Consider the following 115,343-nt stretch of genomic DNA (forward strand, 5'->3'; position numbering starts at 1 on the left):
TTTAGGACGAATGTTAATAAATTTTAAAATGCTTTTTAAAGCTTAGCGAAATAAGAAAAAAAATATTAATTTAGTTTACAAATGTATTTAATATTTTGAAATTGCCTTCAATCAGGCGATTCGTGCCTTATGTACAATCCGTGTTTTTATTCAGAATATGGTTGATATATATCAGAATTGCCAGGATATAATGAATAATTATGTTATGAGGCAACATGAACAAACAGATTTGAGATGAGCGCCGGCCAGGAAATTTCGCTGATAGATGTACTAAAAAAGCACTTTGGTTTCACCAGTTTCAAAGGTAATCAGGAGGCAATAATCCGCAATGTATTGAATGGTAATGACACTTTTGTGCTTATGCCTACTGGGGGCGGTAAATCACTGTGCTACCAGCTGCCTTCGCTTCTTATGCCGGGTACCGCAATTATCATTTCTCCGCTTATCGCACTCATGAAAAACCAGGTGGATGCCATGCGCAGTTTCAGTGAAGAAGACGGCGTTGCACACTTCCTGAATTCATCTCTGAATAAAGCTGCCATTGCCCAGGTGAAACATGATATCATCGAAGGGAAAACGAAGCTGCTTTATGTTGCACCTGAATCGCTTACCAAGGAGGAAAACATACAGTTTCTTAAAAAGATAAAAGTCTCGTTTTATGCTATTGATGAGGCACATTGTATTTCGGAATGGGGTCATGATTTCAGGCCCGAATACAGGCGTATCCGCCCTATTATCAATGAAATCGGCACAGAGCCTCTGATTGCTCTTACGGCAACTGCCACCCCCAAGGTTCAGCATGATATTCAGAAGAACCTGGGCATGCTTAACGCCACTGTTTTCAAATCTTCATTCCGGCGTGCAAATTTATACTATGAAGTAAGGCCCAAAAAAAATGTCACCCGTGAAATCATCAAATTTATTAAAGCCAATCACGGTAAATCGGGTATAATCTATTGCCTCAGCCGCAAGAAGGTTGAAGAGCTTGCTGAAACACTCCAGGTGAACGGTATCAAGGCACTTCCCTATCATGCAGGTCTTGATTCTTCTACCCGTTCACAAAACCAGGATAAGTTCCTCATGGAGGAAGCCGATGTCATTGTCGCTACAATTGCTTTCGGAATGGGTATAGACAAACCGGACGTACGCTTTGTCATTCATTACGATATTCCCAAAAGCCTTGAAGGTTATTACCAGGAAACAGGCCGTGCCGGAAGGGACGGTGGCGAAGGCAACTGTATCGCTTTTTACAGCTACAAGGATATTCAGAAACTGGAGAAATTCATGCAGGGGAAGCCGATTGCAGAACAGGAAATCGGTAAGCAGCTTCTTCTTGAAACGGTTGCCTATGCTGAATCATCAGTTTGCAGGCCTAAGCAGTTGCTTAACTATTTTGGCGAGGAGATGGCTGAAACCTGCAACCATTGCGACAATTGTATCCATCCGAAAACACAGTTTGAAGGGAAAGATGATATAGTCCTGGTTCTTAAAACCATTCTTGAAGTAAAAGAAAAATTCAAATACGATCATATTGCCAGCATCCTGGCAGGAGTAAAAACTCCGGCCATCAAATCGTACAATCACCAGATGCTTGATCTCTTCGGGGCAGGAAAAAACAAGGATGCCGGATACTGGAGCATGGTGATCAGGCAGTCGCTTATTAAACGGCTTGTACAGAAAGACATTGAAAATTACGGCCTGCTCAAGATTGATGAAAAGGGCCATGAATTTCTCAGGAACCCTCAATCGTTCATGATCTCTGAAGATCATGATTACTCGGATACCGATGAAGAAGAAGATAGCTTCGGGGGACCAGAAAGACCCGGATCAGCAGATGAGGAACTGTTCAACATTCTGAAAAACCTGAGAAAGAAGATTTCAAAACAGCTTCAACTGCCGCCGTTCGTTATTTTCCAGGATCCGTCACTTGAAGACATGGCCATCCAGTACCCAGTATCTATCGAAGAACTTCAGAATATAACCGGCGTGGGTGCGGGAAAAGCCAAGCGATACGGTTCAGAGTTTGTCAAGATCATCAAGAGTTACGTGGAAGAAAAGGAGATCATCCGCCCGCAGGATATGGTGGTTAAATCGATTGTGAATAAATCAAACCTCAAGGTTTTCATTATTCAAAGCATCGACAGACAGATGGACTTCTCCGATATTGCCGATGCCAAAAATATCGATATGAATACGCTTCTCAATGAAATAGAAGCCATCGTAAATTCAGGAACAAAAATCAATATCGATTATTACCTGAACAGCGTGATGGACAGCGATCATCAACAGGATATTTATGACTATTTCATGGAGGAAGCTGAAGATGAATCACTCGAAAACGCACTCCAGGAGCTTGGAGAAGATAATTACTCGGAAGAAGAGGTGCGGCTTGTAAGGATCAAATTCATGTCGGAACTCGGAAATTAATCACCTTCTCCTGTATTGCCTGCCCTTCCAGTCGAAAGTCATTGTACTTCCGGCAAAAACCGAAATCAGCACTTCAAAGGGATAGATCAGCGAAAAGACAAGGAATTTTACAGGTGATAACGAGCGCCGTAAAAACTTCATGAAACTGCTCAATAACATGAAATCGGTAAATGCTTTTGTACCGAACAGAACAAGGGAAAACCATGGTTTTCCGGTAAACAAACCCACCATTACTGAAACCGGAACGGATAAATTCATTGCCAGCACTACCATAGCCACAAATATTGTAAATGAATCCCTGTAGTGCCCTGCTTTGGATGTCCATCTTATCCGCTGTTTGATCAATGCCTGCAATGATTTTGAACCTTCAGTCGTTACCCATGTTTTTGACGATTTCAGTAGCCTGATGTTTTTACCGGCTCGTTTTGCCGCATGAAGCAAAAAAGTGTCGTCGCCCGAGGGAACGCCCGACATCATCGGATCGGCAAGTGAAGTATATAATTCTTTTGTAAATGCCATGTTTGCACCGTTGCAGTAAAGTGGCCGGCCCGCACAGGCAGCACCGCTTCCCGCGGCCACCAGGCTCAAAAAAGAAACCTGTTCATACAGGAAGTACCATTTTCCGGAAGGAGCCAGATCAACCAGTCCGATAATCAGATCGGGATGGTGGTGCGCATAAAATGAAGCAATACCTGATAACCAGCCGGGATTCATTGTGCAATCCGCATCGGTAGTTACAATGAGTTCGCCGAATGCATGGTCTACACCTGTTTGCACAGCCGGCTTTTTACCGGGCTTTATGGTATTCAAAATATAACGGAATTGAGGGTGATTGGTGCAAAACAGCATGACAATGTCCTGTGAACCGTCATCAGATCCGTCGTCTACAAGAATTACCTCATATAATTCCGCAGGATAATCCTGATTCTTCAGTGCCTCCAGGAATTGGGAAATATTTTTTGATTCATTCCGGAATGCAGTAACGACGCTGATTTTTACAGCAGGAACCCATTCAAAATCTGAAAAAGAAGGAGTATTTGCCCAGGAATACCTGAACCGGCTTATCGTAAAACAGTAAAGGATAAGTACAGTGATCAGGATTGCCGTGGCATAAGCCATTTACTGATTTTATCGTACAATTCATTAATATTCACCGGCTTTGTAATGAAGTCGTCACAGCCCGCATCAAGACATCTCAGTCTTTCCTCATTGATTGCATTGGCAGTTTGCGCTATTATGGGAAGACCTGCGTTAAACTTCTTTATTTCAATCGTAGCCGTAAGACCATTCATCTCGGGCATCTGGATATCCATCAGTACCAGGTCAATTGCAGGATTGTTACGGCATATTTCGACTGCTTCCTTGCCATCAGAGGCCCTTAGTACTTCAGCATGGGTTTGCTTCAGAAATCCTTCGAGAAATTTATAACTGAACTTATCATCCTCAGCCACCAGGAATGTTTTTCCATCCCAGTTATGATGGACCCTGGCAGGCCTTGTTTCAACAGGCACCTCCAGCTTCCTGTTTGCTGAAGCAAAACGGATTGTGAAAAAGAAAACAGATCCCTCACTTACCCGGGATTCAGCCCACATTTTACCACCCAGCAGTTCGACAAGTCCTTTTGAAATGGCCAGCCCCAATCCTGATCCGCCATATTTCCTCGACGGAGAACTGTCGGCCTGCATGAACCGTTCGAAAATAAGATTCAGTTTGTCAGCTGAAATACCGATCCCGGTATCCCTGACATAAAACTGCAGGGGGTTTTTATCAGCCAGGTTATAACCGAATTCAATAAAACCGTTGTGCGTAAATTTAATGGCATTGCCCACCAGGTTTGTAAGAACCTGCCTGAGCCTGATAGGATCGGTGCGTATATAAGATTTCTCGTCGGGAAAAGCTTTTTTGGTGATGATTTTTACTTTCGACTTTTCCTTTTTCAGCGTGCGGGTAAGGAAGGTCGACTGAATCTGGTCGAGCAGGTTATTGAGTGAAAAGTCATCTTCAAGAATATTCACCTGTCCTGATTCAATCTTGGCAAAATCGATTATATCATCAATCAGGTTAATAAGTACTTTGCCGTTACTGTTTATTATATTAAGGTATTTCTTCCGGTTTGCCCGGCTGAGTGAATCGTCATTCAGCATCTCGGCAAAGCCAAGGATACCGTTCATGGGCGTGCGGATCTCATGCGACATGTTGGCAAGGAATGCGGTTTTAAGCTTGTCCGATTCCTCAGCCTTGTTCTTTGCAGTTACAAGTTCATATTCAAGCTGACTCCGGTGCAAAGCCACAGACACCTGGTGAACGAACGTTTCGATAATATGCTTGAACTTAATGATACTCTTGTTGAGTGTAAGGATCGTAATATTGCCGAGCAACTTGTTGTCGCGGGCCAAAACAATATTGTAAATCTTATGAATGTGAATCAGGTCCTTAATGATTTTAAGTTTTGCCTGAGGCAATTCCCCCAGAGTGTTATCCAGCAGATCGTCCTTAAGGATTATCACAGTGCCGGCATTCTGTGCCGTTGATGCCAGCACACCACTTGAAAACGACAGTCCCGTAATTCCCCTTCCCAGCAATTTTTCAACCTGTGCTGTATAAGGATCAAGTCCGGCAAAATTTTCAATTATGATATTCTTTGAATTCTCATCATATGAAGAAATGATTACAACAGCACTTTCGAGAAAGGCAGCGAGCTTTTCGGGAATGTACCTGTAAATTTCATCGCGTGAAGACAGGGATAATAATTCGAGTGCTGAATTGCTCAGAAAAATGAGGTTGTCGTGGTACACTCTTTCCTTGAGTTCAGCCATTTTACGGTCGGATACATCCCTTGAATTGACGATAATTCCCTTGATCGCAGGGTTACTCAGCTGGTTTGAAAAAATGCTTTCTACATAAATCCAGCGTTTGTTTTTATGGAGGCTCCTGTATTCCTTCTTGATCTGCTTGCCCGGATTTTGAAGCGCTTCTTTGATGACTATTTTGATCTGGGGAATGTCATCTGGATGCACCATGTCGAAAAATGGTTTATGCAGGAGTTCTGTAATCTCGAAATCGGATATTTTATTCTTTTCAGAGCTTTCGAAAATGATTTTCCCCTGCCGGTTAATAATGGATATGGCATCCGAAGAATTCTGAAGAAGCGCCCTGAACTGTTCCTCGCGCTCATGCAGGGTCTTTTCAATGTGAAGGGTGTCGGTCATTTCACGCGAAATGCCGGTTATACCTATTACCTCACCGTTATTATCAAACACAGGCGATTTGTATGTTTCAAATACCGTTTCATTGTCAAACAGGTTTTCGATCTGCTCCACAAACTGCCTTTTCTTATTTTGCATTACCTCATTGTCGGATTGCTGAAATTCGACTGCCTTTTCGGGAGAGCAAATATCAAAATCGGATTTGCCGATGATTTGATCGGGCTTTTTCCGGTAAGCTTCAGCAAAGGCTTTATTTACATGAAGGTATTTTCCGTCAATATTCTTAAGCCAGACAAGATAAGGTATATTATCAAGAATGGTACCCTGTAAGTCTCTTACCTTCTTTTTTATCATAGAAAAAAAATGAAACTCTGCTATTCCTTTTTTCGGCGATTAATTTCATCGCGGATCAAGGAGGCTTTCTCATAGTCTTCTTCTGAAATGGCTTCATTCAGAAGATCCTTCAATTCCTGCAGATTATTGTTTTTTAATTCTTCTGTAAACGAACTGTCCTGAACCCGGATGTTTCGTGAAGGAGCGGATGGCTGGTCACCTGAAGGCTGCATGGCCGATTCCTTTTCAAAATCGAGAATAATGCCTGCCTTTTTCAGAATATCTTCAGTTGTGTAAATCGGACATTTAAAACGAAGTGCCAGGGCAATGGCATCCGATGTGCGTGCGTCAATTTCAATTATGCGTTGTCCGTTATCACAGGTGAGTTTTGAATAAAACACTCCTTCTTCGAGCTTATATACAGTTATTTCAAGTAAATCGATATTGAAAGTCCGGGCAAAATTAAGGAAAAGATCGTGCGTCAGAGGCCTTGGCGGCTTCAGCCCTTCGAGCTGAATGGCAATCGCCTGTGCCTCAAATCCACCAACAATGATGGGTATTCTTCTTCGGCCATTTTCTTCAGCCAGTACCAATGCATATGCACCGGTCTGCGTTTGACTGTAAGAAATACCCAATACGTTGAGTTTAACTTTATTCATCGATCCCCGTCAGTTGTTTTGAATTTTGGTTATACAAATATAGTGATTTCATCTCTTATCCTGCTTTCGTAAAATGCGCATGTCGATATAATTATGCTTTTGTATCTTTGCCGGCAGGAAACTGACTCACACTAAGAGCAAATTGATTTTATCTTAAATTGTTGAATTATTTTGCTTTTAATGCAAAGTTTTATATTTTTGCACACCCAAAAAAACTGAAATATCATTATTCGATGTACGCAATAGTAAATATAGCAGGACAACAATTTAAAGTCGAAAAGGGAAAGAAAGTGTTTGTCCACAGACTGGCCGGAGAGGTTGGAGAAGATGTTACCTTTGATAAGGTTATGCTCATCAGCAATGATGACAAGGTGAATGTTGGTGCTCCTTACCTGCCTGATGCAGTTGTTCTGGCTCAGATTGTTTCGCATCTGAGGGGTGACAAGGTTTTGGTTTTCAAGAAGAAAAGAAGAAAAACCTATCAGAAACTGAACGGTCACAGGCAGAATTTTACTGAAATTCTGATCGAGGACATCAGTGAAACGGGTACTCCTAAGAAATCGGAAAGGAAAAAAGCAACTCCAAAGCCTGAAGTTACTGCCGAAGCAGCTCCTGCCGAAGCACAGGTAGAAAAACCTGCAAAAGCAGCAGCTAAGAAGGCAGCTCCCAAAGCCGCTCCTAAAGCCGCCGCTGAGAAAAAAGCGCCTGCAAAGAAAGCTGAAAAGCCGGCTGCAAAAGCTGCAACTAAAAGCAAGAGCGCAAAGTAAAGAACAGTTTATTTCTGAAAATTTAAAAAGATAATTCCATGGCACATAAAAAAGGAGCCGGAAGTTCAAGAAACGGACGTGAATCCCACAGTCAGCGACTGGGTATTAAAATTTATGGCGGAGAAGTAGTGAAAGCCGGCAACATCCTGGTTCGCCAGCGCGGAACCGTTCATAACCCCGGGATCAATGTAGGTATGGGCAAGGATCATACTCTTTATGCCTTAACCGACGGCACAGTTGAATACCATCGCAAAAAAGACGATCGTTCCTACGTATCCGTACATCCGGTAGCAGAATAGCTTCTGCACAGTATACCATCTGCCCCTGAACTGTAAACAAATGCGTTTAGAGTTCAGGGGTTTTTTTTACATTTGCACAAACGCAACCTTATGTTAACACTTAACCTGATCAGGGAAAAAACCGATGAAGTAATCCGGCGTCTGAAAGTGAAAAACTTTGATGGCTCGGGCATTATACATGAAATCATTGATATCGACAGCTCCCGCCGGTCCACTCAGAACAGGCTCGACACCACACTGGCTGAACTGAATTCCACTTCAAAGGAAATCGGCGCCCTTATCAAGGCGAATAAAAAGGAAGAGGCTGAAGAAAAGAAAAACAGGACCGCCACGTTGAAAAAAGATATTGAAGAGCTTTCAGCTTCACTCGAACAATCGGAAACTGCCCTCAGGAATTTGCTTGTAAAACTGCCGAATCTTCCTTCAGAATTTGTACCTGAAGGTCATGGCGCAGATCAAAACGTGATCGAACGCCAGGGTGGCAAAATGCCGGACCTGGCTGAAAACGCCCTGCCACACTGGGACCTGGCAAAGATTTATGATATCATTGATTTCGACCTTGGCAATAAACTCACCGGTGCCGGTTTTCCTGTTTATAAAGGAAAGGGATCGAAGCTCCAGCGGGCCCTGATCAATTTCTTCCTGGATGAAAACACACAAGCAGGATATCTTGAGATCATGCCGCCACTGATGGTTAATGAAGATTCAGGGTTCGGCACAGGACAGCTGCCCGACAAAGATGCGCAGATGTACCATGTCAGTCTTGACAATTTTTACCTGATTCCCACCGCAGAAGTTCCGGTTACAAACATATACAGGGATGTGATCCTTGACGCATCCGATTTTCCTGTAAAGAATACCGCCTATACTCCTTGTTTCAGAAGAGAGGCCGGATCATACGGAAAAGATGTAAGGGGACTCAACCGTCTTCACCAGTTTGATAAGGTGGAGATCGTTCAGATTCAGCATCCCGATCGTTCCTATCAAGCTCTCGAGGAAATGGTGAAGCATGTTGAAATGCTGGTTCAGAAACTTGAACTGCCATACCGTATTGTCAGGCTCTGTGGAGGCGACATGAGTTTTACCTCTGCCCTTACGTTTGATTTTGAAGTATACGCCGCTGCTCAGAAAAGATGGCTCGAAGTCAGTTCTGTTTCCAATTTCGAATCATTCCAGGCAAACCGGCTCAAACTCCGGTTCAGGGAAGAAGGATCAAAAAAACCACAGCTTGCCCATACTCTAAATGGAAGCTCCCTGGCTCTTCCGAGGATTGTTGCCGCACTGCTCGAAAACAACCAGTCGGGTGAAGGCATCCGCATTCCCGCAGCCCTTGTGCCTTATACGGGATTTGAATACATAAATAAGAATGCTTAGCAGCTTTAAAGGCTCCGCATCCGCGGCCCTGCTGGTCGTTTCTATACTGATTCCCGGATGCAGGCACAGCAAGGATAACCCGATTGATCTTCCCGATGCTCAGGGTATATACTCGGATATTAAATACCTCGATTCCCTGATGCAATCGCCTCAGACAGACAGTATCTCAACCGCTTCCCTTAAAATTGAAGCCTTGCTGGGGACTTACAACAACAGGAATCAAACACCGGATGAACAGGCAATTCTTGATTCCATCAACCGGATATACAGCTTAACATCGGGTTTCCTGAGGTATTGTGTTGATTCTCGAAGCAATCTTGAATTGCTTAAGCAGGATGTTTCTGCGACTGAAATTCAGTATAAATCAGGAAAAATCAAAGCGGAGTATTTTATCAATGCCCTCGTGGAATCGGAACAGACACTTGTTGATATTAATAACCGGTTTGACATTGACAGGTCGAAGGTTTTAGATGCCCTCAGACGTTTCGGGCAATTGCAAATTATGCTGACGTCTCAGTCCGCTGCACAACCTTTTTAACATGAAAAATCAGCAGAGGGCCTATGGATATGCCCTTATCACCGTTCTTTTCTGGTCAACCGTTGCCACGGCATTCAAAATATCCCTCCGCAACTTCAACAATGTGCAATTACTGGCCGTAGCCAACCTTATATCTTTCATTGTCTTCCTTGCCATGCTTGCCGGAAGCCGGCGTTTATTCCTGCTTCGTGAACTCAGGCCCAGGGATTATGCCCTTTCCGCAGCACAGGGATTGCTGAATCCATTCGGGTATTACCTGATCATTTTTAAATCATACAGCCTTCTTCCGGCCCAGGTAGCGCAACCTGCAAACTTCATATGGCCGCTTGTTCTCATGCTCCTTTCCGTTCCTTTGCTGAAACAGCCTCTCAAATTAACCGGAATACTCGGATTGGTCATCAGCTTTGCCGGTGTATTTGTTCTGGCAACCCAGGGACATTTCAGCGACTTTAAAATAGTCGAGCCCCTCGGAATAACGCTTGCCATGTTTACTTCGGTGATATGGTCGCTTTTCTGGATCATAAACGTGAAAGATACAAGGGATGATCTTCTGAAACTCTTTTTAAGCTTTGGATTTTCTCTTATTTATGTGGCAATTCTGCTTGCATTCCGCGACGATAAATGGCCATCCTTCTCAGGATCATGGATAGCCGCTGTGTACGTAGGTTTGTTTGAAATGGGAATCGCCTTTGTCTTATGGCTGAAAGCGCTAAAATTATCGGATTCTGCCGGGAAAGTGGCCAATCTCATTTATCTTACCCCATTCCTTTCTCTTATTGCTATACACTTTGTGCTTGGTGAAAAATTGTTTTCTACATCGGTTATCGGGTTATGCCTGATAATTGCAGGAATAATGACCGGCAGAATTAAAAATAAATCCTGAAAGACTTTTTTAGACTTTTTCTGTTTACTTTGTATAAGATTCAAATAGTTAAGTTATGAAAACATTCAAATCGCTTATCTTTCTGTTTATTCTCAGCAGCGTGATCTTTTCCTGCAATAAGGATAAGAACGACAATGCACATGTTGAATACGTAAATAGCCAGATTTATGACATGATGAAACAGGTATATCTGTGGAACGACTATATACCGTACAATTTAGATCCGGCTGATTATTCCACCCCTGCCAAATTCATGGAAGCCCTCCGGTATAAACAATATGATCACTGGAGCACTGTTCTTACCGAAGAAGAATATAATTCATATTTTACCGAAGGCCAGATGATCGGCCATGGATTTATGGTAGGCCTTGACGCGGATAATAATTTCAGGATAGCATTTGTTTACAACAACACCCAGGCCCAGCAGGAAGGAGTCAGAAGGGGATGGATCCTTTCAAAGGTAAACAACAAGACGGTGACCGTTGACAATTTCTCCACCCTTTTTGGTGCTGATAAAGTTGGCGTAACCAATAACTTTACCTTCATTGACAACGGCGGACAACAGGTTACCTTAAGCCTGGCAAAGGAGGAAATTAACCTTACACCGGTTTTGCATTCTGAGGTGATTAACAGGAGTGGTAAAAAAATAGGGTACATCGTTTTCCAGGATTTTATTGAAACTGCCAATCAAGAGCTTGATACGGCTTTCACCACTTTTAAAAATGCAGGTATCGATGAATTGGTTGTGGATATGCGGTATAATGGCGGAGGAGCAGTTACTGTTGCCGAACACCTTGCCGGATGGCTTATCGGAAAAAATGAAGGCGGTCAGCCTTTCATTTATTATGAACACAATGCGATCCTGAGCAAAGCACCTTATAGCATGGACACTATGTATACCGTTCCGGCAAAAGCGGACGGACTGGATATGAGCCGGATTTTCTTTATCGGTACTTCAAATACGGCATCAGCCAGCGAGCTGATCATTAACGGTGTTAAACCATTTATTACTACCGTCCTTGCCGGCAGTCCAACTCACGGGAAACCGGTGGGAATGTACGCGATTCCGATTGAAGATTATTTTACCCTGCCGGTTTGCTTTAAGTATAGCAATAAGAACCACGAGGGTAATTTTTATAACGGGTTAACCCCTGACCTTCCGGCTGATGATGATATAACGAAAGACTGGGGTAACCCGGAAGAAACATCGCTGAAGGCCATTCTTGACTATATTGATAACGGAACGGCAAAGTCAACGAAATCAACAGGCTTTGGACCGAGAATACTTGAAAGCCATAAACCGCTGGGCCAGTTCCTGAGAGCTATATAATTTTCACATGATTATACTGGGTATTGATCCGGGCAGCACCATAATGGGATATGGTGTGATCCGTATTGAACGCAATCAGCCGGATCTTCTTCTGATGGGAACTCTCGATCAGAGAAAGGTTTGCGATCATTACGAAAAAATTGCCCGTATTTTTGATCGTACCGTTCAGCTCATTAAGGAATACAAGCCCGAAGCTATGGCGATTGAATCGCCATTTTACGGGAATAACGTACAGTCGATGCTGAAACTTGGCCGTGCCCAGGGCGCAGCTATTTCAGCCGCGCTTCACCACAATGTAGCTGTATTTGAATATGCCCCGCGAAAGATCAAACAGTCAATTACCGGCCATGGGGAAGCTTCAAAAGAACAAATTGCCAACCTGCTGCAGTTTATACTGAAAACAAAATTGCAGCCGGATAGCCTGGATGCTACGGATGCTGTGGCTGCCGCATTATGCCATCATTACGAGATGTGCAACCCGGTAAAAGCCTCCGGCTCTAAAAATTGGGAAGATTTTATTAAGAATAACCCGGGAAGGATCAGCGGTAGATGAGTAGAGACGCAAAATTTTGCGTCTCTATCAATTATAAAAAATCACAACGCCGATTTAATCTTTTCAGCAATCGCGCTAAACTGTTCCGGCGTGAGCTTCAGCTTGGGCCTGCTGAACTCCGTATCATGAATATTATTGATAGGAATGAGATGAATATGGGCATGCGGAACCTCGAGGCCAATGACAGCCACCCCTACTCTTTTGCAGGGAATGACCTTATCAATGGCTGTAGCAATCTTTTTTGCAAATACCATCATACCGGCCAACAAATTATCTTCCAGGTCAAACAGGTAATCCGTTTCCTGTTTGGGAATAACAAGAGTATGCCCTTCTGCAAGCGGGTTTATATCCAGGAAAGCATAATACCTGTCGTCTTCGGCAATCTTATAGGAAGGAATTTCTCCATTTACAATGCGCGAAAAGATTGTAGCCATAGCAAAAAATTATCGGAGGATTTCGATTATCTCAAAAGGAATGACTCCCGAAGGCACCCTGATCTCAACATGGTCGCCCACCTTTTTACCAATAAGTCCCCGCGCAATAGGCGTACTTACGGCAATTTTCCCCTGCTTAAGGTCGGCCTCAGTGTCGGACACAATAGTGTACTTCATCGTAGTATTATTCGTAGTGTTACGAATTTTTATTGTGTTCAGTATCTGAATTCGTTCAGTATCAAGCTTTGAACCGTCGATGACCCTTGAATTGGCAATGGCATCCTTAAGCTTTGAAATTTTCATCTCAAGCATGCCCTGTGCTTCTTTGGCTGCTTCATATTCTGCATTTTCCGACAGATCGCCCTTATCCCTGGCTTCAGCAATCTGCTTGGATATGGATGGTCTTTCAATACTTACAAGATGATCCAGTTCATCTTTCAATTTTTGCAGACCTTCTTCTGTGATATATGAAACTTTTGTCATAATCAGTCCTCCTTGTTTGATATAGTCGATAAAAAAAAGAATTCCGAATATTCGGAACTCTTTAAAATCTTGATTTTTAATTAAATAATTTAATTTTCTATAGAAATACTATTTTGATCTTGATTGTAAGAAGTAGACCAAATTAGTTAAAATTCCCTTCTTTTCAAAATTTCTGAATAGATAATAGCTTTTCTGCCATCAAAAAATTCCTTGTTTTTATTCCTGATGGCCCGGGCTTCTTCTTCGGCTTCAACCGACACAATTTCAGAGCTTGAGATGTCCTCGCCCAGACTGCCGTCGTATTGCAGTTCCTTTCTTAACGAGTTATACCGGGCAATCATTTTCTGGATGTCCGACTGCCCTTCTTCAAATGTCTCCACATCAGAAACAGGTGTATCAACCGGTTTACTTTCGGCGCTCATTTTAAGTCCCGCAAGCTCTTCTGAAGCCTCCCTGCTGTCAACCTGCATTCCGCCTTCTTCAACTGAAGGTCCGTCTTCAACGCTTTCATAGTCACGCGACTTTGCAGGTTTGGGTATGTCAAATAACTCCATTAACGGTCCGAGTTCAGGCCCGAAATCCTTTGCAGGATCCGCAGGAAATGAACGAGGCACCTGGCCGGGCCGGGGCTTCGGTGGCTGCTGTTGTTGCTGATTGCTGTTCTTTTTCTTGTAAGCGCTCGCAATCACTCCAACCAAAGCAAGAACCAGATAAATAATTACCGATGTAAGATCGTCACCCATGTCCTATATTTAAACAAAGTTAACAATAAAATTACCTTTTTCCCGGGCGTTTTTTCCTGAAAATTCTCTCGAAAAATCCCGGGTCATTCTGCCGGTTATAGGCTTCCGCCCTTTTATCAGCTGCATCCATCCTTTTTTTGGTGTCATCGGTCTGGATTTCCCTGCGATGTTTTATTGTTTTTTTACGAGCTTTAGCATATGCTTTTTTATACGAACGCTCGACTTTTTCCTTCTTTTTCTGGTTTTCACTTTGTTTTGCCTGCTGTGAATAAGAAGTAGCGGTCACAAGCAATGCAACAAGAAAAAACCCTGCTATCTTCTTTAAAGAACTTTTCATTTTCAGTTTGCTTCCGATAACACATCAACCGTCTTTAAAAGAGTTTTATCAATGTCCTGGATGATCGGGAAAAATCCGTCATTGTCAAGGAAATTGCGTGCAATATAGGCGTATAACTGCACTTTTAAGATGTCCTCAGATGTACGGATATCTCTGGGGACTTCTTTCACTCCTTCTTTTGACGCAAAAGCGACAAATTTCCTGAGGACGTTCTCTTTATTCAGTGCCTTTACAAAATCTTCCGGAGTGGTAAGTTTTGAAAGACTCGCCCTGTTTTCATCGGCATATTTCAACGAATACCTGTAAATCAATCCTTTGTTTCTCACATTCACAAAATAAGCAGATATACCAAGAGTATCCAGGGGGACAAAAATATCGGGCATAATACCGCCTCCGCCATAAACTGTTCTTCCTCCTGCAGTTGTATACTTAAGCGAATCGTTGAATTTATTGCTGTCAGCGTTTTCCATTTCGCCGTTTAGATACCTTGTATTCAATTCCCCGTAATATTCCTGCAGATTATGGTTATAGGGTCTTTGAATGCTTCGGCCGCTTGGTGTATAATACCTGGCAATCGTTAGTCTTAAAGCGGATCCGTCGAATAACGGGATTTGTTCCTGTACAAGGCCCTTACCGAAAGACCGGCGACCGACAATAGTACCCCTGTCATTATCCTGAATGGCGCCTGCGAGGATCTCGCTGGCTGAAGCTGAGCCCTCATCAATCATAACGGCAAGTTTGAGGTCATTGCACAAACCTCCCGGGGTGCTCAGGTATTCCTGTTTGTTCCTTGCCTTTCCCTGGGTATAAACAATCATTTCATTTCCTTTCAGGAACTGGTCGGCAATAAATATGGCAGCGGTCATAAAACCTCCCCCGTTTTCCCTCAAATCAAGGATAAGCTTTTTAAGGCCCTGCGTTCTGAGTTTGTTTATAGCAGAAACGAACTCCTGGTCGGTTGTAGCGGAAAACTTGTTGAGTTTGATATATCCGATATCATTTTTTATCATGTAGGCCACATCAACACTGTAAAGGGGAATGTTGTCGCGTAATATGTCAAAACCAATAAGATCATTAACCGTACGGCGGCTGATATCAACATGAACGGAGGTTCCACGCGGACCCCGTAATTTGCTTACAATGCTGTCGCTGGGAATATTCTGACCGGCAACTATTTTTCCGTTCACTTTTATAATACGGTCGCCGGCAAGTATGCCAACCTTTTGTGATGGCCCGTTAGCGACTGTCTGAATCACAACAAGAGTGTCATTCAGCATATTAAACTGAATGCCGATTCCGCTGAAATTCCCTTCAAGAGGTTCATTCACCTTCTGCAACTCCACAGCCGGAATATATTGTGAATGAGGATCAAGATCTTCGAGAATCCTGGGAAGAGCATGTTCTATCAGGTCGTTTTTAGAAACGTCATCCACGTACTCATTTTCGATATAGTTGATCACATTGTCGAGCTTATTGGCTTTGGGAATAATAATGAATTTATTTTCAGTATTATTGCCGCTGTAATACCGTCCGAGCAGAATTCCTGCAACCAGCGAAAGTGCTATGATGATGGGCAGATAAACTGATGCGCTTCTGAATTTCATTTAAAAAATTTTTAAAACTCAATATAAACTACTTCAATACCAGCTTTTTCAAGCAGCTGAATGCCATCCGGTGTATGATAGCTGTCGCAATACACAACCCTCCTGATACCGGCTTGTATGATAAGCTTTGCACATTCCATACAGGGAGAAGTAGTAATGTATAATGTTGCGCCATCGCTGCTGTTATTTGACTTGGCAACTTTTGTAATTGCATTCGCTTCGGCATGAAGAACATACGGTTTGGTTTTATTGTTCTCATCCTCGCAAACATTTTCAAAACCGGCAGGAGTTCCGTTAAAACCATCTGAAATAATCATCCGCTCCTTAACAATAAGAGCGCCTACCTGCCTGCGTTTGCAATATGAATTCTTAGCCCAGATGCGGGCCATTTCAAGATATCGCTGGTCAAATAATAATTGCTTATCCCCGTAGGGATGAACGGCATCATATTTCTTCATGTATGGTGGAAATTGGCACAAACCTTCAAACAACGGAAGACAAATATAATACATATTTGGTTGTGGCGGAGGGCTATAACTCATTTAATACTCTTATGCAGCGTAACCGATTTTGTTTCGTTATTAATTAAAACGAAATCATCCTGATATGAAAAATTCAATAACTCAGAAAGCAGGCCTGGTTACCCTGGCAACCGGTTGCCTCATCATGTTATCATGTGTTACCAATGTACTTACCGGGCAGACGGTTAAGGAAACCCGTGATGTAGGTAGTTTTACCGGCGTTACACTCGCTTTTTCAGGCAATGTGTATATCACACAGGGAAGTCCGGCCAAAGTTGTAATTGAAGCCGACCAGAATACGATGGATAAGATAGAAACTGAAATCCACGGGTCAAACCTGGTTCTTAAAACGCGTGACGGATACTGGCGTAACCTTGGCAAAATCAATGCCTATATTACAATGCCCGATGTAAGCAATCTCTCGGTTACCGGATCAGGTGACCTCATTTGTGAGTCGCCATTAAAAACAAATGATGTTGAATTGTTTGTCAGCGGCAGTGGCTCGGTGAGGATAAGCAGCCTGTCAGGCCGTGAGGTAACTGCTAACATTACAGGTTCAGGCGATATAGTTGTGGCCGGGAATACAGGAGCCGATGGTGAAATGGACGCCACAATCACCGGATCAGGCAGCATTAAAGCCGAAGGGATTCCGGTAAGCGAGGCTACGGTTCATATTACAGGATCAGGTTCAGCTGCGGTTAATGTAACCAAGGAACTTGAAACCAGTATAACCGGAAGCGGAAGCGTTAATTACAAGGGCAATCCACTTGTCAACGCCTCAGCTACCGGTTCGGGAAGAACAAGATCAATCAATTAGTTTCCCCTGATCATTACCAGCATCATCCTGAACTTTTCAACTGCCTTCACGGCGTGAGGAATATTGGCAGGCATAACAATACATTCGCCGGCTGAAAGCTCGTAATCCTTCCTGTCGATTGTTATTATACCTTTTCCATCGACAACCTGGACAAATGCATCAAACGGTGCACTGTGCTCACTAAGGCTCTGACCGGCATCAAAAGCAAACAGGGTAATATTCCCTGTTTGCTTTTTTATTATCATCCGGCTCACCGTTGATTCGGGTGAATATTCAACAGCCGATACAAGTGAAAATACTTTTGACGTTTCCATAATGTATATTGTGTTTTAGACTGTGCAGCCAACCATTTTTTCGATATCACTCTCAACCGTTTCGATTCCGGAAACCCCGAATTTTTCAGTGATTATCCTTGCCACGTTCGGAGAAAGGAATGCGGGTAATGTTGGTCCGAGGTGAATCTTCCGAACACCAAGATACAGGAGAGCCAACAAAACGATTACCGCTTTTTGCTCGTACCATGCAATATTATATTCAATCGGTAAGTCATTGATATCATTCAGGGCAAAAATTTCCTTCAGTTTTAAAGCTACAACAGCGAGTGAATACGAATCGTTGCACTGGCCGGCGTCAAGAATCCTGGGTATTCCATTGATGTCCCCCAGATTGAGCTTATTGTAACGGTATTTTGCACATCCTGCAGTAAGAATTACTGTATCCCCAGGCAATGCTTCAGCGAACCCGGTATAATATTCACGGCTTTTCATCCGGCCATCACAACCTGCCATTACAAGGAACTTTTTTATTGCGCCGGTCTTTACGGCTTCAACCACCTTATCAGCCAGTGCAAATACCTGAGCATGGGCAAAACCGCCGGTTATGTATCCGTTTTCAATAGCAACCGGGGGCTGGCATTGTTTCGCATGTTCGATCAGGTTACTGAAATCTTTCGGATTGCCGTTTATACGGTCGGCAATATGCGGGAAACCTTCAAAACCGGCTTCACCCGTGGTATACACCCTGTCGTAATACGATGCTCCGGGCAAAGGAGAAACAAGACAATTGGTTGTGAATAAAACCGGACCGTTAAATGACTGAAACTCTTCACGCTGTTTCCACCATGCATTACCATAGTTGCCGGCAAAATGAGCATATTTTTTAAAGAACGGGTAATAATGGGCCGGAAGCATTTCACTGTGAGTATATACGTCAACACCTGTATTTACAGTCTGTTCAAGCAGATCTTCAAGATCACGCAAATCATGACCGCTTACAAGGATGCCGGGATTATTGCGAACTCCAATATTCACTTTGGTCATTTCAGGATTTCCGTAGCGTGAGGTATTGGCCTTATCAAGCATAGCCATCACGGTGACACCGTATTGACCGGTTTCATTCACGAGTTTCAATAAATCATCAGCACTCAAAGAATCATCTGTTGTGGCAACAAGGGCTTTATGCATGAAAAGGTATACATTTTCATCTTCAAGTCCAAGATTGTAAGCATGTTCAGCATAGGCAGCCATGCCCTTTAAACCAAAGATAATAAGTGCTCTTAACGACCTGGTATCTTCGTTTTCAATTGAAAGGTATCCCACGAATGCCGCTTTGGTTTCATAGGCAACCTGGTCATCGGCAAACCACAACGCACATTCGGGTGCATCATTCAAAGCCGCAGCATCCGTTTGCTGAAGCCTGTTTTTAAGCTGATCACGTAAAGCCAGGCCTTTCCTGATTCTTTCAATAAAAAGAGGCTTATCCCAGTTGGCATTTGTGATGGTGGCAAAAAGGCCCTTCATGACAAAAATATCAGCTTCTTTTTCAATGATTCCTTTTGATTTTAACTTAAGTGAATACCAGGATATTCCTTTCATCACGAAAAGCAAAAGATCCTGGAGGTTGGAAAGATCATCCGACTTTCCGCATACACCTTTAATCTGACAGCCGGTTCCTTTCGCGGCTTCCTGGCATTGATAGCAAAACATTCCCATAATGTAAAACTTGTTTTTATTTGTTGTTTATTTGATATAGTCAAACAATCGTCATTGCGATGACCGGTTCCTACGGTCAGAAGCAAGCTGCCCGCACAGGTAAACCGTTACTAAACGTACTGACCAAACGAGTGCCTATTAAATTAGAGTAGCGTCCTGCCTGCTTGGTAGATTGCTTCGTCGCATAAAATACTGCTATAATCACAAATTTTTCAAGCTCCTCGCAATGACGAGTTCTCAAACCCATTCCTCCTTAATCACTTCTCCTTCAATGGATACCACCAGCATCTTAACCGGAACTTTGCGACGGGCGACGGAAACGGCCTGCTGCACAAGCCTCAGCAATCCACTGCAACAAGGCACCTGCATAATCATTACAGTGATCGTATTAATGGCAGCATAATCAATCATAGCTGTTATTTTATTCAGATAGGTTTCCTGGTTTGAATCCAGTTTCGGACATCCAATGGCAAGCGTTTTACCTTTCAGGTACTTACCGTGAAAATTACCCAATGCGTATGCCGTGCAATCCGCCGCAATCAACACGTCTGAGTTTCTAAAGTATGGTGCATTAGGATTAACAAGGTGCAGTTGAACCGGCCATTGTCTGAGCTCGCTTGAATTTATTTCCTCTGCTACCGGCTCTGCCATGGATAACCCGGCAAAAGTCTTCTGTGATTGGCTGCCTGTTGCGGTATGGCGATCGCGCTTGATTTCTCTTTCAGCACTGCCAGGGCAACCGCCATGGCAGCTGCCGGAATTATGAACCTCGCTGATAACTTCAGGTACACTGAAAGTGAGCTCGTTCTCATGCTGTTTTAAATAGCTGACTCCCTGTTTCAGAAATTCAGTTTCATTGTGGTCTTTCAGGTGCTTCAGATGTGCCACCACGGTGTTTTTTCCTTTTTTAACCATGATCTCCATGACACCGGTTTCATCATAAGCTTCAGCCTCGCGCTTTTCGATGCTGATGGCACCCTGTGGACAATGACCAAGGCAGGCGCCAAGTCCGTCACACATGAGATCACTGATGAGCCGGGCTTTGCCATCGATTATCTGCAGGGCTCCTTCGTGACAGCCGGGGATGCAAAGTCCGCAACCGTTACACAAATTCTCATCTATTTTAACAACTTCCCGTACCATTTTCCAAGTTTTAAATTTTTGCTTTGTAATTTTGATTCAAATTTAGGATGTGCACATCCGGATTTTTGTAACATATGTTACAAACCTTCATTTTTATGGAAAATTTTTTCAGGGCATTATCGCAAACGAATATCTTCAAAGGACTTACTGAAAAGGACATCAGTGATTTAATGACTGAGAAGCCTTTTCGGCTGAAAGAATATGGCAGGGACGAATACATTGCCTATAGCAACGACCTTTGCAATGATATGCTCATAGTGGTTGCCGGAGCGGTGAGAGGAGAAATGACTGATTTTTCAGGACGGAAGCTGAAGATTGAAGATATTCCAGCACCCCGCCCGCTGGCAGTGGCGTTTATTTTCGGCAGGGAAAACCGCTACCCGGTTGATATCATCGCAAACGAACCATCGACCATTATGGTCATCCCCCGCGATGTACTGATCTACCTGCTGCAAAAAAGCCAGGTGGTTTTGCGCAATTATCTCAACGCAATTTCAAGCCGAACCCAATTCCTTTCAAATAAGATCCGTTTCCTGTCTTTTAAGTCGATTCGTGAAAAGATTGCCAATTACATCCTTTCCGGATTAAAACCCGGAAACGATAAAATTATCCTTAATCAATCACAGACTGAACTGGCTGATTTTTTTGGAGTAGCCAGGCCTTCGCTGGCGCGGGCATTCGCTGAAATGGAACAAGAAGGCATGCTGAAGGTTGAAAGACGCGAAATCACCATAATAAATAAAGAAAAATTGAATAAATTGCTTGTCAATTGAACCATTTGGTAATTTAAAACTCTATTACATTACTTAATTTACATGATTATGCAGAACCTTATCGTCACTACCACCCCAAACCTGGATGGTAAGAAAATCACCCGTTATTATGGCATTGTCAGCGGCGAAGCGATCATTGGTGCAAACCTTTTCCGTGACCTGTTTGCAGGTATAAGAGATATTGTCGGAGGCCGCTCAGGATCCTATGAAGAAGTATTGAGAGAAGCCAAACAGAATGCGCTCAGCGAAATGGAAGAAAATGCACGCAGAATGGGCGCCAATGCCGTTGTAGGTGTTGACCTTGATTATGAAACGGTAGGCTCAAACGGCAGCATGTTGATGGTAACGGCTGCAGGAACCGCCGTGTTTGTTGAATAAAAAATAATAGTATGGATGAATTAAGCCGGTGCGGATGGTCAAGGAATTACCCGTTGATGAATCAATACCATGATGAGGAATGGGGTGTGCCTTTATATGATGAGAACAGGGTATTTGAGATGTTCTCCCTCGACTGCTTCCAGGCGGGGCTGAGCTGGAATACCATTCTGAATAAAAGGGAGGCATTCAGGGCAGCATTTGACAACTTTAACATTGACAAGGTTGCCCTTTATGATCAGCAAAAAATTGATTCATTAATGGCAAATCCCGGCATCGTGAGAAACCGGCTTAAAATTCCGGCAGTTATTCAGAATGCACGCATTGCACAGGAAGTTCGCAAAGAGTTCGGGAGTTTTTCGAACTACATCTGGAGTTTTTCAGACGGTAAAACAATCCAGAATCACTGGAAAGAAATGAAAGATATCCCGGTTACTTCAGCGGTTTCTGACGCCATGAGTAAGGATATGATCCGGCGTGGCTTTAAATTCGCCGGATCCACCATTTTATATGCCTTTATGCAATCGATTGGTATGGTCAACGATCATATAACGATGTGTTACAGGCATGCGGAATTATTATAGAGACGCGATGCATCGCGTCTCTACAAGACACCGTTTTTTTTCATTTCGGCAACAATTTCATCCACTGTTTTGGTTGAATTAGGCAACACATTCGGAGGACACATACCGACCTTTGTGGCTACCTGGAACCGCCTGCAGCGGTTCCGGCCTTCCTCACCGGCCAGGCAGTACTGTTTACGATATACTTCCGTAAATTCAGTCCCTTTAAGAATTCCATTAAAAATAGGGCAAGCAGGGGTTTTGGGGCATTGATTCATTTCCATATAGCGGGTTTTTGGTTTGTACTAAAATTACGAAATACCCGCCTGAATGTTGCTATAAACTACTCTTATTCTTTTCTTTATTACATTGCCGTATCATTTCTTCATTCTGCGTCCTGCCCCAGTCAGGTAAAAAAGAAGAGGTGACCTTATAGTCCCTGAACTTTTCTTCGGCCTTCATAAAAACAGGTAGCGCATTTTTAGCACCTCCTTTAAATACAGCAGGTGTATAATAAATATTGTTAGCCAGCAGAAAATATGCTCTTGGATTTGCTGAATCAACAGCAATTGCTTTTTTCAGTATGGATTCCGCTTTTTGCGACATGGTTATTGCCCTGCCCTCTGGCTCAATCTGCAGCCTCACCTGGTAAAGCAAAGCCTGCAATACTAAATTCTCAGGATCATCCCTTTTCAGAGCCTGCGCTCTGTCGATAAATGGTTGTGCCTTATCAAGCAAGGCATCCCTGAATTTCTGGTCACCATGCAACTGGCCCCCCAGTATATAGGAAAGCGCTGTATAGTAATTCGCCAGCCAGTGGGAAGGATTTTGTTCAGCCACCCTGGCAAAGTAACCGGCCGCTTCGGAATATTTTTCAGCTGTATTGGCAGCATATAAAAGTTTCAGTCCTTTATTATAAACCGACGAATCGGTTTCCGCCTGCGAATAGAGCCGGATTGCAGTGAAGAAAAGGAAAACAAGCAAAAGGGATTTTCTCATACTATATGTTTTTCCGCATGATAAGATGATCTTACGAGCGGGCTGCTTTCAACTACAACAAATCCTTTGCCAATTCCTATCTCATTGTACTTCTGAAAAACATCAGGATGGATGTATTCCGCTACCGGCATGTGATCAAGGGTGGGCTGCAGATACTGACCGATTGTCATCACTTTTACACCCGCCTCTAACAAATTGTCCATGGTTGCCAGAACTTCATCTTCTCGTTCGCCTAATCCAAGCATAATACCCGACTTTGCAGTGATCCCTGAATCAGCAATATGCCTTAAAACTTCGAGACTGATGTGATAACGGGCTTTGCTCCTTATCTGGCGACTTAAGCGTTCAACTGTTTCAAGATTATGGGAAATTACTTCAGGTTTTTCATCGATAATTCTCCCAACCAGTTCTTTGCGGCCCTGGAAATCGGGAATAAGCACTTCCATCGTGGTTTCAGGATTGACTTGTTTTACCCTCCTGATGGCGGCGGTCCATAATCCGGCACCCAAATCCTCCAGGTCATCCCTGTCAACCGATGTAATCACACAATGCTTCACACTCATTGTTTTTACGGACTCCGCCAGCCTGTCGGGTTCGCTCCAGTCGACTGCCAGTGGTTTTCCTGTGGGCACGGAACAGAATTTGCACCTGCGGGTGCAGATGTTTCCCAGTATCATGAATGTGGCTGTGCCGTGATTCCAGCATTCGCCAATGTTCGGACAGTTTCCGCTTGTGCAGATGGTGTGAAGATTCTGGCGGAGGACCAAATTTTTTACCCGGGAATAGGTTTCCCCGTTGGCCCGTTTCATTTTCATCCAGTGCGGAAGGCGCTGCCGTGTTATAAGATGGTTATCCAAGACGAAAAATTTATGCAAATATAGCGTTCATCTTATGAATAACAATCTCCCATCGGGTATGGTTGTGGAGGGGTGTTCGCTATTCGGTGTTCGGTGTTCAGAGTTCAGAGTTCGATACCGATTACTGATTCCCGATTGTCCATCCATTATTCATTATTTCATTCTTCATTCTTCATTCTTCATTCTTCATTTTATCACAAACTCCTCAAACCCTCTCACCTCCCCGTCCGTTAAATCCAGGTATTTTACATCAGCCCTGGGTGGTCCTTCCCAACACCAGGATATGAAAAGTTCCATCTGTTCAGGGGTGCTTTCGGCTTCAATGTATACATTTCCGTCCGGCAGATTCCTCACAAAACCGGTAACCGAAAATTGGCGGGCCGCATTCCGTGTGGCATAGCGGAAACCTACGCCCTGCACGCGACCGGTAATATGGATGTTTTTGTGTATCAAGATAGTGATTAGTGACTGGTGACTGGTGCTGGTTAGAACTTCAAATCTCAAACATCAAATTGTTCTAAACATTCCCGTCCGTTATCTGTTTTATCGTCAGTATACTAAATATAACAAAAATGAAAAAATTAGTTTTTCTTCTAACATTATTTTTTATGATTTCTGCACCACAATTTGCCCAACAGGCTAAATCTTTTTATGATTTTAAGGTTAAAGACATTGATGGTAAACCTTTTGATCTTTCATCACTGAAAGGTAAAAAAGTACTGGTTGTGAACACTGCATCCAAATGTGGTAATACTCCTCAATATTCCGATCTTGAAAAGCTTTACGAAGAATACAAGAATAAGAATTTCGTAATTATTGGTTTCCCCGCCAATAACTTCATGGGACAGGAACCGGGCTCCAATGATGAGATCAAGACTTTCTGTACGAAAAACTACGGGGTGACTTTCCCGATGATGTCAAAGATTTCGGTAAAGGGCAAGGATATGGATCCGCTTTATAAATGGCTTACTGAAAAAGAACTCAATGGAAAAATGGATTCAGACGTAAGCTGGAATTTCCAGAAATACATGATCGACGAAAAGGGTCAGCTTGTAGGTTATGCTAACCCAAAGGAAAAACCGTATTCTGAGAAGATTATGAATTGGCTGAAGAACTAGGCTGCAGGTCTTAGGCTGTGGACTATAGCCTATACATAATAGCCTATAGCCTATAGCCTATAACCTTTTCAAATCTCCTCCAGCGCCTCTTCCGGGATCCAGCCTGTATTTCCGTTTGCAATTTTGATTTCTTTCCAGTTCTGAACGCTGTCGCGTATCATTACTTTTGTTCCTTCATGCAGCACAAATACGTTGGTGCTTTGCTCATCGGGCGAGCTTCTTGCATTAACCGACGGAGTCATGATTATGCCACTTGAATGTTCTTTGATGTTTTTGATTCTGCCAAACATGAACAGAAAAGAAAGGGTTGTAAGAAAAATCAGGGAAATTCCTGTATTTAAACCAGTTCTTCTTAAGCCGGTATGTTGTCCGAAGTAAAACAAGGTAAATCCTGATAAACTGCCCATAAACAAGATAATACAGATAACAGCCCACTGATCGGGTGAAAAAACGCCTCTTAGAGCTTTTACCCACCTGATCATGAAAAACTCAGGAATCACATCTATTTTATCTACAATTTTCGCATTTGCAAGTGCAAGATTATGCTTTGTATCATCGTCTCCAGGTTTGATCTGAAGGGCTTTCTCATAATACAGAATGGCTGCTGCAACCTTATCCTGCTTGTACAGTGTGTTACCAAGGTTATAATACAGGTCATATGATTCATAACCGAGTTCCAGAATCCGACCGTAGTATTTTTCTGCCATTTCGTATTGACGCTGCATATAATACTCATTACCTTTAGCCATAAGTGAATCGGTAACGGCAGCTCCGGATACTTGAGATGCCGGAAAACAGGTCAGAATGGTAAGCACTGCCAATAAAAAATACCTGATTTTATAACACTGACTCATAGCCTGATTCATTCAATTTATCTTAGTTTCTGCTGAAGTGATGTAATAACCTTAATAGCATCATGATATAGCTGTTCTTTGTCAGTTTCGCCTGCTGAAAAGCCATACCTTGCCATTTCACAGTGATCAATAATCCGGAATAACTGGTCGATCAGTTCATCGCTGACTGATCTGTTCATCAGGGAAGTCCGGGCATTATCTTTGGACAGAACAGAAACAGGGATGCTCAGTTTATCACTGATATAGCCCCAAAGTGCTCCAAGCATTTCTTCATAGAATGCGGCGCTATTTCCCTGCTTCAACAATGTTTCACATTTTCTTAACCTCTTTCTCGCATACTGGTCAGCCTTTCTCAACTTCATACCAATTATATCAGCGTGTTGAGCTGAAATTCTTTTTCGGATGAGTACCAGGACAATGAATATGATAATTAACAGTACATAGGTCAGATAATACAATGCTGAAGTGGCGAGGTATGCCGACATGGTTTTGAGGGTGCCCTGTTTTGTTTTAATAAACCGTATATCGCTGTTCAGCAGTTTAACATCCTCTTTATTTGTTCCTGGTGCCATTGTAATTAGTGAATCACCCTGCCCCTTCTCAACAGTTACCGTATAGGATTCGGTTTTAATAGTTTTATACTGTCCTGCACGGGCATCGAAATAGGTAAATTCAACTCCAGGAATAGTATACTGCCCTGCCCTTTTGGGCATGATCATGTACTCAAAGCTTTTTGAACCGGAAAGAGCATTGTCCATCTTCGTGTTAATTACCGGATCATATCGTTCCATGTCATAAGGAACATTCACCACCATATCGTTGATGAGTTTCAGGTTACCGGTTCCGGAAATGACAACTTTCAGAGTAAGCGGTTCATTGGAGGCTGTCACCGTATTATTGAGTGAAGAACTGATTTTAAATAATCCTACCGCTCCTTTAAAAGTTGGAGGTGCATTGGGAGGAAGTGGCTTGACATTAATCTTTACAGGCTTGCTTTTAAGGGTAACGGGAATTTCCTGGATATCAGGAATTGAAAAATCATCGAAAAACGGATCCGCTACCCTGCGCCTTACTTCACGCCTCAGTGCTACGTCAAGATCAAAAGGTTCAACTGTCAGCTGGCCGGTTTTCTGCGGAATAATCAATACACGCCTGATCACACCGGTACCGAAAATATCACCGTTTACATTTTCACGCTCAAGGTTTCTCAGCGGCGGAGTTTCAATGGGTTCAGTAAAGAAGCCCGTAAAATCAGGTCCTTTAAAAGCCTGGTCAATACCGGCCAGATTTGTTTTCGTGTATATTTTAACTGTGGCCATGATCTGTTCACCTATGTAAGCCTCTGTCTTATCAAGCAGAAGCTTTACAAACAAATCATTTTCGCTCACCTGCCCGTTCTGCCGGGTTCCGGAACCTCCTGTATTCTGAGCGGGGGCTGATGATGACGCTGAGGCCTTCAATACTTCAACTGTAATCGGGTTCGATTTATAAACCTTGTTCTTTACCTTGATTGATGCCGGGCTGATGGTGAATTTACCTTCTTTGACCGCTCTCAGAAAATAGGTATACTGATAACTCGATGTGGTTGTAATCTTGCCATTGATTGAAGATACACTCTGGCTATGACCCTGGCTTGGTCCACCCAAAAGTTGAAAGTCGCGTAAATCAGGCATTGCAAATGCCGCCATTTCCTCATTTGCACTAAAAATAAGGTTAAACTGATCTCCTACTCGCAGCACATTTGGGGATGCCTCTGCAGAGAATTCAACATCCTGTGCCTTCAAAAATCCTGAAAAGATAAGTAATATGATAACCTGTAATGTACGCATGTTTAATTCCTGTTGTCTTACCAGTTTTTATCCAAAGGTGTTTTATGAATTTTTTCTTTCTTTTCCTGTACTTTTTGCATAACCTGTTTTTCTTCGTTCTCAAGGGCTTGCAGAATCCGTTCGGCATCTTCAGGAGAAATCTGGCCTTTAACTGATTGAGGCTGGCGGTTTTCTGCGTCCTGCTGCTCTTGCTGTTGCTGCTGTTCCGGGTTATCTTTCTGACTATCCTGATTGTCGTTTTTTTGATCCTTCTGGTCCTTTTGCTGCGGCTGGTTTTCCTGGTTCTGCTTATTTTCCTTGTTATTCTGATTTTGTTGCTGCTTTTGTTGCTGCTGCTGATTCTGAAGCATTTTCATTGCCAGCTGCAGGTTATGTTTTGCATCTACATCATGCGGATTCTTTCGCAGGGCATTTTTATAGGCATCAACACTCTCACTGTATTTTTTACTCTGAAACATAGTGTTACCAAGGTTGTAATAATACCTGGAAGCATCACTTGCATTTTTCTTTTTTTCAATAAGGGATGAGTATCTTCCTGCTGCCGCATCATACTGATTTTGTTTGTAAAGCGAATTTCCCAGGTTATAATCAGCCCTGAATGAAGCCGGATCTTTTTCAAGCGCTCTCCTGTATTCAACCTCTGCCTGCTGATATTTGCCATCTTTATAATCGCTGTTTCCCTTACGGACGTACTTTTTGCCCTGTTGTGAATACCCGCTCACAGCAAATAAGACAAGTAATATAAAAACGAAACCCCTCATAGCGAATTCCTTGAAACATCAAAAATCTTAAAATTCTTCAACCATTTATTCTTTCTTCCCAGGATCACAAATTCAACAACGAGCAAAACAAGAACAATCCATAATACACCCTGGAACTGCTGTTCATATTCGGAATACTCCGTCAGTTCTGCACCTGCTTTATCGAGTTTATTTAAATCGGCCATCAGGGTATTGAGTCCCAGGTCAACTGAAGTTGCTCTGTAATATTTGCCCTTTCCGTCACGGGCTATATCTTTCAGCATTTGCTCATTTAACCGGGTAATAATAAAATTTCCGTCTTTGTCGCGTTTAAAATCCCTCGAAAATGAATTGTTATCAGGATCCGGTATTCTGACACCTTCTTCTGAACCCATTCCAACTGTATATATTCGGATTCCCTTGTCGACGGCTTTTTGACATGCCTGTTCAACACCGCCTTCATGGTTTTCGCCATCACTAATAATCACAATGGCTTTACCGGCTTTCGACTGCGGATTAAACGATCGGATACCAAGATCTATTGCATCAGCTATAGCCGTTCCCTGTTTGGAGATCATCTGGGTATTTATTCCTGAAAGAAAAATCTTTGCCGACAGGTAATCGTTAGTAATCGGAATTTGGGTGTAGGCTTCACCGGCAAATACTATAAGCCCGATACGGTCATTCTGTAACCTGTCGAGCATTCTTGAAAGCTCATGCTTTGCACGTTCAAGCCTGTTTGGTTTTATATCCTCGGCCAGCATGCTGTTTGATACATCAAGGGCAACGATCACATCCACACCCTCGTGTTTTACCTGGGTAAGCTTTGAGCCGAAACGGGGACCTGCCAGGGCTATAATGATTAATGACACTGCTGCAAGAAGAAGGATAAACTTCAGATTGTTCCGAAATGATGAATAATCCGGAATCAGCACTCCAATCACTTCCGGATTACCCAGCTTTTTAAGGTCCTTCCTGCGACGGAACTGGTAATAAAGGTACATCCCCGCCAATACCGGCAGAATCAATAATAAGAGAAGATATATTTTATGTTCAAAATTAAACATTGCCTTTTCGTTATGTTACTGATCTTAAAACAGTATACCGCATTAATATCTCAAGAAGCAGGAATAACAGTGCGCCGGCAGCAAAAATCCCGAATTCTTCATGTTTCCTGGAATATTGCTTAACGTCAATTTTTGATTTTTCAAGTTTATCAATCTCGCCATAAATATCTTTCAGTTTCTGATTATTGGTTGCCCTGAAATAAGCTCCGTTTGTCATTGCAGATATCTGCCTCAGCATGGGCTCATCAATGTCAACTTCCATCTGCTGATATACGGTTCTTCCCCAGGGATCAACCATGGGAAAAGGCGCTGTTCCTATAGTTCCCACACCAATTGTATATACTCTCACACCAAATGTTTTGGCAATTTCAGCCGCTGTTATAGGATCAACAGATCCGGCGTTATTTACGCCGTCCGTAACCAGGATTACAACCCGGCTTTTAGCATTGCTGTCTTTGAGTCTTTTAACTGCATTTGCCAATCCGAGGCCGATTGCAGTAGACTGATCATCAATAACACCCACATTTATCTGGTGAAGCAAATTAAGCAATACACCATGGTCCGTTGTAAGTGGGCATTGTGTAAAACTTTCTCCACCAAAAACAACCAGGCCGATGCGGTCAGAAGGCCGGCCGGAAATAAATTCGGAGGCCACATCCTTGGAAGCTTCAATCCGGTTTGGTGAAAAATCGCCTGCCAGCATACTTCCCGAAATATCGAGTGCCAGCATGATGTCAATTCCCTGAACCGTTTCGTCCTGCCAGCGGTTGGTACTTTGCGGCCTGGCAAGGGCAATGATAAGTAGCATAAATACAAGCATCCTGAAAATAAAAGGAATGTGCCTCAGGTAAATCCGTATTGTTTTCTTTATTCCGGCAATTTGTGATACACCCGGCATTTGCATTTCAGCCTGTACCATCCTGTGCCTGTAGATATACCAGGCTATTGCCGGTACAACCAGCAACAACAGGTATAATATCTTTGGATTGGCGAATTCTATGTTATACATATCAGGATGGTTTATTTTCAGCCGAGGTTTCCTTTACAAATTCAATTGATTCCTCAACCTGCATGGCATTTTGTTCGGGATCAGGAATAACCTTGGCAAATTTCACATAATCTGCCAGCCGCAAAATGGCTTCGAGTTTCTTCGTTTCGTGCGTGTCTATCTTTTTTGACCGGAATGTATCCACAATTTCATCTGTCGTTTGCTCCATCGCCGCCATATCATATTGTCTTTCGATATAAGCCCTGAGTATCTCAGAAATACGGATATGGAAATACTTTATCCTGTTATTCAGCCATGGCTTTTCATTCTGCAGCTTTTCCAGATCACGCAAAGCTATTATACTGGCTGGTTCCTGAATCACCTGGTGGTGATAGAATACCGGCTCTTTTTTCTTTCTTTTTTTCAGCCACCGGATCAAAAGCCATGTGGCCAGAGCCAGTATAAATAAACCCAGAGCAAATGGAGCTACTTCCCTGATACCGATGGGTTCCCTGTAGATTCCCTTGATATCCCTGATCGTTGAATCGGCTTTTACAGAAAGCATCTGAAAACCTACCGGCAATGTCGACAGAGTGTCTTTCCGGTTATCTGAAGAAACAGCGAAGGGTAAAGCAGGAATTTCAAAGTACCCGGTATCAAAAACCGTGATAACCACCTCCTGGGACAGTGATAAGCCATCCGGGTTTTTTGAAGTATCAATTTTGGATTTTGAGATGATCTCAATCTGCTTATTTATTGTATCCTTCAGAACAGGAAAGGTGATATTCCATGATCCTGCCGGTTTGCTGACAACCAGTTTAAGTTTCAGCTGGTCGCCTATCAACGCCTTATTGGTATCGAGAAGAGCTCTTACGGCAACCTCCTGGTTGAATACAAAACCCGGATACAGGGCCAAAAGAATGAATATAAAAAAACTTCTTATTTTCATTTTGCCCTTTTATTAAACAACCGCATTAATGGTTTAACATAATCCTCATGAGCGGCTATTTTGGCAAAGTCCACTCCGTTCTTTTGCAACAAATCCACAGTGTCTTCCTGTTTTTTTAAATAATTTTCTCGGTAAGCATTCCTCACCGAAACACTGGATGTGTCAAGCCATGCCAAATCACCCGTTTCAGCATCTTTCACTTTAATTAACCCGACGGATGGAATTTCCTGTTCTCTCACATCATATACCCACAAACCGACAAGGTCATGTTTCCTTGCTGCAATTTTGAGTGCATCATCATAATTGTCATCTAAAAAGTCGGTAATCAGGAATGCCGTACTGCGTTTCTTGATCACATTCACAAGGTAACGCAACGGTATGGTAACATTGGTTTTGCGACTTTTTGGTCTGAAATCGATTAATTCACGGATAATCCTCAGGATATGCTGACGGCCTTTTTTAGGAGGGATGAACCGTTCGATTTTGTCAGAAAACATGATTACGCCTACTTTATCGTTATTCTGAATTGCGGAGAAAGATAATACTGCAGCTATTTCAGTAATCATCGCGGCTTTCAGTCTTGTCTGCGTTCCGAATTCTCCCGATCCGCTTACGTCAATCAGAAGCATAACGGTTAATTCCCGTTCTTCCTCGAAAACTTTTATATAAGGGTGATTAAACCGGGCCGTTACGTTCCAGTCAACACTTCTGAAATCGTCTCCATACTGGTATTCTCTTACCTCACTGAAAGCCATCCCCCTGCCCTTGAAAGCTGAATGATATTCACCGGCAAAAATCTGGCGTGACAGCCCTCTTGTTTTAATTTCAATCTTTCTGACCCGTTTCAGTAATTCAGTGGTTTCCATTGCTTCCATCTAGTTCTTCCTGAATGTAACCGTAAAATACCATTCCTCCTCTTCGAGCTTCACTGAAAAATTTTGTCCTTTATCATTAAATGACCAGGTGTTAGTTCCTGATTTTTTGTATTTCTTATTCAGCATATCAACCATGTCATTTATGTTTGAATAATCCGACATCCAGCGAACATAAGTACATATGTTCTTTTCTGTAAGAAAAAACAGGATCGTCTGCTCACTGATTTTATCTACATACTTAAGGTACTTATAGGTATGGTTCACCGCATTTTTATCGATCTTGAAATCGGGATTAGTTTGCTTCAGAACGGCAGCAATCTGATCGGGATTCATACCAATGAAATTCTGGGATGAGCAGATACCTGTAAGTGCAAAAAGCAATAATACCGGTAGGATGTATTTTACACTGGGATGCATAGGATCACGGAACCTCAATATTATTTAATATTTCAGTTATAATATCTTCTGTTGAGACATTCTCAGCTTCTGCTTCATAGGTAAGGCCGATGCGATGCCTTAGCACATCATGGCACACTGCCCTTACATCTTCGGGAATTACAAATCCCCTGTGCTTAATAAAAGCGTAAGCTTTGGCTGATTTGGCTATATTAATACTTGCTCTTGGGGAGGCTCCGTAATGAATCATGTTTTTAAACTGCTGCAAATGATAATCAGCAGGAAAACGGGTAGCAAAAACAATATCGAGTATATACTGCTCGATTTTTTCATCCATATAAACTTCCTTCACGGTTTCCCTGGACCTGAGGATATCATCAGTTGTTAGAATGGTATCCGGAGAAGGGAAGCTTTTTGCAATGTTTTCACGCATAATCATCCGCTCTTCTTCCTTAGCCGGGTAAGTGATGACCAATTTAAGAAGGAACCTGTCGACCTGGGCTTCAGGCAAAGGATAGGTACCTTCCTGTTCAATCGGGTTCTGGGTGGCAAGGACCATAAAAGGTTTCGGCAGTTCAAACGACTGGCTGCCGATTGTAACCTGCTTCTCCTGCATGGCCTCAAGCAAAGCACTTTGTACTTTGGCCGGCGAACGGTTGATTTCATCAGCCAGGATAAAATTGGCGAAAATAGGTCCTTTTCTAACCTGGAATTCTTCTTTTTTCTGGCTGTAGATCATGGTCCCTATAAGATCGGCAGGTAGCAGGTCAGGTGTAAACTGAATGCGGCTGAATGCTGCATTCACAGTGTGAGCCAGGGTATTGATTGCAAGTGTTTTTGCCAGACCTGGAACGCCTTCCAGTAAAACGTGCCCGTCAGAAAGCAAGCCGATGAGCAAACCGTCAATCAAATGCTTTTGCCCAACAATAACTTTTCTGATTTCCTGATTGATTCTCTCGATGAAAGCGCTTTCACGTTCAATCTTTTCATTCAATTCCTTAATCTGGATAGAAATATCCGCCATAATTCAAACAGTTTGTATTAATTTTTCCTTTTTACGTGTTTTGCTGAAGTTGCTTTTCTCTTCGCAAACACCCTGAAATCATTGCGAAAGTAACAATTTTTGAACCACTGCCTGATTTTTCAAGGGTTAAAGTATGTTAAATAATTGAATATCTGAATTATAGCTTCTGTTAAAAATTGTTAAAGATATTGATAAAAAAATTAGACGATTTACGATTTCAGATTTACGATTACAGAGCCGTATTAAGAGGGATTTTCGTCAATCGTAAATCGCTAAATCGTAAATTGCTTAAATTTCTTATTTTTGAATAAATGCGACAGGATGCCCAGGTATTTTATTGAATTGTCATTTAAGGGAACCCGCTACCATGGCTGGCAGATTCAACCTAATGCCAATACAGTGCAGGCGGAACTTGAAAAAGGACTGGCGACGCTTACCGGTCAGCCTGTTGAAACAACGGGAGCCGGCAGAACAGATGCAGGAGTTCACGGCCATAATTACGTTGCCCACTTTGACTGTGACTTGAAACTCCCCGAAGCTGATCTTACCTATAAATTGAATGCCATACTTCCCCCTGATATCGCAATACATTCGATTTTCAAGGTGAATCCGGATGCACATGCGCGGTTTACGGCAATTTCGCGAAGTTATAAATACAGGCTGACCCGGTTAAAAGATCCCTTTTACCCTGATATCAGCCTCTTTTATCCTTTTAGCCTCAATGTCTGCCTTATGAATGAGGTAGCCGCCACTTTAAAAAATTATACTGATTTCACCAGTTTCAGCAAACTTCACAGCGACGTAAAAACGAATAACTGCAAAATAGTTGAGGCAGAATGGGGTGAAGAAGAAAACTACCTGGTTTTTAATATAAAAGCCGATCGCTTTTTACGAAACATGGTCCGGTCAATAGTCGGAACTCTTCTGGATATAGGTCGTGGCAAGCTGGACTCTTGTCAACTTGAAAAGATAATTAACGGCAGGAACCGGAGCCTTGCCGGTCCTTCCGTTCCGGCACACGGTCTGATGCTTTGGGCTATTGAGTATCCTCCCGGAATAAGAGCTGTTTGAGCGCTTTGCTGTTTGAAGGCTTCGCCGTTTGACGCTTCGCTGTTTGAAGGATCGCCGTTTGACGCTTCGCCGTTTGAAGGCTTCGCCGTTTGACGTTGCGCTGTTTGAAGGCTTCGCCGTTTGACGCTGCGCTGTTTGAAGGCTTCGCCGTTTGACGCTGCGCTGTTTGATGCTTCGCCGTTTGAACTAATTAAACTTCTTTTTCAAACTCTTTTCCAAACTCTTTTTCAAACTCTTTTTCAAACTCTTTTTCAAACTCAATACAAACTGGAACTATTTCAAATTTTGGTCGTATAAAATAGTGTCTGAAAAATTTTAACCGGAAATGAAAAAAATTTCTACCCTTCTTATTGCTATTTTAATAACTACCTCTGCATATATGCAGACGTCCATTCCAAAGGCCCAATCGCTATTTATTTATAATTTTTCCCGTATGATCGAATGGCCTGCCAGTTACAGAACAGGCAACTTTATTATTGGTATCCTCGGAACCAGTGAGGTCGCCGGTGAACTTGAAAGCTATACAAAAGGCAAGAAAGTCGGAGCCCAGGATATCCAGGTCATCCGTTACAAAACACCCCAGGAAATTCAGCAGTGTCATATCCTGTTTGTTCCATTTGTCAGAACCAAGCAACTACCTGAGGTTGTTTCATTACTTGCAGGTAAGAGTACGCTGATTATTACGGAAAAAACGGGCGCGCTTACAGAAGGATCTGCCATCAATTTCGTAATCCTTGAGGATAAAATGAAGTTTGAGCTTAAGGCTGAAAACGCGAATAAATTTGGAATAAAATTCAGCGCCAAGCTCCAGGAAATGTCAGGATCTCAGGCTATGATGTAATCAGGCCTGTTCCAGATTTCCCAGGATTTATCCGCCTGCAGATAAAGCATTTGTAAGCCACTGACAACAGTGGCTTTTTTTTGTTTCCCTTCAGTCATAAACCGTGTTTCGGGAGGATTATAAACAAGGTCAAATAAGACATGACCTGAAGTCAGGAATTCGTAGGGTAATGGCGGGCATGATCCGGTATCGGGAAACATACCTGAAGGGGTTGTATTCACAATGAGCCTCTGATCAGCCATTACATCAGCTGTAATCATTTCATACGAGATATGACCTGGCACACGAGGATTCCTCGAAACCATTGTCACGCGGATACCGAGTTCATTCAAGGCATACATTACAGCCCTGGATGCACCACCCGTGCCCAACACCAGTGCCTTTTGAATCCCGGGTTTGAGAAGTGGTTTCAGTGATTCTGAAAAACCATATACATCGGTATTGTAGCCTTTAAGATGTATATCGGAACCTTCACGGAAAATTTTTATGGTGTTAACCGCTCCGATCTGTTGAATACAATCATCCGTTGAATCAAGAAAATCCAATACCTTTTCTTTGTATGGAATTGTCACATTGAGACCTGCGAGATCTTTTTCATCGCGTAGCAATGAAACGAGCGATTCAATCCGGTCAAGCGGATACAAATTGTATTTGCAATCAGTAATACCCTCACGGGCAAATTTTTCGGCAAAATAACGGCCTGAAAAAGAATGGGATAAAGGATAACCTATTAAGCCATAAATCTTCATGAAGTTCAGTCGAGTTTCTGATATTTTGCCGAATCCGGCTTTTGCTGTTTCAGTTCAGCCGGAAGAAAATCTAGAAATGTATCACCTCTTAGTCCTTCACGCAAACACTCAAGTGGTATAACATCGTTGGTTGCTATGTTACCAAGGTTAACATTGGGTCCAATAAGCTTTATAAACCAGGCCTGCTGCTTATTTGAAGGTGCTTCCCAAATCACAGCATCAGGATTCAGCTTAACTTTTATCAGGTTAATGAGGCTGTCGTTAGCACTGCCATCGCTATTATATATTCCGGTGGTTCCGCTTTCTCTTGCCTCAGCAATCACTTTCCATGATCCGGCATTCAGCTCCGTCTGCATCATTTCAACCCATACTTCATCGGCAATTTCAACACCTTTAACTTTCGAACCTACTTCGGATAATACGGTGAAATCCTTTGAAAGCCGGCTGATATAATCCACCTTAGTCGAGTGATGCATATACATTGATCCGTCGGAAACTTCAACCGTATCCACGTTAAAGCTTTTCACCATTTTAACGTATTCATCAAACATCCCTCTTATTGCATATGCTTCAAAAAGAGTCCCACCGAAATAAACCCTGATACCGGCATTTCGGTAGATTTTTACTTTCTTTTCCACATTACTGCAGAAAACCGAAGTACCGAAACCCAGCTTGATTAGATCGGTGTAAGGTGCACAATTCTCTACAAAATTTTCAGCCTCTGCGGTGCTCAGGCCTTTGTCCATCATCATTGTCAAACCTGAATTACGGGGCTTTGAAGGCCGCTGGGGTAAGTAAGGAAGTGTAATAGTCATGATATGTTTATTTGCTGATCTTGATGGCCGGATTAATTAAATGGCCATGATTTTCAATTATGGTTCTGAATGCCTGGATATTCCTTGTTTTTGGAAAATGTCTGAACATCTCAGCATGCTCACTGAAGTTCAGGCAAAGCGCTCTTTTAAAAAACCGCTGGGCTTCAAACAAATTTTGCTGATATGCATAGTAAGCTGCGAGCCTGTAGTTTACAAGTACATTATCGGGATGCTTTTCAAAGATGCGCATCATCATATAGATGGCTTCATGAATTCTTCTCTTCCTGAAATAAACCTGTGCACAGGCAAATTTTGAATCCAGGTCATCCGGGTTGAGTTCGGAAGCCCTTGTATATGCATCAATGGCTTTGCTGAATTTCCGGGTGCGGTTGTACAGATCTCCAAGTGTCAGCCAGTACTCAGCAGTGGCAGGCTCAACGGCGATGGCTCTTTTTATTGCAGTGATGCTTTGCGTATACCTTTTTTGCCTGAAATACACAATTCCTGAACCATATAATGCCTCGGCACAATCGTTTGAGATGTCGAGAGAAATTTTAAACAACCTGAGGGCTTCATAGAAATCACCTGTACTAACATAGCAGTTTGCCAGGTTGCACAGAGCGCGGGTATTTGAATTATCTTCCCTGATCAGTTCATTATATACATCAATGGCCTCCCTGACCCTTCCGCTGATCACAAACATGTCGGCCTTTGAAAAATAGGCAGGAAGAAACTGGGCATTAATTGAAATGGCAAACTCAAAGGCTTCGAGTGCATGTTCATAATCACCAAGCCGGCTGTGGATAACGCCCATATTATTCCATACATGCTCGGCAAACGGATCCATATTGAGGTATTTCTGGTAAAACAGCAGACTCTTTTCAGGGTCCTGCAGTTTATCATAACTCAGGCCAAGATCATATAGTACGAGGATGTTATTCCGGTTATAATGATAAGCCAGCAGCAAGTACTCAGTAGCCAGATTATACATATTATACTGCATGTACGACTGTGCAATATTATACGCCAGCTCATCCTTCAGCTCATCACACAGATCAAGCGCTTTGTCGAATGATATACGGGCCTCCTCAAGTTTACCTGTCATAATGTATGCGATGCCTTTGGCAAGGTGCAGTTCATAATTGGATGACTCTTCATCGCCCATTGTTTTCAGGATTCTGATCGCCCGGGCAGGCCTTGAGATTTCAATAAGCAGTTGTGCATGCTTCAGGCGCATAAGCGATGCATGCGGATGTTGCCTGATTGCCAGGCTCACGACTTTCAACGCCTCTTTGTAATTATATTCATCGGTGAAATAATTGATGATGCTTTCAAACTCATATAAATCAAAAAACTCGTTGACATTGTGAAGAAGCATTTCCCTGTACCGCTTCATCAGACCCAGGGTTTCATCCTCTTCGTAGAAATTGTCCATGTCTCCAAACATATCCCCTTATTGAATTGAGGCTAATATAGTAAAAAAGTATCGGAAGGTTTGATTATGGGGAAAAAATTTAAGAGTCCATCATGGCGAGGAGCCAGATAGGCCTTTCCTGTGCCGGCAGATTGCTTCGTCGATAATATTATCTGCTATGATCAATACTTTATCTGGCTCCTCGCAATGACGACTTATTTAGCCTGTTCCTTAATTCCGCATTTAGCCTGAGAAGTTCCTGAATGAGTCTGTGCTGCTGGCCAAGGGCGTCGCTTATCTGGGCGGTTACCGAAGTGAGTTCCGTTATGGTTATCTGGCCCTGCTTTATATTTTTTGCGGACTGTATATTATTTTCAATTTTTAAAAGGGTTTCAAGCAGAACGCTGTATTTATCCGCATAGGTGATCAGATTAACGGCCGTTTGCCGGCCATAACGCGACACCAGAACCTTCCACAGCGAATAATCCTTTGAATAGGAATTCATATTCCATAAAAAATCAGCAGCCGTTGCCAGCCGGATGACCTCAATTTCGGACGCAGGAGGGAGATTGACTACAAAAGCCGAGGTGTCAATATTTTTATACAACGCTTCGATATCAATATTTCCATAAGGCTCAAAAAGGTTAAAAAGCCTGGCTTTCCCGGGGAAATAGGGATCGGTGCCATTGTATTCGGCCCAGGATGTTGCCATGAGCATTGAATTATCAAAGAAAGCCGGTTTCCACCTAAATATCAGTCTGTATCGGTTCAGATCCGCTAAATCAGTATTTATGCTGAAAAATGAACTGCCTGTATAGAATTTCATTCCTGGAATAAAGTACTGTAAGTGAGGATTAAAAAGTTCCACTACTTCAGTGCTGAGAATATCGGGATAAATATATCCGTCCTTATGCAGAGGGGTATGTCCAATTGAATCACCATGAGGAGCAACATGACTGACATCAGGAAATACAGGTGGCATATACCTGCTTACTGTATAACTGAAGAAAAAAGGATCAGTTGATTTTACCATACCTGCATCACTGCTATCCAGGGTAATAGCTCCGTTCATCTTATATCGGGTGAGATCAGTTTTGAACTGGTATTGTTCTGCAACAGATCTACCAGAGTATCCGGGTTCAAATGTAAAGTAACGACCCGTGAAATCAGGATAATCAATTATCCTGGCATTGTGAAATATCGGCCTGGTTTTATCAATCAACTGCACAGCGGTAGAAACGGCATAGTTCAATCCTGCTTCCGAATTGGCCCCCAATATTATTATATTCGGTGATTCCGGTGGCGAATAAATATAATAACCTTCCTTTTTTCCCTTAATTTCTTGTGTGGGAAGCTTACTTATAAAACGATTATAGAGGGCGGTTTTTCCAATGCTGATAATAAGTTTTGACATTTTAAGCTGCTCCGGAGATACATTCTCTGTGATTACATTTATTTCCTGATTCTTATCCAGGGTGTTGACAGTTAAGGCTTTTTTCAATATTCCGGCTTCTTCCTTCAATGATGCATCAGCATATACAATAACCGGCTGCTCATATGGATTCATCCCGGGTTTTGAAAAGATTACCGATTCAAGCCGGCTCACCTTTTTAGGAGTGGGAAGTACCATATCACGAATATGAAAAGCCGTATCTGTGTAATGAATCATTCTCTCTCCAACCGAAAAATTCTTATCCGTATATCTGAAAGTAACACTGTCAATCCATAATGTGCCAGTTCCTTTCAGTCCTATGAAAATTTTAACAAAATGCGCATCGGTAGGTATGTCTCCGTCCGGAAAAGGAAAGGAATGGCTTTTGCCTGTTATCCTGCACCAATCAAGGTTTTCCACCGATGTAAAATTCGCCAGGGAAAGTGATTTAAATGAACCATCGATCACCTGGTTTTCATGAGGATATTTAATTGCCGGTTTTATCAGATTCTTATTCCTGTCGTAATACCTTACACTGATGTCGACGCAATCAAACATTTTTATTCCCAACCGGGCCCTGTTCGGTATGATATGTTGCATACGGGCATAAAGTGAAAGACTATAGTTACCGGGAATTACCTTGATGTAATCGCTTAATATGCCTTCACCCTGCAGATCGGTTTCCAATGCTGATGTTCGCTCGATTTTAACCGCCCTGTAACCTGAAAATGCCTCATCCTCACTGAAAAGACTGTCAGCCAGAGTATCGACCCAATATACATGTTCCCCTGTTTGCTGCCAGCCGTCAATGGCAAATGATGTTTTGAGGCTGTCGAGTTTATAAAGCTTGCCGGTTTCAAATGACGGGTTTCTCAGGAGATTCCCCTTTTCAAACCGCTGAATTCTTAATCGGTATGGGATCGTCAGTGGCGCTTCAGTGGACCATAAATAGCGTTGTTCCTCAATATCGCTGTTTTTCCTGCATCCATCAATGACCAGCAAAAGAACAGCCAGCAGGTATAGAAGCGACCTGAATTTCATTAGCCGTAAATTTCCTTTTTCGCAGCTTTGAGTGTATTTTTCAACAATGAAACAACAGTCATAACCCCTACTCCACCCGGAACCGGCGTTATGAAACTGCATTTAGGAGCCACTTCATCAAATTTAACATCCCCGATAAGCTTCCATCCCGATTTGGTTTTATCTGAAGGAACCCGCGTAATGCCTACGTCAATTACAACGGCTCCTTCTTTAACCATATCGGCTCTTACAAATTCGGCTTTGCCAAGTGCCGCAATAATTATATCCGCCTGGCGGATTATATTGTCAAGGTTTTTTGTCCGGCTATGGCACATGGTTACCGTGGCATCGCCGGGATAGGCTTTAAGGGACATAAGTATACTTACAGGTTTCCCGACAATGTTACTCCTTCCTACCACGACGCAATTTTTACCGGATGTGGGTATGTTATAGCGTTCAATCAGGTCCATGATCCCTGCAGGAGTTGCAGAAACGAAACATGGAAGACCAAGAATCATACGGCCTACATTGACTGGATGAAAACCATCAACATCTTTTTTCGGATCAATGGCTTCAATTACCTTCTGCTCGGAAATATGTTTCGGAAGAGGCAGTTGCACAATGAAACCATCAATATCCGCATCATCATTCAATTTGTGAACGGTCTCAAGCAACTTTTCCTCGGTCACATCCTCTTCATAACGAATGAGGGTTGACTTAAAACCCACTTCAGCACAGGATTTGACCTTACCGGCCACATAAGTTTCACTTGCACCGTCATGGCCAACCAGCACTGCTGCAAGATGCGGTGTTTTGAGTCCCTGTTCTTTAAGTCTTATGACTTCGGCAGCAATTTCCGCTTTGATGTCGGATGCGATTTTTTTTCCGTCGATGAGTTGCATTGTGATAGGTGTTATTTATTTTCCGCGGAGTCCGGGCATATTGCCCATCATGCGCATCGGATTTTTATTTGTTGTGATCATCTTCATCAGTTTTCGTGTTTCATCGAACTGTTTCACCAGGCGGTTCACTTCCTGAATGCTGGTTCCGCTTCCGTCAGCAATTCTTTTCCGTCTGGTACCGTTAAGAATCTCAGGATTATTCCTTTCTACCTGTGTCATTGAATAAATGATGGCCTCAATTCCCTTAAAGGCATCATCATCCATATCCAGGTTTTTCAAAGCCTTTCCTACTCCTGGAATCATGCTGGCCAGTTCCTTTATATTTCCCATCTTTTTTATCTGCTGAATCTGGCTGAGAAAATCAGTAAAGGTGAACTGGTCTTTTGCAATTTTTTTCTGAATTTTCCGGGCTTCTTCCACATCAAACTGTTCCTGGGCTTTTTCCACAAGGGTCACAATATCCCCCATGCCCAGTATCCTGTCTGCCATACGTTGGGGATGGAACAGTTCTATTGACTCGAGTTTTTCCCCGGCACTTACGAATTTAATAGGCTTATCAACCACTGAGCGGATGGAAAGTGCGGCACCGCCACGGGTATCGCCATCAAGCTTTGTAAGAACCACTCCATCGAAATCGAGCCGGTTATTGAATTCCTTCGCTGTGTTCACAGCATCCTGACCGGTCATGGAATCAACAACAAACAGGATTTCCTGCGGATCCACATTTTTTTTCACCGATGCAATCTCGTTCATCATCTGCTCATCGATGGCCAGTCGTCCTGCCGTATCAATGATTACAAGATCATACCCAAGCCTTTTTGCTTCTTTAACACCGGCCAGCGCAATTTTAACCGGATCCTGGTTGCCTTCTTCAGTGTATACAGGAACAGAAACCTGCTGTCCCAATACTTTCAACTGTTCAATGGCAGCAGGACGATATACGTCACCGGCAATCATTATGGGGTTTTTGCCCCGCTTATGTTTAAGATGACTCGCCAGTTTAGCCGAGAAAGTGGTTTTACCGGAACCCTGGAGACCTGCAATCAGTATGACTGCAGGATTGCCCTTCATGTTGATGTCTTCGTTTGCACCGCCCATCAGGCTCGTGAGCTCATCATGAACGATTTTTACCATCATCTGCCCCGGCTTAACCGAAGTCAGAATCTTTTGTCCCAGCGCCTGTTGCTTAACATTATCGGTAAATGTCTTGGCAATCTTATAGTTTACATCGGCATCAAGAAGTGCACGCCGGATTTCTTTCAGCGTTTCAGCAACATTGATCTCGGTGATTCTTCCTTCACCTTTTAGTATCTTAAATGACCGTTCCAGCCGGTCGGATAAATTGTCGAACATCTGTTAAGTCTGTTAGGCTGTTAGACTATTAGGCTATTAGGCTATTAGGCAATTAGGCTAATAGTCTGTTAGTCTGTTAGTCTGTTAGTTAATATTAGTATTAATTATATTTTATATTTCTATTTCTTTTTTTTGAACCTCTGAACTTTAAACTTCTGAACTTCCAAATTTCCTAAGCCCCTAAGCCCCTAAAAAGCTAATTCGCTAAATTACTACATTCTCTCGGGCATTTCAATACCCAGCAATTCCATCGCTCTTTTTACGATGTCGGCAACAACTGCTGACAATACAAGCCGCATATCCCTGGTATCCCTGTTTTCCTCTTTAAGAATCGAATAATCATGGTAGAACTGGTTGTATTCCTTCACCAGGTCATATATAAAGTTTGCGATCAGCGAGGGATTGAATGTATCGCCTGCATCAACAACTATAGCCGGGAAATCATGAATGTACCTGAGTAGGCTCTTCTCCTTTGGATTCAGTTCAAGATCCGGTTTACAACTCACCGGAATTTCAAGACCCATTTCAGATGCTTTTCTGAAAACCGATCGTATTCTTGTATAGGTATATTGTATAAAGGGGCCTGTATTCCCATCAAAATCAATGGATTCCCTGGGATCAAAAAGCATATTCTTTACCGGGTCAACCTTCAGCATATAGTACTTCAGTGCACTCAGCCCGATCATTCTGAAAATATCTTCTTTTTCCGTTTCGTTAAGGCCCTCGAGTTTACCGAGTTCTTTCGACATTTCCCTTGCTGTGCCAGTCATTTCGTCCATCAGGTCATCCGCATCCACAACAGTTCCTTCACGCGATTTCATTTTACCCTCGGGAAGCTCTACCATGCCATACGAAAGGTGATACAGCGATTTGGCCCACGGGAAGCCAAGCATGTCAAGCACAATAGACAATACCTTAAAATGATAATTCTGTTCGTTTCCCACAACATAGACCATTCTGCCGGGTTTGTATTCCTGCTGGCGAACCTGTGCAGTTCCAATATCCTGGGTCATATAAACCGAAGTTCCGTCTGACCTGAGCAATACTTTTTCATCAAGTCCTTTATCCCTGAGATCAGCCCACACCGATCCATCGTCATGTTTTACAAAAACACCTTTTTCTAATCCGTCAAGAACGGCCTTTTTACCGTGAACCCAGGTTTCCGACTCATAATATATTTTATCAAAACTTACGCCGAGTCTCTTGTACGTTTCATTGAAGCCTTTATAAACCCAGTTGTTCATCATCTCCCATAACTCATGGACTTCTTTGTCGCCAGCCTCCCACTTTCTGAGCATTTCCTGGGCATCGAGTATCAGTGCGGCCTTCTTTTCGGCTTCTTCAGGTTTCATGCCTCCAGCAACAAGCTCACTGATCTGCTTTTTATATTCCTTATCAAATCTTACATAATAATCGCCAACCAGGTGGTCGCCCTTTTTGCCTGATGTTTCGGGAGTTTCGCCGTTACCCCACTTTTGCCAGGCCAGCATTGACTTGCAAATATGAATCCCCCTGTCGTTTACAAGGTTGGTTTTAAAAACACGTTTACCCGATGCGTGCAATATGTTGCTCACCGCATATCCAAGGAGGTTATTTCTTATATGGCCCAAATGCAGAGGCTTGTTGGTATTTGGGGAAGAATACTCCACCATGATCGAAGGAGAATTCTCCTGAACCGGTGAAAAACCAAAGCCGGGTTTAACACCCATTTCATTCAGAAAGTCAAGGTAGTACCTGCTGCTTACAACCATGTTCAGGAATCCTTTGACCACATTGAATTTTATAATCTCCTGGCAATGTTCGTTAATGTATGTGCCAATTTCAGAAGCTGTAATATCCGGTGACTTTTTAGATACCTTAAGCAAAGGAAAAACAACAAGCGTAATATCCCCTTCGAATTCTTTTCTTGTTTTTTGCAATTGAATTTGTGAAGAAAGGCAATCAGTACCATACAGATACAGAACGGCATTCTTTATTTGCGCAGATAATATATCTTCTATAACCAGCATTTTTATTATATTGTGGCACAAATATAAATTCATTTTTTAACTTTAAAATCAAAAAGAAAGCCATGGATATAAAAGACAAGGTATATTCAGTGATGCAAAAGGCAAACAAACCATTAAGAGCTGGTGAAATTGCTGAACTTGCAGCTGTGGATAAAAAAGAAGTTGAAAAAGCGATAAAGCAGCTGGCTAAGGAAGATAAGGCTTTCTCACCTGTCAGATGCTGCTGGCAAGCCAAATAATATAACCGGATGCCAGTTACAATTAAAGAAGTCCTGACAAAAAAGGAACTTCGGACTTTTATCTACCTGCCGGAAAAGATACATTCGAATCACAAGACCTGGGTATATCCTTTGTATTTTGATGAATGGGATTTTTACAATCCCGCCAAAAACCGTTTTTTCAGCGCTTGTGATACAATCCTCTGCCTTGCATACCGGAATGACGAGCCGGTAGGGCGCATTATGGGAATTATCAACCATAAATACAATAAAATTCATAACGAGAATTACGGACGCTTTTTTGCACTTGAGTGTTATAATGATGTTGAAATCGCTTCAGCGCTTATTACTAAAATTGAGGATTGGTGCAGAGAAAGGGGCATGGAAAAGGTAATCGGCCCATTCGGCTTTTCGGATAAAGATCCGCAGGGCTTTATGGTAGAAGGTTTTGATGAACCGGTAGTGATAGCCACGAATTACAGTCTTGATTACATGCCTGAACTGATGCAACAGTGCGGATATGTGAAAGATATCGACTGCGTAGATTACATTATTCCGGTGCCTAAAGAGATCCCTGTTTTTTACAAGTCAATTTATAAGCGTTCACTTGACAATAATAACTTCAAGCTCAAAGAATTCAAAAGCCGCATTACGTTAAGGCCATATATAAGGCCGGTTTTTGAGCTGATCAACCAGACCTATGCGCCCATCTATGGTTTTAGTCCTTTGTCGGACAAAGAAATCGATTATTTTGCAAACCGTTATATAGCCATTATCAATCCCCGGTTCGTTAAAATAATATATAATGAAAAGGATGAACTCATTGCCTTTGCCCTGGCAATGCCTGAAATAAGTATCGGGATACGAAAGGCCAAAGGAAAACTATTTCCTGCAGGATTCATTAAGATTGTCCGTGAATCATTCCGCACGAAATACCTGACCATGTTGTTAGGAGCTATTCGCGAAGATTACAGGAACAATGGCATTGACGCACTCCTGGGATTTAAAATGCTTGAATCGGCACAGAAACAGAAGTTCGAACTGATCGACAGCCACCTGGTCCTTGAAACCAATACGAAAATGAGGGCTGAATACGAAAAGCTGGGTGGCCAGGTAAAGAAAAGATACCGTATTTACGGAAAAATGCTTCAGAAATAAACAAGGGAAAGAATAACAACTGCCACGATCATATAGACCAGCGTGAGTGGCAGTCCTATTTTCATAAAATCCCTGAATGAATACCCGCCGGGACCATAAACCATGAGGTTGGTTACGTAGCCATGAGGTGTCATAAAAGTGCAGGCCGAAGCATATGCCACTGCAAGCACAAAGGGTGTTCCGGTTACGTCGAGTAACTGTGCAACTGTAAGTGCTATGGGGAAAACGATCGCTACAGCGGCCTTTGTTGTAATATACGCTGCCAGTAATGCAGTAATGGCATAAATTCCGAGAAGAACACCTATTTTACCGAAAGGCAGAAAGGCTGAAATCACAAGGTTGGCAACAAGATCGGCAGCACCCGATTTTATCATGGCCGTTCCCAGGGCAAGAGACATTACAATTACAAGCGCGAGGTTATAATCGATAGTGTTGGGAATTTCCTTGGGATTGGTGACTTTGAGCAGCATGGATATCAGGATCATGATGATCAGTCCCATGAACAGTGAGATCACATTCAGGGCAGCCAGGGTTATCACACCGGTTATTCCCCCTAAAAGGATAAGGGTTTTATACCATTCAAGGTTGAGATATTCAGTTACCCTTGTGATGAAATAGAAATCAAATGAATCTTTTGAACGGCTCAGAAAATTCTCTCCTGCAAACAAGAGCAGTACATCGCCGGCTTTAAGCACCACCCCGCCCGGTTTGCCTTCTATGCGTTCACCATTCCTGTGAACAGCTATAATTGCAGCGTCATACTTGCCCCTGAAATCTGAATCACGGACTGATTTATTGATAAGAGATGAATTCTGCGAAACAACTACCTCGTTAACATTGGCACGACTGAGACGGCTCAGCATACCGACTTCAGGAAGTACCAAACCCGATTTGGCGCTCAGAAGGTCGGCTATATTGTGCGTTTCACCTTTGAAAACAAGTACATCGCCCTGGTCGAGGATCACATCACCGGGTACCTCTATTATTGTAATTGATTTCCTGATAACTGCCGTAAGAGCGAGTCCTTTTATGTCAAGTAAACCCGACTCATTCACTGATTTGCCAATCAGATGGGAACGAACCTTTACTTTAGCTTCAACCACATATTCTCTCCCTGAAGTAAGGTCATCCTCATAGGTTTTGCGTGAAGGCAATAGTTTGTTGCCAAATAAAACAAGATAAAGCCAACCCAGGATCATCATCGGTATTCCAACCCATGCAAATTCAAAAAGATTAAGGGCTTTCAGACCCGGCATGATCTTCTGGTCAATAACCATGCTGTTCACAATCAGGTTTGTTGACGTACCGATCAAAGTAGCCGATCCACCCAGGATTGAAGCATATGATAATGGAATCAGAAATTTGGAAGGAGCAAAGTTATTTCTGCGTGTCCAGCTGTTCACATAAGGCATCATGACAGCCACAAGCGGGGTGTTGTTCAGAAACATTGAAAAACCGGAAACCGCGAGCACCATGCGACCTATAAAACCCCTGTAGGTCCTTACTTTCCTGAACAAACGATCAAATGAAAATTCAATGATATCCGTTTTTTTAATCACATCGCTGAAGAGGAGCATAAGGATTACCACCGCCACCTGTTCATTTCCGAAACCACTTATAATTTCGGAAGGTGTAAGCACTCCAAAAATGCCCAGCGTTATAACTCCTACCAGAAAAGTAAATGAAGTACCCAGTAAATTCCAATATAAAGAAATCAGAATAAACAATAGCACTACAAATACCAATACAAGGTCAAATGTGATCATGTTTTGACTTAAGTGTGCGAAAGTATAAAATTAAAGCTATTTTGAAAACATGCTGAAACAAGCGGTGTTAATTATCCATTGCCTAAAGACATAAATTTTTAAGGAAATATATTTTATATTTGATCGGTAACCTATTATAAATTAATTCATGAGTCAACTTAACGCCCTTCAACCGGAATCAGTGTGGAAATATTTCGATGAAATAACCAAAATTCCCCGTCCTTCAGGCAAAGAAGAAAAAATGATTGAATATGTGACAGGATTTGCCACAAAGCATAATCTTGAATACAAAAAAGATGATCTTGGGAATGTAGTGATCAAAAAACCAGCCTCACCCGGTTTTGAAAACCGTTCATCGGTTTGCCTGCAGAGCCATCTCGATATGGTATGCGAGAAAAACAGCGACAGCAACCATAATTTTGAAACAGACCCGATTGAAACACTGGTTGACGGTGACTGGCTTAAGGCAAACGGCACAACACTGGGTGCTGACAACGGCATAGGAATTGCCGCCCAGCTTGCTTTACTTTCTGATGACTCTATTCAGCACGGACCGGTTGAATGCCTTTTCACTATAGACGAAGAAAGAGGACTTAACGGCGCCAAGGGATTATCTGAAGGTTTTATTACTAGTAAAATTTTAATAAACCTCGACTCAGAGGATGAAGGCGAACTTTTTATCGGGTGCGCGGGTGGAATGAATACAATAGCCACCATTAAATATAATGTAAGAAGAACACCTGAGAAGTCGGTTGCTTTTAAAATCCAGGTTTCCGGACTTCAGGGTGGCCATTCGGGAACCGATATCCATAAAAACAGGGGAAATTCGATTAAAATTCTGAACCAGTTCCTGTGGGAGTCAAGGAACAGGTTCGGCGCAAGGCTTTCGGTTTTTGAAGGTGGCAACCTCCGGAACGCCATACCCCGTGAAGCCTATGCGGTTATTACCGTTCCTGAGGATTATAAAGATGTTTTTACCGGATATTTCCATGATTATGGACGGATTCTGAAAAGGGAATACATGGTTGATGAGCCAAACATTAAGATCACAATGGATCCGGCTATACTTCCCGAAAAAGTGCTGAAGAAAAAAGTAATGGAGAAACTTCTTAACTCGCTTTATGCTTGTCCTCACGGAGTGGTTTCATGGAGCAGGGTAATGGAAAATCTGGTTGAAACATCAACCAACCTGGCTTCTGTTAAATTCGAAGGAATGAACCGGATTGTCATCGGCACGAGTCAGCGTAGTTCGGTTAATTCTGCCCGTATGCAAATCGCCAATACAGTGAGAAGTACTTTTAAACTGGCCGGTGCACAGGTTGAACAAACTGACGGATACCCCGGATGGAACCCCAATCCTGATTCAGCAATTCTTAAAATAACTGAAACCAGTTATAAAAAGCTATTCAATGTAAATCCGGCAGTAAAAGCTATTCATGCCGGTCTGGAATGCGGTTTGTTCCTTGAAAAATATCCTTACCTGGATATGATTTCATTTGGTCCGACCATTGTAGATCCTCATTCGCCTTCAGAAAGAATAAGTATTTCAACAACCGAAAAGTTCTGGCTGTTGCTGCTTGATGTGCTGAAGAATGTTAAAACGGAAAATTAATCTGCAGGTTCAAAGTCAGCTTTGGTGACACCGCAAACCGGACAGATCCAGTCGTCAGGTATTTCCTCAAAAAGGGTTCCGGGCATCACTCCGCCATCAGGATCACCTTCGAGAGGATCGTAAATGTAGCCACAGATTGTGCATTTATATTTTTTCATACTATTCACCGGTTCTCAATAGATACAAAAGTATAATTTTACAGAATATTTCAATTTGCTAAATTTTAAAAGATGAACGTAAAAAACTTAAGAGGGTATTTGCTGATTTTAGGATTGCTTTCTTTTTCAATGAGTTACTGCCAGGAGACTATTAGAGTTCATAAAGAGGACATGCCTAAAAATATCATACTCTTTATTGGCGACGGAATGGGTCTGGCCCAGATACAATCGGGGTTAACGGTAAATTACGGAAGACTGAACCTTCTTTCTTTCCGAAACATAGGTTTCAGTAAAACACAACCCGCCTTTGGTTATATTACCGACTCCGGAGCAGGAGCCACCGCATTGTCGACCGGTGTTAAAACATACAACGGTGCAATTGGTGTGGGACCGGATTCTGCATCGCTTAAAACAATTCTTGAATATGCCGAGCAAGCGGGACTTTCAACTGGTCTTGTTTCCACAAGCGCCATTACACATGCAACTCCTGCTTCATTCATTGCACACAGCAATTCAAGAAATGATTACGAGGGAATTGCCGCTGATTTCCTTAAAACAGATATTGATGTGTTTATTGGCGGAGGCAGAAATAATTTTACGCTAAGGAAAGATAAACGGAATCTTGTGCAGGAACTGCGTGATAAAGGCTACCAGGTTATGTTTTCAATGGACAGTATCCGGGGAGTCAGACAGGGAAAGCTTGCCGGATTAACAGCACCTGACCACAATCCGTCGATTCTGCAAGGCCGCAACCGCGAAATGCTTATAACGGCCACTCAAACAGCGATTAATCTTTTGAGCAAAAATAAAAAAGGATTTTTCCTGATGGTGGAAGGGTCGGAAATTGATTTCGGAGGACATGCCAACAATACTGATTTTGTTGCCCAGGAGGTCATTGATTTTGACAGGGCAATCGGGGCTGCCCTTGATTATGCCCGTTTGTATCAGAACACTCTTATTATTGTCACTGCCGATCATGAAACCGGAGGTATGGCTTTAACCGGAGGCAGCTTTAAAGAAGGAAAGGTTTCTGCAAAATTTGCCCTCACCGATCATACCGGAGTTATGGTACCTGTATTTGCATATGGTCCGGGATCAAGGTTATTTCAGGGTTTCCAGGAGAACACTGAAATATTTGATAAAATGAAACTTCTGTTTGGCTTCTGAATAATAAAGAACAATAGGCCATACTGAATGTTACACCTGATGTAGTATTATATAAGCCTATGAAAACTATGCTGCTGACCGGATTGATTTTAATTACTTTGTCGTGCATTCCAAGGGAAGATCCTCCCCAGAGGAATCCGGAGCTGCTTACCGAAAAAGTGCTGCCATCGGTACTCGATGAAAACTCGGGAATGACTTCATTCGGCGATCTCATATGGTTTATAAACGACAGTGGAAATGACTCGGCCATGTATGGTTACAGCACACAGGATAACGAGGTAAAAAGAACTGTCCATATCCACAGCGCCCATAATACCGACTGGGAGGATATCACTCAAAACAATCAGTATGTATTTATCGGTGATTTTGGAAACAATGCAGCAGGAAACCGTACTGATCTTCGAATTTATATAATCCGTAAGGATGATGTCATTGCAAACGATACTGTGGAGCCGGAAGGGGTAATCAATTTTTCATATGAAGATCAATCCGATTTTTCGGCCCAGGGAAATAATAACACCAATTTCGACTGCGAAGGATTTATAGCAACTGAAAGTACGATTGTCCTTTTCAGCAAGGACTGGATCGATAATAAAACCCGGTTATACACTCTTTCCATCGCACCCGGGTTACAGACGGCTATGCTCAAGAAAGAATGGAATGTAGGAGCATTGGTTACTTCTGCCTGCTATTCAGGATCTGCAGGTGATCTTTACCTGGCCGGCTATACCGAAAGTCTGACCCCGGTTATATGGCAATTCACCGGCTTTAATACGGAAACACTGAATTTTGACCATGTATCACGAACCGATTTCGATATGCTTTTCACTCAAACGGAAGGCATAATGATATTGAACGGACAAATATATGTTTCTTCGGAAGCATTTACCCTGATACAACCCGGAACTCCGGCTTCGCTGTTCAGGCTTGACAGGGGCAACTAATTCAGTTTTGACGGATTCAGAGTAAACGTTATCGTAGTCCCTGAACCTTTTTCACTGTTTGCTTTAATTCGGCCATTGTTCTTTTCGATAAACTCCTTGCAAATAATCAGTCCAAGTCCTGTTCCCGATTCACCCATTGTACCGGCCGTTGAATAATAGGTATCAATCCTGAACAGCTTATTCAGGCTTTCACGGTCCATCCCGATTCCATTATCGCTCACATTCACTTCAACAAGCTCTTTATTCGGCTTCACTGAAATGACAATCTCACCGCTCGGGTTTGAGAACTTTATGGCATTGCTTACAAGATTTCTCAAAACCGTGTTTATCATATTTTTGTCAGCATGAACATGAATTTCCTCTGAGACTTCGTTTTTAAGAATGATGCCCTTTTTTAAAGCCATGCCACAGTTAAGATCAACGACAGTCTGAGCAATTTCGCCAAGATCAAAGTTCTCCGGCTTGAAATTTATATTGTCGGTTTGGGTTCTTGCCCATTCCAGCAGGTTTTCAAGAAGGTTAAAAGCAGTGTGTGAGGAAACACTGATTAGTTCAAGAACACTCAGTTTATGCTGATTATCCATTTCATAATAATCATGCCTGAGCAATTCACTGAATCCTATGATGGCATTGAAGGGATTCCGGAGATCGTGGGCAATGATCGAGAAAAATTTGTCCTTTGTACGATTCAGCCGTTCGAGCTCGGCATTGATCATGAGCAGGTTTTGCGTTTGTTCGGCAAGCTCTTCCGACTGAATTAATATCTCTTTTTGCCTGTTTTCGAGCAGGCGGTTGGTTTCCTGAAGATCCTCAGACTTCTTCCGCAACTGGTTTTCAATGTTTTTCAATTTTGAAATATCACGGCATATTCCTGCCAGTCCTATTATGGTTCCATCATCATTTCTGACCGGAACCTTTGTTGTTGCCCGAATAATACGATTTCCATATTCATCCAGGGCATTCTCTTCGAAATTGATCATCGGAAGGCCGGTATCCATGATCTTCTGCTCGTCAGCATAAAATGCCGAGGCCATATTTTCAGAATAGAAATCAAAATCGGTTTTACCGATAAGGTTTTCAGGTGTTGTGCCCATTACCATAGCCACTTTGGCGTTTGCCAGGGTAAACCTGCTTTGCCGGTCTTTGATAAAAATCAGGTCAGGAATAGTATCCACAAGGGTTCGGAGCTGCTTCCTCTCATTCTGAACTGAAACCAGAGCTTCATGATCTTTATTCTTTGTGTTGCGACGGTAGTACGATGCAACTAAATAAACAATCAAGGCCAGAATGGCTGAAAAAACAATTCCTGCTAAAAAATAGAAAGCCTTGATCACGACCGTAATAGAGTAATGTCAGGTAAATAAAGTAAAAATGTGTGCCCGGATTGTACGTAAAAAAAGCCTTTCAGGTTAAGATTTAAACAGCCAATTTGACCTTTTCATGCATAAGGTTTAATTATATTTAGAAAAAAAATAATGGAGCCTGGGGTAAAAAGAAAGTTGTATCTGATTCCTTCAACGCTGGGTGATTCAGATATCGATAAAGTAATTCCGGTTTATAACCGCGGAATCATCCGCGGATTAACCCATTTTGTGGCAGAAGAAGAAAAAACGGTGAGGCGTTTTCTGATCCGTTGCGGCTATCAGAATATTCAGCAGGCTGCTTTTTATTTATTGAATGAACACACTCCTCCCCGCGACATTCCTTTTATTTTTTCGGATTCAGGTTCAGCTGACCTTGGTTTGATTTCTGAAGCCGGGTTACCGGGTGTGGCAGATCCTGGAAATATGCTTGTTTCAGAAGCCTTCAGATTAGGTATGGAAGTTATTCCGCTTTCAGGCCCCTCTTCGCTTATGCTTGCCCTTATGGCATCCGGCCTCAATGGTCAGCAATTTGCCTTTAACGGATATCTTCCACAGAAACCAAATGAAAGAATCGCCAGGATCAGGCATTTTGAGAAAAGATCGGCAGCTGAAAACCAATCGCAAATTTTCATTGAAGCCCCTTATCGCAATAATCACCTGGTGGAATCATTACTCAGCACCCTTAGACATGAAACCAGACTTTGCATAGCGGTGAATCTGACCCTTGAAAATGAATGGATCCGCACAAAGACAATCGGTGAGTGGATTAAACAACCCCCCGGAGATTTAAAAAAACTGCCGGCCGTATTTATTTTCCTGGCTTAGTTATTGTCCCTGCTTGATATCCACGACTTCAATATCATAGATAAGACTTTGGTAAACAGGCACTACAGTGTAATTCTGAGTTGGATATACATATCCTGTTTTGCCGTAAGCCATTGAATTTCCAATCGCAATGGAAACCTTACTGTGGTTTTGGAATCGGATTGAATCAAAAGCTACCTTTAAACCGTTTGGAAACAGCATCATATTGGTAGGGGTTCTCATCCCGGGTTTATATCTCGATATTCCTTTTTCGGCATTCGAATCAAAAACACGATTTGCCACTATGGTGCTCCCATAGGCATCCACGATCCGTCCTGTATAATTAAAATAAATCGAATCCCCGCTGCCGAAAGAATCGATTGCTGTTGAAGCTTCTGTGATCTTATACCAGAGCGTGGTATCACCAATTTGCGTTCCCTCACTATAATTTTCCTGAACATAAAGATACATTGTAGAATCATCAAAAGCTTCAGGGTCTTTTATGACTTTAAGCAATTCAAGCTCATAAACAAGAGGCTTATAATCGTAGTTAGCCTTATCTGATGGCAGTATTACGGTAGCTTTGCCGCCTTCCTTCATAAGCGAAAGCGCTTCGTTGATGCCCGGCATACTGTAACCGTACATCATTTTAATTGGTCCGTATAAATAATATTTGAAAATACCCGAGAGAGGCCAGTCGGCTTTTAACGAATCGTAGCTGGTCTCACGGATCACACCATCCTCAAGATACCTTCCGACATAATTAATAACCACATAATTGTCTTTTCCAGGAGTCACGCCGGTTCCGGCCTTATTCTCAATAAAATAAATACCTCCTTCTGTTTTTTTATCCTCAGTAATATTATGATCAGCCAGGTATTTACTGATTATCTTTTTCTCGTTATTTTCGAGATCTTCAATATCGTTTTTAACACAACCTGATGCCAGCACTATGAATGCTGAAACAAAGAAAGGGAGCAGCTGAATTTTTCTCATAGCAGAAAGAATTAATCGTTGTGAACCGGATCAGCTAATGCTGATTTGTTTAACGGCGAAGATACCTTTAAAATTTCAACCTCAAAAATGAGAGATGTGAATGGCGGTATCAACTGATTGGATGATCCCTCATTCCCGAATGCAAGCTGTGAGGGCAAAATAAACAGGCTTTTCTCACCTTCGCTCATCATTCCGATAGCCTGCTCCAGTCCTTCAATTACCTGCCACTCGGTACCATAAACAAACTGAAAGGGCTGTCCGCGCTTTACGGTAGAATCAAAAAACCTGCCATTGAGAAATTTCCCTTCATAATTAACGGTAACCGTATCCCCTTTTTCAACCTTAATACCATTGCCCTTTATGAGATTAAGGTAATACATACCGCCTGGCAAAGGACTCACATTCAGCTTTTCCTGGTCAATAAACTGGGTGAGGATTACTTTTTCATATTCACCAAAATCCTGAATCCATGAAAGAAAGGCCTGTTTCTCGCGGGTGTAGTCTTCTTCAGTTTGTATGTCGATCATATCAACCTTTACCTTTACGGGATCATCTGTTTTAATAAAACGTGGTAAAGGACTGTGAAGTGTGTTTTCGAAAAATTTAGCGGCCGAAAGAATAAAAACAGCACTTTCTTCAGGGGATAGTAAGGTAAAACATTCATCAATAGCACCTTCATAAGCAGGTTCTTTTACCTGGAATTTTCTTTTTCCGTCGAAGAATGCGGAATCGTTCATCGTCAGGTAGGTAAGATTTACGGTTATATAGTCGCCCGGTTTAGCTTTAACTGAATCCTCATCTCCAATAGCCGTGAGTTTATAGTATATACCATGCGATGCTTTCTTATAACCCGGGTATCGGGCAAAATGATCACATGAAACAACTGAAAATAAGAGAATCAGAAAGAATATTTCATGAAGCTGCCTGTGCATCTGCCTTTATGATTTTTAGATGATATACAATTATGGAACGAGCCGGAATTTTATCACCGTCTCCCTGGAATCCGAATGCCAGGTGCGGAGGAAGAATAAGGACGGCTTCGCTGCCTTTTTGCAGGAGCCTGACGCCTTCATCAAGGCCTGATTCCACTTCCCCTTTACCAACTGTAAATTGTTTATTTCCGAGCGAATCCGAACTGTAACAACGAGTTCCGTCAAGAAGCCTGACATCATATTCAAGCGTCACTGTCATTCCATCCTTAACCGGTTCGCCGGTTCCTTTTTTAGTAATTCCATACCACAATCCCGTTTCAGATTCCTGAAGGGATAGATTATGCTGCCTCATATAATCAGTGATTTTTTGCTTGTCTTTTTGTACAAGCATCCTGTTCACTTCAACCATGGCGTTCTGTGTTTCCCTTACCTCTTTTTCCGTAATCTGCCTTTCCGGCTGACGGGAACAACTGCCCGTGACCAGGGCAACAGTCAGAAGGAATAAAACATTAATCCTCATCACGGTTCAATTTATCGCGATAACGGGGCAATAAATCCTTAAATTGTTTTAAGGCTTCGTCAAGAGAGCAATATGCCTCCCCACCTGAAGCATTTTTATGCCCTCCGCCATGAAAATGATCTCTTGAGAATTCATTAACAGGAAATGTACCCTTCGAACGGAATGAAAGTTTTATATGATCATCCTTTTCAAGGAACAGGGCCGAGAAGCAAACTCCTTTTATCGACAGGGGATAATTAACAAATCCTTCACTGTCGCCCACTTCGAAGTGGTATTTTTTCATATCAGCTTTTGAAATTGAAATGATACCTGTTTTGAATTCAGGAAAAACTTCAAGTTTCTCATTCAGGCTGAAACCAAGCAGGCGCATTCGGTGTTCCGAATAATTATCGTATACAAAGGAATAGATCTCATCTTTGTTGATTCCGTAATCCAGCAGATCAGCCACAGTTTCCCACGTTTTCCGGTTAGAGGAATTATAGCTGAAGCATCCTGTATCGGTCATAATGCCTGTGAAAAGGCAAGCCGATATTTCAGCGTCCATCTGATTTTTAAAGGCTGCTTCATGAATAAACCGGTATACCAGTTCTGCAGTTGAGCTGGCGGAAGGATCGGACAGCATACAATCCACTTTCATTGTGGGTGCGGGATGATGGTCAATGAGCACCCTGAAGGCTGCTGAGGATTCAAATACATCGCGAAGGTCACGGAATCTTTTGATTTCATTGAAATCAATGGCGAAGATCATTTCAGCATTCTTCAATATGCCAACCACCCTGTCATGTTCATGTTTAAGGATAACGATTTTATCTGAACCCGGCATCCATTTAAGAAATTCAGGGTAGTCGTTGGGAGAAATCACATCACAGTTGTGCCCCATTTTTGTGAACAGCCGGTTCAGGGCAAGTGCAGAACCCAATGTATCGCCGTCGGGATTAAGATGACAAAGAATGGCTATTTTTTTTGCCTGACTTTTAAGTAACTTAACAGTTTGGCTTATATTCTGCCAGATGATTTGACCTTCAGAATTATTCATGCATGATTCGAAAACGCAGTGTTTTTAAAAGGTCAAATTTAATTAAGTTCTTATCTCAATGGCTGATTTGTGTAATCAAGTTTTTAATTAATTTTATTTATATTCGCCCATACACCAATAAAAATCAAGATTATGGCCGGAACAAAGACCTTTTTCATAATCAAGCCGGGGGCTGTAAGTCATGAATATATAGGACCCATTCTTGCCAAGATCAATGCCGCCGGTTTTCATTTTTCGGCATTGAAGCTTACCATGCTGGACCGGTATCATGCTGAACATTTTTACGCGGTTCATAAACAGAAGCCGTTTTTCGAAAGTCTTGTAACTTTTATGACTTCCGGCCCTGTCGTTGTGGGAATACTTGAGAAGGAAAATGCTGTGGCTGATTACAGGAAACTGATGGGTGCCACTGATCCTGCAAAGGCTGAAGAAGGAACCATACGAAAACTTTTTGCTGAAAACATTGAACGCAATGCGGTTCATGGATCTGACAGCGACGAAAATGCCGATATTGAATGCGATTTCTTTTTTGCAAAGGGAGAGCGATTTTCAAAATTCGAGGAGTGAAAAATTAAAAATAACTATATGGCCGAAAATAAAAAATTTATTCCGTTTGTATCACCTGATACCAGTATGAAGGAGTTTTCAGTGAGGGCACTGATCATCGGACTTGTCATGGCTGTTGTGTTGGGAGCCGCCAATGCCTACCTGGGCCTGAAGGCGGGAATGACAATTGCTGCAACGTATCCTGCAGCGGTGATTGGTATGGCAATTCTGAAAGCCATGAGAGGATCGATTCTTGAAGAGAACTTCGCCCGTACCGTAGGTTCAATAGGTGAGTCGGTTGCTGCCGGAGCTATTTTCACACTTCCGGCATTTTTTGTATCCGGAATCTGGGATCCTTTCTTTACTCCCGGCCATTATGTGGCATCCACCCTCATTCTCATCGCAGGTGGCGTGCTGGGTATCATGTTTGTTGCCCTTTTACGGCGTGTGATGGTTGAAGATACCGAATTGCCCTTTCCCGAATCGGTTGCAGCCGCTGAAATTCATAAGGCAGGCCAGTCGACAGGCAACAATTCAAAGTTTCTTTTCGCCGCCATGGCTATGGGAGGGCTTGTTAAATTACTCGGAGAAATCAAGCTGTTCCCTGTTTACTGGGAAAAGTTCTTCCTTTTTGTCAAACAAACTGTTACAGGTACCAAATTTACAGGCCAGGGCGGTATGATGCTCGGAAGTCCCGGAATTAGTCCCGCTTACATTGGCGTTGGCTATATTATTGGTCCGCGTCTGGGTTCTTTGAACTTCAGTGGGGGTGTTCTTGCGTGGGGCTTGCTTACACCCATGATCCTGTATTTCCTGGCTCCCTCATTCGATCTGAATGCCATGGCTGCTTCGGTGATGGCTTCAAATCCTTCCCTCACACCCGATGCTGCCATGCATAAAGTGTGGACTGACACCTTCTATTCCATTTGGCGTTATGTTGTCCGCCCCATAGCTATCGGCGGAATGCTTGTCAGCGCAGTATTCACCTTGTGGAGAATGAGAAAAAGCCTCACAGCAGGTATTGCCAGATCAGTTAGCGATGTGAAAAAGGCCGCTGCCGGTCAGCAGGTTGACATTCCGCGGAATGAAAAAGATATTCCCTTCAACCGCATAATGATCGGTATTTTTTCAGTTGCCGTGCTTACTTTCCTCATCACCTTTTATATATTCCATACAAGCGCATTGGTTGCCCTTGTTGCCGCCACTGTAATGATTATCCTTGCCTTCTTTTTCGCAGCCGTATCGGGTTACCTTGTAGGTATCATGGGCTCAAGCAATAACCCCATATCAGGACTTACCCTTACCGCTCTTGTGGTTACCGCATTGCTTATGGTTGCCCTTGGCGTAACCGGAACTGAAGGCGTCGCATCGGTTCTTGGAGTGGCAGCCATAGTATGCGTTTCAGCTGCTGTGGCCGGTGAAATGTTGCAGGACCTTAAAGCCGGGCATATCCTGGGTGGAACACCCTGGCGAATGCAGGTTGGTGATATCATAGGCGTTGTACTGGCCGGCCTTGTAATGTTCGGCGTCCTGGTTTTCCTCAATGACGGTGACATTGCAAAAGGCATCCGTGAAGGGTATGACGGCGGTTTTGGAAGTAAAAACCTCTCTGCCCCACAGGCCAGTCTAATGGCTATATTATCAAAGGGTATTGTTAGCGGACAAATGGCATGGCCTTTAATTATTGCCGGTATGCTTATGGGAGTAGCATTCATTATGATGCAGGTTAAAAGCCCCATGCTGGTTTGCGTAGGTATGTACCTTCCGTTGGAAACCACGTTTGCCATTTTCCTTGGCGGACTTTTTAAAGGTCTTGTTGACAATATCAGTGAGAAACGAAAATTCTCAGCTGCTCAGAAAATCAATTCGGAAAACACCGGGGTATTGCTGGCCTCAGGATTAATAGCAGGCGAAGCACTGATGGGACTTGTAATCGCCATTTTCGCTGTCGGGAATATTTTCCTTTACGATATAGTTTCAATTTTCAAGCATCCTCCTTTCATTATAAGTATACTTGTGTTGGCTGTGATAGCTGTTGTACTTGTAAGAATTCCCCTGAGGAATGCCGGAAAAGCTGATGCACCCGTACCGCCGGGCGCTGTAATGTAGTATTGTAATGGCCCGAGATCCGCGGAATTTTCTGGATATGGTTCCTGTCCGGAATATAACTGAATTCACCAGGGATGGGGATGAAATAACATTGCTTCTTCCTAAGTTCAAAAGTGCCTGGATGCGTAAATGGCTGATACCGCCGCGCAGGTCGGCCCACATCAAAATTCACCTTGATACAATGGGAAGCAAGGTATGGGATTTGATTGATGGCATACGGAACACGGGAGAGATCTGTGAACGGATGAATCCAGGTTCCGCTGAACCGGCAGAACCGATGGAAAAAAGAGTCACTGAATTCCTAAGGCAGCTTTATAAAAACAGATTTATTCTTTTTAAATAACATTAAAAACCTTTTCAAATGTTTAAAGGACATCCAAGGGGATTGCTGATTGCATCCCTTGCCAATATGGGCGAAAGATTTGGTTTCTACACCATGTATGCTATTTTCACCTTGTTCCTTCAGGCAAAATATGGCTATGATTCCAGTAAAACAGGGTTCATATGGGCAAGCTTCCTGTTTGGTGTTTATTTCCTGCCCCTTTTGGGAGGTTTTATTGCGGATAAACTCCTGGGATACGGGAAAACAATAACAGTGGGAATTTTTGTTATGTTTTTCGGCTATTTGCTACTTGCCATGCCGCTGAAGGGAGATACAAGCCTGTGGCTGGTGATCGGTGCACTGTTCACAGTGGCTCTCGGCACCGGACTTTTCAAGGGCAATCTTCAGGCACTTGTCGGCAATATGTACGATGATCCGAAATACAGCGACAAACGCGATTCGGCTTTCACCATTTTCTATATGTGCATCAATATTGGCGCCATGTTTGCTCCAACGGCTGCAGAAGCGGTGAACAATTACGTACTTAAAGCGGCTCATTATACATATGACTCAAGGATTCCCGCACTTGCCCACAAATTCCTGGAGAGCAAGCTCGGCAATATTACTGAATACCTGAACATAGCCAGACTGCAGGATGCAAATGTTACAGCTGAAACACTCGGGAGCTTTTCGCAAAACTATATTGATGCACTGAGTAAATCGTATCATTATGCCTTCGGTGTTGCATGTATAAGTCTCATTATTTCAATCATTATATTCCTAGGCTTTAAGAAGTTTTACAGTTATGCAGATAAGACCGAAAAACAAAAAGCCATGGCCGACAAAACGGCTGTTATAGAACTTTCTCCTGAAGAAACGAAAAGGCGTGTTTTTGCCCTTTTCATGGTATTTTTTGTAGTGATTTTCTTCTGGATGTCTTTTCATCAGAACGGTTTAACAATGACACTTTTTGCCCGTGATTATACCGTTCCATCAGTCGGAAGATTCACTAACCTGTGGTTTGACCTTTTCGGTTTATTGCCGATTTTGTTGTCTGTCATCGGTCTCGTATTTGCCCTGGGTAAAAAGAACCAGGTAAAAACAAGGCTATTAGGTTTTGGTGCCTTTGTTCTGTTCGGACTTTTGGCGTATTGGCGTTACAGGGGATACGGAGAATCCAATCCCTTCACTCCCCAGAAGTTCCAGCATTTTAACCCATTTTTCATTGTGGCACTGGGACAGATTGTTTTGGGTATCTACGCATGGCTGCGGCTAAAAGGCAAGGAACCTTCGTCACCCCGAAAAATAGGATATGGCATGATCATTACAGCCATAGCTTTCAGCCTGCTCATTATTGCTTCACTGAATTTACCGTCGCCGAAATCAATCGGCGGTGAAGTTTCACATACACTGGTCTCGCCATACTGGCTGATATCCACTTATTTTATGCTCACCATTGCTGAATTGTTCCTGAGTCCTATCGGCATCTCCTTCGTATCGAGGGTTGCTCCGCCTAAATATAAGGGACTGGCACAGGGTGGATGGTTTGCTGCCACTTCAGTGGGTAACCTGCTTGTAGGATTGATGGGCTATTTCTGGGACAAGGTTTCCCTGAGCGTGTTCTGGTCGATTCTCGTATTTTGCTGCCTGCTATCGGCCTCATTTATATTCATTATCATAAAGAGGCTGGAAAAAGCAAGTGAGACGGCGTAGGTAAAACGCCCCGTCATTGCGAGGAGCCAGATAATCAATGATTATAGTAAAAACATAAAGCGACGAAGCAATCTGCCCGAACTGGCAGGGCTTTCCCAAGAGATTGTTTTCAATATTATACTTATTGATTCAGGCTCTTCTAATGGCTAAGTTCTTCCTGTGCGGGCAGATTGCTTCGTCGCTATCCATTCTGCTATAATCATATATAGTCACGCTCCTCGCAATGACGAACGTACGCTCCTCGCAATGACGATTTCTCAATGCCCTTCATTCCCTTCCGGAACTCTTATCCTGTCGCCGGCGTCTTTGGCCACTTCGCGGTACCATGCCTCGTCATAACCGGGTTGTTCGAGTTTCGGGTTTTTCTGTCCGGCAACTTTTGTCTTCACATTGCCATCCATGTACCGGGTAAAAAGAAAGGCATACAGATCTTTCCATTCTGCAACGGTTTTCTGTCCTGCGTTTACCGAATAATCAGTAATCAGTTTTATAGCTTTTTCAGGATTCTTTTTGTAAAGAGCAGCAGCCTCCTGGTCGATCTTTGCAGTTTCGGCCATATAGCCGTTCTCAAGTTTTTTCTGGCGTTCCTGGATATAAGGTAACATATAATTATACCTTGTATAAGCCAGGTTTGAGACCTGGTTGAATACCCAGAACGCAGCATCGGGTGAAAAATCCATCATATCGCCATTTCCGACTGCAAAAGCAGGAGGAACAGATGTCATACCACAATACATCGGGGAATATACCGTACTGTATGTATCGTCAACTCCAAACCATAAAATTCCGCCTACAGGATCGGGCAAAAACGCACGTGACTGGGCTATAAACGAGAAACCAGTCTGTTGTGTTGAAATGGCCCTTTCATTCAGGTAAGTCTTACCATCCACTTTCCAGGTCATGGGTCTCCATCTTACAATTGACTTATTGGGACCGGCACCGATATCCTGAGTCATATCAAGAGGTGTTCCCTGGTAGTAATCGCGCATCATGTTCATCACGTCCTCAGGACCAAGCTTACGATTAGCCTTAACCCATAAGGGCATCCTGTGTTTCAGGTTTTCTCCTTTAACATAGTCGGTATACTCGTCCATGCCATCAGCAACCTTTCTGAAACCTGTCCAAACCCTGGCATCACAGAAACGGGCACCGTCAAATGTAACCGGGGCATAGGCATCTGAAAAACTAAAATTTTCGTCAGAGCCGGTATAATAACCCTTACTCCGGGCAAAAGAAATCACATCTTTTGCATACAGGCAGTTTTTAGGATCATTTAACGGGAAAGTTGTTATACGGGCCTGGTTGGCATGTCCACAAACGTACCCGTCTGGTATCCGCCTGGCAACCCAGACTGCGCCTTTGTTTCCGGGACCCTTGCCAATGAGTTCCATGATCCAGACTTCATTCGGATCAGCAATTGAAAAAGATTCGCCTTCGCTATAATATCCGTAAGTCTGCATAAGCTGATCAATTACCTGAATTGCTTCACGGGCTGTTGTTGCACGTTGAAGGGCAATATAAATCAGGCTGCCGTAATCCATTATGGCAGTTGTATCCTGCAGTTCAAGTCTTCCACCATAGGTTGTCTCACCAATGGCAACCTGGTGCTCGTTCATATTTCCCACTACATTATAGGTATGTTTTACCTGGGGTATTTTTCCAAGATATTTTCCTGTATCCCATTCATAAATGTCAAGCATTGCGCCTGCAGGATAATCCTTTGCAGGGTAATGATACAACTCACCAAAAAGTACGTGAGAATCAGCTGCGTAGGAAATTAATACAGAGCCATCCCGGGTTGCACCCTTTGACACTAAAAAATTTGTACACGAAAAAGTATTTTCAAGAGCGAAAATGAATATTCCGATAAGTGTTACAATGAATCTATTTGTCATATTAATGAGATTTGCTGATAAAGTTAGTAACAAAATTTATATTAAGGCATTGACGATTATCAGTTCTCAGAACAACGTTCCTTGATCTTTTGTAAATTTTAACATCTGGCACGGCTGATCCGTTTTCAGTTAACATTTTTTCGGTGTTTTTAACAGGTAATGACTGGATTCGGCCTGTCACAGACATTAATTTTGCATTGGTAATTAAGCATGAGCATAAACAGAAAGCTAGAGTTGGATTTTCATAATTAGTAGTATTAGTTAATAATTAGTTTGTTTTTTTGTAGTTAGGGTTAAGAATGGGTGAGACCATGGGTTCTCACCCATATCTTTTTTAGTGGGGGCTTCGGAAAAACTTCTTAAATCTTAAATCAGTGTTCGGTGTTCGGAGTTTTTGTGACCAATGGGACCAATAGGACCAATGGGACGCCTGAGGATTTAACACGCTCCTACTAATGACGACTTTTCGTAATTCATTATAGCTAATGAATAACCCTGAAAGGGTTCAATTTGAATAACCGCGGGTGAAACCCGTGGTACGGTGCTACGATGACAAACACAACTCTGAAAGAGTTGAATAATACATAATTGAAATTGAACCCTTTCAGGTTTCTTGTCTGCTGGCATCATAATCCACGGGTTTCACCCGCGGTTATTCAGATCTCGCTACTTCGTAGCTATCGTGAAAGCCCGTGGTTGTCATATCATTGGGTGATCTTTAATAAGGTGTTCTTACTCGCAATGACGAGCTTTTTGTATCCAGAATCCAGTATCTTGTCTTTTAATACGGTTCAAAAATTACTCCCCCGCTCGAATCCTGCGAGGCACCGGTTACTGATGCGTAACAATTCACCTCTCCCAGCAAACGCAAAACACCAAGGAAGGCAAATATGAGAGCTTCCTTAAATTTTATTATCGTGTCGTCAGGCAATATGATCTCCGACCCGGACTTTTGGCGGATCAGTTCAATCAGAAACGTATTGTAGGCTCCTCCTCCTGTGGTCAAAACTTTTCCGGCAGGGTACCGGTTAATCCAGGCAGCGATCTGGATGGCAGCATGTTCATAAAAAGACCGCAGGAGATCTGGGATCGGAATATCATATTTTGAAATTACCGGCAGGAAAACCTGTTCAACCCATTCCCTTCCCAATGATTTAGGACCTTTATAACTATAGAACTCAAGATTATTCAATTCGTCAACCAGCAGCTGATGAACTGATCCTTTCCTTCCAAGCAGGCCATCCCTGTCGAATTCCATTTTAAATTCCGATGCATACCGGTTAGCTATAAAGTTTACGGGACAAAGGTCACAAGCTATACGTGTTCCTTTTTCTTCATTTGAAATATTAGCAAAACCGCCAAGGTTGAGGCAGAAGTCATATTCAGAAAACAACTGGCGGTCGCCTGCAGGAACCAGGGGAGCCCCCTGCCCTCCCAAGGCTATATCCATCGACCGGAAGTCTGAAATAGTCAGAATATTGCATTCCTGAGCGATTGTCAATCCTGATCCGATCTGGAAAGTAAATCTTTTCTCGGGCTGATGAAAGATCGTATGGCCATGAGAAGCAATAAGGTCAACCTTTCCGGGAAATCCCTCAATAAAACTCTTAACCTGTTCACCGGTATACTTTCCATATTCATTATGCAGCTGCATGAATTCAGCGGCGTTCAGCGAAGCTGCCATTTCAAGCCTGTGTTTCCAGATCTCCGGATAAGGGATGGTTTTGGCTGAAAGAACCTCAAACTGCCAGTTTCCCTTTTTCATTTCAATCCTGCATAATACAAGGTCAAGTCCATCAAGGCTTGTTCCCGACATTATGCCAACCACTGTATATTTCCTTTTCATTAAAAGTAGAAACTACCGTTATATTTAGCTGTATTTCCCTTGTTATCCGTTACAATAATTTCAAGATGATGCAACCTGTCCCGTGTTAACCGGCTTTTATCCATCTTGTAGCTCAGCAGGTCATTTTTTGCATCATATTCAAAGAGGCACCAGCTTTTGTCGATATAGCCCGAATATTTCTGTATACCTGAAAGTGTATCGGCAATTACAAAGGAAATCACATCATCGGGTTTATATTTTGCCTGTGGCTTAAAGCTAACCGGCCTGATAACCGGTGCAACCGTATCAATGGCTATAATGTAATCACCGAAAGTTCTGACCCTGCCTGTAACATACCCGTTCTTGTATTCCCCGCCCTGGCATATCCATGAACCCTTTGAACCCCGTAATGCCAGGTATGCCTTATGTCTTAGCGTTTCAGGCAACTCAGCAGCCTTAATCGACAGAATATAAGAGGATAATAAAGGAGTATACCTGTTGTGAATGCTGTGCACAGGTGAATAACGAAAACTGTCATTCTGAGTTTCTTTATACTGAAAATCGATATCATCAAACAGGGAGTTCTTAGGAATAGATACACGTACCTGCCCGTTTTCAAATACGTTAAGGCTGTCGTAATTAAAATGACCGGCAACTGTGGTGTCTGCCTGAATCTCTTCAGGTATATGATGTACAGGCCGCAGGTAGAACGTAAGCTCTGACTGGTTTCCGTAGGTGTCGGTTACAGTGATTTCAATTTCATGTACCTTTGTATCGGTAAAACGGAGTATCCCCCGGTTCTCGGCCTTTTTGAAAATGCTGAGGCTATTGTTAGGATCAATGAAAAGCTTTTGAAACTTCCGTCCCGACCGGAGCATCTCGCCATAATCGTAATAGCTGTTAATATAATTTGCCGCATCAAAAGAAACACTGTCAATGTTGCAAACGAAATAGGGCCTGTTATCAACCTTAACATGAATTGAAGCGGGTCCGCATTGATTCGTTGTATTATCCAGGAAATCGTATGTTTCAAGTCCGAGACCAATATTTCCGCTAACTGAAATCGTATCCGGAACGATGAAGTCCCTTTTGGCCGTGTGCTTTATTTTAACCGACAGATTCTGACGGATGCCATTCACTGAGCTTGACGTATCTTTTGAATACAGCATGAGCCACATCAATTCAGGCCTTGTTTTATCTTTCACATCGAAACCGTATAGCAACGGATTCAAGGGCACTGATCCGGATTCATCACGGACTTCAAAATGCAGGTGCGCGCCGAAAGAACCTCCGGAATTACCCGACCAGCCTATGAATTGTCCTTTCCTGAAAACAAACTTATTCTCCGGAGGAGAAAGATCGACCGTGAACGACTTTTTATGGTATTGCTGCTCCTTTACATATTTTTCGATGGAAGGTTCGAACCTGCTCAAATGCCCGTATAATGTTATTAATCCTGAAGGATGTTTTATATAAAGCGCATTCCCGTAGCCACCGGTGAGCACAACCACGCGATATACATATCCGCTGTCGGATGCGTAAACATTTTTTCCTTCTACCTGTTGAGTTTTAAAATCGACACCCGCATGAAAATGACCCGCCCGGTATTCACCGTAATTACTGGACAGGAACAGCGGAATGTCGAGTGGCGATACGAACTGTGGCTTATTCGTTTTTTCCTTGTTTGAGGATTGTGAATATGCAGACGTGGTGATAAATAACCCTGAAAGAAATAAAAAAAGTGAAATATTATGCATATATTTAAATGACGATTTGCAATTGAACATGTAGTCTGAAAGCAAAATTATAAATTTTAGCTATGTGTAATTGTATAAAGAACTAATTAGTATTTTTGCTTTTTTGAGAAATAACAGGATTCTGTGATCAGATTATATGGATTCAAAGTCAGATGAGATATTTACAGGATTGAAACAGAGGATTAAAACTCTTGTTGCACTCTATGAAACCGAACGGAGCAGGAACAATGCACTAAAGGAAAGAAACCTTGAATTAACTGAACGAATTACTGTACTTGAAAACAACATAGATGAACTGAATAAAAAATACGAAAACCTAAGAATAGCAAAAGTGTTATCCTCAGTGCCTGGTGAGGATGTACATGATACAAAACTACAGGTAAACAAAATCGTGCGGGAGATTGATAAATGCATTGCTCTCTTGAACCGATAAAAGACGGATCTTGCTATGGATGATAAACTGTCAATAAAAGTAAATGTTGCCGACCGGTATTATCCACTAAAAATAGAGAGAAAGGATGAGGAAAAGATCAGAAAGGCTGCCAGGTTAATAAATGATAAAGTGCTGCAATATAAGCAGCGTTATCTGGACAAGGATGTCCAGGATTTTTTGGCAATGGCAGCTCTGCAGTTTGTAACACGGGTAATTGAGATGGAAGATAAAATGGATGTCTCACCCCTGGAGCAACAACTGCAGGAACTGAATGATGAATTGGAGTCTTATTTAAGAGAGAGTAAATAAGTTCTTTACATAAGAAAGATATAGCCCGCATAGTTTCTTACAGTGCTGTGAAACTCAACACTTTATAAATTGGAGAAAGCTCAGCATGTCAAGAACAGGCCATAATCATCCCGTTTCGACGGGAGAATTTCTCCGCTTAGGCGAAGGGACAATGGAAGTTCGAAACATTTTGGCCTCTCCACCCATGTCGTATTGGGGTTTTTACACACCAGGAGAAACATATGCGGGTTTTTTATTATATATAAATAATTTTCAGATTCAATGATCCTATTAGATACACTAAATTTATTAAGTCTGGTAATCGGCCTTGCCTTCTTTATTGTGGGCGGCGGATTATCGTATTTCCTTTGGAATTTCGCGCTGAAAAAGAAGAAGGAAAGTATTCTGAAAGAAGCTGAGCTTGAAGGTGAAGCTCAGAAAAGAGACAAGATGCTGCAGGCAAAAGAAAAATTCCTGCAACTCAAAAGCGAGCATGAACGCTATATTAATGAAAAGAACAGCAAGATCAACGCCATTGAGAACAGGCTGAATCAAAAGGAAATGCAGCTCTCACAGAAAATCGAAGAGCAGCAGCGTATGAAAAACGAACTGGAATCGGTGCGTGAGAATATGAATGTTCAGCTGGGTTTGTTTGAAAAGCGTTCAGAAGAACTTGAAAAGCTGCACAGGCAGCAGGTTGAACAACTTGAAACCATTTCAGGGCTATCCGCTGAAGATGCCAAGAACCAGCTTACTGAATCGTTGCGTGAAGAAGCAAAAGTTCAGGCTATCTCCTATGTGAATGAAATAATGGCTGAAGCCAAAATGACAGCGACCCGTGAAGCCAAAAAGATTGTTGTTGAAACGATACAGCGGGTTGCTTCGGAAACTGCTATTGAAAATTCAGTTACTGTTTTCAATATTGAAAGTGATGAAATAAAGGGTCGGATAATAGGTCGCGAAGGCCGAAATATCCGCGCACTTGAAGCTGCCACCGGTGTTGAAATTATTGTGGATGATACTCCTGAGGCCATCATTCTTTCAGCCTTTGACCCTGTAAGACGTGAAATTGCACGTCTGGCGCTTCATCTTCTTGTAACCGACGGAAGAATACATCCCGCCCGCATTGAGGAAATTGTTGAAAAAGTCAGAAAGCAGGTTGAAGAAGAAATTGTTGAAGTCGGAAAGCGAACAACAATCGATCTTGGAATTCACGGACTGCACCCCGATCTTATCCGCCTTGTCGGAAAAATGAAATACAGGTCGTCATACGGTCAGAATCTTTTGCAGCACTCAAGGGAAGTTGCAAACCTTTGCGCAATTATGGCCAGTGAACTTGGGTTAAACGCTAAACTTGCCAAGCGGGCAGGCCTTTTGCATGACATCGGCAAGGTTCCTGATGATGAGCCCGAATTGCCCCATGCCGTTTTTGGTATGAAGCTGGCTGAAAAATATAAAGAAAAGCCTGAGATTTGCAATGCAATCGGTTCACATCATGACGAAGTGGAAATGTCTACGCTGATTGCTCCTATTGTGCAGGTTTGTGATGCCATTTCAGGTGCCCGTCCCGGTGCCCGTCGTGAAGTGGTTGAATCCTATATCAAAAGACTTAAGGACCTGGAATCTCTCGCTCTTTCTTATCCCGGAGTAATGAAGACTTACGCCATACAGGCCGGCAGAGAACTCAGGGTTATTGTAGGCAGCGAAAAGGTTTCGGATAAGGAAGCTGATAGCCTGTCATATGAGATTGCAAAGAAGATACAGGATGAAATGACGTATCCAGGTCAGATAAAAATTACAGTAATAAGGGAAACAAGAGCGGTTTCCTACGCGAAGTAATTGACGATTTACGATTTACGATTTACGATTATAGTTTAGGATGTATGCAGACGAATCGTAAATCGTAAATCAAAAAATCGTAAATTTTTTTTATTCCTTCACTTCCAGAATTTCCAGCAATTCCTTCATCTTCGCGATCTTCTGCGCATAACCCAGCTTTTCAAACGACAGAATAAGGTTATTGATTAACCTTACAATAATGTCCACATTTGAGCAGGGGATATAAAATGAAGGATGAGATTTGATTTGCTGCTGGCTTATGAAATAGTCGATTTCCCGGCGACCGAGAACTGCACCCTTGTTATAAGGATTGATATAAAAAAGGATATCTTCCGATTCATCGGCTGCATCATGCTGCCTGTATTCATCCTTATAGGCAAGTATGAAATTTTTCGGAAGATTTACTCCGTAAATGGGTAAGCTCAGCTTATGGGCAACCGAAAGATAAATGATAGCCAGTGAAATGGGATTACCCTTCCTGGTTTCAAAAACCTGGTTTATATAGGAATTCTGCGGTGAATAAAAATCAGCGTTGTTGCGAGCGAATTTATGAAGGTCAAAAATAACATAATTCAGTATCTTGACTTTTTCAAGGGCAGTCAGGTTGTTATTGATCTCAAGCCAAACATCCTTCCGGATACTCTCAATCATACCGTTCATTTTGCTCATGGTGATATCCGGGAATTGAAAACGTGCTACATAAAAAGCACCTTCAAGAACATATTCGGCACCTGTTTTAAGCCAACGTCCAAGATCTGTTTTTACCCTGTTGAATTGTATTTCCTGTATCAGATTTTCAAGCCGTGCCTGTGTTTTTTCATTTAATGTGCCTTCCCAGGCCTTTTCTAATTCGGGGATCACTTCAGCCCCCTGTCGTAATAACGTTCCAGTAACGGTATTGATAACCTCATGATCATTATCGTCAAGTAAGGAAATCATTGCCAATATCTCTCTCTTATCCATATCCGATTGTTATTGTACAAAATTATCCAAATTCAATTTCTGAAGCTAAATAAATTGCTAACTATTTTTTTTCATAAATTTGGATAAAATCATGAATCTATGATCCAACGCGTTCAATCAATCTACCTGCTTCTTGTTACCATCTTAATGAGCTTTATTCTTATAAAGCCTTATGCCGGTATTACCCTGGTCGACGGACAGTCATTGCTGCTTAAAGCACACGTTATAACCATCCAGTCAGGCGAAAATGTGATTTCCACTTATAAAACAACTATTCCGGTGATTTTCCTCGTGTTGGTATCGGGATTTTTAAGTTTTTTCACGATATTTCTTTATCACAAGCGCATTTTGCAAATCAGGCTCACGTTACTGAATATGGTGTTTATTGTGATACTGACCTGCTCGATGCTGGCTTACTATTTTACGGTTAAGAGCAATTTTACCGATGAAACATCAACGCTCAGGCTTGGCATGGCCTTTCCTGTACTTGCACTGATATTTTGCACCATGGCCATTCGCGGTATAAGGCACGATGAGCTGCTTGTGAAATCGTATGACAGGATCAGATAAACGTTTGAATACCGTTTGAACTGAAATCGTTTGAATAAAACCGTTTGAACTGAAATTGTTTGAATAAAACCGTTTGAAGTACTTTGATATTTAAACTTTTTCAAACTCTTTTTCAAACTTCTTTTTTAAACGGCGAAGCCAATCAAACAATCTCAATATGATCCTGGTCGGTGATCTTTTCGCAATAATGGCATTTCAGCTTTACATTGCTTTTTGAAATTACCTGGAAACGGGTAACAATGCGCTCATTATTGGTTATGCATTTGGGATTCATGCATTTCGCAATCCCGATTATTTCTTCCGGAACTTCTACAATTCTCTTTTCTACAACCGAATAATCCCTTATGATATTCAGTTTAGCCTGGGGTGCCACAAGGGCAATTTTGTTTATTTCCTTGTCAATAAAGAATGTATCGGATAGTTTTATGATGGCCTTCTTACCCAGTTTTTTGCTGATAAGGTTAGTTCCGAATGTAATCTGCTTGTCAATCTTATCCAGGTTCAGAATGGATATGACCTTGAAAAGTACATTTGCGGGAATATGGTCGATTACAGTGCCGTTTTCGATGGCACTTACTTCCAGTTTCTTGTCTTTCATGTGAAGCATGATTAAATTTATTTAAGTCCTAATATTGAAGCTATAATGGCTTGCCTTACAAAGACACCGTTCAGGGCCTGGGTAAAGTAATAGGCTTTGGGACTTGAATCCACATCCTGATCTATTTCATTCACCCTGGGAAGAGGATGAAGCACTTTCATCGTTTCCTTTGTTCCATCAAGCATTTTGTTCTTTAACACATAGGCATTTTTAGTACGCTCATATTCAATTGGGTCTGAAAATCTTTCTTTCTGAACTCTTGTCATATATATAATATCGGCATCTTTCACATTGGCGCCAAAATCTTTTTGTTCCGTATATTTCAATCCCAGCTGGTTGAGGTAATACTTATATTCTTCAGGCATTTTGAGCTCATCGGGTGAAATAAAGTGAAAGGTTGTCTGGAACTGAGTCATGGCCATCAGCAGGGAATGAACCGTACGTCCGTATTTGAGATCGCCTACCATCATAATAGTGAGGTTATCAAGTGTCCCCTGGGTTTTCTGAATGGAATACAGGTCGAGCAGCGTTTGGGTAGGATGCTGATTGGCCCCATCGCCTGCATTTACTACCGGAATATTGGTTACCTCACTGGCAAACCGGGCAGTTCCTTCAAGCGGATGCCTCATCACAATAAGATCGCAATAATTACTTACGATTTTAATAGTATCATAAAGGGTTTCACCCTTTGTAACGCTTGATGAGCTTGAGTCGCTGAATCCGATGACTTTCCCTCCGAGTTTCAGCACGGCACTTTCAAAGCTGAGCCTTGTGCGTGTAGAGGGTTCAAAGAAAAGTGTGGCAACTACTTTATCCTTCAGCAAGCCGGGTTGTGGATTTTTTTCAAACTCATCGGCCAGCTGAAGTATGCGGAGATATTCCTCCTTGCTGTAATCGGTAATGGAAACCAGGCTTTTATTATTTATCATAAGATTCAGATTTTACTGCAATTAAGTTATTGTATTTTATGCATTATTTCTATGACTTTAATCTTCACTTTATATGAATATCACCAAGGGCCGAAAGCTTTTGAATTACCTTATCATATGATCCTTTTCTTACATGAAGCTGCATGCTGCAATCCATTTCGTACACCGGATGCTCAGGGACCAGGTTCTCATCTTTCAGTATTCGCATGATGCTGTTCAGTTTTTCATAAGGAAATTTCAATTCAATGGTTTGTTCAATAAATCGTTCAGTGATAGCAGCATGTTCAAACATATCGGCTGTTGCCGACTTATAGGCATTGATGAGACCTCCGGTTCCCAGCAATGTTCCGCCGAAATACCTTACCACAACAACGAGGACATTGGTTACACCATGAGATAAAATCTGGTTATAGATCGGTTTACCGGCAGTTCCTGAAGGTTCACCGTCATCATTCATCCTGGTTTGCTCTGATTCAACACCTATTCGGTAGGCATAACAATGATGCCTTGCATCATGATATTTCTTCCGGAGAACTTCAAGAATCTCAAGCGCTTCATTCACAGAGGTAACCGGATTACCAAATGCAAGAAACCGGCTGTTCCGGTCGCGGAATGTTCCTTCAGCAGGTTGATCTATGGTTCTGTAAGCATCCATTCAACTGAAAATAGCAGGCAAAAAAAAAGGTTCATTTTTCAATGAACCTTTTTGTATCTAGAATTTGAGTTTCTTTTCTATTTCTTCGATCTGGCCCTTAAACTGTTTATCCGTTTCAACCAGATTATTCACTGTTTTACAGGCATGAAGAACCGTTGCATGATCTTTTCCACCGATTTGTGACCCGATGGTGGCAAGAGAAGATTTTGTAAGGTTCTTCGAAAAATACATGGCAACCTGTCTGGCCTGTACAATTTCTCTTTTTCTCGTCTTCGACTGCAGAGAATCAACAGGCACATCAAAGTAATTGCAAACTACTTTCTGGATATAATCGATTGAAACTTCACGTTTTGTATTCTTGATCAGTTTGTCGATCATTTCCTTGGCCAGGTTGAGCGTGATCTCCTTTTTATTCAGCGTGCTCTGGGCAAGTAACGAAATCAGGGCGCCTTCAAGTTCCCTCACATTATCGGTAATATGGGTGGCTATGTATTCAACCACGTCATCAGGCAGCGTAATCCCGTCTTTATAGGTCTTCTGCTTCAGAATGGCAACCCTTGTCTCGTAGTCAGGTATCTGCAGATCAGCTGAAAGCCCCCATTTGAACCTCGAAAGCAGCCGCTGCTCCAAGCCCTGCAATTCAACCGGAGGTTTATCGCAGGTAAGGATGAGCTGTTTGCCCGACTGATGAAGATGATTGAAAATATGGAAGAAGATATCCTGAGTCTTTTCCTTGCCTGCAAATTCATGAACATCATCAATTACAAGCACATCAATCATCTGGTAGAAATGGAGAAAATCGTTCTTTGTGTTATTCCTGATGGCCTCTACGAATTGTGTCTGAAATCGGTTGGCAGGAACATATAAAACTGTTTTATCCTGGAACTTATCTTTAATTTCAATACCTATGGCTTGTGCAAGATGGGTTTTACCCAGTCCGCTGTCACCATAGATCAGCAGGGGATTAAAGGCAGTTCCTCCTGGATTATTGGCCACGGCAAAGCCCGCTGAACGGGCAAGCCTGTTGCATTCACCTTCAACAAAATTATCGAAGGAATACTCAGCATTAAGCCTGGGATCGATGTTCATCTTCTTGATCCCCGGGAAAATAAAAGGATTCCGGATGGTGTTTTCTTCCACATTGATCGGCACACTTACCGGATTGTTCTTTATTTCAATCTGGTTTTTAGCAGGGAGCTTAATGGTATAGAGCTTTGTTGCAGACTGGCCTGGATTTTCCATGACAATGCTGTACTCCAGTTTTGCTTCATAGCCAAGTTCCTTCCTCAGCGTTTTACTGATGATGTCGATATACTTTTCTTCCAGGTATTCATAAAAGAATGGGCTTGGCACCTGGATGGTAAGTATTTTATTCTCTAACCGCAAAGGAACTATGGGTTCAAACCATGTGCGAAAACTGATAGAAGGTACGTTGTCTTTTATAATTTTTAAGCAATTACTCCAGACTTCTTTGTGCATATTAAATTTTGGTTTAGGTTAGGTTAATAACTGTTTTTGTCGGCTGATTTATTGTCACAGCAAGATTGTGAAAAAAAAATAAAAAAAAAAATCATTTTTCGCTTGATTTTCTTCTAAAAAAGGTATCCATGTTTATTTCAGTTATTTAATGATTCAGAATTTTGACAAAAGTATAATGTATTGATAATGATTACATTGTAAAACTATCATGAATACAAATTTGTCTTTTAGGACCTTAAGTGAAATATGTAAAGTTTTAATTTTAGGAATAAAGGATTAAACACTTTTGATATGAACTAAACAAATCAAAACAGCATTTTTCACCATTGTTAATAACTTAAATTTATTTATCCTTTTTACCGAAAACAGAAAGGTGAACATATCGTTTCGGATGTTCCCGGAGGTCAATTAACAGAGAATCAAGACTTGACAGCGCATTATTGAGATTGTTGTAAACAGAGTCATTTACCATCAGCTGACCGGCTGTACCCTGACCGTTATTGATTTTTGTAAACAGGTCAGTGGTTTGCGCGAATGTTTCACTTGCATGTACAATCAGGGCTTTCAGTTCAGCCTGTTTCAGTGTGTCGGATATTGCGGCAAAATTGGCAAGGATGTTAGAAATATTCTCGTTGCTTTTCTTAAGATTGGCGGTAACTTCATTCAGATTCCCGAGTGTCTGTCCAAGCTGGCCTGAAGGTTGAAGATTTGAGCGTAACGAAGCCGTTGCAGAATTGAGGTTTGCCATCATATTTTTGAGGTTAGTCCTTGTCTGCGGGTCAAGCACGTCATTCAACGATAGCAAAAGCGTATCCACTGCACCGATCACAGATTGTACCTTATTAATTACAGGATCAAGAACACTGGTGATGTCAGGTTCAATTCCTCCTATCAGCGTATCGCCCGATACATGAAATCCGTTTTCAGTTCCCGGAATTATGTCGATATCCTTTGATCCTGATATCAGGCTGCCACTCTTGAGCAGTAAAGTCGTATTCTTTTGCAACCTGATGTCTTTATCCATTGAAATCTTCACTACGATGCGGTTTACATTGTCTTTGTCGAACTGGATTTTTGTAACATTCCCGACTTTATACCCATTGAGATTGACGACTGCATTTTCAACAAGACCTTTAACGTTATTATACACAGCATAATACTGTTGACTCGACTCAAAAATGTTTTTACCTTTCAGATAATTGATTCCCCAAATGGCAAGGGCCACTGCAACAAAGGCAACAAAACCGATTTTAAATTCTCTGGAAAATTTCATGTTTTAGTATTTTAGGCTATTAGGCTATTAGGCTATTAGTTAGTTTATAATATGTTTATAACAAAGTTCTTAAATGGGACGTATAGGACCCATGGGACGCATGCGACTTCCCGTTTAATGCTTCGACTCCGCTCAGCATGACATCCGGTATCCAGCATCTCACCTACTCCCTACTCCTTACTCCCTACTGCTCCTTCAGCGCCCTATCAAGCGGAATAATGGTGTCATTCTTCACTGCAATGATAAAGGCATCCGGAAATTTTTCCTTCACTGTTTTACTATAAGGAATAATATCTTTAAAGGTACTGCTGCTTCCGACAGCATACTTATAATAATTACCCACCCTGTATTGCGAAACATCCTTCATGCCCTTAAACAGGTGTGATCCCTGTGTTATGGGTTTGAGTGATGCTGCAATCTGAACTTTAAACTGAATATCGGGCTTTTTCGTTTCAAAACGATTGTCAGGAGCAACGGGATCAGGATCGACACCCGAAGAAGTATCGGTCGGATCCAGACTATTGCTGTCGGTAATTACGACATGGCGATTTCCCAAAGAAGCCGTCAGCGTTGATTTTGAATCCACAATATCTTTATAGTCCCTGAAAGCCCTGTAAATTGCCGATGCCAGGTAATCCTGTCCCTGCTTGCTCATCAGAAACGCCTCTTCATCAGGGTTTGAAAGAAAACCTGTTTCCACAAGTATTCCGGGCATTGCTGACTGCGCAAGGACAAGTAACCCTTGTCGCTTAACACCCTTATCACTCCTTTGTGCCTTTTCCCTGAATTGGTCCTGAACCAGCCCTGCAATGATGACGCTCTGGTCAAAATACAAGTTCTGCATCAGCGAGAACATGATATACGATTCCGGATCATTGGGATCAAAGCCGGCATACTTAGTATTATAATTATCCTCTAACAAAATAACGGAGTTTTCCTTTTTTGCCACCTCAAAATTCTCACTTGTCCTATTTAGGCCCAAAACCAAGGTCATGGTTCCTGAAATCTGCGGATTACTGATGGCATTTACATGAATCGATATAATGAGGTCGGCTTTATTTTTATTGGCTATTTCCGCTCTTTCCAAAAGGGGAACAAACACATCGGTTTTACGGGTATAAATCACTTTAACTTCCGGTATGTTCTCTTCAATATATTTCCCTGCTTTTAAAGCGATTGCAAGAGCGAGTTCCTTTTCTGTAGCATGTTTACCGATCGAGCCCGGATCTTTGCCACCATGCCCGGCATCTATAACCACCGTTTTTAGCTTATACCCGTTATCAGGAGTCTGAGCAGCTATCGATACCGGCCCGAGGATGAAAACATAAAAAAGTATAAAAAACCTCTGAAAAATGAGCACGGTACATTTTTTGTTCATTTCAACACGTTATTTTATTAGCTTTGCAGCCTATGACCTTTTTGGATATGCAAAATTAGCATTTCTTATTGATTCAATAAGCAGCATTTTTGGGGAACAATGTTCTTATGTTTTCTAACAAACAACGAAATATAAAAATTTACCGCTTGTCTCCTTCCCTTTTCAGGCTTCTGCTTATTCCCCTGCTGGCTTTGATGACCCTTAACATGGCAGGCCAGCAGAATACTCAAAAACCCGATTCCACGGTATTTGCCGATTCTGTTAGAGTTAAGGCTGACACGCTGTTGAATGACAGTACAAAAAAAGCCAAGAAACCTCTGCTTGAAGCCGAAATAAAATACTCTTCCGAAGACTCGCTTATTTTTTCAATCGGGCAGCAAAAAGTCTTCCTATACGACAAAGGCGTTGTAAATTACCAGGATATCGGGTTGACAGGTAACTATATCGAATTTGATTATAACACCCGTATAGCCATGGCTGCCGGGGCCATTGATTCGAGCGGACAATTGACAGGCAGGCCCGAATTTACACAGGGTACCGAAAAATTTGATTTCGATACCATGCGATACAATTTTCAAACCCGGAAAGCCAAGATTAAAAGTATTATTACCCAGCAGGGTGAAGGATACTTGCACAGTACCGTTACAAAAAGAATGGCAAACGGGGAAATCAATATCAAAAATGGTAAGTATACTACCTGCGATGCTCCCCATCCTCATTTTTACATTGCACTTACCAAAGCAATTTCAATACCCGGAAAGAGAACCGTGGCAGGACCCGGATACCTCGTTTTTGAAGACATACCTATGCCACTCGGATTGCCGTTTGGCTTTTTTCCCAATACAAACAAGCGAACGTCAGGATTCATCATACCTGAGTTCCGCGACGAACAGCGTCGCGGTTTCGGACTTGAAAACGGGGGATGGTATTTTGCCTTTAACGATTACCTGGATGTATCTATCGCCGGTTCAATTTACTCAAGGGGCACCTGGGGAGTGAAGGCTGTGAGCCAATATCTGAAACGATATAAATACAACGGTCAGTTTTCAGCCCAGTTTTTCATGAATAAAATCAACGACGATCCCAGTTCAATTTCATCCAGGGATTTCAAAATTAACTGGAGTCATTCACAAGATCCGAAAGCAAACCCCACCCGCACCTTCAGGGCAAGCGTCGATTTTGCAACCAGTTCTTTTGAAAAACGACAGGGCACCAATTTTGGCAATATTCTCGAAAATCAGAAGAACTCGAGTATAGCGTTCACAAAAAGATGGCCCGGAAGGCCGTTTAATTTTGCTGCCAACCTGAACGCTTCACAAAACACAAGAAGCAAGACTATAAGCGCCACCCTGCCAAGCGTTACTTTTAACATGGACCGCATTTACCCGTTCAGGGGAAAAAAGGATGACGGTGATTATAACTGGCTACAGAATATACAGATCAGCTATAATTCCAAACTGATAAACAGGATGAATAATATCGGGGATTCTGTATTTTTTACCGAAAGCACATTGAAGAAAATGGAAAGCGGTTTTGCACATACAATCCCGATTTCACTGGATAATATCAGAATTCTTAAAAACCTGATCACCATCACTCCCGGAGTAAGTTACAACGGGGTTGTATTCCCTTATTACATTAGGAAAACACATGTTTCGGACACTCTATTTTATGGGAATAAAAATTATATAACCGATACAATCCACAGAGTTACTTATGCCCATGCATTCTCTGCTTCGATCGGGGTGAGTGCTTCTCCGAAACTTTATGGAATGTACACGAATAAACGGGCTAACCCAAAAATCATCGCAGTTCGACATGTAATGTCACCAAAGGCGTCCTTCAGTTTTACACCCGACATGAAAGGACTTGTTCCTGACTACTATCGCAAAGTTCCTACTAATTCTTCAATTGGCGCTAACAGAACTTATGAAGAATATTCGATGTATGCGGGACAAATGAATTCAACACCGTCGGTGAATGGTAAAAGCGGATCATTATCCCTTGGTTTGGGCAATAACGTTGAAATGAAGGTACGTTCAAAGAACGACTCGACCGGAAAAGGGAAAAAAGTCACTATTCTTGACAACCTTGATTTTGCCACAAGTTACCGCCCGTTCTCGCCTGAGTTCAAATGGGCGCCTGTAACAATGAATGCCCGCAGTACCTTATTCAATAAGAACCTGCAAATCCAGTTAAGTTCAACATTTGATCCTTACGGACTCAATGAAAAAGGAAACAGGCAGGATGTATTCCTTATCAATCAGACAGGAAAACTATTCCGGTTAACCACAGTGCAGTTCAGTACGGGTTTCCGTTTGCAATCAGCAGCAGGAAAGAAAAAGGACAGCAATGCAAAAACCGGGGGACAGACTGATATCGATAAGGGTTACGAAAATACCCAGGAAATGACGGATATGTATGAACAAGAAGGTGGCTCGGTAAGGAATGACTACGTTGATTTTGATATTCCCTGGTCGGTTAATATCGACTATTCATTCCGCTATGATAAACCCGGGTATGTAGCCCGTAAAACGAGCTCAGTGAGGATGAGCGGGGATATCAGTATAACACCAAAATGGAAGATCGGGCTTAATTCATCCTATGACTTCGTTGCCAAGGAATTGAGTGCCACCAATATCAGCGTATACAGGGATCTTCATTGCTGGGAAATGAAAATTGGTGTGGTACCTTTTGGTAACTACAAAAGCTACTACTTCACCATCAATGCCAAATCAGCCATCCTCCGCGACCTGAAGTGGGATAAGAGGAAGAGCTGGAGGGATAATTTCTAGATACTGGTGCTGGATGCAAAAAGCTGCTTCGTCGCAGTTACATATACCGTAACCTGAATAATCCGTCTCGCTCCTCGCAATGACGGTAAGGTTTAATAGGCCACTGCAAACAGTACCCTCTGTTTTGAAGGTTTTCCTGTTAAAATACACTTTCCTTCCTCTTGCGGGTTATCCAGCGGAATACAACGGATCGTGGCCTTGGTTTCTTCCTTGATCTTTGCCTCGGTTTCAGCAGTTCCGTCCCAGTGAGCATAAGCAAAACCACCTTTTACTTCAACTATTTCCCTGAATTCATCCCACGAATTAACATAGAATTTATTGCTATCCCTGAAAGTCAAAGCTTTCTGGTATATATTCTGCTGAATTTCTACCAGCAGATCCTTCACATAGGTTTCTATTCCTTCAAGAGGTAATATCTTTTTTTCAAAAGTATCGCGACGGGCCACTTCCACCGTATTGTTCTCAAGGTCTCTGGGCCCGATTGCCAGTCGAACCGGTATGCCCTTTAGCTCATATTCAGCAAATTTCCATCCGGGCTTCTGAGTGTCGCGGCCATCATATTTAACTGAAATGCCAAGATTGGTAAGCGATTTTCTGATGCTTTCGGCTTTTTCGGAGATGGCTTGTAATTGTTCGTCGTTTTTATGAATAGGAACGATGACAACCTGGATCGGAGCCAACCGGGGCGGCAATACAAGTCCGTTATCATCGGAGTGTGCCATAATTAGTGCACCTATAAGACGAGTGGTTACACCCCATGAAGTTGCCCATACATAATCCAGTTTACCTTCCTTATTCAGGAATTTCACATCAAAGGCGCGGGCGAAATTCTGTCCCAGGAAATGAGATGTACCACCCTGCAAGGCTTTTCCATCCTGCATAAGCGCTTCAATAGTGTAGGTGGCAATGGCACCGGCGAACTTTTCAGATTCTGTTTTTACACCTTTAATTACCGGTACTGCCAGGAAGTTCTCAGCGAAAGTTGCATAGACATCTAGCATTTTCCTTGTTTCTTCCTCAGCCTCTTCACGGGTAGCATGAGCGGTATGGCCTTCCTGCCAAAGAAACTCAGTTGTGCGAAGGAACAAACGGGTTCTCATTTCCCATCTTACTACGTTGGCCCACTGGTTAATCAGGATGGGCAGATCGCGGTATGACTGAATCCAGTTTTTATAGGTGTTCCATATTATGGTTTCCGAAGTAGGCCTTACAATAAGTTCTTCTTCGAGCTTGGCGTTTTCATCAACAACAAGTCCCTTGCCCTTTTCATCATTTTTAAGCCTGTAATGAGTTACTACGGCACATTCTTTGGCGAATCCTTCAACATGCTCCGCTTCACGACTAAAAAAAGACTTTGGTATGAAAAGAGGAAAGTATGCATTAACATGACCGGTTTCCTTAAACATCCTGTCGAGCTCGCCCTGTATCTTTTCCCAGATGGCGTAACCATATGGCTTAATAACCATGCACCCTCTGACAGCGGAACTTTCTGCAAGGTCAGCTTTTATTACAAGATCGTTATACCATTGAGAATAATTCTCTTTTCTGCTTGTTAATTCTTTAGCCATAACAAATATTTGGTATAGAATTTGTGTTTACTTTTACGAAATTTTAACGTTTGCAAAATAAAGAATAAAAAGTTTAAATTCACATAAAAATAGGAGGTAAGGTCATGAAAACTATTTTACGTTCATATTTTGTCCTGGTTCTTGGCATTTTTGCCTTCTCCGGCGCCATGGGTCAGAAGACTTCTCAGGAATATGACGATATGTACTATATACCTTCCGAAAAGAAGGCTGTACAGGCCACTGATAACAAGACTCCTGCAACCCAACAGGAAGCAACAGAATCAAGGCAACCCAGCGATTACGAAAAATACATCCAAAATCTCGAGCAGCAGCGCAAAACCGGCAAAAACAAAAAAGCTAATCAGCAGGCTCAGCAGGGTGTTACCTATACCGATTCAGTTCAGTATGCTGAAGATCAGAACTACGTTGACAACAATGCAGATGCTGAATACAGCGAAGAACAGGCTGACGGTAATACTTATGTAACCAATAATTTCTATGGAAGCGATTATTATTATGCATCCAGGATCCGCAGGTTCTATGATCCGTTTTACTCGGTAGGTTATTTTGACTATTACGATCCTTTCTTTTATTCGCCGGGGTGGTCATTCAGTATGTCATTCGGTTATCCCTATTATGGGTATGGCTATGGGTATGGCTGGCCATATTATTCACCGTATGGTTATTACGATAATTTTTATAATCCCTATTATTATTCATCATGGTACGGATATAATCCTTACTGGAGAAGTCCCTACTACAGTTTCTGGGATTACTACGGGTATGGAACTTACCCCGGATATTACGGCGGATATCATAATCATTATGCTCATAATGACCGTCCTGTTTATTACGGTCCCAGGAGAACCATTGAAAACAACCGTATTGCAGGTGCCACTGCTTATAACGGAGCCCGCAGGGTTAGCAGCGTGTCACCTTCGGACGGTCGCAGGTCAGTTGCCAGCGGAAATACCACCGGTGTAAAAAGCACTTCAGGCACAACAACAACCCGCCGTGCATATGGTACAACCGAATCTTACAGGAGAACCGGATCCAACGGAACATCGGTTACTACAAGATCGGCTTCAACCACTCCGACTATGAGGCAGTCAGGAAATTCACAGGAAAGACCGGTATATACAAGGCCATCGTCACAGAATAATTCAACTTACAGTGGATCCAATCGCGGTGCGTCATCATCCGGATCAGGATATACCCGCTCTTCAGGCAGCAACGGTACTTCCTCAACTTACAGGTCGGGAAGTTCATCAACCTATAGCAGGCCCAGTAGCAGCTCATCATCTTCATACAGCCGTCCCAGCTATTCAACCGGTTCATCAAATTACAGCTCAGGCAGCAACAGGTCAAGCAGTTATTCCAGCGGCTCGTCACCATCCTATTCATCAGGAAGCAGCAGGAGCAGCAGCAGCAGTAGTTCTTACAGCGGCGGTAGCAGGTCCAGTGGAGGAAGCAGCTATTCAGGCGGTGGATCTTCATCTGGTTCAAGCAGCCATTCAGGAGGCGGCAGTTCAGGTGGAAGAAGGTAATTCAGGTCCTGAGCAAAAAGTTTAATTTCCAGTTTTTACTAACATCGCAAACTATGAAAAAGATTCTTTCATTGGTGATAGTATCAGTATGCATTTCTTCAGCCATACAGGCCCAGTTAGCCAGCCCTGATCAGGAAGCCTGGGATGCCATAAAGTTTTCACAAAACTTCCCTACTTTGTCTGCAAGAAGCTTATCAATGGGTGGAGCATTTAGTTCACTTGGAGGGGACTTCTCATCTAGCTATATCAATCCGGCAGGGCTGGGTCTATATCGTAAATCAGAATTTGTGTTTTCTCCTTACCTGGGTTTATCTACTACAAAAGCCAATTATCTGGGTGAAACAAATACTGATTACAAATATCAATTTAGTCTAAGTAATATTGGATATGTTGGCACCTTTATCACAAATAAGGAAAAAGGCCTTGTTAGTGCTTCATATGCCCTAGGTTATAACAGGATCAATAATTTCAATAACAGGGTCAACATCGTTGGTACAAACGAACGAACTTCGCTAATTGATTATTTTATGAATCCTGGCGGCAATAATATAAACGGAACCGATCCTGAAGATTTGGATCCCTTTACAAACAGGCTGGCCTTCGATGCCTATTTAATTGATACAACTGCAGGCACCAATTTTGAATACACTACCCCGGTTATGTATCGTAATCAGCAACGACGGATAATTGAATCCCGCGGTGGAACAGGACAATGGAACTTTGCCTTTGGGTTGAATTTCAATAATATATGGTATGTGGGGGCAGGGTTGGGAATCAACCAAATCTCATATGAAACGCAAATGAGTCATACTGAAATCAACCGTGATCCAGCCGAATCGGACTTTGCTAATTTTACTTATACTGAAAAAGAGGTTGTCAACGGTCATGGAATAAATTTCAATTTTGGCACCATGGTACGCTTGTTTGAAATTGTCCGACTTGGGGCCAGTTTCCAAACTCCAACTTTTTACCGACTTGACGAATCCTATAAAAATTCAATGTATTCTGAATTCAAGTCTGGTTTTGTACCTACTGATGATTTGGGAGAGATTTATGCAAATGGTGAGTATTCGTATAGGATGGCCACACCAATGAAATTACAGGCCGGCGCCAGCATACAACTTGGCAAAATGGGTATAATTTCTTCAGATATAGAATTCCTTGATTATTCGAAAATCCATTTTAAATCAATAGATGATCCTTCATTTGAGGACAACAATGATTTCTTACCAGATATGTATGGGAAAGTTGTCAATTTTAAAATAGGTGGTGAGGCCAGATTTGACAATCTTTTTGTCAGACTTGGCGGTGGTCTGTACCAAAATCCATATGCAACTTCTGATTTGACACGGTTTTACGGTAAAAATAATACAAGCGAACTTACTGCAGGATTTGGTTTCAGAACCAGTTCCTTCTTCTTTGATTTGGGATTCTCATCCCTTTCAAACAAAAAAGACAAGTACCTGCTTTATTCTGCCTACGATCCCAGAAGTACAAATGATCTGATTGATAATGTTTCGACAATTAACCAAAACCGATTCAGGTTTGTAGCCTCTCTCGGATTCAGATTTTAGAAGTTTTCAAATTCCAGTTTGAGTGTGCGGCTCAGGTTAATCCCTGAGCCGTTTTTTATTCCCTGTCCTTTCCCTTTCTCCTGTTTACAGGTTCTCTGAGTAAATCAGGCCGAAGTTTTAATGTTCTTTCTTCCGATTGCTGATGACGCCATTCATCAATGTTCTTCTGATGCCCTGATATGAGTATTTCAGGAACTTTCCAGCCTTTATATTCTGCCGGACGGGTATACACAGGGGGAGCAAGCAAATTATCCTGGAATGAATCCGTAAGTGCAGATGTTTCATCAGAAATGCCTCCCGGAAGAAGCCTTACAACACAATCCGTAATTACGGCTGCAGCCAGTTCGCCACCGGACAATACATAATCACCAACCGAAATTTCACAGGTAACCAGGTAATCCCTTACCCGCTGATCCACTCCTTTATAATGGCCGCATAACAATATTATATTCTCACATGTGGCCAGGTAATTTGCCCGTCTCTGGCTGAAAGTCTCACCATCGGGAGTGAGGTATATAATCTCATCATAGCTGCGTTCACTTTTCAGCTTGGTAATCAGCAGGTCAATAGGTTCGATGCACATGACCATACCTGCACCTCCTCCAAAAGAATAATCATCAACCTGCTTTTGCTTATTCTGAGAGTAGTCCCTTATGTTGTGAATCACAATTTCAACAACGTTTTTCTCCCGGGCCCTTTTTATGATGGAATGGCTGAGAGGACTTTCGAGCAGTTCAGGAAGGATTGTCAGTATGTCTATGCGCATTTGAGGTCTGATGTTTGATGTTTGATGTTTGATGTTTAGGTGCGGCGGCAGATCTTGTTATAGGCACAATAGGTACAGGTTTTGAGGTTTTCGGTTTGAATAAAGGGAACGGTGATATCAAACAATTCTTCCAAACCTGATTTCAGCAACAATTCAAAGTCATTTTTTACAGTATTGAAATCCTGCAATGGTTCTTTTCCGTATTTAATTGAAGTGCTGAACGTTTCTTCATGACTTTGCCTGAAAAATATAAGGCCGGGGGTCAACCTGGCTCCCGGATGGGACTGGTCATAGATAAGACAATACAGCAAAACCTGGAATGCCGCATCATTCCTGTCGTATTTGTTTCCATCGAAGAGCGATTCCATCAGTCCGAACCGGTTCTTAACTTTTCCGGTTTTATAATCGAGTATTCTGACCATGCCGTCTTTTAAATCAACCCTGTCGATAATTCCCCCGATATTGAGGTTGAGATCCGTGCCGTTCACTGTTAAAGGAATTACTGTTTGGAAACGGTTTTCAAGGGCAATAATACTGAAAGGAGCTGACCGGAGTTCCGATTCGAGAAACTGCCTTATATACTTGTAAATCACATGGCGTACAATCAGGTTATACCCTTCAATAGTCGTGTTTCCCGTCATCACCTTTGAAAATGATGCATCAAGGGCATTATTGATAAGCGCTTCGTTTTTAAGCAGTTCGGTAATATGTTCCGCGGTTATGACTGAAACGCCGAAATCTCTGTAAAGAATATTCAGACTTTCATGAAGGATGGTTCCGAACATCCTTGAATCGATTTCTGCTGAAACTTCCTCTGGTTGAGGAAGGGATGCGATATAGTGAAAGTAGAATTTAACGCCACAATTTAAATACTCATTTATAGCGCTCGGTGATAAGCATTTTCCATTTTCCTTGCAATAACCGGAAAGCAGGAAAAGGGCTTTTTCATCTTTAGGATAAGTTACAGCTTTTACAGGGATTTGCCCGACAAATGAGCTGAATTGCAATTCCTCGAACGGAAGTCGCATTTCATACTGTAACTGGTGTAGAAAACGACTTCTCTCACCTGTTTTCATTCCGCCTGAAGACGAATTATAAACCAGTGCCACATTCTGAGCCCTCTGAATCAGCCGATAGAAATAATATGCATAGATTGCATCCTGATGTTCCGGTGTAGGCAGTCCGAAACCCGACCGGAGATTATAGGGTATGAAAGACGGTTTTTCAGAAGGTTTGGGAAGAACCCCTTCATTGGCTGATAACAGGATCACATTGTTAAAATCGAGAGTCCTTGTTTCAAGTATCCCCAATAACTGTAAACCGGCAAGCGGTTCACCGCTGAAGGGAATATGCATATTCCGGAGAATTTTACGGATCAATCTGAAAAGCACATCCCGTCCCGGTACCTCAGTTTGTTGATTCAGAATATCCTGTAGCCGCGTCAGAAAGGTATATACCTGGAATAACAACTCAATTTGCAGCGGATCGGCATGTTTGCTTCCGCTTTTTTCCCCCGGAAGATCGCGCAAAACAGAACTGATCACTTCAAGTAAATACATGCAGGCATTCTCATGGAGTCTTTCTGCAAAAATCACTTCTCCCGGTAGATCAGGAAGTATATCATCCAGGGTTACATATATCGTGTGCTCATTGGCTGCTCTTTCCCTGAAACGATCGATCACACCGGAATATCGTTTAATAAGCAGGGGATTGGTCATTACAGAAAGAACATCTTTATAATACCATTTAACCTGGCCTGAAGGGTTTGTCCTGGCGTTTTTCAGCAATTCATACAACGAATCCACCAGACTAAAAACAATAGATGTCCCAACCGGGTATCCCATGGTTACATTGACGGCAGATACAGAATCAGGCAATGCATAAAGTGCAGGCAAAAGAAGCTCCTCGTCTGCAAGAACCACCGCCGTGTTTTCTGATTCACCGGCATTAAGGTTTAGTTTATTAAAGATATGGGGTAAAGCTGATGCCTGTCCGCTGTTTGACGACACCGGAACGAAATAAAGCTTCCTTTCAGTGTTACGCAGGTTTTCATCTGGGAGAGGTTTTGATTGTGGAAAGCTTGTGATGTTTTTGCGGATGTAAAAACCGGCTTCATGAATGTCGGTATTTGTGTACCATGTATGGTAATCCCAGAAAAAATCAGCTGATCCTGTATTTTTCAGAATGCGGAATAATCTTTCTTCACATGTATTCAGTGCATTGAATCCCACAAAAACAAACCGGGTGATTCCCGCTATGGGCAAAGGATCAGAATTTAGAATCTCAATAGCCTTCCTGTATGCCATACCTTCATAGGCTATATTTTTTTCATTCAGAATAGCACCGAATTCTTTGTATATTCCCGAGAGTGATTCCCATAAGCTGATAAAACCTTCCTGGTTTTCAGAAATATTTCCCGGCCTGAAAGTTTTCCAGAAGCGTTGTATATGATTGAGCTGATCTTCGGTAAGGTAGTTGAATTTACCGTCAATGGATTTAAGTCCCGACAGGTTCGTAAACAGGTCTGATGCCGGCACAAGGTACTTGTCAATTTCATCAAAATCGGCAAGCAGCGTTTCACCGTAAGGATAAAACAAATCAAAGCTTTCCGATGAACCGGTAATCTTTCTGTAAGCATTGAACAGACTAAAAAGCAGTGTAATCCTGTCAGCCACCGAACATGTTGAAATCTTCTCCATCATTTCCACGATGGTAAGGTATTGTGGAGCCCAAACCGGCTTATGTGTGATTTCTCCCATATACCGGCTGAGATACAGCCTGGCCCTCTTGTTTGGGAAAACTACGCATGTCTCTGAAAGATTGTATTCTTCTGAATTCAGTAATATGCGGGCAATTTCCTTAAGAAATGGAGTGGATGACATGCTGCAGATATTTTCCCTGCTCACAAAAATAGGATTAATAAGTATAATTTATTTAAAAGATTTTTATCTTTAAAGAGGATTTAATCCCAAGACTGAAATCATGTTAAATGAAAATGAAGTAGTAATGCTGATTCTTGGAATTGGCGTACTTTTTCTGATCATTATGAATTTAGATCATATAAGGAAAATCAATTCATGGGTTTTCCTTATTGCATCGTATTGTTTTCTCCTCACCGCTTGGGTATTCACTGTTCTTGAAGGCTTTTTCCTTGAAAATCTGCTTAACTTTTCCGAACATATTTCTTATGCTGTAAGTTCTGTTCTTCTTCTGATCTGGTGTCACAAAGCTACTCAAAAGAAAAAACAGGAGGCTAAAGCATGAACGGAATTGCCGGACTTGACATCTTCAGTTTTTCAATCCTTTTCATGGGACTTTTGTTCCTGTTTTTCAGATCTGCAACGCCTACCCGTGACATCCGGTTTCTTCTTGGCCTCTTAATTACAGATACACTGGCTTATGTTTTTTTCATGATACTGGAATGGCTTAACATTACTCACCAGCTTGAATCGGTTGAAAATCTTGTCGGCGCTTCTGTTCCGATGATGTGGGCTTTCTTTATTTATTCTATTATTCAGAACGGTATTACTAAGGACCTGGCTATAAACCGTGAAAATCTGAGGATTACGCTCAACTCAATAGGTGATGCGGTGATTGCAACAGACGTTAAAGGCAGGATCACTCAACTGAATCCCGCTGCAGAATCACTTCTCAGCTTAAAAGTAAGCGATTGCCTGGGGAAGAGAACAGAAGAGTTATTCACCTTCATTGAAATTTCAACACGAAAAAAAATAAGCAATCCGATTGAGAGAGTGCTGGAATCAGGAAAACTGATCAAAATCGGACTGAATACCGTTCTCCAGACAAAATCGAATAAGGAGTTTTATATTTCGGACAGCGCCGCTCCCATTTATAATGATCATAATGAAATCTGCGGGGTTGTGCTTGTATTCAGCGACATGACGGAACGTTTCAGGCAGGAAGAAAAAATACGCCAGCATGAGGAGCGGTTCAAACTGGCCATTGGAGCATCAAAAGCCGCATTGTGGGATTGGTTCTTTGATACAGGCAAAGTGGTATATGATGACCGTTGGGCTGAAATAATCGGATATACTCTGCAAGAACTTGAACCTCTCACAATGGATACCTGGCGTAAACGTGTGCATCCGGGTGATCTCATTAACCTTGAGGAACTCATTGAAGCACATTCACGCGGAACAATTGATTTTATTGAACATGAGAGCCGGCTGAAACATAAGAACGGTGAATGGATATGGGTGATAGCCCGCGGGAGAATAGTTCAGCGGGATAAACAGAATAACCCGTTGCGAATGACAGGCACATTGATCGATATCTCACGGCAAAAGAAAAATGAAGATGATCTGAAGGCTCAGATTGAACAAAACCGGATGCTTAACCAGGAATATGCTCAAAAAAACAAAGAACTTATTGAAAGCATTGATCATATAAGGAAAATAAATGCAGAACTTGTTGAAGCCAGGATGAACGCAGAAGAAAGCTATAAACTCAAATCTGCTTTCCTGGCCAATATGAGCCATGAAATCCGCACTCCGATGAATGGAATCATCGGGTTTTCAGAACTCCTTAATGATTCAAAAATTCCCGAGGATAAACGGATTAATTACGCCGGAATAGTAATTGACAGCAGCAAACAACTGTTGAACATAGTTAATGATATCCTTGATTTCTCACGGATGGAAACTGGTAAGATTTCCCTGTCCTTTGAAGAAGTTGTGGTGAATGATATGATGAACATATTATATGCCTTTTTTGAGCCACAGGCAAAGGCAAAATCATTGAAACTTACAGCTTACAAACCTCTGAGCAATGATAAAAGCGTTATTATAACCGATAAAACGCGTTTAAGACAGATTCTTACAAACCTCCTGAACAATGCAATCAAGTTCACAGATCAAGGCAGTGTTGAATTCGGTTATAAGAAAAGCAGGACTGAAATTGAATTCTTTGTGGAAGATACCGGAATAGGCATTTCCCCGGAACTACATGAAAAAATATTCGAACCGTTCAGGCAGGCTGAACTGGAAATAAGCAACCAGTTTGGAGGAACAGGATTGGGATTGAGCATTTCAAGAAAACTTACAGAGTACCTGGATGGAAAGATATGGCTGGATTCGAAACCCGGTGCAGGTTCAACATTTCATTTTACATTGCCTTTAAAACCGGATAAATCAGGTGATACAAAAATCAGAAGTGAAAAAAGATTGCCAAATAAAAAAATGTATAATATGTTAGTTCTTGTTGTGGAAGATGATGATGTCAACTACCTGTTTCTTGAAACCATCCTGTCAAAAAGCCAGATCAAAACAATCCGGGCAGCCAACGGATTGGAAGCTGTCGAACTCTGTCGTCAGAATCAGGATATAAACCTTGTTCTGATGGATATCAAGCTCCCTTTCTTAAACGGATACGACGCGACCCGTCAGATTAAGGAGTTCCGACCGCAACTGCCCATTATTGCCCAGACAGCCTACGCGATGCATGAGGACAGAAAAAAAGCCATGGATGCAGGTTGCAATGGATATATTTCAAAACCCATCATTGCAACTGAATTGTTTAATCTTATTGACACCTACGGGAAGAAAATGTCATCCTGAAGGGGAGACATATGATTAAACCGGTATGAAAGATTACTATCAGATCCTGCGTGTAAGACCTGATGCTTCAATCGATGAAATCAAACAGTCATACCGGTTGCTTGCCAAAGAATACCATCCCGATGTAAACAAATCACCCGACGCCCAGGAAAAATTCTGTGAAATCACCGAGGCTTATGATTACCTGATCAATCATGTAAAACGGCCTGTTTTTACAAGAACATATGAATCATACCCTCATGCGCCTCAAAATAACGAGGCCTATGAGAAATTCGTGAATGAAGCCCGTGAACGCGCCAGACGACAGGCAAGGATGCGTTATGAAAAATTCAAAAAACAGCATGAAGCCTTCCAGGAGAGCGGAATAAATGATATAGCCCTCTTGTTCACTATGTTTATGAGGCTATTCAGTCTTTTTCTGTTTATTTTCCTATGTTTTACACCCATTGTGCTGGCTTTTGCCATACACTGGAGTGGTATCCTTGTTTTATTCCTTACCTGGCCGTTTGCCTTCGGTATTGGCTGGTATTATCATGACAACCGCAAAAACTATTTCAAACCCGGTGAATTTTACTATTCCTTCAGCCGGATCATGAACAAGATAAAGAGTACCCATCCCTCTGCGGAAAAATGTTTTTACTGTCCGGGTAAAACTGCTAATTCGTCACCTTACAAGCTTGAATTACTTAAGTTGCAGGATATTAAACTGAATAAAGACAGCAATATTCTCAGAAGTGCTAACTATGTAACCAGGAGTATCAGTATTTTTGTTCCCCGGTCACAAAAAGCCCTGGTCATTCATACCCTGACGGTTCTTATAAAAGTGCTTTGTATAACAGGTTGTTTAGTTTTTCTGAATTTTCCAAGCCTTGTATGGCGACTGATTGCCGGATTTGCAGGAGCAGCTTTTCTATCCGGGATACTACTGACAGCTTTCAGTACCAGGTCGAATATAAGCTATCTTTATAATACCGGCTTTTTTATCAGAATTTCCATTTGGCTTACAGCCATCTGTTTGGCTTCCAGGTTCAATATCGATCCGCTGAGAATTTATACTACCGATGCAATCCATTTCATCATTGCAGTTATACTGATGTGTGATTGCCTGGTTATGCAGCTGATCAATGTTGTATTGGGCAAATCAGCATCCTATCCGGTTTCATATCAGCCCCCTGAAATCATTCAGAAATTCAATGAAGGATACAGGGCATACAACGATATACCCCTGATATCTATCATGTACCCAGTTTTTAAGTGGATCTTCGGCTAAAAGTCATTGCTTAAACCATACCATCATTTTCTGCGGACCCCTGTTAGCCCATGCATAGTAAGGAATGGCCGTGAATTCATTTGTTTTGATTTCTGAAATACCGGATAAAACGCCGGGAACAAATTCGGGTTTCATGTTCTGTGAAGAAATGATTTCCGGTATTTTTCCATCCGGGTAATCAGCGCTTTCGGCACAATATACAAGCGGACCTCTTTCAATTGCCACTCTGCCTGCATCCGCAATAACCTGCGAATTAGCCCTGACATACCTGACAGGCATCGGCAGGGTAAGTGAAAGCACATCACCGGTTTTCCAGCGCCGGGCTACTATGGCGTAACCTTTTTGAATCACGTATTTTACCGGGCTCCCATTCACAGTAAGTTCAATTTTTGATGAATCGGGAGAAGTGAATTCATATAAATTACCGGGTACGGGTTGATTCCTGGCCCAGCCGGGAATTCTTAAAGCCAGTTCGAGTTTTTCACTTTCTTCAGGTGAAATTTCAAAATCTACTTTGCCATCCCATGGATAGGAAGTTTTTTGCTCAATATTCACGGTGTTTCCATCGAGTTCGATTTCGGCATTGCTTCCTATGAAAAGATTCACATAAATCCTGTCAGTTGTATGTGCATATACATAGCCGGGAACGGACGGTATAAAGCGGCAAAGATTACTGGGACAGCAAGCACAGCCAAACCATTCGCTGCGTTCATACTTTCCATCCGATTCAAGAGGATTGGGATAAAAGAAATGATCTCCGCTCAGTGAAATACCGGAAATAAGTCCGTTGTAAAGCACCCTCTCAAGGACATCATAATAAGAAGACTCACCTTTAAGTAAGAACATTCTTGAATTCCAGTACACCTCGCCTATTGAAGCACAAGTTTCATTATAAGCCGTGAGATTGGGTAATTCATAGGCCGGACCGAAACCTTCGTGACCTGCTTCTGCACCGATTCCGCCAGTGATATAGAATTTTGTCGAAATCAGATCGCTCCATATTTTATCCAGTGCTTTAACATACGAGGAATCTCCTGTCATGGCAGCCACATCAGCCATACCTGAATACATGTACATGGCCCTAACGGCATGACCAACTGCCTTCGTCTGCTCTGTAACCTTAATATGATCCTGGCTGTATTCGGTTCCTTTTCCTCTTATATCAAGAAAATACTTTGCCAGGTCGAGATATTCCTTTTTCCCGGTGACACGGTACATTTTAACCAGTCCCATTTCAACTACCTGGTGACCAGGTTCATAAGCAAGCTTTCCCGGTCCGAAATCCTTAACCAGCAGGTCAGCACTTTTAATGGCTATATCAAGAAGAGTTCTTTTACCGGTAGCCTGGTAATGCGCAACAGCTGCCTCATAAAGGTGTCCGAGATTATATAATTCATGGCTGCCCGTAGGATCACCTTCCCATCTTTTCTTACCTGCCCACGGATGAAGATGAGTAGAATCAATTGTGCGGTTTGTATACAAATAGCCGTCCGGTTCCTGCGCTTTGCCGATATAATAAATCAGGGTATCGATTCTTGCTTCCAAAAGGGAGTCCGGGAATGTTTGAAGAGAATAACTGGCACCTTCGATAATTTTATAGATATCCGAATCATCAAAAGGAAACTGCGTGCAAAAGTTACCCTGGCGGATACGGGCTGCAAACAGGAAATTATTCACCCTGCCGGTTTTATAGCACTGGTCGAGGGCAATGGGAATAGTCACCTCATGATTGATCTTCAACCGGGGAGCCCAGAATTGGTCATTAACCTGCACCGAAGTAAAGGGAACCGGAATGATAGGATAGTCTTTCTTAGCGGTTTGCTTTTCTTTGTTACATCCTATGGTTAAGCTCACACTGAAAAGTATGGCAAACAATAATGATCCTGAAAATAGTGCTTTCATATAGAAATAAATTAGGCCGGTTAATCCCATAAAATTAATAAATTTGAAATGCAACAGTCATTTCAAATTAAATTATGAAAAGAAGATCATTTATTAAAAGTTCGGCTTTGTTAGCCGGAAGTGCCGCAGTCACTATTCCTGCAACAGCTGCCATGAATGCCGGTATAAATCAAAAATGCATTTACGAGTGGAGAGTTTACCATCTCTCACGCACCGGAAATGCAAAAGGCCAATTGATGGACTTCTTTAAAGAAGCTCTGATCCCCTTTCTGAATAAGAGGAATTGTTCCTTAGCGGCTTTTAATGATTACAGTCTTGAGGAGCCGGCTAAACTTTACGTGTTAATCTCCTACCCTGATTCAAAAGCATATTTTGATTTTCGTGCGGAGATGATGACGGACAATGATTTTCTTGTTGCTTCAAAAAAGTATAACAGCTTACCGGCATCCGGAGCCTTGTATAACCGGTATGAAACCTTCGTGCTGGAGGCATTCGACAGGTATCCGAATGTTGTTTTTCAAAATGACAAAAAGGGATTGTTTGAACTGAGGCTTTATGAAAGTGCCAGTGAAGATGCCGGAAGAAGAAAAATTAAAATGTTCAATTCCGAGGAAATCGACCTGTTTCTGAAGGTGGGATTAGATCCTGTATTTTTTGGAAAAATAATTGGGGGCCAGTACATGCCGGCTTTGCTGTATATGGTAGGATTTAAGGATATGGCCGACCGTGATGCAACCTGGGGCGTTTTTGGAGGTCATCCCGATTGGAAAGCCATGAGCAGCAAACCGGAATATGCCGACACGGTGAGCAATATCCAGAGGATTTTTCTGACGCTGGAGATAGTTTGAACAGCCTCGTCATTGCGAGTAATCAAACCTATTTTTAAAGATCACCCTGTGATATGACAACATATTTACACAGAGATTCACAGAGGCACCACAGAGATTCACAGAGAAAAAATCTGTTTTCTCCGTGGTTCTCTGTGTCTGCTCTGTGGTTCTCTGTGTAATAATGGTGAGGAAAACAAGTCGTCATTAGTAGGAGCGTGAATTAAATCTGATTATAGTACTATGTTTATCGCGACGAAGCAATCTGCCAGCACAGGTAGGACATCACAAGGAGTACAGCCACTATTCTGTCTGTCTTTGTAAGGCTTTACCTGTTCGGGCAGATTGCTTCGTCTCAAATACTTTCAACTATAATCAAAGTTCGGTTACGCTCCTCGCAATGACGATATGTTCCAATTATTTGCAATCGTCTCAAACTTCAGCGCTTCTTTAAGCAATTTGAGAAACAGGTGCCGGGGAATATCCTCGGCGCCTAATGATTTAAGATGCGATGTGGATTGCTGTGCATCGATAAAATGGAATTCATGGCTCAGACACCATTGCGTGAGGGCATAAAGGGCAAACTTTGAAGCATCCCGTTTCAGGTAAAACATCGATTCACCAAAAAAGGCCCTCCCCAATGAAACACCGTAAAGCCCACCTGCCAGTTCATCATTATGCCAGGTTTCGAATGAGTGAGCCAATCCCTTTTTATGTAAATTGATATAGGCCTGTTTCATTTCTTTTGTAATCCAGGTACCGTCCTGGCCTTTTCTTGGTGCCTTTTCACAATGCTCAATCACTGAAGCAAAATCAGAATCAATTCTCACAGTAAAACCTGAATTTTTAATCGACTGCCGCAGACTGTCAGTCAGTATAAATTTAGAAGGAAACAATACCATCCGGGGATCGGGTGACCACCAAAGGATGGGTGAGTTTTCAGTGAACCACGGGAAAATTCCTTGTGAATAGGCCGTAATAAGCGATTCCTGGCTTAAATCGCCTCCCACAGCCAGCAAACCATCGTGATCAGCGGTGGCCGGATCCGGAAACTGGTAAGTAAAGGGCATAAAGCAAAGATAGGAAAGAGAATAAAAAAATCCGGATCCTTTTTCGGATCCGGATTTTGTGCCCAGGACAAGACTCGAACTTGCACGCCCGGTAAAAGGCGCCAGCCCCTCAAGCTGGTGTGTCTACCAATTCCACCACCTGGGCAAATCGGGTTTCAAAAATGCAAAATAAAACTCTAAATCTAAAATCGTAAATCGTAAATCGTAAATCGTAAATCAATTTACTGGTGCCTGGAACAGGACTCGAACCTGCACATCCTTGCGAATACTAGTCCCTGAAACTAGCGCGTCTACCAATTCCGCCATCCAGGCATTCCCTCAAAACGGGATGCAAATATATAAATTTCTATTAATAATTGACAAATTTTAAACAAAACTGAAAGATCATAAAAAAGACCGGGCATTCCCGGTCTTTGGATACAAAGGGTTGTATTGCATGAACGCTCAAATCGTGAGCAATATCTTGATTTTATTATTGTCTTACTCTATATACGAACTTTTCGTCGCCGGGGTTCGGGTTTATGACGACGAAATTTATTACCTGAACTTACTTTTAATACATTTGGCGCACATAATCAAATCGATATGATCCTTTTCAACAGGTGCCTTTTCATCATTTTTCTTACAGTTTTAATTGCAATTAATTTTCCGGGATCATCATCAGCTCAAGAAACGGTTATTCCCCGTCTGAATGAAAAAATAGTATTTGATGGCTATATGAATGAAGCAGTGTGGAACGATTTGCCACCGCTTACATTTGTAATGCATACACCCGTTTTTGGTAAGGAACCGACTGAAAAATCTGACGTCAGAATAGGATACGACAATGAATGCCTGTATGTCGGCGCCCGGCTGTTTGATGACTCCCCTTCTGAAATCATGATGACGTCCAGGAAAAGAGATGAAATTTCTGCAGGAAACGACTGGTTCCAGGTAATATTCGACTCATTCAACGACAAAGAAAACGGTGTGGTATTTGCCACTAACCCCTTGGGATTGAGAACGGATTATACCATTTTAAAAGACGGAATTGCTGATATGCCGGAGCTTCCGTTTAACGTTAACTGGAATACATTCTGGGATGTGAAGACACATGTGGACGACAAAGGATGGTCGCTTGAAATGCGAATTCCCCTTTCCAGCTTACGGTACAAAGACATCAACGGGACCGTTACAATGGGCCTTATTTGTGTGCGATCGGTGCCGAGGCTGAATGAAACTTATATTTCTCCTGCAATACCTCCTAACTGGGGTCGCTTTAGCTTTATGCGCGTTTCACAGGCCCGGGAGGTTAAATTTAAAGATATCCGGTCAAAGAAACCTTTCTACATTGCGCCCTATGTAATAGGAGGGTACCAAAAGCAAAACCTGTTGAATCAAGCTGAAACCGCTTACTACCAGGACAATGATCCCAAAATCAGCGGTGGCCTTGATCTGAAATACGGTCTTACAAATAATCTCACACTTGATGTTACCCTGAACACCGATTTTGCCCAGGTAGAATCGGATGATCAGAGGGTTAACCTTACCCGTTTTGATCTGTTCTATCCTGAAAAAAGAAGTTTTTTCCAGGAACGGTCGAGCATTTTTGCATTTGACTTCGAACAGGGAAACAGCCTGTTTTATAGTCGCCGCATTGGTTTATCCGAAGATGAACCTTTACCGTTGTACGGTGGTGTCAGGCTCACCGGTATGATGAATAAGTGGGACGTTGGAATCCTGGATATGCAGACAAGGGAATTCAATTCATATAAGGATTCATCGCATAATCTGCCTTCAGAAAATTTTGGAATTATCCGTATGCGACGCAACGTCATCAATAAAAACAGTTATGTAGGAGCCATTATGAGTTCAAGGGCCGGTATTGACGGTTCTTACAATGTCAGTTACGGTGCCGATGCCATTTTGAAATTTTTTAAGGATGACTATCTGAATATTAAAATTGCCCAGGTAGTAACTGATTCACTTCATTACAACCTGTTCTCGGTAAATCCTACTGCTATATACGCGAACTGGAAACGTTTCAGGAATGAAGGACTGGGTTACAATTTTTCTTACGGCAGGTATGGAAAAGATTATGACCCCGGTTCAGGTTTTCATATGCATGATAATTACAGTTATTATAATGGCTCTTTACGATACGGATGGTTGTGCAAAGAAGCATCCGCCCTTCAAAGCGACGGTTTCCAGGTAACTTTGATGAATTACCAGTCAAATCTCACCGGAAAAACCGAGTCTTCAATTTTAAGTGCAGGATATTACTTCAATATGAAATCAGGCATGTTTTCTTACCAGGGAATTAACCGGCAGTTTGAAAGCGTAACCGATTCGTTTGAGTTTTCTGATAAAGCCTGTATACCGCCGGGAAATTACAATTTCTGGATGCTTGAAATGCACAGCATGACCGCTTCAGTGAAGCCGTTTTATATAGGCATGGATCTGTTTGCAGGTTCATTTTATGACGGAAACCGATTTTCGGTTATGCTTGCACCCTCATGGAATGTAAGTGCGTCTGTTCAATTAAAGGCAGAATATGAATACAACCGGCTGAGGTTTAGTACAAGGGGACAGAAATTTGAAGGTAATGTAGGCAGACTGAGAGCTTTGTGGATGATGTCAACCAAATTATCCTTCAGTTCGTTCATTCAGTACAGCAATGCCGACCATTATACTGGTGTAAACCTCCGGTTCCGGTATAATCCACGTGAAGGAGTGGATTTATATGTTGTTTACAACGAAGGAAGAAATTCAGATCTGAACCGTGAAGTGCCCCATCTCCCGGCATTAAGCGACAGGACGTTCATGGTGAAGTTTACCTACACGATACTGGCGAGGAAGTAGTCTGTTAGTCTATAGTCTGTTAGTCTGTAGTCTGATCACTCAGGATATTATTTTGAAGAATCTCTTAGGCCTTAAAACCTTATTACTAAAATGCTCACCAAACACCGATCAACGAACACTGATTTACGATTTAAGAAGTTTTACTAACGGACTAACAGACCAACAGACTAAAAAACTTTTTCCCTATATTTGATTCGGATCAAGAAACCAAAATATTTACCTATGAACACTGAATATAAAGAACGGCTGAAACTGCTTGAAGAATCATACAAATCGCTCATTACCAAAAAGAACAGGAAGGTACTTCCGGGCAACGGAATTTTTGACCGGTATGAGAACCCGGTATTGACCGGTGATCATGCTCCTCTCTTCTGGAGGTATGATCTGAATCCTGAGACCAATCCGTTCCTTATGGAGCGATTTGGCATACATGCTGCATTCAATGCAGGCGCCATGAAATTCAGAGGAAAATACCTGCTCATAGCCAGGGTTGAAGGAAACGACCGTAAATCGTTTTTTGCAGTAGCTGAAAGTCCGAATGGCATCGATAACTTCACTTTCTGGGATTACCCTGTTAAGCTTCCACAGGTGGAAAATCCTGAGACAAACGTGTATGATATGCGACTCACAGCCCACCAGGATGGCTGGATATATGGTATATTCTGCGCGGAGCATAAAGACCCCCAGGCAGCCGACGGTGACCTGTCGTCAGCCGTTGCAAAGGCCGGCATAGTCAGGTCCAAAGACCTCATTAACTGGGAAAGGCTTCCAGATCTTGTTTCAAAGAGCCAGCAACGGAATGTGGTTCTTCATCCTGAATTTGTAAATGGCAAATATGCCCTTTATACAAGGCCGCAGGATGGATTTATCGATGCAGGAAAAGGCGGAGGAATAGGCTGGGCCCTGATTGATGATATGACACATGCCGTGGTTAAAGAAGAAAAGATTATCAATCACCGGTATTACCACACGATAAAGGAAGTTAAAAATGGTGAAGGTCCCCACCCCATTAAAACACCAAAAGGATGGCTTCATCTTGCCCATGGGGTAAGGGGTTGCGCTGCAGGCTTACGCTATGTCCTTTATATGTATATGACTTCCCTTAACGATCCGTCTGAAATGATCGCCGAACCTGCAGGTTTCCTTATGGCTCCTGAAGGCGAAGAGCGTGTGGGTGATGTATCCAACGTGTTGTTTACGAACGGATGGATTACAGAAGAGGATGGTACTGTCTTTCTTTACTACGCCTCCTCTGATACCCGCATGCATGTTGCCACATCCACAGTTGACAGGCTTGTTGATTATTGCCTTAACACGGCACCTGACGGTTACCTTTCAGCCACTTCGGTAGATACTTTATCGGCTTTGATCAGCAAAAACCTGCAATACCTCGGAAAGAAATAAATAATGAATTCAGAATTATTAACAAACCTTGGTACCCGGGCAAATGGAGAACTAACCGAAAATATTCTCCCTTTCTGGATAAATAAAGCCATCGATAAAATCAACGGTGGCTTTTACGGCCAGATCGATGGTTATGGAAAAGTTATACCTCAGGCCGATAAAGGAGGCATCCTGAATGCAAGGATTTTATGGACTTTTTCGGCAGCCTATAACCTGCTGGAAGATGACCTGTATCTGGATACGGCCCGTATGAGCCTTGACTACGTTCTTAACCATTTCTTTGACAACGAAAATGGCGGAACATTCTGGAAAATCACATTTGATGGCAAACCGTCGGATACCAAGAAACAGATATACTCGCAGGCTTTTTTCATTTACGCTCTTTCTGAATTTTATAAAGCAAGCAACGATAGAACAAGTCTTGAAAAGGCCATTACTCTCTTCCGGTTAATCGAAGAAAAGAGTTTTGACAGGGAAAAGAACGGCTATTTTGAGGCATATAGCCGCGAATGGAGTCTTCTTGAAGACCTTCGCCTGAGTCTTAAAGATGCCAATGAAAAGAAGACAACGAATACACATCTTCACATTCTTGAAGCTTACACCAACCTTTACCAGGTATGGAAGAATGAAGACCTTGAAAAACAATTACGAAACCTGGTGAACCTTTTTCTTGACCGCATAATTGATCCTGTTTCCCGTCATATGCTTTTGTTTTTCGATGAGAACTGGAATTCACGTTCTTCGCTTGTTTCATACGGACATGATATTGAAGCATCATGGCTCATTTATGAAGGGGCAAGAGTATTGGGCGACAAGACCCTGGTTGAAAAAGCAAGGTCCCTGTGCGTTGAACTCGGAATTGCATCACTTGAGGGATTTCAGCCTGACGGAAGCATGATCTACGAGAAAGATGATGATAAAGGCATTCATGATACCGACCGTCACTGGTGGCCGCAGGCGGAAACCGTTGTCGGCCTTCTCAACCTTCATTCGCTTACGGGTGATTCTTCCTATGCCGAGAAGGCCGTTTCATGCTGGAACTATATTGAGAAGTACATAATCGACAGGCAGAACGGAGAATGGTACTGGAGCATAAAGAATGGAAAGCCTAATTTGGCAGAGGACAAGGCAGGCTTCTGGAAATGCCCTTATCACAATGCCCGTGCATGTATTGAAGTAATAAAGAGAACATACTGACTTCTATTTCCCTTATTTCTTAACGCTTTTTAACCTGATTTCTTAACACCTTTTAACCTTATTTCTTAACACCTTTTAACCTGATTACTTAACCACTCTTTTGAACCACTTTGGTTTTCGATCGTTTTACCTGTAATACATTTCATCATGAAAGCAATAGGTGTTATAATACTGCTGCTGCTTGTATTTACAGGCGGTTGTGCACAGCAGGCTGAAAAAAACGATACTATGGAACAATCAACTTTAAAATTCAAAAAGCTCACACCCGAGGAGGAGCGGGTGATTGTATACAAGGGCACTGAAAGGCCTTTTACGGGTAAGTATGATGAATTCTTTAAACCCGGAACCTATGTATGTAAAAGGTGCGGTGCCGAGTTATACAAATCGGACGACAAATTTGATTCCGGTTGCGGGTGGCCGAGCTTTGATGACGCTATTCCCGGTGCCGTGAAACAGATCCCTGATCCCGACGGTATGCGAACAGAGATAATTTGTGCCAAATGCAATGCACACCTGGGACATGTTTTCACCGGAGAAAGGCTTACAGCAAAAAATACCCGTTATTGCGTGAATTCTATTTCGATGGAGTTTATTCCGAAGAAGTAGTATCCAACCTGTCAGCGTCCGGAGGACCTGACAGCGTTGTTTAATTGTTTGAGGTTTGATGTTTGAAGAATCCAACCTGTCAGCGTTCAGAGAACCTGACAGCGTTGTATAATGGAAGTAACGTTATGGAAATAAATGTAGAAAATGTCGGAAACCGTGTTCGGGAGAATACATCTGATAAGAAAAACGAGAAGATCGATCAGAAAATTCTGGATCACATTCGTCAGTATAAAGGTTCAAGCCGGGAGGAAATCGATGCCCGTATAGAAAAACTAAGGAAAGAATGGGATATTGAAAAAGCCCTGGAAGTGAATGCATCTGCAGTGATCATGGCGGGACTTCTTATGGGAACCCTTGGCAGAAAAAGATGGTACCTGCTTTCCGGTGTTGTATCGGTTTTTCTTCTTCAACATGGCATCCAGGGCTGGTGTCCGCCGGCAAGCCTGTTACGTTCGCTTGGAGTGAGAACCCGCCGGGAAATTGATGAAGAGATTTACGCCCTGAAGGAATTACGTGGCGATTTTAATCATGTTTCCGCGGATTCCTCAGCTGTTGAGATTCTGGCCAGTTTCAGGAAATAATTTTTACGGTTTCAATACTACAACATCCTTTGCCATCCTGAATTTGGGTTCGATCAACCAGTTTCCGGTGGTATCGATAATACCCCATAATTCATCTTCCGTGTTGTTGGTTTGTATACTTACAGCAGCATAGCCATTTTTAAAATCCCGGGCATTAACAAACCGGGGTTTGATGACCCATTCCCCCTTGCTGTTCAAGAAGCCCCATTTTCCGTCTTTTCTTCCCTTAGACAGTCCATCATGGAAGTCATCCATAATTTCCGACATCCCGAAATCGATCATTTCACCTTTTAAACTGATATAGTACCATTTTTCATTAAACATGACCCTGGCCAGGCCACTCACAGGATCCATATTTTTTACTGCCGTATAAAACGGGTTAATAACCCATTCCGCTGATTTATTTATATATCCGATCATTCCTTCAATATTTTTAGCCCATGCAATACCACCGAAAAAGTAACCGACCTGCTGGAATTCAGGTTTTATTGCAATCCTTCCGGTTGTATCTATAAAACCTTCTTTCCCGTTCTTAAATTTGGCCGGCGCCATACCTTCCTGGAAGGGTTTCATTTCAACGATTTCTTCATCTAATAGCGTTTCCCGGCCTGTACGCGCATTTATTACACTGAAGCGGTCCTTTAACACACCAATTCCATAACCCTTTTCGAATTCCAGGAGGGTTTTCCATTTCATAGGAACAATTACCTTACCGGTGGTATCCATGGCACCCCATCTGTTCGCCATCCTCATTACCAGGTAGCCACCGGTGAATTGACCCGGATAATAACTCAGATAATCCTTCACATCAAAATCGGTAACCTCAGTTTCTATTTCACGGCCGAAACGGTTGATAATCCGGTATTGCTTCCTTGCCGATGAATAAACAACTGCAACACCATCTTCAGAAAAGGGCTCACAATAAAGATATTTCGCGTCATAAACTTTTCCATTGGCATCAGAATAACCCCAGAATTTGGAGTCGACAGGCTTGACAAGAATGCGGATATCCTGGGCAAAAGTAACGGCAAATGCGATTGATAAAAAATAACCTGTGAGCAGATATTTCATTGTAGTAAAGATTTGCAGAATGCAAAGTAAGTTTTTTTAAAATGAATGATACCGGTTTCACTCAGTAAACTGCAATATCCTTGTTTCATAGGGTAGAAGCCTGATTATCCTTCGACTGACAGCGTGAGTATCTCTAATGGTTCCGTAATTGAACTTAACCGAATTGATTCGTCTGACGGTTATAAGCTTATTGAATCGGTTAAGATTAATACTTTGTGGGACAGTTGTAAAATTAGCAAGAAAGATAAGCCCGTGATCCTCATTTTTCAGAATAAAACCATCGACCACCAAAGGCTTACTGCTTAATGATTTGACAATTTTATAGCTTTCACCAATTAACCGGAATATATGGTATACAGGGAAAATTGTGTATTCTTCAGCCGGGAATAACCCGGTTTGTAAAGACCTTTTTCCCATTAAAATGCCACGCTCCCCAATGGTTTCATAGTAAGTAACCGATTCTATTCCTGATTCAAGAACTGATTTCAAACTACCGACAGTCCAGGCTGCAGCGAAAAGCGACATTTGCCTAACGTCGACCTGATCAGGCATATGATCGGTGTTATACGGGAGCTCATAATTGATCATATTGGCATTGAAGCGCCTTTTCAACGTTACCGGTGAAACATGGATCTTCTTTCCTCCGGTAACAGCAAAAGCCGAATTAATGGCATCACGCTGCGCTGTCATGTTTTCAAATAACGTACTGTCATCATTGGCATGCTCCTGAGGGTGTATCGCGAACGACAGAAAATCGAGTGATCCCGATGATGGTGTCATACGGTTCAATTCGGCAAAATTGCAATTTGTGCCCGCGCCAACCCGGATTCCGGGGAAATATTTTTTAACTTCAGGCAGGATGCTTTTTACTATATCAGGCGGTGTCGATTTATGATCGCGTGAAAACAATAATATTGAAGATAAATCAACCGGAGTTTCTTTATAAATTGACAAGAATTTATCCCATTCGCCCCTGCAATTATCTCCGAAAACAAGGCATAAGACAACAGGTAACTGGAGCTGAACAGCCTCATTTAAAATTCTTCTATACCGCAAACTCCAGTTATTTTCAAAAAGGAGGATCTCCCCCCTGAGATGACGGAAACCTGTCCTTTTCAACAATTCAGCTTCCCGTGCAGTCATCTCAAACACAGCAGAAGAAACACAGGTACCAAGGGAAGGCATAGGTAAATCCGGACCGTTTAAGGGAAAGAAATTAATGATCTCAGAACCGCAAGATGAATTTGATTTTCCGTCAATCTTTATAGTAACTGACTGGCTAACCTTTGTGTTCTTTTTAAGCAATACGGGGAAAGGAATTTCAAGCGGTGTACTATAAGTTTTATAGGAAGCATCCGTCCAGTTTCTCTGGTCTTCAGTCTCAAACAGGTCGCCTTTGAATTGCAGGGTTACCTTATTGCTCCTGTCATAGTTCCATGACATTCCTGATATGTTTTTAAACGGCTGATGCGGAGCTATTTTTTCGGGAAACATGCGTTTTTCAGTCGTTCCGTCCGGATGGGCAATAATGCATTCCTTTCCGCGGCATGTTTCGGGTGGATGTAATAGGCAGATGCCAATCCGGTTCTTTAGAAAATCAGTTTGTGCAGAACCCTTCATCTCATATGAAAGAATGTTTTGTGATGTGCCGGTTATGCGGATTTCAGACAAAAACTCTATTTCGTTTTTTGAATACTGCACTGATAATTGAATGACAAATTCTTTGCCGGAAATGCTTATATTTTCGGTGAGGATTTTTTGCGGAACATTCAGCCAAGCGTGATCCCTGACGGCCACATAAATCATTCGTATGACTTCATAACCGTTAATTGAAATATTGCGAAGTGTACCTTCTGAATATTCAACAGTTAAATTTCCCGCCCTCAATGTTTTGTATTTTGGGAAAGGGCAATCGGAACCATGTAACTTTTGTAAGGTGGTGTAAGGCATTTTCTTAAAATCATAGCGATTTTCTCCTGATGAAACGGCATGGATTGAAAAGCTTCTCCCTGCTGCCGGTCAGAATCATTTCAGCCGCAGTATTGCCCATAGCCTCAAAATCGGTAGAAATTACAGAGATACCTCCCTCCAGTATTTCCCGCATGGGAGAATCATCATAGGCAATTAATCCAATATCTTTCCCAATTTTCAGTTTCTGATTTTTAGCCTCCTTAATGATATAAATAAGGTCACTGTCGGGAAAAACAAGGAAGCAATCCCCTGTTTTAAAATCCTGGTCCTTTATGGAAGCAATTACCTCGCCGTTGTGTGCGGAATCATGTACAAACTTTTCAAAACCCGCTATCAGTCCCGAAGGTACAAACTGAAAACGGTTGGCTGATTTGCAGAATACAAGTCGCTTATATTTTTTCAGAACGGGCTCTGCATCAGTAAGAGCCTTGTAGATATCCTCCCTGAAATTCTGGCAGATGCTGGCATACTTTCCTTTCAGTTGTGGAACCGTCTTATCGATGATCAGAAGCTTTTCCCTTGGAATTTTATCAAGAACAGGTGAAACATCATGGTTAAAATGAGGCATAATAACGTAATAGTTGTACTTGCCGACCGATTCTTCAATCATTGACCTGAACCTCTCATCATCGTAATGATGAAAAAAAACCTGGACTGCTGCATCAGCGCCGATCCGGTTGTGAAAAGCATCGTAAAGTACTTCCTTATAGGAGCTGATGCGGTCGAACAGGACAAAAATGTTAAGCTTTCGGGTTATTTTTGTATTAAGCACGTAGTAGCCCTTGCCTCTTTTGGAACCCAGGATACCGCTCCGGCATAAATCATCATAAGCCCTGAGGACAGTGCCAGGGGATATACTGAACTCCCGGCACAGTTGATTTATTGAAGGAAGTCTTTCATCCATCCGTAATACACCTTTTTCTATGGCCAGGGTTATGCTTTCCCTAAGCTGTTCATAGATGGGAGTAATATCGTCAGTATGAATTGTTATGAAATTCATTTTTTGTACAAAAATATAAAATAGATTTTTATATTTGTATTGAATAAGTATGAATAAGTATATATAAGTATAAATAAGTTTACCTTCACTATTATGATTCTTGTACAAAATTACACGCTTGCCGTCTTATTATGTGTACTGGCCATGATTTGCTGGGGATCGTGGCAAAACACACAAAACCTCACAGGAAAAGGATGGCGCTTTGAATTGTATTATTGGGATTTTATCCTTGGCATATTTATTTTTTCATTAATCATGGCTTTTACATTCGGCAGTCTTGGTCATGAAGGCAGGCCGTTCCTTGCAGACCTGCGACAGGCTTCGCCCGGCTATTTGATCAGTGCAGCCTTAGGAGGGGCAATATGGAACCTTGGAACGCTATTGCTTATTGCTGCTATATCCATTGCCGGCATGTCAGTCGCATTTCCTATTGGCGGCGGGATTGGCTGGATACTGGGTATTGTGATCAACTACATAGGTATGCCCGAAGGCAATCCTGTCCTCCTTTTCGGAGGATCTGCCATTATCATCCTGGCCATTATTTTCAGCATGATTTCCTACAGGCGTTTGGCTAATGCCCAGCATAAAGCGCCCTTAAAGGGAATCCTTCTTTCGTTTGCTGCAGGATTAATGATTGCCTTCTTTTACAGGTTTGTTGCCTCTTCACTTGACACAACCTTTACTGCAGAAAACTCAGGTAAAATAACATCTTACACGGCTGTCGTTATTTTTTCAATCGGCGCCATTATTTCAACAGTTATTTTCAACCCTTTGTTTATGCGCTACCCTATCCAGGGTGATAGAGTAAGTATTGCGGATTATCTCAAGGGTAATTACCGAACGCACTTTTTTGGAATGCTTGGAGGAGCCATATGGTGCCTTGGAAATTCGGTGAGTTTCATGGCAGTGAATTCGGCCAGTCCTGCCATTTCATACGGACTCAGCAATTCTGCACCGGTGGTTGCAGCTATATGGGGTATTTTTGTATGGAAAGAATTCCGTGAGGCCCCAACCGGCACATCCAGACTGCTTACTATGATGTTCATCTGCTATCTTATTGGTCTTTCCTTAATAGTATATTCACGAATCGGGTAAAACACAATCTATGAAAGCTTTTCCTGTTTTAGTTTTAATTTTTATCCTTACCGGGTCGCTCTCTGGCCAGATAAAACCTATTGAAGGTCCCTCGGTTGACCTGACGCATGGTAAGCTTGTGGTATCACAAAACCACCGCTTTCTTCAATTCACAGACGGCACACCTTTCTTTTATTTAGGAGATACGGGTTGGGAGTTTTTTCACAGACTGAATTACAAGGAGGCTGAAAAATATCTTGAAAACCGCAGGATGAAGGGATTTACAGTAATCCAGGCAGTCATACTGGCAGAACTTGATGGATTGAACACTCCCAACCGAAATGGAGACAGGCCTTTAATTGACAATGATCCGTTAAAACCCAATGAAAGGTATTTCTTATATGTAGACAGCCTCATCAGGCTTGCTGCTTCAAAAGGAATTTTTATAGGGTTATTGCCAACCTGGGGTGACAAGATCGACAGGGCATGGGGAAAGGGTCCGGTTATCTTCAATACTCAAAACGCTTATTCCTATGGACAATATCTCGGCAACCGGTATAAAGATTTCCCGAATATTATATGGATCAACGGAGGAGACCGTCCGGGCGGTAAAAGCGCAGATGGCAAATCCGATAATTTCCCGGTTTGGGACGCGCTGGGAAAAGGAATAAAATCAGTAGACCACAATCACCTGATGACTTTTCATCCTATGGGTGAAAGCAGTTCATCCAACTGGTTTCATAACTGCGACTGGCTTGATTTCAATATGACACAGACAGGTCACGGGCAACGGAGTTATGCCATCTATCATATGATAAAGGATGATTATAACCGGAAGCCCATAAAGCCCTGTATGGATGGTGAACCCAGGTATGAAGATCACCCCATTAACTGGCAACCCGATTCCCTGGGTTGGTTCAACGAAATGCATGTCAGGCAGGCAGCATACTGGAACCTGTTTACCGGGGCTCATGGTCATACTTACGGCTGCCACCCCATATGGCAAATGGCAGCTCCCGGAAGGGATTTCGTAGGCTATGCAAGGCATTACTGGTACGATGTGCTTGATTTGCCCGGTTCATGGCAAATGCTGAATGTCAGGAGACTTATTGAATCAAGGCCTATGCTGAACCGCGTCCCTTTCCAGGAAATTGTAATCAATCCCGGTGATGAGTATGGATATATTGTGGCCACTAAAGGAGACGGCTATATAATGGTCTACACTCCGCTGGGTAATGAAATTCAGCTGAACGGGAACCTGTTACCGGCTAATGAATATAAAGTCAGCTGGTATGATCCACGGTCAGGCAAGACAGCAAAAGGAACAAATGTTAAGAAAAGTGCGGTTCTCAAATTTGAAGCTCCTTCAAGGGGACCCGGATTCGACTGGATTCTGATACTTGATGCCGCAGCAAAATAATGAAATTAGGGATCAGCACATATACGTATACCTGGGCATTCGGAATACCGGGACAGCAGCCGGAGGTTCATATGGATCCTTTCGGCCTGATTGATAAAGCTGCGGATTTTGGGATCGACTGTGTGCAGATTGCTGACAACTTTGACCTATCTGCACTTGATTCCGCACGATTATCGGTCCTTGCATCTTATGCAGCAAAGAAAAACATCGAAATTGAAGCCGGATCGAGGGGATTGACCGAAGAAAACCTGGACCGGTGCATTGATGTGGCAAAAAAACTGTCATCTCCCATTTTACGAATGGTCATTGATCAGAAGGATTATAAACCCGCACCGGATACTGTTATTTCAATTATCAGAAATGCAGCATCCAAACTGGCCTCACAAAAAATCACACTTGTCCTTGAAAACCACGACAGGCTGCCCTCCATTGTATTCAGGGAAATTATTGAGAAATCAGGAACTGAATTTGCTGCGATCTGCCTTGATTGTGTAAACTCAATGGGAATCGGGGAAGGATTGCAGACTGTGATCGAAAACCTTGCCCCGCTTACCGTTAATCTTCACGTTAAGGATTTCTCGGTGAAAAGGTTATCCCATATGATGGGCTTCTTAATTGAAGGTAAACCGGCAGGACAAGGTTTCCTTGAGTTGCCCCTGATCCTGGAAAAATTGAATGCATACGGCAAATGCCGGAGCGCCATCCTTGAACTATGGACCCCGCCTGCAACGCAGGTTGAAGAAACCCTGAAACGTGAGGAGGAATGGGCAACTGAAAGTATAGTTTACCTGAAAAAAATAATGAAGCCATGAATACAAAAATCACTCTTGTCGGAGCCGGAGGCAAAATGGGAATGCGGCTTTCCCGGAACCTTAAAGATTCGGAATACAAAATGTTTTACCTCGAGGTAAGCCAGGCCGGGATCGACCGTCTGAAGGAAATCGGGCTGGCCGTTTCCGATGAAAAGGAAGTTGTCAGCCAGTCGGATGTGGTTATACTGGCCGTTCCTGATACTGCACTGGCTAAGATTTCATCGGTTATCATTCCGCAAATGAAGCCCGGCTCGCTGGTTATGACCCTTGATCCGGCGGTTGCCCGGGCCGGAAGGCTATATCTGAGGAAGGATGTGGCCTATTTTATAGCACATCCTGCACATCCTTCGGTATTCAACTGGGAACCGACACCGGAAGCTCAAAAGGATTTTTTCGGCGGTACACTTGCCAAACAGGCCATTGTTTGTGCGTTAATGCAGGGAGAGGATAAGGATTACCTCCTTGGCGAAAACATTTCGAAAAAAATGTACAGTCCGGTTTACCAGGCATTTAAAATAACCATGGAACAAATGGCTTTGCTTGAGCCGGCTCTTGTGGAGACACTTTCTTCCTCGTGCCTTGACCTGGTTAGAGAAGGAATGGAAGAGATTATTAAAAGAGGGGTTCCGGCTGATGCAGCCCGGGCTTTTTTACTGGGCCATATAAATATTCAGCTTGCCGTGCTCTTTAAAGAACTTCCGAACGCTGTATTTTCAGATGCAGCAAATAAAGCACTTGAGAGAGGGCGCCGCATTCTTTTCAAGGAAGACTGGAAAAAAATCTTTGAGCCCGAGAATGTATTACAACAGGTGATTGATATAACCTAATTATCAAAAAATGAATAAACTGAGATTTGCTGTTTTTGGATGCGGCTTCTGGTCGAAATTCCAGGTTGGCGCATGGACGGAAATTGAAGGGGTCGAACTCGTTGCCCTTTATAACCGTACCCTTTCAAAAGCCAAAGCCCTTGCTGAAATGTTTCATGTACCTGCAGTATATGACGATGCAGAAGAATTACTGAAGAATGAAAAACTTGATTTTGTAGAAATCATTACAGATGTTGATACCCATGAACTTTTTACAACGCTGGCGGTAAAACATAACATAAAAAACATTATCTGCCAGAAACCGATGGCCCCTTCCTTTGAGGCAGCCAACCGGATGGTTACTCTCTGCCGGAACGCCGGAGTCAACCTGTACATTCATGAGAATTACCGCTGGCAGGCGCCAGTCAGAAGGTTTAATGAAATCATCAAATCGGGCGTTATCGGGACTCCTTTCAAGGCAAGGGTTTCGTTCCTATCGGGTTATCCGGTGTTCGACAATCAGCCTTTCCTGGCTGAACTGGATAAATTCATCCTTACCGATATGGGATCCCATATTCTTGATGTAACCCGCTATTTATTCGGTGAGGTAAAATCGCTTTGGTGCCAGACCCTAAGCATAAACCCGGGTATCAAAGGGGAAGACCTGGCAACGGTGATGATGGAAATGAAGAACGGCATGCCGGTTTATACTGAAATGTCGTATGCATCTATTGTTGAGCATGATTCATTTTCAACCGTACATATTTTAGTTGAAGGTGATAAAGGCTCAGTATTTTTGGGGCCGGGTTTTGAAATAAAAATAACTACACGACAGGGAACCGTTTCTGAAATAGTAAGATTTCCTTCCTATTCATGGGCCGATCCCGATTATATCGTCAATCATGAAAGCGGGATACCGCTGTCACGGAACATTCTGGCTGATATGCTCAAAAAAGGGAAGGCTGAAAATACCGGTACAGATAATTTTGAAACGGTAAAGCTGGTATGGGCTTGCTATGAATCAGCCGCAACAGGGAAAATTATAGTATTGGAAAATTTTGCTAAATGACTGTCTTTGAAACGAATTGCCTGTGCGGGCAGATTGCTTCGTCGCATTTATAAGTTACCATAATCAATGATTTTCAGGCTCCTCGCAATGACGGCGCTAGTACCCGATCACCCAAAGCACCTTTTCCTCAAACGCACAACGCTCTACAAGTTCTATCAGGTCGTGGTTTACACCGATGAGTTTGCGGTTATATTCTTTCCAGTGAGTTAACCACTGGGAGTCTTCATCTTCGATTTCGGCCAGGAACTCCTTGCCCATAAAACGGCTTGAGACCATACCTGTAAATTCGGATGCAGTGTTTATAGCAGTGAGTTTCTCAAGATTTGCCTTCAGTTCATTCAGCAATACAATTATTTTGCGGGAATTATATTTGGTACCGCTGAAATAATCAAAGGTTGGATTTGCTGTTTCGAAGCAGGGCTGGAAAATATAAAATACCGGACTGTCAACATACTTCGATTCTTCATCGCAGCGGTTATAATTATCGTTGTCGCCGGTAAGATTAAATTCTACAAAATTAAGAAGTTCAGCGCTATAAAGCTCAATATGCATAAAGTTGCCTGACTAGGGTATAAATCGAATTTTAAAAATAGTATTTCCGTGTCAGAAATCAAAATATGTGGATTAAAATGTTTGAGGTTTGAGGTGTGGGACCAAAACTTCTTAAATCAAAAATCGGTGTTCGGTGTTCGGTGTTCCATGTTTGATGTTTAATGTTATGGATTAATTTATATTTGGAGCAAAATATTTCCACAATGTATTCACCCGAAGAATTCAGAAAGGAAGCACATAAGCTGGTCGACTGGATTGCCGATTATTATACTGAAATCGAAAAATATCCTGTGAAGGCCGCCATAAAGCCGGGATCAGTGTTTGCACAGATTCCTGCGGCACCTCCGGAAGCTCCCGAAGAAATGGATGCTATTTTCAAAGACTTTCAGGATATCATTTTACCCGGGATCACTCACTGGCAGAACCCTTCGTTCTTTGCATACTTTCCGGCAAACAGCAGTTTTCCGTCTCTCCTCGGTGACTTTTTATCCTCAGCGCTGGGAGCACAGTGCATGAAATGGGAGACATCACCTTCCGCTACCGAGCTTGAAGAAGCCGTCATGATCTGGCTCAGGAAAATGACAGGGCTTCCTGATTCGTTCACCGGTGTTATACAGGACACAGCTTCTACATCAACACTTGCAGCCATTATATCGGCGAGGGAACGGGCGACAGGTTTTGCCGTTAACAACAACGGAATGACGTCGGTTATGCGAGTGTACTGTTCATCCGAGGCTCATTCTTCAGTTGAAAAGGCAGTTAAAATAGCAGGTATCGGTAAAAACAATCTCGTGAAAATTCAAACAGACGATCAGTTCAGAATGAACCCGGCAGAACTTGAAAAAGCAATTACCGGTGATCTGAAAAGGGGTTTGTTGCCTGTTTGCGTTGTGGCTGCTATTGGTACTACCGGATCTACAGCAGTGGATCCCCTTCAGGATATCGCTGAAATATGCTCAAAACACAGGGTCTGGCTCCATGTTGACGCCGCGTTTGCAGGTTCAGCCCTTTTGCTGCCTGAATACAGGTGGATTATTAAAGGTGTTGAAAAGGCCGATAGTCTCGTATTCAACCCTCATAAATGGCTGTTCACGAATTTCGATTGTTCGGCCTATTTCGTGAAGGATGTGGAAACGCTGATTGATACCTTCAAACTCATACCGGAATATCTCAGGACCCAGATCCCGGAACATGTAAATGATTATTCCAACTGGGGAATACAATTGGGAAGGCGATTCAGGGCGCTAAAGCTCTGGTTTGTAATTCGTTCCTTTGGTATAAAAGGCCTGCAGAACCGGCTCAGAGAACAGCTTTCCATTGCTTCCGAACTTAAATCATGGAT

The 115,343-nt window shown here is 42.4% G+C and carries 105 protein-coding genes and 2 tRNA genes (1 of these 107 running past the window's edge); 47 read left to right on the forward strand and 60 right to left on the reverse strand.

The features are described 5' to 3' along the window. The first annotated feature begins 234 nt into the window (after window positions 1–234). Window positions 235–2,427: a DNA helicase RecQ gene (gene recQ, locus VK179_00120; GenBank protein ID HLO57122.1), complete on the forward strand. Its 2,193-nt coding sequence runs from the start codon at window positions 235–237 to the stop codon at window positions 2,425–2,427. On the opposite strand, the gene VK179_00125 is transcribed toward recQ, so the two are convergent. From VK179_00125 to VK179_00135, 3 genes are read right to left on the reverse strand one after another with little or no spacing between them, the layout of a single operon-like run. After that, window positions 2,428–3,546 (reverse strand): glycosyltransferase, encoded by a 1,119-nt coding sequence (locus VK179_00125; protein HLO57123.1) that lies wholly within the window; start codon window positions 3,544–3,546, stop codon window positions 2,428–2,430. Further along, on the reverse strand, window positions 3,522–5,987 hold the full coding sequence (locus VK179_00130) for an ATP-binding protein (protein ID HLO57124.1): 2,466 nt from the start codon (window positions 5,985–5,987) through the stop codon (window positions 3,522–3,524). Before VK179_00130 ends, VK179_00125 begins: the two co-directional genes overlap by 25 nt. Before the next feature lie 20 nt (window positions 5,988–6,007). Beyond that, window positions 6,008–6,625: a bifunctional nuclease domain-containing protein gene (locus VK179_00135; GenBank protein HLO57125.1), complete on the reverse strand. Its 618-nt coding sequence runs from the start codon at window positions 6,623–6,625 to the stop codon at window positions 6,008–6,010. A gap of 233 nt (window positions 6,626–6,858) precedes the next feature. Here VK179_00135 and rplU point away from each other — a divergent pair, with 233 nt between their 5' ends. The 7 genes from rplU (at window position 6,859) to ruvC (ending at window position 12,369) form a co-directional block, all read left to right on the forward strand. Continuing rightward, window positions 6,859–7,392 carry a 50S ribosomal protein L21 gene (rplU, locus tag VK179_00140; GenBank protein HLO57126.1) on the forward strand — a complete coding sequence of 178 codons (534 nt, stop codon included), beginning with the start codon at window positions 6,859–6,861 and terminating at the stop codon, window positions 7,390–7,392. Window positions 7,393–7,430: 38 nt separating this feature from the next. Continuing rightward, entirely contained in the window at window positions 7,431–7,691 is a 261-nt protein-coding gene (gene rpmA / locus VK179_00145) for a 50S ribosomal protein L27 (GenBank protein ID HLO57127.1), read from the forward strand. A gap of 90 nt (window positions 7,692–7,781) precedes the next feature. Next, window positions 7,782–9,065 (forward strand): serine--tRNA ligase, encoded by a 1,284-nt coding sequence (gene serS / locus VK179_00150; GenBank protein HLO57128.1) that lies wholly within the window; start codon window positions 7,782–7,784, stop codon window positions 9,063–9,065. Further along, window positions 9,058–9,603: a hypothetical protein gene (locus tag VK179_00155; protein ID HLO57129.1), complete on the forward strand. Its 546-nt coding sequence runs from the start codon at window positions 9,058–9,060 to the stop codon at window positions 9,601–9,603. The genes serS and VK179_00155 overlap by 8 nt, the downstream gene beginning before the upstream one ends. 1 nt (window position 9,604) lies before the next feature. Then, window positions 9,605–10,486 carry a DMT family transporter gene (locus tag VK179_00160; protein ID HLO57130.1) on the forward strand — a complete coding sequence of 294 codons (882 nt, stop codon included), beginning with the start codon at window positions 9,605–9,607 and terminating at the stop codon, window positions 10,484–10,486. Window positions 10,487–10,541: 55 nt separating this feature from the next. Beyond that, window positions 10,542–11,816, forward strand: coding sequence for a S41 family peptidase (locus tag VK179_00165; protein ID HLO57131.1), 1,275 nt, complete (start codon window positions 10,542–10,544; stop codon window positions 11,814–11,816). Between the two features lie 7 nt (window positions 11,817–11,823). Continuing rightward, window positions 11,824–12,369: a crossover junction endodeoxyribonuclease RuvC gene (gene ruvC / locus VK179_00170; GenBank protein HLO57132.1), complete on the forward strand. Its 546-nt coding sequence runs from the start codon at window positions 11,824–11,826 to the stop codon at window positions 12,367–12,369. 41 nt (window positions 12,370–12,410) lie between these two features. Here the strand turns inward: ruvC and VK179_00175 are convergent, their stop codons facing one another. The 6 genes from VK179_00175 to VK179_00200 form a co-directional block, all read right to left on the reverse strand. Next, complete coding sequence (locus VK179_00175) at window positions 12,411–12,803, reverse strand: HIT family protein (protein HLO57133.1); 393 nt, start codon at window positions 12,801–12,803, stop codon at window positions 12,411–12,413. A gap of 9 nt (window positions 12,804–12,812) precedes the next feature. Continuing rightward, complete coding sequence (gene greA, locus VK179_00180; GenBank protein HLO57134.1) at window positions 12,813–13,286, reverse strand: transcription elongation factor GreA; 474 nt, start codon at window positions 13,284–13,286, stop codon at window positions 12,813–12,815. A gap of 146 nt (window positions 13,287–13,432) precedes the next feature. After that, window positions 13,433–14,029, reverse strand: a complete 597-nt coding sequence (locus VK179_00185; protein HLO57135.1) for a hypothetical protein — start codon at window positions 14,027–14,029, stop codon at window positions 13,433–13,435. A 31-nt stretch (window positions 14,030–14,060) separates the two neighbouring features. After that, window positions 14,061–14,366: a hypothetical protein gene (locus tag VK179_00190; GenBank protein ID HLO57136.1), complete on the reverse strand. Its 306-nt coding sequence runs from the start codon at window positions 14,364–14,366 to the stop codon at window positions 14,061–14,063. A 2-nt stretch (window positions 14,367–14,368) separates the two neighbouring features. Then, window positions 14,369–15,970 (reverse strand): S41 family peptidase, encoded by a 1,602-nt coding sequence (locus tag VK179_00195; protein ID HLO57137.1) that lies wholly within the window; start codon window positions 15,968–15,970, stop codon window positions 14,369–14,371. A gap of 11 nt (window positions 15,971–15,981) precedes the next feature. Beyond that, entirely contained in the window at window positions 15,982–16,428 is a 447-nt protein-coding gene (locus VK179_00200) for a dCMP deaminase family protein (protein HLO57138.1), read from the reverse strand. A 148-nt stretch (window positions 16,429–16,576) separates the two neighbouring features. Here VK179_00200 and VK179_00205 point away from each other — a divergent pair, with 148 nt between their 5' ends. Further along, complete coding sequence (locus VK179_00205) at window positions 16,577–17,308, forward strand: head GIN domain-containing protein (protein HLO57139.1); 732 nt, start codon at window positions 16,577–16,579, stop codon at window positions 17,306–17,308. Here the strand turns inward: VK179_00205 and VK179_00210 are convergent. The 3 genes from VK179_00210 to VK179_00220 all read right to left on the reverse strand — a co-directional run bounded on the left by VK179_00210 (window position 17,305) and on the right by VK179_00220 (window position 20,442). Further along, window positions 17,305–17,622, reverse strand: a complete 318-nt coding sequence (locus tag VK179_00210; GenBank protein HLO57140.1) for a cupin domain-containing protein — start codon at window positions 17,620–17,622, stop codon at window positions 17,305–17,307. The genes VK179_00205 and VK179_00210 overlap by 4 nt on opposite strands. A gap of 15 nt (window positions 17,623–17,637) precedes the next feature. Further along, window positions 17,638–19,299: a hydroxylamine reductase gene (gene hcp, locus VK179_00215; protein ID HLO57141.1), complete on the reverse strand. Its 1,662-nt coding sequence runs from the start codon at window positions 19,297–19,299 to the stop codon at window positions 17,638–17,640. Between the two features lie 237 nt (window positions 19,300–19,536). After that, window positions 19,537–20,442: a 4Fe-4S dicluster domain-containing protein gene (locus tag VK179_00220; GenBank protein ID HLO57142.1), complete on the reverse strand. Its 906-nt coding sequence runs from the start codon at window positions 20,440–20,442 to the stop codon at window positions 19,537–19,539. A gap of 95 nt (window positions 20,443–20,537) precedes the next feature. Here VK179_00220 and VK179_00225 point away from each other — a divergent pair, with 95 nt between their 5' ends. The 3 genes from VK179_00225 to VK179_00235 are packed head-to-tail and all read left to right on the forward strand — an operon-like array spanning window position 20,538 to window position 22,174. Further along, window positions 20,538–21,215 (forward strand): Crp/Fnr family transcriptional regulator, encoded by a 678-nt coding sequence (locus VK179_00225; GenBank protein HLO57143.1) that lies wholly within the window; start codon window positions 20,538–20,540, stop codon window positions 21,213–21,215. A 48-nt stretch (window positions 21,216–21,263) separates the two neighbouring features. Beyond that, window positions 21,264–21,593: a heavy metal-binding domain-containing protein gene (locus VK179_00230; GenBank protein HLO57144.1), complete on the forward strand. Its 330-nt coding sequence runs from the start codon at window positions 21,264–21,266 to the stop codon at window positions 21,591–21,593. A gap of 11 nt (window positions 21,594–21,604) precedes the next feature. Continuing rightward, a complete protein-coding gene (locus tag VK179_00235; GenBank protein HLO57145.1) occupies window positions 21,605–22,174 on the forward strand; it encodes a DNA-3-methyladenine glycosylase I in 570 nt (189 codons plus the stop codon). A gap of 20 nt (window positions 22,175–22,194) precedes the next feature. On the opposite strand, the gene VK179_00240 is transcribed toward VK179_00235, so the two are convergent. The 4 genes from VK179_00240 to VK179_00255 form a co-directional block, all read right to left on the reverse strand. Then, the gene (locus VK179_00240; protein ID HLO57146.1) at window positions 22,195–22,437 is read right to left on the reverse strand and encodes a hypothetical protein; all 243 of its coding nucleotides are present in this window, start codon (window positions 22,435–22,437) and stop codon (window positions 22,195–22,197) included. Between the two features lie 52 nt (window positions 22,438–22,489). After that, window positions 22,490–23,152, reverse strand: a complete 663-nt coding sequence (locus VK179_00245) for a hypothetical protein (GenBank protein HLO57147.1) — start codon at window positions 23,150–23,152, stop codon at window positions 22,490–22,492. Then, window positions 23,149–24,009 (reverse strand): lipoyl synthase, encoded by an 861-nt coding sequence (gene lipA / locus VK179_00250; protein ID HLO57148.1) that lies wholly within the window; start codon window positions 24,007–24,009, stop codon window positions 23,149–23,151. The genes VK179_00245 and lipA overlap by 4 nt, the downstream gene beginning before the upstream one ends. Window positions 24,010–24,195: 186 nt before the next feature. Continuing rightward, a complete protein-coding gene (locus VK179_00255) occupies window positions 24,196–24,462 on the reverse strand; it encodes an acylphosphatase (GenBank protein HLO57149.1) in 267 nt (88 codons plus the stop codon). Window positions 24,463–24,617: 155 nt separating this feature from the next. On the opposite strand from VK179_00255, the gene VK179_00260 reads away from it, so the two are divergent. Continuing rightward, window positions 24,618–25,127: a glutathione peroxidase gene (locus tag VK179_00260; protein ID HLO57150.1), complete on the forward strand. Its 510-nt coding sequence runs from the start codon at window positions 24,618–24,620 to the stop codon at window positions 25,125–25,127. 68 nt (window positions 25,128–25,195) lie between these two features. On the opposite strand, the gene VK179_00265 is transcribed toward VK179_00260, so the two are convergent. The 9 genes from VK179_00265 to VK179_00305 are packed head-to-tail and all read right to left on the reverse strand — an operon-like array spanning window position 25,196 to window position 33,849. Further along, a complete protein-coding gene (locus VK179_00265) occupies window positions 25,196–25,981 on the reverse strand; it encodes a tetratricopeptide repeat protein (protein ID HLO57151.1) in 786 nt (261 codons plus the stop codon). A 17-nt stretch (window positions 25,982–25,998) separates the two neighbouring features. Next, a complete protein-coding gene (locus VK179_00270; protein HLO57152.1) occupies window positions 25,999–27,810 on the reverse strand; it encodes a BatD family protein in 1,812 nt (603 codons plus the stop codon). Between the two features lie 17 nt (window positions 27,811–27,827). After that, window positions 27,828–28,571, reverse strand: coding sequence for a tetratricopeptide repeat protein (locus VK179_00275; GenBank protein ID HLO57153.1), 744 nt, complete (start codon window positions 28,569–28,571; stop codon window positions 27,828–27,830). Next, a complete protein-coding gene (locus VK179_00280) occupies window positions 28,568–29,617 on the reverse strand; it encodes a VWA domain-containing protein (protein HLO57154.1) in 1,050 nt (349 codons plus the stop codon). Before VK179_00280 ends, VK179_00275 begins: the two co-directional genes overlap by 4 nt. 10 nt (window positions 29,618–29,627) lie before the next feature. Next, complete coding sequence (locus VK179_00285) at window positions 29,628–30,626, reverse strand: VWA domain-containing protein (protein HLO57155.1); 999 nt, start codon at window positions 30,624–30,626, stop codon at window positions 29,628–29,630. A 1-nt stretch (window position 30,627) separates the two neighbouring features. After that, the gene (locus VK179_00290; protein ID HLO57156.1) at window positions 30,628–31,554 is read right to left on the reverse strand and encodes a hypothetical protein; all 927 of its coding nucleotides are present in this window, start codon (window positions 31,552–31,554) and stop codon (window positions 30,628–30,630) included. Beyond that, window positions 31,551–32,420 carry a DUF58 domain-containing protein gene (locus VK179_00295; protein ID HLO57157.1) on the reverse strand — a complete coding sequence of 290 codons (870 nt, stop codon included), beginning with the start codon at window positions 32,418–32,420 and terminating at the stop codon, window positions 31,551–31,553. The genes VK179_00290 and VK179_00295 overlap by 4 nt, the downstream gene beginning before the upstream one ends. A 9-nt stretch (window positions 32,421–32,429) precedes the next feature. Further along, the gene (locus VK179_00300) at window positions 32,430–32,846 is read right to left on the reverse strand and encodes a hypothetical protein (GenBank protein HLO57158.1); all 417 of its coding nucleotides are present in this window, start codon (window positions 32,844–32,846) and stop codon (window positions 32,430–32,432) included. 4 nt (window positions 32,847–32,850) lie between these two features. Next, window positions 32,851–33,849 (reverse strand): AAA family ATPase, encoded by a 999-nt coding sequence (locus VK179_00305; protein HLO57159.1) that lies wholly within the window; start codon window positions 33,847–33,849, stop codon window positions 32,851–32,853. Window positions 33,850–34,170: 321 nt separating this feature from the next. Between VK179_00305 and truA the strand changes: the two genes are divergently transcribed. Further along, window positions 34,171–34,920, forward strand: coding sequence for a tRNA pseudouridine(38-40) synthase TruA (truA, locus tag VK179_00310; protein ID HLO57160.1), 750 nt, complete (start codon window positions 34,171–34,173; stop codon window positions 34,918–34,920). A 325-nt stretch (window positions 34,921–35,245) separates the two neighbouring features. Further along, a complete protein-coding gene (locus VK179_00315) occupies window positions 35,246–35,761 on the forward strand; it encodes a YfiR family protein (protein ID HLO57161.1) in 516 nt (171 codons plus the stop codon). Here the strand turns inward: VK179_00315 and VK179_00320 are convergent. From VK179_00320 to argS, 7 genes are all read right to left on the reverse strand, one after another. Continuing rightward, window positions 35,746–36,510 (reverse strand): shikimate dehydrogenase, encoded by a 765-nt coding sequence (locus tag VK179_00320; GenBank protein ID HLO57162.1) that lies wholly within the window; start codon window positions 36,508–36,510, stop codon window positions 35,746–35,748. The two genes, VK179_00315 and VK179_00320, sit on opposite strands and share 16 nt — an antisense overlap. A gap of 5 nt (window positions 36,511–36,515) precedes the next feature. Further along, a complete protein-coding gene (locus VK179_00325; protein HLO57163.1) occupies window positions 36,516–37,325 on the reverse strand; it encodes a phosphosulfolactate synthase in 810 nt (269 codons plus the stop codon). A 7-nt stretch (window positions 37,326–37,332) separates the two neighbouring features. Then, window positions 37,333–38,760 (reverse strand): tetratricopeptide repeat protein, encoded by a 1,428-nt coding sequence (locus tag VK179_00330; GenBank protein HLO57164.1) that lies wholly within the window; start codon window positions 38,758–38,760, stop codon window positions 37,333–37,335. 169 nt (window positions 38,761–38,929) lie between these two features. Continuing rightward, complete coding sequence (locus VK179_00335) at window positions 38,930–41,212, reverse strand: hypothetical protein (protein HLO57165.1); 2,283 nt, start codon at window positions 41,210–41,212, stop codon at window positions 38,930–38,932. Further along, window positions 41,212–42,093: a bifunctional methylenetetrahydrofolate dehydrogenase/methenyltetrahydrofolate cyclohydrolase FolD gene (gene folD / locus VK179_00340; protein ID HLO57166.1), complete on the reverse strand. Its 882-nt coding sequence runs from the start codon at window positions 42,091–42,093 to the stop codon at window positions 41,212–41,214. The genes VK179_00335 and folD overlap by 1 nt, the downstream gene beginning before the upstream one ends. A 15-nt stretch (window positions 42,094–42,108) precedes the next feature. Next, a complete protein-coding gene (gene ffh / locus VK179_00345; GenBank protein ID HLO57167.1) occupies window positions 42,109–43,446 on the reverse strand; it encodes a signal recognition particle protein in 1,338 nt (445 codons plus the stop codon). A 212-nt stretch (window positions 43,447–43,658) separates the two neighbouring features. After that, complete coding sequence (gene argS, locus VK179_00350; GenBank protein ID HLO57168.1) at window positions 43,659–45,488, reverse strand: arginine--tRNA ligase; 1,830 nt, start codon at window positions 45,486–45,488, stop codon at window positions 43,659–43,661. Window positions 45,489–45,517: 29 nt separating this feature from the next. Between argS and VK179_00355 the strand changes: the two genes are divergently transcribed. Both VK179_00355 and VK179_00360 read left to right on the forward strand, forming a co-directional pair. Further along, entirely contained in the window at window positions 45,518–45,694 is a 177-nt protein-coding gene (locus tag VK179_00355) for a hypothetical protein (protein ID HLO57169.1), read from the forward strand. Window positions 45,695–45,703: 9 nt separating this feature from the next. Beyond that, window positions 45,704–46,831, forward strand: coding sequence for a GNAT family N-acetyltransferase (locus VK179_00360; GenBank protein HLO57170.1), 1,128 nt, complete (start codon window positions 45,704–45,706; stop codon window positions 46,829–46,831). On the opposite strand, the gene VK179_00365 is transcribed toward VK179_00360, so the two are convergent. Next, entirely contained in the window at window positions 46,822–48,597 is a 1,776-nt protein-coding gene (locus VK179_00365) for an SLC13 family permease (GenBank protein ID HLO57171.1), read from the reverse strand. The two genes, VK179_00360 and VK179_00365, sit on opposite strands and share 10 nt — an antisense overlap. 148 nt (window positions 48,598–48,745) lie before the next feature. Here VK179_00365 and VK179_00370 point away from each other — a divergent pair, with 148 nt between their 5' ends. Continuing rightward, window positions 48,746–50,209, forward strand: a complete 1,464-nt coding sequence (locus VK179_00370; protein HLO57172.1) for an aminoacyl-histidine dipeptidase — start codon at window positions 48,746–48,748, stop codon at window positions 50,207–50,209. Here the strand turns inward: VK179_00370 and VK179_00375 are convergent. Next, window positions 50,206–50,367, reverse strand: coding sequence for a rubredoxin (locus tag VK179_00375; protein HLO57173.1), 162 nt, complete (start codon window positions 50,365–50,367; stop codon window positions 50,206–50,208). The genes VK179_00370 and VK179_00375 overlap by 4 nt on opposite strands. A gap of 72 nt (window positions 50,368–50,439) precedes the next feature. Here VK179_00375 and VK179_00380 point away from each other — a divergent pair, with 72 nt between their 5' ends. Both VK179_00380 and VK179_00385 read left to right on the forward strand, forming a co-directional pair. Beyond that, entirely contained in the window at window positions 50,440–51,534 is a 1,095-nt protein-coding gene (locus VK179_00380; protein HLO57174.1) for an alkaline phosphatase, read from the forward strand. Between the two features lie 59 nt (window positions 51,535–51,593). After that, window positions 51,594–52,478, forward strand: coding sequence for a hypothetical protein (locus VK179_00385; GenBank protein ID HLO57175.1), 885 nt, complete (start codon window positions 51,594–51,596; stop codon window positions 52,476–52,478). On the opposite strand, the gene VK179_00390 is transcribed toward VK179_00385, so the two are convergent. Further along, window positions 52,475–53,812 (reverse strand): PAS domain-containing sensor histidine kinase, encoded by a 1,338-nt coding sequence (locus VK179_00390; protein HLO57176.1) that lies wholly within the window; start codon window positions 53,810–53,812, stop codon window positions 52,475–52,477. The two genes, VK179_00385 and VK179_00390, sit on opposite strands and share 4 nt — an antisense overlap. 141 nt (window positions 53,813–53,953) lie before the next feature. Between VK179_00390 and VK179_00395 the strand changes: the two genes are divergently transcribed. Then, complete coding sequence (locus tag VK179_00395) at window positions 53,954–54,667, forward strand: SAM-dependent methyltransferase (protein ID HLO57177.1); 714 nt, start codon at window positions 53,954–53,956, stop codon at window positions 54,665–54,667. Here the strand turns inward: VK179_00395 and VK179_00400 are convergent, their stop codons facing one another. From VK179_00400 to VK179_00415, 4 genes are read right to left on the reverse strand one after another with little or no spacing between them, the layout of a single operon-like run. Continuing rightward, window positions 54,668–55,642, reverse strand: a complete 975-nt coding sequence (locus VK179_00400; GenBank protein HLO57178.1) for a hypothetical protein — start codon at window positions 55,640–55,642, stop codon at window positions 54,668–54,670. 11 nt (window positions 55,643–55,653) lie between these two features. Beyond that, window positions 55,654–56,574 (reverse strand): FKBP-type peptidyl-prolyl cis-trans isomerase, encoded by a 921-nt coding sequence (locus VK179_00405; protein HLO57179.1) that lies wholly within the window; start codon window positions 56,572–56,574, stop codon window positions 55,654–55,656. Beyond that, the gene (locus VK179_00410) at window positions 56,555–57,094 is read right to left on the reverse strand and encodes an FKBP-type peptidyl-prolyl cis-trans isomerase (GenBank protein HLO57180.1); all 540 of its coding nucleotides are present in this window, start codon (window positions 57,092–57,094) and stop codon (window positions 56,555–56,557) included. Before VK179_00410 ends, VK179_00405 begins: the two co-directional genes overlap by 20 nt. Next, complete coding sequence (locus tag VK179_00415; GenBank protein ID HLO57181.1) at window positions 57,084–58,130, reverse strand: DHH family phosphoesterase; 1,047 nt, start codon at window positions 58,128–58,130, stop codon at window positions 57,084–57,086. Before VK179_00415 ends, VK179_00410 begins: the two co-directional genes overlap by 11 nt. Window positions 58,131–58,262: 132 nt before the next feature. Between VK179_00415 and ndk the strand changes: the two genes are divergently transcribed. Genes ndk through VK179_00435 form a run of 4 tightly spaced genes read left to right on the forward strand, consistent with a single transcriptional unit; the run spans window position 58,263 to window position 62,820 of the window. Next, on the forward strand, window positions 58,263–58,697 hold the full coding sequence (gene ndk, locus VK179_00420; protein HLO57182.1) for a nucleoside-diphosphate kinase: 435 nt from the start codon (window positions 58,263–58,265) through the stop codon (window positions 58,695–58,697). A gap of 18 nt (window positions 58,698–58,715) precedes the next feature. Then, a complete protein-coding gene (locus tag VK179_00425; protein ID HLO57183.1) occupies window positions 58,716–60,785 on the forward strand; it encodes an oligopeptide transporter, OPT family in 2,070 nt (689 codons plus the stop codon). Window positions 60,786–60,792: 7 nt separating this feature from the next. Beyond that, a complete protein-coding gene (locus tag VK179_00430; GenBank protein HLO57184.1) occupies window positions 60,793–61,128 on the forward strand; it encodes a PqqD family protein in 336 nt (111 codons plus the stop codon). A gap of 18 nt (window positions 61,129–61,146) precedes the next feature. Continuing rightward, entirely contained in the window at window positions 61,147–62,820 is a 1,674-nt protein-coding gene (locus tag VK179_00435) for a peptide MFS transporter (protein ID HLO57185.1), read from the forward strand. Window positions 62,821–63,077: 257 nt separating this feature from the next. Here VK179_00435 and VK179_00440 read toward each other — a convergent pair whose 3' ends face one another. The 3 genes from VK179_00440 to VK179_00450 all read right to left on the reverse strand — a co-directional run bounded on the left by VK179_00440 (window position 63,078) and on the right by VK179_00450 (window position 68,297). Then, a complete protein-coding gene (locus VK179_00440; GenBank protein HLO57186.1) occupies window positions 63,078–64,715 on the reverse strand; it encodes a C69 family dipeptidase in 1,638 nt (545 codons plus the stop codon). A gap of 781 nt (window positions 64,716–65,496) precedes the next feature. After that, window positions 65,497–66,561 (reverse strand): anhydro-N-acetylmuramic acid kinase, encoded by a 1,065-nt coding sequence (locus VK179_00445; GenBank protein ID HLO57187.1) that lies wholly within the window; start codon window positions 66,559–66,561, stop codon window positions 65,497–65,499. Then, entirely contained in the window at window positions 66,561–68,297 is a 1,737-nt protein-coding gene (locus tag VK179_00450) for a M23 family metallopeptidase (protein ID HLO57188.1), read from the reverse strand. The genes VK179_00445 and VK179_00450 overlap by 1 nt, the downstream gene beginning before the upstream one ends. A gap of 136 nt (window positions 68,298–68,433) precedes the next feature. Here VK179_00450 and VK179_00455 point away from each other — a divergent pair, with 136 nt between their 5' ends. The 3 genes from VK179_00455 (at window position 68,434) to rny (ending at window position 70,857) form a co-directional block, all read left to right on the forward strand. Continuing rightward, on the forward strand, window positions 68,434–68,730 hold the full coding sequence (locus VK179_00455) for a hypothetical protein (GenBank protein HLO57189.1): 297 nt from the start codon (window positions 68,434–68,436) through the stop codon (window positions 68,728–68,730). A gap of 15 nt (window positions 68,731–68,745) precedes the next feature. Further along, a complete protein-coding gene (locus tag VK179_00460; protein HLO57190.1) occupies window positions 68,746–69,039 on the forward strand; it encodes a cell division protein ZapA in 294 nt (97 codons plus the stop codon). 261 nt (window positions 69,040–69,300) lie between these two features. Next, on the forward strand, window positions 69,301–70,857 hold the full coding sequence (rny, locus tag VK179_00465; GenBank protein ID HLO57191.1) for a ribonuclease Y: 1,557 nt from the start codon (window positions 69,301–69,303) through the stop codon (window positions 70,855–70,857). 90 nt (window positions 70,858–70,947) lie between these two features. Here the strand turns inward: rny and VK179_00470 are convergent, their stop codons facing one another. After that, window positions 70,948–71,820 (reverse strand): transglutaminase-like domain-containing protein, encoded by an 873-nt coding sequence (locus tag VK179_00470; GenBank protein ID HLO57192.1) that lies wholly within the window; start codon window positions 71,818–71,820, stop codon window positions 70,948–70,950. A 99-nt stretch (window positions 71,821–71,919) separates the two neighbouring features. Between VK179_00470 and VK179_00475 the strand changes: the two genes are divergently transcribed. Further along, a complete protein-coding gene (locus VK179_00475; protein HLO57193.1) occupies window positions 71,920–72,390 on the forward strand; it encodes a DUF4293 domain-containing protein in 471 nt (156 codons plus the stop codon). Between the two features lie 142 nt (window positions 72,391–72,532). On the opposite strand, the gene pyrI is transcribed toward VK179_00475, so the two are convergent. The 6 genes from pyrI to VK179_00505 form a co-directional block, all read right to left on the reverse strand. Beyond that, on the reverse strand, window positions 72,533–72,988 hold the full coding sequence (gene pyrI, locus VK179_00480; protein HLO57194.1) for an aspartate carbamoyltransferase regulatory subunit: 456 nt from the start codon (window positions 72,986–72,988) through the stop codon (window positions 72,533–72,535). 17 nt (window positions 72,989–73,005) lie between these two features. Beyond that, window positions 73,006–73,917 (reverse strand): aspartate carbamoyltransferase, encoded by a 912-nt coding sequence (pyrB, locus tag VK179_00485; GenBank protein ID HLO57195.1) that lies wholly within the window; start codon window positions 73,915–73,917, stop codon window positions 73,006–73,008. A 64-nt stretch (window positions 73,918–73,981) separates the two neighbouring features. After that, on the reverse strand, window positions 73,982–74,572 hold the full coding sequence (locus tag VK179_00490; GenBank protein HLO57196.1) for a YigZ family protein: 591 nt from the start codon (window positions 74,570–74,572) through the stop codon (window positions 73,982–73,984). A 57-nt stretch (window positions 74,573–74,629) separates the two neighbouring features. Next, window positions 74,630–76,051: a chromosomal replication initiator protein DnaA gene (dnaA, locus tag VK179_00495; protein ID HLO57197.1), complete on the reverse strand. Its 1,422-nt coding sequence runs from the start codon at window positions 76,049–76,051 to the stop codon at window positions 74,630–74,632. A gap of 343 nt (window positions 76,052–76,394) precedes the next feature. Then, window positions 76,395–77,324 (reverse strand): MlaD family protein, encoded by a 930-nt coding sequence (locus tag VK179_00500; GenBank protein ID HLO57198.1) that lies wholly within the window; start codon window positions 77,322–77,324, stop codon window positions 76,395–76,397. A 184-nt stretch (window positions 77,325–77,508) separates the two neighbouring features. After that, window positions 77,509–78,702, reverse strand: coding sequence for an N-acetylmuramoyl-L-alanine amidase (locus VK179_00505; GenBank protein ID HLO57199.1), 1,194 nt, complete (start codon window positions 78,700–78,702; stop codon window positions 77,509–77,511). 146 nt (window positions 78,703–78,848) lie between these two features. Here VK179_00505 and VK179_00510 point away from each other — a divergent pair, with 146 nt between their 5' ends. After that, window positions 78,849–81,497, forward strand: a complete 2,649-nt coding sequence (locus VK179_00510; protein ID HLO57200.1) for a putative LPS assembly protein LptD — start codon at window positions 78,849–78,851, stop codon at window positions 81,495–81,497. 92 nt (window positions 81,498–81,589) lie between these two features. Here VK179_00510 and proS read toward each other — a convergent pair whose 3' ends face one another. Then, window positions 81,590–83,065 (reverse strand): proline--tRNA ligase, encoded by a 1,476-nt coding sequence (gene proS, locus VK179_00515; GenBank protein ID HLO57201.1) that lies wholly within the window; start codon window positions 83,063–83,065, stop codon window positions 81,590–81,592. A gap of 104 nt (window positions 83,066–83,169) precedes the next feature. Here proS and VK179_00520 point away from each other — a divergent pair, with 104 nt between their 5' ends. Both VK179_00520 and VK179_00525 read left to right on the forward strand, forming a co-directional pair. Beyond that, a complete protein-coding gene (locus VK179_00520) occupies window positions 83,170–84,612 on the forward strand; it encodes a hypothetical protein (GenBank protein HLO57202.1) in 1,443 nt (480 codons plus the stop codon). Window positions 84,613–84,665: 53 nt separating this feature from the next. Continuing rightward, the gene (locus VK179_00525; protein ID HLO57203.1) at window positions 84,666–86,186 is read left to right on the forward strand and encodes a hypothetical protein; all 1,521 of its coding nucleotides are present in this window, start codon (window positions 84,666–84,668) and stop codon (window positions 86,184–86,186) included. A gap of 55 nt (window positions 86,187–86,241) precedes the next feature. Here the strand turns inward: VK179_00525 and trmD are convergent, their stop codons facing one another. Together trmD and VK179_00535 are read right to left on the reverse strand one after the other, a co-directional pair. After that, window positions 86,242–86,952: a tRNA (guanosine(37)-N1)-methyltransferase TrmD gene (trmD, locus tag VK179_00530; GenBank protein HLO57204.1), complete on the reverse strand. Its 711-nt coding sequence runs from the start codon at window positions 86,950–86,952 to the stop codon at window positions 86,242–86,244. A 35-nt stretch (window positions 86,953–86,987) separates the two neighbouring features. Continuing rightward, complete coding sequence (locus VK179_00535; GenBank protein ID HLO57205.1) at window positions 86,988–89,858, reverse strand: PD-(D/E)XK nuclease family protein; 2,871 nt, start codon at window positions 89,856–89,858, stop codon at window positions 86,988–86,990. 76 nt (window positions 89,859–89,934) lie between these two features. On the opposite strand from VK179_00535, the gene VK179_00540 reads away from it, so the two are divergent. Genes VK179_00540 through VK179_00550 form a run of 3 tightly spaced genes read left to right on the forward strand, consistent with a single transcriptional unit; the run spans window position 89,935 to window position 93,798 of the window. Further along, window positions 89,935–90,216: a hypothetical protein gene (locus VK179_00540; GenBank protein HLO57206.1), complete on the forward strand. Its 282-nt coding sequence runs from the start codon at window positions 89,935–89,937 to the stop codon at window positions 90,214–90,216. Continuing rightward, a complete protein-coding gene (locus VK179_00545; GenBank protein HLO57207.1) occupies window positions 90,213–92,528 on the forward strand; it encodes an ATP-binding protein in 2,316 nt (771 codons plus the stop codon). The genes VK179_00540 and VK179_00545 overlap by 4 nt, the downstream gene beginning before the upstream one ends. Window positions 92,529–92,553: 25 nt before the next feature. Continuing rightward, a complete protein-coding gene (locus VK179_00550; protein HLO57208.1) occupies window positions 92,554–93,798 on the forward strand; it encodes a DnaJ domain-containing protein in 1,245 nt (414 codons plus the stop codon). A gap of 3 nt (window positions 93,799–93,801) precedes the next feature. Here VK179_00550 and VK179_00555 read toward each other — a convergent pair whose 3' ends face one another. Continuing rightward, window positions 93,802–95,700 (reverse strand): glycoside hydrolase family 127 protein, encoded by a 1,899-nt coding sequence (locus tag VK179_00555; protein HLO57209.1) that lies wholly within the window; start codon window positions 95,698–95,700, stop codon window positions 93,802–93,804. Between the two features lie 74 nt (window positions 95,701–95,774). Between VK179_00555 and VK179_00560 the strand changes: the two genes are divergently transcribed. Continuing rightward, entirely contained in the window at window positions 95,775–96,548 is a 774-nt protein-coding gene (locus VK179_00560) for an NIPSNAP family protein (GenBank protein ID HLO57210.1), read from the forward strand. A 365-nt stretch (window positions 96,549–96,913) separates the two neighbouring features. Here VK179_00560 and aat read toward each other — a convergent pair whose 3' ends face one another. The 3 genes from aat to VK179_00575 all read right to left on the reverse strand — a co-directional run bounded on the left by aat (window position 96,914) and on the right by VK179_00575 (window position 97,909). After that, window positions 96,914–97,597, reverse strand: a complete 684-nt coding sequence (gene aat, locus VK179_00565; GenBank protein ID HLO57211.1) for a leucyl/phenylalanyl-tRNA--protein transferase — start codon at window positions 97,595–97,597, stop codon at window positions 96,914–96,916. A gap of 59 nt (window positions 97,598–97,656) precedes the next feature. Then, a tRNA-Leu gene (locus VK179_00570) sits at window positions 97,657–97,742 on the reverse strand. Between the two features lie 80 nt (window positions 97,743–97,822). After that, window positions 97,823–97,909, reverse strand: a tRNA-Leu gene (locus VK179_00575). Between the two features lie 273 nt (window positions 97,910–98,182). On the opposite strand from VK179_00575, the gene VK179_00580 reads away from it, so the two are divergent. The 5 genes from VK179_00580 to VK179_00600 all read left to right on the forward strand — a co-directional run bounded on the left by VK179_00580 (window position 98,183) and on the right by VK179_00600 (window position 104,226). Continuing rightward, a complete protein-coding gene (locus VK179_00580) occupies window positions 98,183–100,438 on the forward strand; it encodes a DUF5916 domain-containing protein (GenBank protein HLO57212.1) in 2,256 nt (751 codons plus the stop codon). Between the two features lie 222 nt (window positions 100,439–100,660). Further along, window positions 100,661–101,842 carry a glycosidase gene (locus VK179_00585; GenBank protein ID HLO57213.1) on the forward strand — a complete coding sequence of 394 codons (1,182 nt, stop codon included), beginning with the start codon at window positions 100,661–100,663 and terminating at the stop codon, window positions 101,840–101,842. Between the two features lie 3 nt (window positions 101,843–101,845). Beyond that, the gene (locus tag VK179_00590) at window positions 101,846–103,039 is read left to right on the forward strand and encodes an AGE family epimerase/isomerase (protein HLO57214.1); all 1,194 of its coding nucleotides are present in this window, start codon (window positions 101,846–101,848) and stop codon (window positions 103,037–103,039) included. A 147-nt stretch (window positions 103,040–103,186) separates the two neighbouring features. Next, window positions 103,187–103,645 carry a methionine-R-sulfoxide reductase gene (locus VK179_00595; GenBank protein HLO57215.1) on the forward strand — a complete coding sequence of 153 codons (459 nt, stop codon included), beginning with the start codon at window positions 103,187–103,189 and terminating at the stop codon, window positions 103,643–103,645. A 125-nt stretch (window positions 103,646–103,770) separates the two neighbouring features. Further along, window positions 103,771–104,226 (forward strand): YgaP-like transmembrane domain, encoded by a 456-nt coding sequence (locus tag VK179_00600; GenBank protein HLO57216.1) that lies wholly within the window; start codon window positions 103,771–103,773, stop codon window positions 104,224–104,226. Between the two features lie 3 nt (window positions 104,227–104,229). On the opposite strand, the gene VK179_00605 is transcribed toward VK179_00600, so the two are convergent. Genes VK179_00605 through VK179_00615 form a run of 3 tightly spaced genes read right to left on the reverse strand, consistent with a single transcriptional unit; the run spans window position 104,230 to window position 108,268 of the window. After that, window positions 104,230–105,297: a WG repeat-containing protein gene (locus tag VK179_00605; GenBank protein HLO57217.1), complete on the reverse strand. Its 1,068-nt coding sequence runs from the start codon at window positions 105,295–105,297 to the stop codon at window positions 104,230–104,232. 57 nt (window positions 105,298–105,354) lie between these two features. Then, the gene (locus tag VK179_00610) at window positions 105,355–107,247 is read right to left on the reverse strand and encodes a hypothetical protein (protein HLO57218.1); all 1,893 of its coding nucleotides are present in this window, start codon (window positions 107,245–107,247) and stop codon (window positions 105,355–105,357) included. Between the two features lie 10 nt (window positions 107,248–107,257). Beyond that, window positions 107,258–108,268 carry a GntR family transcriptional regulator gene (locus tag VK179_00615; GenBank protein ID HLO57219.1) on the reverse strand — a complete coding sequence of 337 codons (1,011 nt, stop codon included), beginning with the start codon at window positions 108,266–108,268 and terminating at the stop codon, window positions 107,258–107,260. Between the two features lie 93 nt (window positions 108,269–108,361). On the opposite strand from VK179_00615, the gene VK179_00620 reads away from it, so the two are divergent. Genes VK179_00620 through VK179_00640 form a run of 5 tightly spaced genes read left to right on the forward strand, consistent with a single transcriptional unit; the run spans window position 108,362 to window position 113,449 of the window. Further along, window positions 108,362–109,363 (forward strand): GRP family sugar transporter, encoded by a 1,002-nt coding sequence (locus VK179_00620; protein ID HLO57220.1) that lies wholly within the window; start codon window positions 108,362–108,364, stop codon window positions 109,361–109,363. Window positions 109,364–109,373: 10 nt separating this feature from the next. Beyond that, window positions 109,374–110,762 carry a glycoside hydrolase family 140 protein gene (locus VK179_00625; GenBank protein ID HLO57221.1) on the forward strand — a complete coding sequence of 463 codons (1,389 nt, stop codon included), beginning with the start codon at window positions 109,374–109,376 and terminating at the stop codon, window positions 110,760–110,762. Next, the gene (locus tag VK179_00630) at window positions 110,762–111,574 is read left to right on the forward strand and encodes a TIM barrel protein (protein HLO57222.1); all 813 of its coding nucleotides are present in this window, start codon (window positions 110,762–110,764) and stop codon (window positions 111,572–111,574) included. Before VK179_00625 ends, VK179_00630 begins: the two co-directional genes overlap by 1 nt. Beyond that, a complete protein-coding gene (locus VK179_00635; protein ID HLO57223.1) occupies window positions 111,571–112,401 on the forward strand; it encodes a phosphogluconate dehydrogenase C-terminal domain-containing protein in 831 nt (276 codons plus the stop codon). The genes VK179_00630 and VK179_00635 overlap by 4 nt, the downstream gene beginning before the upstream one ends. Before the next feature lie 10 nt (window positions 112,402–112,411). Beyond that, a complete protein-coding gene (locus tag VK179_00640; GenBank protein ID HLO57224.1) occupies window positions 112,412–113,449 on the forward strand; it encodes a Gfo/Idh/MocA family oxidoreductase in 1,038 nt (345 codons plus the stop codon). A 96-nt stretch (window positions 113,450–113,545) separates the two neighbouring features. On the opposite strand, the gene VK179_00645 is transcribed toward VK179_00640, so the two are convergent. Beyond that, on the reverse strand, window positions 113,546–114,001 hold the full coding sequence (locus tag VK179_00645) for a hypothetical protein (protein ID HLO57225.1): 456 nt from the start codon (window positions 113,999–114,001) through the stop codon (window positions 113,546–113,548). Between the two features lie 203 nt (window positions 114,002–114,204). Between VK179_00645 and VK179_00650 the strand changes: the two genes are divergently transcribed. Further along, window positions 114,205–115,343, forward strand: partial view of a pyridoxal-dependent decarboxylase gene (locus tag VK179_00650; protein HLO57226.1) — the 5' portion only. The gene runs 280 nt beyond the window's last position; 1,139 of the gene's 1,419 nt are visible here — the first part of the coding sequence; its start codon is at window positions 114,205–114,207; its stop codon lies beyond the right edge, outside the window.

It is taken from the genome of Bacteroidales bacterium (assembly GCA_035299085.1).
GTDB lineage: Bacteria > Bacteroidota > Bacteroidia > Bacteroidales > UBA10428 > UBA5072.

Bases quoted from the DNA above. Each gene is read 5' to 3' on its own strand.
- VK179_00400 (HLO57178.1), bottom strand. From the start codon at position 55,642: ATGAGAAAAATTCAGCTGCTCCCTTTCTTTGTTTCAGCATTCATAGTG.
- VK179_00290 (HLO57156.1), bottom strand. From the start codon at position 31,554: ATGAAAATAAGAAGTTTTTTTATATTCATTCTTTTGGCCCTGTATCCG.
- ffh (HLO57167.1), bottom strand. From the start codon at position 43,446: ATGTTCGACAATTTATCCGACCGGCTGGAACGGTCATTTAAGATACTA.
- VK179_00425 (HLO57183.1), top strand. From the start codon at position 58,716: ATGGCCGAAAATAAAAAATTTATTCCGTTTGTATCACCTGATACCAGT.
- VK179_00600 (HLO57216.1), top strand. From the start codon at position 103,771: ATGGAAATAAATGTAGAAAATGTCGGAAACCGTGTTCGGGAGAATACA.
- aat (HLO57211.1), bottom strand. From the start codon at position 97,597: ATGCCCTTTACTTACCAGTTTCCGGATCCGGCCACCGCTGATCACGAT.
- VK179_00165 (HLO57131.1), top strand. From the start codon at position 10,542: ATGAAAACATTCAAATCGCTTATCTTTCTGTTTATTCTCAGCAGCGTG.
- VK179_00125 (HLO57123.1), bottom strand. From the start codon at position 3,546: ATGGCTTATGCCACGGCAATCCTGATCACTGTACTTATCCTTTACTGT.
- VK179_00330 (HLO57164.1), bottom strand. From the start codon at position 38,760: ATGGACAATTTCTACGAAGAGGATGAAACCCTGGGTCTGATGAAGCGG.
- truA (HLO57160.1), top strand. From the start codon at position 34,171: ATGCCCAGGTATTTTATTGAATTGTCATTTAAGGGAACCCGCTACCAT.
- hcp (HLO57141.1), bottom strand. From the start codon at position 19,299: ATGGGAATGTTTTGCTATCAATGCCAGGAAGCCGCGAAAGGAACCGGC.
- VK179_00225 (HLO57143.1), top strand. From the start codon at position 20,538: ATGGAAAATTTTTTCAGGGCATTATCGCAAACGAATATCTTCAAAGGA.
- rplU (HLO57126.1), top strand. From the start codon at position 6,859: ATGTACGCAATAGTAAATATAGCAGGACAACAATTTAAAGTCGAAAAG.
- VK179_00175 (HLO57133.1), bottom strand. From the start codon at position 12,803: ATGGCTACAATCTTTTCGCGCATTGTAAATGGAGAAATTCCTTCCTAT.
- serS (HLO57128.1), top strand. From the start codon at position 7,782: ATGTTAACACTTAACCTGATCAGGGAAAAAACCGATGAAGTAATCCGG.
- VK179_00500 (HLO57198.1), bottom strand. From the start codon at position 77,324: ATGAAATTTTCCAGAGAATTTAAAATCGGTTTTGTTGCCTTTGTTGCA.
- VK179_00295 (HLO57157.1), bottom strand. From the start codon at position 32,420: ATGGAAACCACTGAATTACTGAAACGGGTCAGAAAGATTGAAATTAAA.
- proS (HLO57201.1), bottom strand. From the start codon at position 83,065: ATGGCTAAAGAATTAACAAGCAGAAAAGAGAATTATTCTCAATGGTAT.
- VK179_00220 (HLO57142.1), bottom strand. From the start codon at position 20,442: ATGGTACGGGAAGTTGTTAAAATAGATGAGAATTTGTGTAACGGTTGC.
- VK179_00455 (HLO57189.1), top strand. From the start codon at position 68,434: ATGGATTCAAAGTCAGATGAGATATTTACAGGATTGAAACAGAGGATT.
- VK179_00440 (HLO57186.1), bottom strand. From the start codon at position 64,715: ATGACAAATAGATTCATTGTAACACTTATCGGAATATTCATTTTCGCT.
- VK179_00585 (HLO57213.1), top strand. From the start codon at position 100,661: ATGAACACTGAATATAAAGAACGGCTGAAACTGCTTGAAGAATCATAC.
- VK179_00560 (HLO57210.1), top strand. From the start codon at position 95,775: ATGAAAAGAAGATCATTTATTAAAAGTTCGGCTTTGTTAGCCGGAAGT.
- VK179_00335 (HLO57165.1), bottom strand. From the start codon at position 41,212: ATGAAATTCAGGTCGCTTCTATACCTGCTGGCTGTTCTTTTGCTGGTC.
- VK179_00270 (HLO57152.1), bottom strand. From the start codon at position 27,810: ATGCGTACATTACAGGTTATCATATTACTTATCTTTTCAGGATTTTTG.
- VK179_00205 (HLO57139.1), top strand. From the start codon at position 16,577: ATGAAAAATTCAATAACTCAGAAAGCAGGCCTGGTTACCCTGGCAACC.
- VK179_00190 (HLO57136.1), bottom strand. From the start codon at position 14,366: ATGAAAAGTTCTTTAAAGAAGATAGCAGGGTTTTTTCTTGTTGCATTG.
- VK179_00260 (HLO57150.1), top strand. From the start codon at position 24,618: ATGATTTCTGCACCACAATTTGCCCAACAGGCTAAATCTTTTTATGAT.
- VK179_00555 (HLO57209.1), bottom strand. From the start codon at position 95,700: ATGAAAGCACTATTTTCAGGATCATTATTGTTTGCCATACTTTTCAGT.
- VK179_00320 (HLO57162.1), bottom strand. From the start codon at position 36,510: ATGAAGATTTATGGCTTAATAGGTTATCCTTTATCCCATTCTTTTTCA.
- VK179_00130 (HLO57124.1), bottom strand. From the start codon at position 5,987: ATGATAAAAAAGAAGGTAAGAGACTTACAGGGTACCATTCTTGATAAT.
- VK179_00640 (HLO57224.1), top strand. From the start codon at position 112,412: ATGAATAAACTGAGATTTGCTGTTTTTGGATGCGGCTTCTGGTCGAAA.
- VK179_00520 (HLO57202.1), top strand. From the start codon at position 83,170: ATGAAAACTATTTTACGTTCATATTTTGTCCTGGTTCTTGGCATTTTT.
- VK179_00595 (HLO57215.1), top strand. From the start codon at position 103,187: ATGAAAGCAATAGGTGTTATAATACTGCTGCTGCTTGTATTTACAGGC.
- VK179_00365 (HLO57171.1), bottom strand. From the start codon at position 48,597: ATGATCACATTTGACCTTGTATTGGTATTTGTAGTGCTATTGTTTATT.
- VK179_00635 (HLO57223.1), top strand. From the start codon at position 111,571: ATGAATACAAAAATCACTCTTGTCGGAGCCGGAGGCAAAATGGGAATG.
- VK179_00630 (HLO57222.1), top strand. From the start codon at position 110,762: ATGAAATTAGGGATCAGCACATATACGTATACCTGGGCATTCGGAATA.
- VK179_00210 (HLO57140.1), bottom strand. From the start codon at position 17,622: ATGGAAACGTCAAAAGTATTTTCACTTGTATCGGCTGTTGAATATTCA.
- VK179_00545 (HLO57207.1), top strand. From the start codon at position 90,213: ATGAACGGAATTGCCGGACTTGACATCTTCAGTTTTTCAATCCTTTTC.
- VK179_00315 (HLO57161.1), top strand. From the start codon at position 35,246: ATGAAAAAAATTTCTACCCTTCTTATTGCTATTTTAATAACTACCTCT.
- VK179_00445 (HLO57187.1), bottom strand. From the start codon at position 66,561: ATGAAAAGGAAATATACAGTGGTTGGCATAATGTCGGGAACAAGCCTT.
- VK179_00605 (HLO57217.1), bottom strand. From the start codon at position 105,297: ATGAAATATCTGCTCACAGGTTATTTTTTATCAATCGCATTTGCCGTT.
- argS (HLO57168.1), bottom strand. From the start codon at position 45,488: ATGAATTTATATTTGTGCCACAATATAATAAAAATGCTGGTTATAGAA.
- VK179_00265 (HLO57151.1), bottom strand. From the start codon at position 25,981: ATGAGTCAGTGTTATAAAATCAGGTATTTTTTATTGGCAGTGCTTACC.
- VK179_00240 (HLO57146.1), bottom strand. From the start codon at position 22,437: ATGGAAATGAATCAATGCCCCAAAACCCCTGCTTGCCCTATTTTTAAT.
- VK179_00645 (HLO57225.1), bottom strand. From the start codon at position 114,001: ATGCATATTGAGCTTTATAGCGCTGAACTTCTTAATTTTGTAGAATTT.
- VK179_00305 (HLO57159.1), bottom strand. From the start codon at position 33,849: ATGGCGGATATTTCTATCCAGATTAAGGAATTGAATGAAAAGATTGAA.
- VK179_00490 (HLO57196.1), bottom strand. From the start codon at position 74,572: ATGGATGCTTACAGAACCATAGATCAACCTGCTGAAGGAACATTCCGC.
- VK179_00185 (HLO57135.1), bottom strand. From the start codon at position 14,029: ATGGGTGACGATCTTACATCGGTAATTATTTATCTGGTTCTTGCTTTG.
- VK179_00360 (HLO57170.1), top strand. From the start codon at position 45,704: ATGCCAGTTACAATTAAAGAAGTCCTGACAAAAAAGGAACTTCGGACT.
- VK179_00200 (HLO57138.1), bottom strand. From the start codon at position 16,428: ATGAAGAAATATGATGCCGTTCATCCCTACGGGGATAAGCAATTATTA.
- VK179_00550 (HLO57208.1), top strand. From the start codon at position 92,554: ATGAAAGATTACTATCAGATCCTGCGTGTAAGACCTGATGCTTCAATC.
- VK179_00525 (HLO57203.1), top strand. From the start codon at position 84,666: ATGAAAAAGATTCTTTCATTGGTGATAGTATCAGTATGCATTTCTTCA.
- VK179_00540 (HLO57206.1), top strand. From the start codon at position 89,935: ATGTTAAATGAAAATGAAGTAGTAATGCTGATTCTTGGAATTGGCGTA.
- VK179_00410 (HLO57180.1), bottom strand. From the start codon at position 57,094: ATGAGGATTAATGTTTTATTCCTTCTGACTGTTGCCCTGGTCACGGGC.
- VK179_00370 (HLO57172.1), top strand. From the start codon at position 48,746: ATGAGTCAACTTAACGCCCTTCAACCGGAATCAGTGTGGAAATATTTC.
- VK179_00275 (HLO57153.1), bottom strand. From the start codon at position 28,571: ATGAGGGGTTTCGTTTTTATATTACTTGTCTTATTTGCTGTGAGCGGG.
- VK179_00385 (HLO57175.1), top strand. From the start codon at position 51,594: ATGAAAACTATGCTGCTGACCGGATTGATTTTAATTACTTTGTCGTGC.
- pyrI (HLO57194.1), bottom strand. From the start codon at position 72,988: ATGAAAGACAAGAAACTGGAAGTAAGTGCCATCGAAAACGGCACTGTA.
- VK179_00625 (HLO57221.1), top strand. From the start codon at position 109,374: ATGAAAGCTTTTCCTGTTTTAGTTTTAATTTTTATCCTTACCGGGTCG.
- VK179_00620 (HLO57220.1), top strand. From the start codon at position 108,362: ATGATTCTTGTACAAAATTACACGCTTGCCGTCTTATTATGTGTACTG.
- VK179_00590 (HLO57214.1), top strand. From the start codon at position 101,846: ATGAATTCAGAATTATTAACAAACCTTGGTACCCGGGCAAATGGAGAA.
- VK179_00355 (HLO57169.1), top strand. From the start codon at position 45,518: ATGGATATAAAAGACAAGGTATATTCAGTGATGCAAAAGGCAAACAAA.
- VK179_00285 (HLO57155.1), bottom strand. From the start codon at position 30,626: ATGTATAACATAGAATTCGCCAATCCAAAGATATTATACCTGTTGTTG.
- dnaA (HLO57197.1), bottom strand. From the start codon at position 76,051: ATGCACAAAGAAGTCTGGAGTAATTGCTTAAAAATTATAAAAGACAAC.
- folD (HLO57166.1), bottom strand. From the start codon at position 42,093: ATGCAACTCATCGACGGAAAAAAAATCGCATCCGACATCAAAGCGGAA.
- VK179_00615 (HLO57219.1), bottom strand. From the start codon at position 108,268: ATGAATTTCATAACAATTCATACTGACGATATTACTCCCATCTATGAA.
- VK179_00325 (HLO57163.1), bottom strand. From the start codon at position 37,325: ATGACTATTACACTTCCTTACTTACCCCAGCGGCCTTCAAAGCCCCGT.
- VK179_00580 (HLO57212.1), top strand. From the start codon at position 98,183: ATGATCCTTTTCAACAGGTGCCTTTTCATCATTTTTCTTACAGTTTTA.
- recQ (HLO57122.1), top strand. From the start codon at position 235: ATGAGCGCCGGCCAGGAAATTTCGCTGATAGATGTACTAAAAAAGCAC.
- VK179_00135 (HLO57125.1), bottom strand. From the start codon at position 6,625: ATGAATAAAGTTAAACTCAACGTATTGGGTATTTCTTACAGTCAAACG.
- VK179_00470 (HLO57192.1), bottom strand. From the start codon at position 71,820: ATGGATAAGAGAGAGATATTGGCAATGATTTCCTTACTTGACGATAAT.
- ndk (HLO57182.1), top strand. From the start codon at position 58,263: ATGGCCGGAACAAAGACCTTTTTCATAATCAAGCCGGGGGCTGTAAGT.
- trmD (HLO57204.1), bottom strand. From the start codon at position 86,952: ATGCGCATAGACATACTGACAATCCTTCCTGAACTGCTCGAAAGTCCT.
- VK179_00280 (HLO57154.1), bottom strand. From the start codon at position 29,617: ATGTTTAATTTTGAACATAAAATATATCTTCTCTTATTATTGATTCTG.
- VK179_00300 (HLO57158.1), bottom strand. From the start codon at position 32,846: ATGCATCCCAGTGTAAAATACATCCTACCGGTATTATTGCTTTTTGCA.
- VK179_00195 (HLO57137.1), bottom strand. From the start codon at position 15,970: ATGAAATTCAGAAGCGCATCAGTTTATCTGCCCATCATCATAGCACTT.
- VK179_00415 (HLO57181.1), bottom strand. From the start codon at position 58,130: ATGAATAATTCTGAAGGTCAAATCATCTGGCAGAATATAAGCCAAACT.
- VK179_00375 (HLO57173.1), bottom strand. From the start codon at position 50,367: ATGAAAAAATATAAATGCACAATCTGTGGCTACATTTACGATCCTCTC.
- VK179_00230 (HLO57144.1), top strand. From the start codon at position 21,264: ATGCAGAACCTTATCGTCACTACCACCCCAAACCTGGATGGTAAGAAA.
- rny (HLO57191.1), top strand. From the start codon at position 69,301: ATGATCCTATTAGATACACTAAATTTATTAAGTCTGGTAATCGGCCTT.
- VK179_00435 (HLO57185.1), top strand. From the start codon at position 61,147: ATGTTTAAAGGACATCCAAGGGGATTGCTGATTGCATCCCTTGCCAAT.
- VK179_00155 (HLO57129.1), top strand. From the start codon at position 9,058: ATGCTTAGCAGCTTTAAAGGCTCCGCATCCGCGGCCCTGCTGGTCGTT.
- VK179_00235 (HLO57145.1), top strand. From the start codon at position 21,605: ATGGATGAATTAAGCCGGTGCGGATGGTCAAGGAATTACCCGTTGATG.
- pyrB (HLO57195.1), bottom strand. From the start codon at position 73,917: ATGATAAATAATAAAAGCCTGGTTTCCATTACCGATTACAGCAAGGAG.
- VK179_00475 (HLO57193.1), top strand. From the start codon at position 71,920: ATGATCCAACGCGTTCAATCAATCTACCTGCTTCTTGTTACCATCTTA.
- ruvC (HLO57132.1), top strand. From the start codon at position 11,824: ATGATTATACTGGGTATTGATCCGGGCAGCACCATAATGGGATATGGT.
- greA (HLO57134.1), bottom strand. From the start codon at position 13,286: ATGACAAAAGTTTCATATATCACAGAAGAAGGTCTGCAAAAATTGAAA.
- VK179_00610 (HLO57218.1), bottom strand. From the start codon at position 107,247: ATGCCTTACACCACCTTACAAAAGTTACATGGTTCCGATTGCCCTTTC.
- VK179_00160 (HLO57130.1), top strand. From the start codon at position 9,605: ATGAAAAATCAGCAGAGGGCCTATGGATATGCCCTTATCACCGTTCTT.
- VK179_00430 (HLO57184.1), top strand. From the start codon at position 60,793: ATGGCCCGAGATCCGCGGAATTTTCTGGATATGGTTCCTGTCCGGAAT.
- VK179_00405 (HLO57179.1), bottom strand. From the start codon at position 56,574: ATGCACAGGCAGCTTCATGAAATATTCTTTCTGATTCTCTTATTTTCA.
- VK179_00380 (HLO57174.1), top strand. From the start codon at position 50,440: ATGAACGTAAAAAACTTAAGAGGGTATTTGCTGATTTTAGGATTGCTT.
- rpmA (HLO57127.1), top strand. From the start codon at position 7,431: ATGGCACATAAAAAAGGAGCCGGAAGTTCAAGAAACGGACGTGAATCC.
- VK179_00245 (HLO57147.1), bottom strand. From the start codon at position 23,152: ATGAGAAAATCCCTTTTGCTTGTTTTCCTTTTCTTCACTGCAATCCGG.
- VK179_00505 (HLO57199.1), bottom strand. From the start codon at position 78,702: ATGAACAAAAAATGTACCGTGCTCATTTTTCAGAGGTTTTTTATACTT.
- VK179_00450 (HLO57188.1), bottom strand. From the start codon at position 68,297: ATGCATAATATTTCACTTTTTTTATTTCTTTCAGGGTTATTTATCACC.
- VK179_00395 (HLO57177.1), top strand. From the start codon at position 53,954: ATGGAGCCTGGGGTAAAAAGAAAGTTGTATCTGATTCCTTCAACGCTG.
- VK179_00460 (HLO57190.1), top strand. From the start codon at position 68,746: ATGGATGATAAACTGTCAATAAAAGTAAATGTTGCCGACCGGTATTAT.